This window comes from Mycobacterium sp. 2-64, from assembly GCF_035918375.1.
Taxonomy (GTDB): Bacteria; Actinomycetota; Actinomycetes; order Mycobacteriales; family Mycobacteriaceae; genus Mycobacterium; species Mycobacterium intracellulare.
Map to the genome: position 1 here is coordinate 1863903 of NZ_CP142361.1, position 115343 is coordinate 1979245.

General features: G+C 69.9%; 110 protein-coding genes (2 of these 110 cut by a window edge). 77 read left to right on the plus strand and 33 right to left on the minus strand.

All coding sequences use genetic code 11. The features are described 5' to 3' along the window. The 5 genes from secD to QGN31_RS09210 all read left to right on the plus strand — a co-directional run. Positions 1-144, plus strand: the 3' portion of a protein-coding gene (secD, locus tag QGN31_RS09190) for a protein translocase subunit SecD (protein WP_014942504.1). It extends 1668 nt beyond the left edge of the window; 144 of the gene's 1812 nt are visible here — the last part of the coding sequence; its start codon lies off the left edge, out of view; the stop codon is at positions 142-144. A 4-nt stretch (positions 145-148) separates the two neighbouring features. After that, complete coding sequence (gene secF / locus QGN31_RS09195; RefSeq protein WP_038538709.1) at positions 149-1447, plus strand: protein translocase subunit SecF; 1299 nt, start codon at positions 149-151, stop codon at positions 1445-1447. A 5-nt stretch (positions 1448-1452) separates the two neighbouring features. Then, positions 1453-3144 carry an ABC transporter substrate-binding protein gene (locus QGN31_RS09200; protein WP_014942503.1) on the plus strand — a complete coding sequence of 564 codons (1692 nt, stop codon included), beginning with the start codon at positions 1453-1455 and terminating at the stop codon, positions 3142-3144. A gap of 7 nt (positions 3145-3151) precedes the next feature. Beyond that, positions 3152-3694, plus strand: coding sequence for an adenine phosphoribosyltransferase (locus QGN31_RS09205; RefSeq protein WP_041785094.1), 543 nt, complete (start codon positions 3152-3154; stop codon positions 3692-3694). Between the two features lie 201 nt (positions 3695-3895). Next, positions 3896-6208, plus strand: a complete 2313-nt coding sequence (locus QGN31_RS09210; protein ID WP_373307917.1) for a RelA/SpoT family protein — start codon at positions 3896-3898, stop codon at positions 6206-6208. Positions 6209-6221: 13 nt separating this feature from the next. Here QGN31_RS09210 and QGN31_RS09215 read toward each other — a convergent pair whose 3' ends face one another. Further along, entirely contained in the window at positions 6222-7112 is an 891-nt protein-coding gene (locus QGN31_RS09215) for a peptidylprolyl isomerase (RefSeq protein ID WP_014942501.1), read from the minus strand. Positions 7113-7227: 115 nt separating this feature from the next. Here QGN31_RS09215 and QGN31_RS09220 point away from each other — a divergent pair, with 115 nt between their 5' ends. The 3 genes from QGN31_RS09220 to QGN31_RS09230 are packed head-to-tail and all read left to right on the plus strand — an operon-like array spanning position 7228 to position 10712. Beyond that, the gene (locus QGN31_RS09220; RefSeq protein ID WP_009954373.1) at positions 7228-7884 is read left to right on the plus strand and encodes an MBL fold metallo-hydrolase; all 657 of its coding nucleotides are present in this window, start codon (positions 7228-7230) and stop codon (positions 7882-7884) included. A 3-nt stretch (positions 7885-7887) separates the two neighbouring features. Next, positions 7888-9150, plus strand: a complete 1263-nt coding sequence (hisS, locus tag QGN31_RS09225) for a histidine--tRNA ligase (protein ID WP_014942499.1) — start codon at positions 7888-7890, stop codon at positions 9148-9150. Positions 9151-9203: 53 nt separating this feature from the next. Beyond that, a complete protein-coding gene (locus QGN31_RS09230; RefSeq protein ID WP_014942498.1) occupies positions 9204-10712 on the plus strand; it encodes an HNH endonuclease signature motif containing protein in 1509 nt (502 codons plus the stop codon). Positions 10713-10740: 28 nt separating this feature from the next. Here QGN31_RS09230 and QGN31_RS09235 read toward each other — a convergent pair whose 3' ends face one another. From QGN31_RS09235 to QGN31_RS09245, 3 genes are all read right to left on the minus strand, one after another. Continuing rightward, positions 10741-10965: a hypothetical protein gene (locus tag QGN31_RS09235; protein ID WP_008258295.1), complete on the minus strand. Its 225-nt coding sequence runs from the start codon at positions 10963-10965 to the stop codon at positions 10741-10743. A gap of 23 nt (positions 10966-10988) precedes the next feature. Continuing rightward, positions 10989-11483, minus strand: coding sequence for an SRPBCC family protein (locus QGN31_RS09240; protein WP_014942497.1), 495 nt, complete (start codon positions 11481-11483; stop codon positions 10989-10991). Between the two features lie 68 nt (positions 11484-11551). Next, positions 11552-11851, minus strand: a complete 300-nt coding sequence (locus QGN31_RS09245) for a hypothetical protein (RefSeq protein ID WP_014385295.1) — start codon at positions 11849-11851, stop codon at positions 11552-11554. Between the two features lie 141 nt (positions 11852-11992). Between QGN31_RS09245 and QGN31_RS09250 the strand changes: the two genes are divergently transcribed. Next, the gene (locus QGN31_RS09250) at positions 11993-13018 is read left to right on the plus strand and encodes an Rv2578c family radical SAM protein (protein WP_008258292.1); all 1026 of its coding nucleotides are present in this window, start codon (positions 11993-11995) and stop codon (positions 13016-13018) included. A gap of 1 nt (position 13019) precedes the next feature. Here QGN31_RS09250 and QGN31_RS09255 read toward each other — a convergent pair whose 3' ends face one another. Continuing rightward, on the minus strand, positions 13020-14600 hold the full coding sequence (locus QGN31_RS09255) for a purple acid phosphatase family protein (RefSeq protein ID WP_014942496.1): 1581 nt from the start codon (positions 14598-14600) through the stop codon (positions 13020-13022). Between the two features lie 101 nt (positions 14601-14701). On the opposite strand from QGN31_RS09255, the gene QGN31_RS09260 reads away from it, so the two are divergent. After that, positions 14702-15145, plus strand: coding sequence for a hypothetical protein (locus tag QGN31_RS09260; RefSeq protein ID WP_008258290.1), 444 nt, complete (start codon positions 14702-14704; stop codon positions 15143-15145). On the opposite strand, the gene QGN31_RS09265 is transcribed toward QGN31_RS09260, so the two are convergent. Beyond that, complete coding sequence (locus QGN31_RS09265) at positions 15120-15644, minus strand: helix-turn-helix domain-containing protein (protein ID WP_014942495.1); 525 nt, start codon at positions 15642-15644, stop codon at positions 15120-15122. The genes QGN31_RS09260 and QGN31_RS09265 overlap by 26 nt on opposite strands. Before the next feature lie 71 nt (positions 15645-15715). Between QGN31_RS09265 and QGN31_RS09270 the strand changes: the two genes are divergently transcribed. Together QGN31_RS09270 and QGN31_RS09275 are read left to right on the plus strand one after the other, a co-directional pair. Next, positions 15716-16513 carry an aldolase gene (locus tag QGN31_RS09270; RefSeq protein ID WP_008258286.1) on the plus strand — a complete coding sequence of 266 codons (798 nt, stop codon included), beginning with the start codon at positions 15716-15718 and terminating at the stop codon, positions 16511-16513. 36 nt (positions 16514-16549) lie between these two features. Continuing rightward, complete coding sequence (locus QGN31_RS09275) at positions 16550-17431, plus strand: dihydrodipicolinate synthase family protein (RefSeq protein ID WP_009957662.1); 882 nt, start codon at positions 16550-16552, stop codon at positions 17429-17431. A gap of 120 nt (positions 17432-17551) precedes the next feature. On the opposite strand, the gene ypfJ is transcribed toward QGN31_RS09275, so the two are convergent. The 3 genes from ypfJ to QGN31_RS09290 are packed head-to-tail and all read right to left on the minus strand — an operon-like array spanning position 17552 to position 19834. After that, positions 17552-18430: a KPN_02809 family neutral zinc metallopeptidase gene (ypfJ, locus tag QGN31_RS09280; RefSeq protein ID WP_008258283.1), complete on the minus strand. Its 879-nt coding sequence runs from the start codon at positions 18428-18430 to the stop codon at positions 17552-17554. Between the two features lie 9 nt (positions 18431-18439). Beyond that, positions 18440-18937, minus strand: a complete 498-nt coding sequence (locus tag QGN31_RS09285) for an SRPBCC family protein (RefSeq protein ID WP_008258281.1) — start codon at positions 18935-18937, stop codon at positions 18440-18442. Positions 18938-18946: 9 nt separating this feature from the next. After that, a complete protein-coding gene (locus QGN31_RS09290; RefSeq protein ID WP_179300178.1) occupies positions 18947-19834 on the minus strand; it encodes an oxidoreductase in 888 nt (295 codons plus the stop codon). Positions 19835-19896: 62 nt separating this feature from the next. Between QGN31_RS09290 and aspS the strand changes: the two genes are divergently transcribed. The 3 genes from aspS to QGN31_RS09305 are packed head-to-tail and all read left to right on the plus strand — an operon-like array spanning position 19897 to position 23174. Continuing rightward, positions 19897-21672: an aspartate--tRNA ligase gene (aspS, locus tag QGN31_RS09295; protein ID WP_014942494.1), complete on the plus strand. Its 1776-nt coding sequence runs from the start codon at positions 19897-19899 to the stop codon at positions 21670-21672. Beyond that, complete coding sequence (locus QGN31_RS09300; RefSeq protein ID WP_014385292.1) at positions 21669-22103, plus strand: nitroreductase family deazaflavin-dependent oxidoreductase; 435 nt, start codon at positions 21669-21671, stop codon at positions 22101-22103. The genes aspS and QGN31_RS09300 overlap by 4 nt, the downstream gene beginning before the upstream one ends. Before the next feature lie 3 nt (positions 22104-22106). After that, complete coding sequence (locus QGN31_RS09305; protein WP_014942493.1) at positions 22107-23174, plus strand: FUSC family protein; 1068 nt, start codon at positions 22107-22109, stop codon at positions 23172-23174. 3 nt (positions 23175-23177) lie between these two features. Here QGN31_RS09305 and QGN31_RS09310 read toward each other — a convergent pair whose 3' ends face one another. Then, positions 23178-23567 carry an MmcQ/YjbR family DNA-binding protein gene (locus tag QGN31_RS09310; protein ID WP_008258269.1) on the minus strand — a complete coding sequence of 130 codons (390 nt, stop codon included), beginning with the start codon at positions 23565-23567 and terminating at the stop codon, positions 23178-23180. A 98-nt stretch (positions 23568-23665) separates the two neighbouring features. On the opposite strand from QGN31_RS09310, the gene QGN31_RS09315 reads away from it, so the two are divergent. From QGN31_RS09315 to QGN31_RS09325, 3 genes are read left to right on the plus strand one after another with little or no spacing between them, the layout of a single operon-like run. Beyond that, positions 23666-24607, plus strand: a complete 942-nt coding sequence (locus tag QGN31_RS09315; protein ID WP_014380505.1) for a transglutaminase family protein — start codon at positions 23666-23668, stop codon at positions 24605-24607. Then, positions 24600-25655: a zinc-binding metallopeptidase family protein gene (locus QGN31_RS09320; RefSeq protein ID WP_009955931.1), complete on the plus strand. Its 1056-nt coding sequence runs from the start codon at positions 24600-24602 to the stop codon at positions 25653-25655. The genes QGN31_RS09315 and QGN31_RS09320 overlap by 8 nt, the downstream gene beginning before the upstream one ends. Before the next feature lie 15 nt (positions 25656-25670). After that, positions 25671-26342, plus strand: a complete 672-nt coding sequence (locus QGN31_RS09325) for a DUF6629 family protein (protein WP_008258266.1) — start codon at positions 25671-25673, stop codon at positions 26340-26342. Here QGN31_RS09325 and QGN31_RS09330 read toward each other — a convergent pair. Next, on the minus strand, positions 26339-28990 hold the full coding sequence (locus tag QGN31_RS09330) for a circularly permuted type 2 ATP-grasp protein (protein ID WP_014942492.1): 2652 nt from the start codon (positions 28988-28990) through the stop codon (positions 26339-26341). The genes QGN31_RS09325 and QGN31_RS09330 overlap by 4 nt on opposite strands. Positions 28991-29056: 66 nt before the next feature. Continuing rightward, complete coding sequence (locus QGN31_RS09335) at positions 29057-30016, minus strand: membrane protein (RefSeq protein WP_014382845.1); 960 nt, start codon at positions 30014-30016, stop codon at positions 29057-29059. 118 nt (positions 30017-30134) lie between these two features. Here QGN31_RS09335 and QGN31_RS09340 point away from each other — a divergent pair, with 118 nt between their 5' ends. Both QGN31_RS09340 and QGN31_RS09345 read left to right on the plus strand, forming a co-directional pair. Next, positions 30135-31499 (plus strand): replication-associated recombination protein A, encoded by a 1365-nt coding sequence (locus tag QGN31_RS09340; RefSeq protein ID WP_043955108.1) that lies wholly within the window; start codon positions 30135-30137, stop codon positions 31497-31499. Beyond that, complete coding sequence (locus QGN31_RS09345; RefSeq protein ID WP_009955916.1) at positions 31496-31831, plus strand: hypothetical protein; 336 nt, start codon at positions 31496-31498, stop codon at positions 31829-31831. The genes QGN31_RS09340 and QGN31_RS09345 overlap by 4 nt, the downstream gene beginning before the upstream one ends. Positions 31832-31844: 13 nt before the next feature. Here the strand turns inward: QGN31_RS09345 and QGN31_RS09350 are convergent, their stop codons facing one another. Together QGN31_RS09350 and QGN31_RS09355 are read right to left on the minus strand one after the other, a co-directional pair. Then, positions 31845-32468, minus strand: coding sequence for a hypothetical protein (locus QGN31_RS09350; protein ID WP_008258260.1), 624 nt, complete (start codon positions 32466-32468; stop codon positions 31845-31847). Between the two features lie 153 nt (positions 32469-32621). After that, positions 32622-33242, minus strand: coding sequence for a putative quinol monooxygenase (locus QGN31_RS09355; protein ID WP_014385287.1), 621 nt, complete (start codon positions 33240-33242; stop codon positions 32622-32624). 164 nt (positions 33243-33406) lie between these two features. Here QGN31_RS09355 and QGN31_RS09360 point away from each other — a divergent pair, with 164 nt between their 5' ends. The 6 genes from QGN31_RS09360 (at position 33407) to QGN31_RS09385 (ending at position 39705) form a co-directional block, all read left to right on the plus strand. Then, entirely contained in the window at positions 33407-33796 is a 390-nt protein-coding gene (locus QGN31_RS09360; RefSeq protein ID WP_008258256.1) for a secondary thiamine-phosphate synthase enzyme YjbQ, read from the plus strand. A 131-nt stretch (positions 33797-33927) separates the two neighbouring features. Continuing rightward, positions 33928-36642: an alanine--tRNA ligase gene (gene alaS, locus QGN31_RS09365; RefSeq protein ID WP_009955913.1), complete on the plus strand. Its 2715-nt coding sequence runs from the start codon at positions 33928-33930 to the stop codon at positions 36640-36642. Next, positions 36643-37155: a Holliday junction resolvase RuvX gene (gene ruvX, locus QGN31_RS09370; protein WP_008258252.1), complete on the plus strand. Its 513-nt coding sequence runs from the start codon at positions 36643-36645 to the stop codon at positions 37153-37155. It begins immediately after the preceding gene. Next, on the plus strand, positions 37148-38392 hold the full coding sequence (gene mltG, locus QGN31_RS09375) for an endolytic transglycosylase MltG (protein WP_008258249.1): 1245 nt from the start codon (positions 37148-37150) through the stop codon (positions 38390-38392). The genes ruvX and mltG overlap by 8 nt, the downstream gene beginning before the upstream one ends. Before the next feature lie 79 nt (positions 38393-38471). Continuing rightward, positions 38472-39257, plus strand: a complete 786-nt coding sequence (locus tag QGN31_RS09380; RefSeq protein WP_029385085.1) for a shikimate dehydrogenase — start codon at positions 38472-38474, stop codon at positions 39255-39257. A gap of 10 nt (positions 39258-39267) precedes the next feature. Further along, on the plus strand, positions 39268-39705 hold the full coding sequence (locus QGN31_RS09385; protein ID WP_014942490.1) for a prepilin peptidase: 438 nt from the start codon (positions 39268-39270) through the stop codon (positions 39703-39705). Between the two features lie 5 nt (positions 39706-39710). Here QGN31_RS09385 and QGN31_RS09390 read toward each other — a convergent pair whose 3' ends face one another. Then, positions 39711-40784, minus strand: a complete 1074-nt coding sequence (locus QGN31_RS09390) for an LLM class flavin-dependent oxidoreductase (protein WP_014942489.1) — start codon at positions 40782-40784, stop codon at positions 39711-39713. 163 nt (positions 40785-40947) lie between these two features. Between QGN31_RS09390 and aroC the strand changes: the two genes are divergently transcribed. Genes aroC through aroQ form a run of 4 tightly spaced genes read left to right on the plus strand, consistent with a single transcriptional unit; the run spans position 40948 to position 44199 of the window. Continuing rightward, positions 40948-42153 (plus strand): chorismate synthase, encoded by a 1206-nt coding sequence (gene aroC / locus QGN31_RS09395; RefSeq protein WP_008258240.1) that lies wholly within the window; start codon positions 40948-40950, stop codon positions 42151-42153. Further along, positions 42153-42677 (plus strand): shikimate kinase, encoded by a 525-nt coding sequence (locus QGN31_RS09400; RefSeq protein WP_008258238.1) that lies wholly within the window; start codon positions 42153-42155, stop codon positions 42675-42677. The genes aroC and QGN31_RS09400 overlap by 1 nt, the downstream gene beginning before the upstream one ends. Continuing rightward, a complete protein-coding gene (gene aroB / locus QGN31_RS09405) occupies positions 42674-43768 on the plus strand; it encodes a 3-dehydroquinate synthase (RefSeq protein WP_014942488.1) in 1095 nt (364 codons plus the stop codon). The genes QGN31_RS09400 and aroB overlap by 4 nt, the downstream gene beginning before the upstream one ends. Beyond that, positions 43765-44199 (plus strand): type II 3-dehydroquinate dehydratase, encoded by a 435-nt coding sequence (gene aroQ, locus QGN31_RS09410; protein WP_008258236.1) that lies wholly within the window; start codon positions 43765-43767, stop codon positions 44197-44199. Before aroB ends, aroQ begins: the two co-directional genes overlap by 4 nt. On the opposite strand, the gene QGN31_RS09415 is transcribed toward aroQ, so the two are convergent. Then, entirely contained in the window at positions 44196-44879 is a 684-nt protein-coding gene (locus tag QGN31_RS09415; RefSeq protein WP_193375508.1) for a B-4DMT family transporter, read from the minus strand. The genes aroQ and QGN31_RS09415 overlap by 4 nt on opposite strands. A gap of 33 nt (positions 44880-44912) precedes the next feature. Here QGN31_RS09415 and QGN31_RS09420 point away from each other — a divergent pair, with 33 nt between their 5' ends. From QGN31_RS09420 to QGN31_RS09475, 12 genes are all read left to right on the plus strand, one after another. Continuing rightward, positions 44913-46022 carry a M24 family metallopeptidase gene (locus tag QGN31_RS09420; protein ID WP_041787077.1) on the plus strand — a complete coding sequence of 370 codons (1110 nt, stop codon included), beginning with the start codon at positions 44913-44915 and terminating at the stop codon, positions 46020-46022. Positions 46023-46057: 35 nt separating this feature from the next. Then, on the plus strand, positions 46058-46282 hold the full coding sequence (locus QGN31_RS09425; protein ID WP_142305272.1) for a hypothetical protein: 225 nt from the start codon (positions 46058-46060) through the stop codon (positions 46280-46282). A gap of 116 nt (positions 46283-46398) precedes the next feature. Next, positions 46399-46962 (plus strand): elongation factor P, encoded by a 564-nt coding sequence (gene efp, locus QGN31_RS09430; RefSeq protein WP_007171952.1) that lies wholly within the window; start codon positions 46399-46401, stop codon positions 46960-46962. Continuing rightward, the gene (nusB, locus tag QGN31_RS09435; protein ID WP_008258232.1) at positions 46959-47468 is read left to right on the plus strand and encodes a transcription antitermination factor NusB; all 510 of its coding nucleotides are present in this window, start codon (positions 46959-46961) and stop codon (positions 47466-47468) included. Before efp ends, nusB begins: the two co-directional genes overlap by 4 nt. Then, the gene (locus tag QGN31_RS09440; protein WP_014942485.1) at positions 47465-47851 is read left to right on the plus strand and encodes a hypothetical protein; all 387 of its coding nucleotides are present in this window, start codon (positions 47465-47467) and stop codon (positions 47849-47851) included. Before nusB ends, QGN31_RS09440 begins: the two co-directional genes overlap by 4 nt. Before the next feature lie 95 nt (positions 47852-47946). Beyond that, positions 47947-50808, plus strand: a complete 2862-nt coding sequence (locus QGN31_RS09445; RefSeq protein ID WP_008258230.1) for an aminotransferase class I/II-fold pyridoxal phosphate-dependent enzyme — start codon at positions 47947-47949, stop codon at positions 50806-50808. Positions 50809-50996: 188 nt separating this feature from the next. Further along, on the plus strand, positions 50997-51755 hold the full coding sequence (locus QGN31_RS09450) for a GntR family transcriptional regulator (protein WP_043955102.1): 759 nt from the start codon (positions 50997-50999) through the stop codon (positions 51753-51755). Beyond that, on the plus strand, positions 51752-51982 hold the full coding sequence (locus QGN31_RS09455) for a 4Fe-4S dicluster domain-containing protein (protein WP_014942483.1): 231 nt from the start codon (positions 51752-51754) through the stop codon (positions 51980-51982). Before QGN31_RS09450 ends, QGN31_RS09455 begins: the two co-directional genes overlap by 4 nt. A 25-nt stretch (positions 51983-52007) precedes the next feature. Continuing rightward, complete coding sequence (locus tag QGN31_RS09460) at positions 52008-53396, plus strand: ABC transporter substrate-binding protein (protein WP_326544696.1); 1389 nt, start codon at positions 52008-52010, stop codon at positions 53394-53396. Next, positions 53393-54250: an ABC transporter permease gene (locus QGN31_RS09465; RefSeq protein ID WP_020822982.1), complete on the plus strand. Its 858-nt coding sequence runs from the start codon at positions 53393-53395 to the stop codon at positions 54248-54250. The genes QGN31_RS09460 and QGN31_RS09465 overlap by 4 nt, the downstream gene beginning before the upstream one ends. Continuing rightward, positions 54247-54996: an ABC transporter ATP-binding protein gene (locus tag QGN31_RS09470; protein WP_008258209.1), complete on the plus strand. Its 750-nt coding sequence runs from the start codon at positions 54247-54249 to the stop codon at positions 54994-54996. Before QGN31_RS09465 ends, QGN31_RS09470 begins: the two co-directional genes overlap by 4 nt. Next, positions 54993-57707, plus strand: coding sequence for a fumarate reductase/succinate dehydrogenase flavoprotein subunit (locus tag QGN31_RS09475; RefSeq protein ID WP_014942481.1), 2715 nt, complete (start codon positions 54993-54995; stop codon positions 57705-57707). The genes QGN31_RS09470 and QGN31_RS09475 overlap by 4 nt, the downstream gene beginning before the upstream one ends. Here the strand turns inward: QGN31_RS09475 and QGN31_RS09480 are convergent, their stop codons facing one another. Next, a complete protein-coding gene (locus tag QGN31_RS09480) occupies positions 57708-58247 on the minus strand; it encodes a GNAT family N-acetyltransferase (protein ID WP_014942480.1) in 540 nt (179 codons plus the stop codon). It lies immediately after the preceding gene. Between the two features lie 13 nt (positions 58248-58260). Continuing rightward, positions 58261-59475 (minus strand): serine hydrolase domain-containing protein, encoded by a 1215-nt coding sequence (locus QGN31_RS09485; protein WP_014385276.1) that lies wholly within the window; start codon positions 59473-59475, stop codon positions 58261-58263. A 433-nt stretch (positions 59476-59908) separates the two neighbouring features. On the opposite strand from QGN31_RS09485, the gene pyrR reads away from it, so the two are divergent. The 7 genes from pyrR to pyrF are packed head-to-tail and all read left to right on the plus strand — an operon-like array spanning position 59909 to position 68557. Continuing rightward, positions 59909-60481: a bifunctional pyr operon transcriptional regulator/uracil phosphoribosyltransferase PyrR gene (pyrR, locus tag QGN31_RS09490; protein WP_043955100.1), complete on the plus strand. Its 573-nt coding sequence runs from the start codon at positions 59909-59911 to the stop codon at positions 60479-60481. Beyond that, positions 60478-61437 carry an aspartate carbamoyltransferase catalytic subunit gene (locus QGN31_RS09495; protein WP_008258204.1) on the plus strand — a complete coding sequence of 320 codons (960 nt, stop codon included), beginning with the start codon at positions 60478-60480 and terminating at the stop codon, positions 61435-61437. The genes pyrR and QGN31_RS09495 overlap by 4 nt, the downstream gene beginning before the upstream one ends. Continuing rightward, positions 61434-62726: a dihydroorotase gene (locus tag QGN31_RS09500; protein ID WP_014942478.1), complete on the plus strand. Its 1293-nt coding sequence runs from the start codon at positions 61434-61436 to the stop codon at positions 62724-62726. Before QGN31_RS09495 ends, QGN31_RS09500 begins: the two co-directional genes overlap by 4 nt. After that, entirely contained in the window at positions 62723-63238 is a 516-nt protein-coding gene (locus QGN31_RS09505) for a PH-like domain-containing protein (RefSeq protein WP_014380487.1), read from the plus strand. The genes QGN31_RS09500 and QGN31_RS09505 overlap by 4 nt, the downstream gene beginning before the upstream one ends. Beyond that, entirely contained in the window at positions 63235-64371 is a 1137-nt protein-coding gene (gene carA / locus QGN31_RS09510) for a glutamine-hydrolyzing carbamoyl-phosphate synthase small subunit (RefSeq protein ID WP_043955097.1), read from the plus strand. The genes QGN31_RS09505 and carA overlap by 4 nt, the downstream gene beginning before the upstream one ends. Next, positions 64371-67736, plus strand: a complete 3366-nt coding sequence (carB, locus tag QGN31_RS09515; RefSeq protein WP_014942476.1) for a carbamoyl-phosphate synthase large subunit — start codon at positions 64371-64373, stop codon at positions 67734-67736. Before carA ends, carB begins: the two co-directional genes overlap by 1 nt. Beyond that, positions 67733-68557: an orotidine-5'-phosphate decarboxylase gene (gene pyrF, locus QGN31_RS09520; RefSeq protein WP_008258199.1), complete on the plus strand. Its 825-nt coding sequence runs from the start codon at positions 67733-67735 to the stop codon at positions 68555-68557. The genes carB and pyrF overlap by 4 nt, the downstream gene beginning before the upstream one ends. Before the next feature lie 355 nt (positions 68558-68912). On the opposite strand, the gene QGN31_RS09525 is transcribed toward pyrF, so the two are convergent. After that, positions 68913-69995 carry an IS110 family transposase gene (locus QGN31_RS09525; RefSeq protein ID WP_438362663.1) on the minus strand — a complete coding sequence of 361 codons (1083 nt, stop codon included), beginning with the start codon at positions 69993-69995 and terminating at the stop codon, positions 68913-68915. Between the two features lie 99 nt (positions 69996-70094). Beyond that, positions 70095-70517: a TOBE domain-containing protein gene (locus tag QGN31_RS09530; protein ID WP_008258197.1), complete on the minus strand. Its 423-nt coding sequence runs from the start codon at positions 70515-70517 to the stop codon at positions 70095-70097. Positions 70518-71151: 634 nt separating this feature from the next. Here QGN31_RS09530 and mihF point away from each other — a divergent pair. The 5 genes from mihF to metK all read left to right on the plus strand — a co-directional run bounded on the left by mihF (position 71152) and on the right by metK (position 75215). Continuing rightward, the gene (gene mihF / locus QGN31_RS09535) at positions 71152-71466 is read left to right on the plus strand and encodes an integration host factor, actinobacterial type (RefSeq protein WP_007171927.1); all 315 of its coding nucleotides are present in this window, start codon (positions 71152-71154) and stop codon (positions 71464-71466) included. Positions 71467-71554: 88 nt separating this feature from the next. After that, positions 71555-72226, plus strand: coding sequence for a guanylate kinase (gmk, locus tag QGN31_RS09540; RefSeq protein ID WP_085976452.1), 672 nt, complete (start codon positions 71555-71557; stop codon positions 72224-72226). Positions 72227-72299: 73 nt separating this feature from the next. Next, entirely contained in the window at positions 72300-72626 is a 327-nt protein-coding gene (gene rpoZ, locus QGN31_RS09545) for a DNA-directed RNA polymerase subunit omega (RefSeq protein WP_008258195.1), read from the plus strand. Positions 72627-72647: 21 nt separating this feature from the next. Continuing rightward, on the plus strand, positions 72648-73910 hold the full coding sequence (gene coaBC / locus QGN31_RS09550) for a bifunctional phosphopantothenoylcysteine decarboxylase/phosphopantothenate--cysteine ligase CoaBC (RefSeq protein ID WP_014942474.1): 1263 nt from the start codon (positions 72648-72650) through the stop codon (positions 73908-73910). A gap of 93 nt (positions 73911-74003) precedes the next feature. Further along, positions 74004-75215, plus strand: coding sequence for a methionine adenosyltransferase (gene metK, locus QGN31_RS09555; RefSeq protein ID WP_008258192.1), 1212 nt, complete (start codon positions 74004-74006; stop codon positions 75213-75215). Between the two features lie 75 nt (positions 75216-75290). On the opposite strand, the gene QGN31_RS09560 is transcribed toward metK, so the two are convergent. The 3 genes from QGN31_RS09560 to QGN31_RS09570 are packed head-to-tail and all read right to left on the minus strand — an operon-like array spanning position 75291 to position 78377. Further along, on the minus strand, positions 75291-75857 hold the full coding sequence (locus tag QGN31_RS09560; RefSeq protein ID WP_014942473.1) for a pyridoxamine 5'-phosphate oxidase family protein: 567 nt from the start codon (positions 75855-75857) through the stop codon (positions 75291-75293). A 20-nt stretch (positions 75858-75877) separates the two neighbouring features. After that, entirely contained in the window at positions 75878-77365 is a 1488-nt protein-coding gene (locus QGN31_RS09565; RefSeq protein ID WP_193375561.1) for a flavin-containing monooxygenase, read from the minus strand. A 46-nt stretch (positions 77366-77411) separates the two neighbouring features. Further along, entirely contained in the window at positions 77412-78377 is a 966-nt protein-coding gene (locus QGN31_RS09570; protein WP_008258189.1) for an alpha/beta hydrolase, read from the minus strand. Here QGN31_RS09570 and QGN31_RS09575 point away from each other — a divergent pair. The 3 genes from QGN31_RS09575 (at position 78376) to QGN31_RS09585 (ending at position 81853) form a co-directional block, all read left to right on the plus strand. Further along, positions 78376-79146, plus strand: a complete 771-nt coding sequence (locus QGN31_RS09575) for a lysoplasmalogenase (RefSeq protein WP_036429014.1) — start codon at positions 78376-78378, stop codon at positions 79144-79146. The two genes, QGN31_RS09570 and QGN31_RS09575, sit on opposite strands and share 2 nt — an antisense overlap. 80 nt (positions 79147-79226) lie before the next feature. Beyond that, positions 79227-81239, plus strand: a complete 2013-nt coding sequence (locus QGN31_RS09580) for a primosomal protein N' (RefSeq protein WP_201407484.1) — start codon at positions 79227-79229, stop codon at positions 81237-81239. Positions 81240-81367: 128 nt separating this feature from the next. Then, positions 81368-81853, plus strand: coding sequence for a MarR family winged helix-turn-helix transcriptional regulator (locus QGN31_RS09585; protein WP_008258186.1), 486 nt, complete (start codon positions 81368-81370; stop codon positions 81851-81853). 18 nt (positions 81854-81871) lie between these two features. On the opposite strand, the gene QGN31_RS09590 is transcribed toward QGN31_RS09585, so the two are convergent. Continuing rightward, the gene (locus QGN31_RS09590; RefSeq protein ID WP_008258185.1) at positions 81872-82699 is read right to left on the minus strand and encodes a class I SAM-dependent methyltransferase; all 828 of its coding nucleotides are present in this window, start codon (positions 82697-82699) and stop codon (positions 81872-81874) included. Between the two features lie 176 nt (positions 82700-82875). Here QGN31_RS09590 and fmt point away from each other — a divergent pair, with 176 nt between their 5' ends. The 4 genes from fmt to ribD all read left to right on the plus strand — a co-directional run bounded on the left by fmt (position 82876) and on the right by ribD (position 87193). After that, on the plus strand, positions 82876-83814 hold the full coding sequence (gene fmt / locus QGN31_RS09595; protein WP_014942469.1) for a methionyl-tRNA formyltransferase: 939 nt from the start codon (positions 82876-82878) through the stop codon (positions 83812-83814). After that, positions 83811-85253 carry a 16S rRNA m5C967 methyltransferase gene (locus QGN31_RS09600; RefSeq protein ID WP_008258183.1) on the plus strand — a complete coding sequence of 481 codons (1443 nt, stop codon included), beginning with the start codon at positions 83811-83813 and terminating at the stop codon, positions 85251-85253. Before fmt ends, QGN31_RS09600 begins: the two co-directional genes overlap by 4 nt. Positions 85254-85463: 210 nt before the next feature. Further along, a complete protein-coding gene (gene rpe / locus QGN31_RS09605) occupies positions 85464-86171 on the plus strand; it encodes a ribulose-phosphate 3-epimerase (protein WP_085978381.1) in 708 nt (235 codons plus the stop codon). After that, the gene (gene ribD, locus QGN31_RS09610) at positions 86168-87193 is read left to right on the plus strand and encodes a bifunctional diaminohydroxyphosphoribosylaminopyrimidine deaminase/5-amino-6-(5-phosphoribosylamino)uracil reductase RibD (RefSeq protein ID WP_014942467.1); all 1026 of its coding nucleotides are present in this window, start codon (positions 86168-86170) and stop codon (positions 87191-87193) included. The genes rpe and ribD overlap by 4 nt, the downstream gene beginning before the upstream one ends. Here the strand turns inward: ribD and QGN31_RS09615 are convergent. Together QGN31_RS09615 and QGN31_RS09620 are read right to left on the minus strand one after the other, a co-directional pair. Continuing rightward, positions 87190-88746 carry an MFS transporter gene (locus QGN31_RS09615; protein ID WP_014942466.1) on the minus strand — a complete coding sequence of 519 codons (1557 nt, stop codon included), beginning with the start codon at positions 88744-88746 and terminating at the stop codon, positions 87190-87192. The two genes, ribD and QGN31_RS09615, sit on opposite strands and share 4 nt — an antisense overlap. Beyond that, positions 88743-89450, minus strand: a complete 708-nt coding sequence (locus QGN31_RS09620) for an LppX_LprAFG lipoprotein (protein WP_008258177.1) — start codon at positions 89448-89450, stop codon at positions 88743-88745. Before QGN31_RS09620 ends, QGN31_RS09615 begins: the two co-directional genes overlap by 4 nt. Before the next feature lie 118 nt (positions 89451-89568). Here QGN31_RS09620 and QGN31_RS09625 point away from each other — a divergent pair, with 118 nt between their 5' ends. The 4 genes from QGN31_RS09625 (at position 89569) to QGN31_RS09640 (ending at position 92568) form a co-directional block, all read left to right on the plus strand. Next, entirely contained in the window at positions 89569-90168 is a 600-nt protein-coding gene (locus QGN31_RS09625; protein ID WP_014385265.1) for a riboflavin synthase, read from the plus strand. Between the two features lie 123 nt (positions 90169-90291). Continuing rightward, positions 90292-91569 (plus strand): bifunctional 3,4-dihydroxy-2-butanone-4-phosphate synthase/GTP cyclohydrolase II, encoded by a 1278-nt coding sequence (locus QGN31_RS09630; RefSeq protein ID WP_008258174.1) that lies wholly within the window; start codon positions 90292-90294, stop codon positions 91567-91569. 49 nt (positions 91570-91618) lie between these two features. Beyond that, positions 91619-92101 (plus strand): 6,7-dimethyl-8-ribityllumazine synthase, encoded by a 483-nt coding sequence (gene ribH, locus QGN31_RS09635; RefSeq protein ID WP_008258173.1) that lies wholly within the window; start codon positions 91619-91621, stop codon positions 92099-92101. After that, positions 92098-92568, plus strand: a complete 471-nt coding sequence (locus QGN31_RS09640) for a PH domain-containing protein (protein WP_014385263.1) — start codon at positions 92098-92100, stop codon at positions 92566-92568. The genes ribH and QGN31_RS09640 overlap by 4 nt, the downstream gene beginning before the upstream one ends. A gap of 92 nt (positions 92569-92660) precedes the next feature. Here the strand turns inward: QGN31_RS09640 and QGN31_RS09645 are convergent, their stop codons facing one another. From QGN31_RS09645 to QGN31_RS09655, 3 genes are all read right to left on the minus strand, one after another. Next, positions 92661-92999: a hemophore-related protein gene (locus tag QGN31_RS09645; RefSeq protein WP_008258171.1), complete on the minus strand. Its 339-nt coding sequence runs from the start codon at positions 92997-92999 to the stop codon at positions 92661-92663. A 103-nt stretch (positions 93000-93102) separates the two neighbouring features. Beyond that, positions 93103-94575, minus strand: coding sequence for a PPE family protein (locus QGN31_RS09650; protein WP_014942464.1), 1473 nt, complete (start codon positions 94573-94575; stop codon positions 93103-93105). A gap of 184 nt (positions 94576-94759) precedes the next feature. Continuing rightward, entirely contained in the window at positions 94760-95935 is a 1176-nt protein-coding gene (locus QGN31_RS09655) for a cupin domain-containing protein (RefSeq protein WP_014942463.1), read from the minus strand. Between the two features lie 104 nt (positions 95936-96039). Between QGN31_RS09655 and uvrC the strand changes: the two genes are divergently transcribed. From uvrC to QGN31_RS09680, 5 genes are read left to right on the plus strand one after another with little or no spacing between them, the layout of a single operon-like run. Then, positions 96040-97995, plus strand: a complete 1956-nt coding sequence (gene uvrC / locus QGN31_RS09660; protein WP_036459229.1) for an excinuclease ABC subunit UvrC — start codon at positions 96040-96042, stop codon at positions 97993-97995. Positions 97996-98009: 14 nt separating this feature from the next. Beyond that, a complete protein-coding gene (rapZ, locus tag QGN31_RS09665; RefSeq protein ID WP_026071327.1) occupies positions 98010-98903 on the plus strand; it encodes an RNase adapter RapZ in 894 nt (297 codons plus the stop codon). Continuing rightward, complete coding sequence (locus QGN31_RS09670; RefSeq protein WP_009956168.1) at positions 98900-99976, plus strand: YvcK family protein; 1077 nt, start codon at positions 98900-98902, stop codon at positions 99974-99976. Before rapZ ends, QGN31_RS09670 begins: the two co-directional genes overlap by 4 nt. Further along, positions 99973-100950 (plus strand): DNA-binding protein WhiA, encoded by a 978-nt coding sequence (gene whiA / locus QGN31_RS09675; RefSeq protein ID WP_026071328.1) that lies wholly within the window; start codon positions 99973-99975, stop codon positions 100948-100950. The genes QGN31_RS09670 and whiA overlap by 4 nt, the downstream gene beginning before the upstream one ends. A 52-nt stretch (positions 100951-101002) precedes the next feature. Beyond that, positions 101003-102403 carry a WS/DGAT/MGAT family O-acyltransferase gene (locus QGN31_RS09680; RefSeq protein WP_009954040.1) on the plus strand — a complete coding sequence of 467 codons (1401 nt, stop codon included), beginning with the start codon at positions 101003-101005 and terminating at the stop codon, positions 102401-102403. Between the two features lie 66 nt (positions 102404-102469). On the opposite strand, the gene QGN31_RS09685 is transcribed toward QGN31_RS09680, so the two are convergent. From QGN31_RS09685 to QGN31_RS09700, 4 genes are all read right to left on the minus strand, one after another. Then, the gene (locus QGN31_RS09685) at positions 102470-103864 is read right to left on the minus strand and encodes an HNH endonuclease signature motif containing protein (protein WP_014942461.1); all 1395 of its coding nucleotides are present in this window, start codon (positions 103862-103864) and stop codon (positions 102470-102472) included. A 232-nt stretch (positions 103865-104096) separates the two neighbouring features. Beyond that, the gene (locus QGN31_RS09690) at positions 104097-105368 is read right to left on the minus strand and encodes an alpha/beta hydrolase (protein ID WP_014942460.1); all 1272 of its coding nucleotides are present in this window, start codon (positions 105366-105368) and stop codon (positions 104097-104099) included. Next, positions 105368-106987, minus strand: a complete 1620-nt coding sequence (fadD12, locus tag QGN31_RS09695) for an acyl-CoA ligase FadD12 (RefSeq protein WP_014942459.1) — start codon at positions 106985-106987, stop codon at positions 105368-105370. Before fadD12 ends, QGN31_RS09690 begins: the two co-directional genes overlap by 1 nt. A 3-nt stretch (positions 106988-106990) precedes the next feature. Beyond that, entirely contained in the window at positions 106991-107800 is an 810-nt protein-coding gene (locus QGN31_RS09700; protein ID WP_014712003.1) for a lysophospholipid acyltransferase family protein, read from the minus strand. 179 nt (positions 107801-107979) lie between these two features. Here QGN31_RS09700 and QGN31_RS09705 point away from each other — a divergent pair, with 179 nt between their 5' ends. From QGN31_RS09705 to ppc, 7 genes are all read left to right on the plus strand, one after another. Next, the gene (locus QGN31_RS09705; RefSeq protein ID WP_014942458.1) at positions 107980-109725 is read left to right on the plus strand and encodes a DUF3556 domain-containing protein; all 1746 of its coding nucleotides are present in this window, start codon (positions 107980-107982) and stop codon (positions 109723-109725) included. Continuing rightward, complete coding sequence (locus QGN31_RS09710; protein WP_014942457.1) at positions 109718-111148, plus strand: phytoene desaturase family protein; 1431 nt, start codon at positions 109718-109720, stop codon at positions 111146-111148. Before QGN31_RS09705 ends, QGN31_RS09710 begins: the two co-directional genes overlap by 8 nt. A gap of 126 nt (positions 111149-111274) precedes the next feature. After that, complete coding sequence (gene gap, locus QGN31_RS09715; RefSeq protein WP_009951905.1) at positions 111275-112294, plus strand: type I glyceraldehyde-3-phosphate dehydrogenase; 1020 nt, start codon at positions 111275-111277, stop codon at positions 112292-112294. Positions 112295-112297: 3 nt separating this feature from the next. Beyond that, on the plus strand, positions 112298-113533 hold the full coding sequence (locus QGN31_RS09720) for a phosphoglycerate kinase (protein WP_014380462.1): 1236 nt from the start codon (positions 112298-112300) through the stop codon (positions 113531-113533). Next, the gene (gene tpiA / locus QGN31_RS09725) at positions 113530-114315 is read left to right on the plus strand and encodes a triose-phosphate isomerase (RefSeq protein WP_014942456.1); all 786 of its coding nucleotides are present in this window, start codon (positions 113530-113532) and stop codon (positions 114313-114315) included. The genes QGN31_RS09720 and tpiA overlap by 4 nt, the downstream gene beginning before the upstream one ends. Before the next feature lie 30 nt (positions 114316-114345). Next, a complete protein-coding gene (secG, locus tag QGN31_RS09730; protein ID WP_008258126.1) occupies positions 114346-114579 on the plus strand; it encodes a preprotein translocase subunit SecG in 234 nt (77 codons plus the stop codon). A gap of 38 nt (positions 114580-114617) precedes the next feature. After that, positions 114618-115343: the 5' end (the start) of a phosphoenolpyruvate carboxylase gene (gene ppc / locus QGN31_RS09735; protein ID WP_014942455.1), read on the plus strand. It continues 2091 nt past the right edge of the window; the window shows 726 of its 2817 coding nt (coding positions 1-726); its start codon is at positions 114618-114620; its stop codon lies off the right edge, out of view.

The window sequence follows — 115343 nt, forward strand, 5'->3', positions numbered from 1 at the left end:
GTGTTCCTGGTGACGTGGCCGCTGGTCTACCTGGCCTCCAAGTCACCGACGTTGGCGAAGCCCGCATATAACGGCCTGGGCGCAATCCAGCAGGTCGCCCGCGAACGCCGGGGTTCGTCGCAGGTCACGACGGGACGGGGATGACGTGATGGCCTCCAATGACGCGACCGAGATCACCGAAACCTCGGCAGGCACAACCGAATTGACCGCCAGCGCCGCCGGCACCGCCGGGGCGCCGCACCACAGCTTCCTGTCGCGCCTCTACACCGGCACCGGCGCGTTCGAGGTGGTCGGACGGCGGCGGCTGTGGTTCGGCATCAGCGGCGCGATCGTCGCGGTCGCGCTGCTGTCCATCGTGTTGCGGGGCTTCAGCTTCGGCATCGACTTCAACGGCGGTACCACGGTGTCGATGCCCGCCAACGGGACGCACGGCACGGTGCACACCTCCCAGGTCCAGGACGTGTTCCGCAAGACCCTCGGCAACGATGCGGAATCGGTGGTCGTCGTCGGCAACGGCGCGGCGGCGACCGTGCAGATTCGCTCCGAGACGCTGTCCAACGACCAGACGACTAAGCTGCGCAACGCGTTGTTCGACGCGTTCGGGCCCAAGGGACCCGACGGCAAGCCCAGCAAGCAGGCCATCAGCGACTCGGCGGTCTCCGAGACCTGGGGCGACCAGATCACCATGAAGGCGCTGTTCGCGCTGGTGGTGTTCCTGGCGCTGGTCGGCGTGTACATCACGGTCCGCTACGAGCGCTACATGACGCTGGCCGCGATCGCGGCGATGTTCTTCGACCTGGCCGTGACGGCCGGGGTGTACTCGCTGGTGGGCTTTGAGGTCACCCCGGCCACCGTCATCGGCCTGCTGACGATCCTCGGTTTCTCCCTCTACGACACCGTCATCGTGTTCGACAAGGTCGAGGAGAACACCCACGGCTTCCAGCACAAACCCAAGCGCACCTTCGCCGAAGAGGCCAACCTGGCGATCAACCAGACGTTCATGCGGTCCATCAACACCAGCCTGATCGGCGTGCTGCCGGTGCTGGCGTTGATGGTGGTGGCGGTGTGGCTGTTGGGCGTCGGCACCCTGAAGGACCTGGCGCTGGTGCAGTTGATCGGCATCATCGTCGGCACCTACTCCTCGATCTTCTTCGCCACGCCGCTGCTGGTCAGCATGCGGGAACGCACCGAGTTGGTGCGCACCCACACCCGCCGCGTCCTGCGGCGGCGCGCCGGCGGTGCGCGCGCGGGTGCCGAGAACGCGCCGGACGCCGACGACGTCGCCGACGTCCCCGACGAGGATGCCAAGGCCGACGCCGCCGAATCGGCGTCGAGGCCGTCGGGGCCGTCCAAGCCCGCGCCGAGCAAGCCTGCGCCGGGGGCCCGTCCCGTGCGGCCGACCGGGACTCGTCGTCCCACCGGCAAGCGGAACGTCGGCCGGCGGTAGACGCGATGGCCACCAGGTACCGGGGAACTGGGGCCGATGGCGCGCTAACCGGCCGGCACAACATCGCGCTGTGGATCAGCGCCGGGCTGGCGGTGGCGCTGGTCGCGGGTTTCGTGGTGACCGCGTGCGCCGGTAGCGCCGCCTCCGAGGTCGATTACGTGGTCGACGGCCCGCTGGGCACCTACAACACCAACACCGTCGCCGGCGCCGCCTCGGCCGGCGCGCAGGCCTTCGCCCGCACGCTCACCGGGTTCAGCTACCACGGGCCGGGCGGGCAGATCGTCGCCGACCGCGACTTCGGCACCGTTTCGGTGGTCGGCGGCACGCCGCTGGTGCTGGACTACCAGATCGCCGACAACGCCGTCTACTCCGACGGCAAGCCGTTGACCTGCGACGACATCGTGCTCGCGTGGGCGGCCCAGTCCGGCCGCTTCCCGGAATTCGATGCGGCCACTCAGGGCGGCTATATCGACATCGCCAACGTCGAGTGCATCCCTGGGCAGAAGAAGGCGCGGGTGTCGTTCGTCCCGGACCGCGGCGTCGTCGACTACAACCAGCTGTTCACCGCGACCTCGTTGATGCCCTCGCACGTCATCGCCGACCAGCTCAACGTCGACGTGACCGCGGCGCTGCTCAGCCACAACGCGCCGCTGGTGCAGCAGATCGCGAAGCTGTGGAACACCATCTGGGACCTCAAACCCGGTGTCGACCTCAAGCGCTTTCCGTCGTCGGGGCCCTACAAGATCGGGTCCGTCCTGGAGGGCGGGGCGGTGGTGCTCGTCGCCAACGACCGGTGGTGGGGGCCGCGGGCCATCACCAAGCGGATCACGGTGTGGCCGCAGGGGCCCGACATCCAGGACCGGGTCAACAACCGCACCGTCGACGTGGTCGACGTCGCCGCGGGCTCGTCGGGAACGCTGGCCACGCCCGACAACTACGAGCGCTCGGATGCCCCGTCCGACGGCATCGAGCAGCTGTTCTTCGCCCCGCAGGGGCCGCTGGCGGCGCCCAAGGCGCGCCGGGCCGTCGCGCTGTGCACGCCGCGCGACGCGCTGGCCCACGACGCGGGGACGCCGATCGCCAATTCACGCCTCAGCCCGGCCGGCGACGACGCCGTCACCGCGGCCGACGGGGCCGCCGAGGCCGGCCCGTTCGGCAAGGCGGATCCGGTCGCCGCGCGCAACGCGCTGGGCGGTGCGCCGCTGGCGGTGCGGATCGGCTACCAGGGGCCCAACGCGCGGCTCGCGGTCAACGTGGGCGTCATCACCAAATCGTGCGCCGCGGCCGGGATCACGGTCACCGGCGTCACGCTGGACAGCTCGGGCCCGCGGGCGTTGCGGGACGGGAAGATCGACGCGTTGCTGGCCAGCACGGGCGGCGCGACCGGCAGCGGTTCGACGGGGTCCTCGGCGCTGGACGCGTACGCCCTGCACACCGGCAACGGCAACAACCTGTCCGGATACAGCAATCCCCAGGTCGACAGCGCGATCGGGGCGCTGGCGGTGTCCGCCGATGCCGCCGAGCGCGTCAGGCTGCTGGCCGAAACCGCGCCGATCCTGTGGGGCGACATGCCCACCCTGCCGCTGTACCGGCAGCAGCGCACGTTGCTGATGTCCAAGAAGATGTACGCGGTGAGCAACAACCCGACCCGGTGGGGTGTGGGCTGGAACATGGACCGATGGGCCCTGGTGCAGTGAGGTTGCCGTGACGAACGTGGGCGGGCGGACGCCCGTGGCGGAGCTCATCGCGTCGCTGACGCGCAAGGTGGCCGACTTCCCCAAGCCCGGGATCCAGTTCAAGGACCTCACCCCGGTGTTCGCCGACGCGACGGCGATGACGGCGATCACCGGAGCGGTGGCCGAGCTTGCGTCCGGCGCCGATCTGGTGGCCGGCATCGAGGCCCGGGGGTTTTTGGTGGCAGCGGCCGTCGCCGACCGGCTGGGCACGGGCGTGTTGGCCATCCGCAAGGCCGGGAAGTTGCCGCCGCCGGTGCACGCCGAGCGGTACGACCTGGAATACGGCACCGCCACGCTGGAGATCCCCGGCGAGGGCATTGACCTGCGCGGACGCAACGTGGTGATCGTCGACGACGTGCTGGCCACCGGCGGCACCCTGGCGGCGTCGGCCCGGCTGCTCGAGCGCGCCGGGGCGAACGTGGTGGCGGCGGCGGTGCTGTTCGAACTCGGTGGGCTGGGCGGCCGGGACGCGGTCGCGCCGCTGCCGGTGCACAGCCTGATGTGCGAGTAGCGCTCTCGCCTCCGGCGGCGGTGCGCGCCGCGACGGGGGTACCTCCCGGCCGCGGAGCGGCGACGGGGACGGCGCGAGAAGGAGCCGGGTCATCGGATCGAGAGGACGTATCCTCGAATTCGGAGGTGACCACACGTGGCGGATGACAACAGCGCGTCCCAGGCGCTCGACGCGCCCACCAAAGTCACGGAGCCGCCGGCCATCACGCAGCCCATGGAGGCGCCGGAGCCGCCGACCGAGTCCCTGAAGACGTCCAGCAGCGCGTCGCGGCGGGTCCGGGCGCGGCTGGCCCGGCGGATGACCGCGCAGCGCAGCACGCTCAACCCGGTGCTCGAACCGCTGGTGGCGGTGCACCGGGAGATCTACCCGAAGGCGAACGTGTCGATGCTGCAGCGCGCCTTCGAGGTCGCCGACCAGCGCCACGCCACCCAGTTGCGCCACTCGGGCGACCCGTACATCACCCACCCGCTGGCCGTCGCCACCATCCTGGCCGAATTGGGCATGGACACCACGACTTTGGTGGCCGCGCTGCTGCACGACACCGTCGAGGACACCGGCTACACCCTGGACGCCTTGAGCGAAGAATTCGGCGAAGAGGTCGGCCATCTCGTCGACGGTGTGACCAAGCTGGATCGGGTGGTGCTGGGCAGCGCCGCCGAGGGCGAGACGATCCGCAAGATGATCACCGCGATGGCGCGCGATCCCCGCGTGCTGGTGATCAAGGTGGCCGACCGGCTGCACAACATGCGCACCATGCGGTTCCTGCCGCCGGAGAAGCAGGCCCGCAAGGCCCGCGAGACGCTGGAAGTCATTGCGCCCCTTGCGCATCGGCTGGGTATGGCCAGCGTCAAGTGGGAGTTGGAAGACCTGTCGTTCGCGATCCTGCATCCCAAGAAGTACGAGGAGATCGTCCGGCTGGTCGCCGGGCGCGCGCCGTCGCGCGACACCTACCTGGCCAAGGTCCGCGCCGAGATCGTCAGCACGCTGGGCGCCTCGAAGATCAAGGCGACGGTGGAGGGCCGGCCCAAGCACTACTGGTCGATCTACCAGAAGATGATCGTCAAGGGCCGCGACTTCGACGACATCCACGACCTGGTCGGCATCCGCATCCTGTGCGACGAGATCCGGGACTGCTATGCCGCTGTGGGCGTGGTGCATTCGCTGTGGCAGCCGATGGCCGGCCGGTTCAAGGACTACATCGCCCAGCCCCGGTACGGCGTGTACCAGTCACTGCACACCACGGTCGTCGGCCCCGAGGGCAAGCCGCTGGAGGTGCAGATACGGACCCGCGACATGCACCGCACCGCCGAATACGGCATCGCCGCGCACTGGCGCTACAAGGAGGCCAAGGGACGCAACGGCGTTCCGCATCCGCACGCCGCCGCCGAGATCGACGACATGGCGTGGATGCGCCAGCTGCTCGACTGGCAACGGGAGGCCGCCGACCCCGGCGAATTCCTCGAATCGTTGCGGTATGACCTTGCGGTACAAGAGATCTTCGTCTTCACCCCCAAGGGCGACGTCATCACCCTGCCGACCGGCTCCACGCCGGTGGACTTCGCCTACGCCGTGCACACCGAGGTCGGCCACCGCTGCATCGGCGCCCGGGTCAACGGACGGCTGGTGGCTCTGGAACGCAAGCTGGAAAACGGGGAAGTCGTCGAGGTCTTCACGTCGAAGGCGGCCAACGCCGGGCCGTCGCGGGACTGGCAGCAGTTCGTGGTGTCGCCGCGCGCCAAGGCCAAGATCCGGCAGTGGTTCGCCAAGGAGCGCCGCGAGGAGGCGCTGGAGGCCGGTAAGGACGCGATGGCACGCGAGGTGCGTCGCGGGGGACTTCCGTTGCAGCGCTTGGTCAATGGCGAGACCCTGTCGGCGGTGGCCCGCGAGCTGCGCTACCTCGACGTGTCCGCCCTCTACACGGCGATCGGTGAGGGGCACGTGTCGGCCCGGCACGTCGTGCAGCGGCTGCTGGCCGAACTCGGCGGCATCGACCAGGCCGAAGAAGACCTCGCCGAACGGTCCACCCCGACGACCATGCTGCGGCGCCCGCGCAGCAGCGACGACGTCGGGGTCTCGGTCCCGGGTGCCCCGGGCGTGCTGACCAAGCTGGCGAAGTGCTGCACGCCGGTGCCCGGCGACCAGATCATGGGGTTCGTCACCCGCGGCGGCGGGGTCAGCGTGCACCGCACCGACTGCACCAACGCCGCCTCGCTGCAGCAGCAGTCCGAGCGCATCATCGAGGTGCACTGGGCGCCGTCGCCGTCGTCGGTGTTCCTGGTGGCCATTCAGGTCGAGGCGCTCGACCGGCACCGGCTGCTGTCGGACGTCACGCGCGTGCTGGCCGATGAGAAGGTCAACATCCTGTCCGCGTCTGTGACCACGTCCGGTGATCGAGTTGCCATCAGCCGGTTCACCTTTGAGATGGGTGACCCCAAGCACCTCGGCCACCTGCTGAACGTGGTGCGCAACGTCGAGGGCGTGTACGACGTCTACCGGGTGACGTCGGCGGCCTGAGCCCCGCTCGGACTCAGTCGAGCAGCACCGAGGTGATGGTGACCTCGGTCGCGGGTGCCCCGTCCTCGCCGCCGCCGGCGACGCCGGCCTTGGCGATCTTGTCCAGGGTGGCGAGCCCGTCGGGCTGGATGGTGCCGAACACGGTGTATTGCGGCGGCAGCTGGGAGTCCTTGTAGACCATGAAGAATTGGCTGCCGTTGGTGCCGGGCCCGGCGTTGGCCATGGCCAGGGTGCCGCGCGGGTAGAGGACGGGCTCCTGCGCCTTGGGGTCGTTCGGCGGGTACTGGTCGGTGGGGTATTCGTTGGCGAATTGGTAGCCCGGGCCGCCCGTGCCTTCGCCCTTGGGGTCGCCGCACTGCAAGACGCCCAGCCCCGGTGAGGTGGTCAGCCGGTGGCATTTGGTGTTGTCGAAGTATTTCTGGCCGACCAGGCTCGCGAAACTGTTGACGGTGCAAGGTGATTCGTTGTTGGCCAGCATCAGGCCGATGTGGCCCTGGTTGGTCACCATGCTGACGCTCACCTGCGCCGGATCGGTCGGCACCTTGCCGGTGCGCGGCGGCTTGACCTGCTTGGCCGCGGGCTCCGGCGTTGCCGGGTATTGACAGTTGGCGCCGACCTCGGCCGACGGCTTGAACGCCGGCAACGGCGGGGCGGACGGCGCGGGCCCGGCGGGCGTCGTGCTCTCCGGCGAGCTGCTGCTGGTCGTCGTCGCCGCGGTGTTGCTCTTGTGTTCGTGCTTGGTGTTGACGATCGTCAGGACCACCGCCACGACCACGGCCACGGCCACGATCGAGCCGGCCGCGATCAACACGATCCGGCGCATCTTGGCTTGCTTCGCGCGCCGCTCCAGCTGGCGTTCGAGCTTGCGTTTGGCGTTGGCACGTCGTTGTTCGTTGGTCGGCACGGCCGCTATGCCTCCATGATTGGATCGGAGCCCCATAAACCCGTGAGGTGGCCAGCTCAGGCTAATGTGGGCGCCGCGACTCGTGTCAAGTGGGCCCCATGGGAAAATGGGAACCGTGTTGATCACCGGATTTCCCGCCGGCATGTTGCAGTGCAACTGCTACGTGCTGGCCGAGCGGCCGGGAACGGACGCCGTCATCGTGGATCCGGGTCAGCGGGCGATGGCCCCGCTGCGGCGCATCCTGGACGAGAACCGGCTGACGCCGGCGGCGGTGCTGCTGACCCATGGGCACATCGACCACATGTGGTCGGCGCAGAAGGTTTCCGACACCTACGGGTGCCCGACCTACATCCATCCCGAGGACAGGTTCATGCTCAAAGACCCGATCTACGGCCTGGGCCCACGGCTGGCGCAGCTGGTGGCGGGCGCCTTCTGGCGGGAGCCCAAGCAGGTCGTCGAGCTCGACCGCGACGGCGACAAGCTCGACCTGGGCAGCGTGACGGTCAACGTCGACCACACCCCCGGGCACACGCGCGGATCGGTGGTGTTCCGGGTGACCGGGGACAAGGACTTGGTGTTCACCGGCGACACGCTGTTCGAGCGGTCGGTCGGGCGCACCGATCTGTTCGGCGGCAGCGGACGCGACCTGCTGACCTCGATCGTCGACAAACTCCTGGTGCTCGACGACGCGACGGTGGTGCTGCCGGGGCACGGCAACGCCACCACCATCGGCGCCGAGCGGCGCCTCAACCCCTTCCTCGAAGGCCTGTAACCGGTGGCGGAATTCTCTGCGCCCAAGGGCGTGCCCGACTACGTCCCGCCGGACTCGGCCCAGTTCGTCGCGGTGCGCGACGGACTGCTCGGGGCCGCCCGCCGTGCCGGCTACGGCGATATCGAGCTGCCCATTTTCGAGGACACCGCGCTGTTCGCCCGCGGCGTGGGCGAATCCACCGACGTGGTGTCCAAGGAGATGTACACGTTCGCCGACCGCGGCGACCGTTCGGTGACGCTGCGGCCCGAGGGGACCGCCGGCGTGGTCCGCGCCGTCATCGAACACGGCCTGGACCGCGGCGCGTTGCCCGTCAAACTCTGTTACGCGGGGCCGTTTTTCCGCTACGAACGCCCGCAGGCCGGCCGCTATCGCCAGCTGCAACAGGTCGGCGTGGAGGCGATCGGCGTTGACGACCCGGCCCTGGACGCCGAGGTCATCGCCGTGGCCGACGCGGGTTTTCGCTCCCTGGGGCTCGACGGCTTCCGGCTGGAGATCACCTCGCTCGGCGACGACAGCTGCCGACCGGCGTATCGAGAACTGTTGCAGGAGTTCCTGTTTGGGCTCTCGCTTGACGACGAGACGCGCCGGCGCGCCGAGATCAACCCGCTGCGCGTCCTCGACGACAAGCGACCCGAGGTGCGGGCCATGACGGCCGATGCGCCGGTGCTGCTCGACCACCTGTCCGATGCGGCCAAGCAGCACTTCGACACCGTCCTGGCGCATCTGGACGCGCTCGGGGTCCCCTACGTCATCAACCCGCGCATGGTGCGCGGGCTGGACTACTACACCAAGACCACGTTCGAGTTCGTGCACGACGGGTTGGGTGCGCAGTCGGGCATCGGCGGCGGGGGCCGCTACGACGGCCTGATGCGCGAGCTCGGCGGACAAGACCTGTCCGGCATCGGATTTGGGCTCGGCGTGGACCGGACACTGCTGGCGCTGCGGGCCGAGGGCAAGAGCGTGGGGACGGCGGCGCGCTGCGAGGTCTTCGGGGTGCCGTTGAGCGAGCAGGCCAAGCTGCGGCTGGCGGTGCTGGCCGGTCAACTGCGGTCCGCCGGGGTGCGCGTCGACCTGGCCTACGGCGACCGCGGGCTCAAGGGCGCGATGCGCGCGGCCGACCGGTCGGGCGCCCGGGTCGCCCTGGTGCTGGGCGACCGCGATATCGAGGCCGGCACGGTCGGGGTGAAGGACCTCGGGACGGGGGAGCAGTCGGCCGTCGCTTCGGAGACCGTTGTCGCCGACGTGCTTGCGCGGCTGGCCCGGTAGCCCGTTTCGGGCCTGGTAGGCGGTTTGTCGTTGCCTGTGGCATAGTCGAACGTATGTTCGATGAGGTGCGGCGGCGTGCGGTGATCGCGGAGCTTGATGAGCTCGTTGAGCGCTGTCATCCGTCGGCGACGCCGGAGTCGGCGGCGTTGTTGGAGCACCTCGGGGTTGTGGCGCGGGTGGAGAATCGGGCGGCCGCGGCGCAGTTGGTGGCGATCGGGGAGTTGTTTGCCTATCGGCTCTCGCGCTGTGCGGAGAGCGAGGAGTGGGCGGTGGACACCGAGGCGGCGGTGGCCGCCGAGGTGGGCGCGCAGTTGCGCATCGGCCAGGGCCTGGCGGCGAGTCGGGTGCGCTATGCCCGGGCGATGCGGGAGCGGTTGCCGCTGGTGGGGGCGGTGTTTGGCGCCGGGGATATCGATTATCGGATGTTTCAGACCATCGTGTTCCGCACCGATTTGATCGTCGATCCCGAGGTGCTGGGGGCGGTGGATGCGGTGTTGGCGGCCAATGTGGGCCGGTGGCCGTCGTTGAGTCAGGGCCGGTTGGCGGCCCAGGTCGACAAGGTCGTGGCCAAGGCTGATGTGGATGCGGTGCGGCGGCGCCAGGAGCGCGCGGCCGGCCGGCAGGTGTGGATGGCCGACATGGGTGATGGGCTGGCGCATCTGGAGGCCACCCTGTATGCCCCGGATGCCCACGCGCTGGATCGGCGCCTGGATGGGTTGGCGGCCACGGTGTGTGCGCATGACCCACGGACTCGGGAGCAGCGCCGCGCTGATGCGTTGGGGGCGTTGGCCGCCGACGCCGATCGGCTGGGGTGTCGCTGCGGGCGTGCGGATTGTGCGGCTGGGGGGCGGGCCGCGGGCCCGGTGACTGTCCATGTGATCGGCGAACACGCGGTGCTGGAGGGTCGCGCATCCACTCCGGGTGTCGAGGTCGGCGCCGAGGGATTGATCCCGCCGGAGGTGCTCGCCGAGCTGGCGGCCTCGGCGACACTGGTGCCGTTGACCCATCCCGCCGATGCGCCACCCGAGGCGGGGTATGTGCCCTCGCGGGCGCTGGCCGATTTTGTGCGGTGTCGGGATCTGACGTGTCGCTGGCCCGGCTGTGATCGCCCGGCCACCGCCTGCGATGTGGACCACACCATCCCCTACGCCGCCGGTGGCCCCACACACGCGTCGAACCTCAAGGCGCTGTGCCGTACGCATCATTTGGTGAAAACGTTTTGGGGCTGGCAGGAAAAGCAGCTGCCCGATGGCACGCTGATCTTCACCTCCCCGGCCGGGCACACCTATGTGACCACCCCGGGCAGCGCCCTGCTGTTTCCCAGCTTGTGCGCGGCCACCGGCGCGATCGCGGCCCCCGAAGCCGACCCGCCCCCGAACCACTGCGCCCAGCGCACCGCGATGATGCCCCAACGCCGCCGCACCCGCACCCAAGACCGCGCCACCCGCATCGCAACAGAACGCAAACACAACCGAACGGCTCGCCTGGCTGAAAGGCCTTCGTACGCTTGGTATTCCGAATCGACTCACGCCGTGGGGGACGGGGAGCCGCCGCCCTTCTAGCGCGCCGGCGCGGGCCGGCGCGGCCCGGTCATTTCTTGCTGGGAATGACGATCACCACGATCAGGGTGAGGATGGAGAAGAACAGTCCAAGGATTCCCCATCCCAGCGGATTGCGGCCCTTCATCATGGCGATGACGCCGCAGACTATTGCGGCGATGATGCTGCCGATCGCGACGAAAATCCCTTTGATGCCACGCAGAATGAAGCCGGCGGCGACGGGGTCCGAACTCGCCAGAACCATCGAATGCAACATGTCGGTCCCTCCTGCCGCCGGGCTTACAGCAATATTCCCCGCGGATAACCGCGGCGGACGGTGCGGTCGAGAATTCCCAGGGTCGCCCGCAGCGCGCCCTCGGACAGGATCGGGAAAATCCCGGCTTCCCGCCACTTGGGGTCGATGTTCGACCAGTCGTAGAACGAGGTGACCACGGTGGCCGTGGAGTCTTCGGTCGGCGCGAGCGCATAGCCGTACACATGGCCGATCGGTGGCTGGATCTGACCGAGCACTGTCCACGCGATGAGGCGGTCCTGCTCGAACTGCTTGATCTCGACGGTGACGTCGTACTTGCCCAATTGCGGAAAGTCGTTCAACGACTCGCGATCCATGTGCACGACGAAGCGGTCACCGACGCCGCGCACCGCATCGCCGTCGGCATCCTGGAGCATCCCGGACGAATCGATCGCCACGTGGCCCTGCGGGTCGCACAGCACGGCGAATATGTCCGACGCCGGTGCGGCGATGGTGCGGGAAGTCTCGATGCGTTCGGTCATAACTCCTCGCGGCTGACGTCCGGGGCGACGATCCGCAGCTTAGCCCCGCGAAGGGCGGCAGAAGCGGGCTAATGCGGTGAGTTGACCAGATAACACTGCACGCGGCGAACGGCGTCGTCCCGGTTGACGCCCATGTTCACCAGCCTCTCAACCACTTCGGCGGCCGGCACACCCGAAATGATGTCGTGGTCGATCACATGGACGCTGGGGAACCACACGTCTGCACTCACGCCCGGCGGCGGGGGCTTCGTGTCGCCTCCGACGCATTGGGCATAACCGACGGCGCCGGTTTCCGCGCCGGCCGGCGACGCCCCCATCAGCACAACGACGGGAATGCCAACCGCCGCCGCGACATGGATCAAACGCATGCGTGCAACACCCCGCCTTCGGTTCGGTCACCCGAAAATAATCTGGTTTGCTACCACGCACAAGGCCAAGCTTCGGCGGCGCAGCGGGGCGGATGGGCCACGGCACTTGACTGTATCTCGAACTGATGTTCGAATAGCGGGATGCGGTGGGCAAGCCAGGCCGTCGCGGTCAACGGGAAACCGGTCGAGGACGGGGCGCTGCCGGGGCTGCAACGCATCGGCTTCGTCCGCAGCGTGCGCTCGCCGCAGTTCGACGGCATCACCTTTCACGAGGTGCTGTGCAAGTCCGCGCTGAACAAGGTGCCCAACGCGTCGGCCCTGCCGTTCCGCTATACGGTCAACGGCTACCGCGGCTGCTCGCACGCCTGCCGGTACTGCTTCGCCCGGCCCACCCACGAATACCTGGAGTTGGACTGCGGCAACGACTTTGACACCCAGGTCGTCGTCAAGACCAACGTGGCCGAGGTGCTGCGTCGCGAGTTGCGCAGGCCGTCGTGGCAGCGCGAGACCGTCGCCCTGGGCACCAACACCGATCCCTACCAGCGGGCCGAGGGGCGCTACGCGTTGATGCCCGGCATCATCGGCGCCCTGGCCGAATCGGGCACCCCGCTCTCGATCCTGACCAAGGGCACCCTGCTGCGCCGCGACCTGCCGCTGATCGCCGACGCCGCGGCGCAGGTCCCGGTGTCGGTCGCGGTGTCGCTGGCGGTCGGGGATGCCGAGCTGCACCGCGACGTCGAGCCCGGCACGCCCACGCCACAGGCGCGGCTCGGCCTGATCGGCGCGATCACCGCCGCCGGGCTGAACTGCCACGTGATGGTCGCGCCGGTGCTGCCGTATCTCACCGATTCCGCCGAGCATCTCGACGCGCTGCTCGGCCAGATCGCGGCGGCCGGCGCCGGCAGCGTGACGGTTTTCGGCCTGCACCTGCGCAGCTCGACCCGCGGATGGTTCATGTCGTGGCTGGCGCGCTCGCATCCCGAACTGGTCGGCCGCTATCGCGAGCTGTACCGGCGGGGCGCCTACCTGCCGCAGGGTTATCGCGACATGCTACGGGAGCGCGCCGCCCCGCTGATCGCCAAGTACCGGCTCGCCGGCGATCATCGCCCGTTCTCCCAAGCGGTTTCGGCCGAAACGCCGCAACCCGTTCAGGAGACGTTGTTTTGAGCTAGCTTTTGTCGCGGCGCGGCTTGGTCAGGGTGAATTCGTCGATCACGACCATGTCGCCCAGCGGGCCCCGCAACGCGTAATGCGTCGCCTTGATCGAGGTATTGCCGCCGGGGCGGCCCGGGTCGACGTCGAAAGCCGCGAAGCCGTAAGGGTTGTCGCGGTCGCGGAACGCCGACCACGGCGCGTCCTCGAGGACGTAGATCGGCGCCTTGCGCCGCAGCCCGGGGTCGAACCCCCCCACGCCGGTGACCACCCGGCACCGGGGTTCGGGAAAGAACATCGCGTTGCTCGGCGCCGAGGTGCCGCCGCCGCCGATGACCAGATGCACCGTGCCCCGGGTGGAGTCGATGAGATCGCTTCGGGTGTCGACGGGGATCGGCGTGCGGGTGTCGGTCCCCAGCGCGCCCCGCACGGGATGCGAGCGTTCGTAGTGGTGCTCGTGGCCGCACAACACCAGGTCCACCTGGTACTGGTCGAACAGCGGCAGCCATTCCTCCCGGATGCCCAGGTCGGCCCCGTTGGTCTTGTCGGCGGTGGAGATCGCCGTCTGGTGCATGCACACGACCACCCAGTCGATATTCGGGTCGCTCCGGGACGCGGCGAGTTCGCTTGCCAGCCAGCGCCTTTGCTCTCCGCCGGAGTAGCCGTGCACGTAGGAGTTGCCACCGTCCTGGTAGGCCACGTCGTCGTTGGCCAGGCTGATCACCCGCACCGATCCGGCGGTGAACGAGTACCACAGGCCGCGGGTCTGGGGGCTGGACCCGGAATCGGGCACCGCGAAGTAGGTCTGATAAGCGCCGTAACCGATCGGCCCGTTGCCCAATTCGTTCTCATGGTTGCCGGCCGCCGGCATCCAGGGCCGGTGGCGGGCCGAGCGGGTGTTGTTGTCGAACCAGTTCGACCAGGTCCGGATCCGGTTCTGGGCCAGGTTGGCGTAGCACAGGTCGCCGTTGACCAGGTTGAACAGCGGGCCGAGGCGCTCGATGGCCATGGTGGTGTCGGCGGCCGCCGGCGAGCCGATGTTGTCGGTCGCATAGCGGCCGTCGGGCATCTTGGCCAGAGCCGGCGTGGACTGGTCGCCGAAGCTGGTGAACCGCAAGGGCTTTCGGCCCGACGGCGCCGTTCGTACGGTGCCCTGTTCCGGTTCGGCTCCGTCGTGCACCGCGGCGTACACGTAGTCGGTGTCCGGGGTCAGGTCGGTCAGCCGGGCGTGGTTGACTCGAACTTCGGTGCCCGACTTGGCGTCCCGGTACGTGCGGGTCTCGGCGGCCACGGTGCGGCCGAAGCCGGATGTCGGTGTACCGAGCAGGACGCGCGGATTGCGGACGGCGTCGGTGGTGTGCCAGGACACCACCACCTCGGTGGCGGCGTCCCTGCCGAATTGCAGGTGCAGCCCGCCGATCGGTGGCGCGCCGTTGCGGTCGGACTGCAGCCAGGCCGCGGGCCCGCGGGGGCCGGCGGGCTGCGACCACAGCAGCGCGGCGCCGCCCACCCCGACGCCGCCGAGAACCGCGGAGGCCGCACTCGATGTGAGTAACCGGCGGCGGCTGATGCCGGCATGTTCCGAATCGTCGCTCACTCCTGCTTCATACCGCAGCCGCGCGACCTGAAGGTGAACGCCCCGCGTGGTAGAGGCCGTTTCCCGGATACGGCGGTAACGGATTCGGTAGCGTTTGAGATATGACGAACGTGCGAATAGCGACCACGGGGATCGCGGCGGCGACGTTTGCCGCGGCCGCTGCGATGATTGCGACGCCCGCCACCTCCCACGCGGATCCCGCCGGCCACCAGGTGACGTACACGATCACCGCCACCGGCAACCTGACCGGCAACGTCAGGTACATGAACAGCGATCCGCCCAGCCAGGCGGCCTTCAACTCGAACTCGTCGCAGTTCCTGAACACCGTGCAGACGGCGTTCACCGCCGGGCAGCCGCTCGTCTACAACGCCACCCTGGCGGACCCCAACCAGTGGGCGTTCGTCAACGCCAGCGGTGGATGCCACTGGCCGGACTGCGACTCGTCGAACATGCCGCAGATTCAGTGCCAGATCGCGGTGGACGGCCAGGTCGTGGTGACCCAGAGCGCCACCACCGGAGTCACCTGCTCGACGCGTCCCTGGTAGCCACGACGACGACCTCGGCGGGTTCGGCGCCGACGGCCCCGACCTGGTGGCCGATCGAGGCGTCGAAATAGGCGCTGTCGCCGGGCCCGAGGGTGAACGTCTGATCCCCGTAGTCGAGCTCGACGGTCCCGGCGTGCACGAACAGGAATTCCTGACCCGTGTGCTCGGGATGGGGGTCGTCGGCCGGCCTCTCGGTCGGGCGAACCACGAACGGCGACATCGACTTTCCCAGCACCGACGAGGCCAGCACCCGGTAGCGCTCACCCTCCGCACTGGCGGCCCGTTCGACGGTGATCTTCTCGTGGGCCGCCTCCTCGGAGAACAGCCGCCCGACGTCGACGTCCAGCGCCTTGGCGACCTTGAGGGCGACCGCGATCGACGGCGTGCTGCGCCGGCGTTCGATCTTGGACAGGTAGCTCTTGGTCAGCCCGGTCTGCTGGGCGAGGGCCTCGAGAGTGAGGCCGCGTTGCTTGCGGACCGCGCGCAGCAGTGCCGTCACCGGCCGCCCCTCTCATGACACAAGGTTTCCTATAGTGATACTATCGTGTCATATCGCCGAGGGAGCCCGTTATGGCCAGCACGTTCACCGATTCGAAATCCGACTTGATGCGCCGCGCGGCCGAGCAGTTGACGGCCCTTCAATCCAAGGACGCCGCCGATGCGCCGCTGACCACCCGCCAGAAGCTCGCCCTGACGTGCCGCGCCCTGTTCGACGCCGGGCACGATTCCGGGTTGGCCGGGCAGATCACCGCCCGCGCCGAGCGGGACGGCACCTACTACACCCAGCGGCTCGGTCTGGGCTTCGACGAGATCACCGACGCCAACCTGCTTTTGGTCGACGAGGACCTCAACGTCCTTGAGGGAGACGGAATCGCCAACCCCGCCAACCGCTTTCACAGCTGGATCTATCGCGCCCGCCCCGATGTGCAATGCATCGTGCACACGCACGCGTTCCACGTGGCCGCGCTGTCGATGCTGGAAGTTCCGCTGATCGTGTCCCACATGGACACCACGCCGCTCTACGGCGACTGCGCGTTCCTGGAGAAATGGCCCGGCGTGCCGGTCGGCAACGAGGAGGGGGAGATCATCTCCGCCGCGCTGGGGGACAAGAAGGCGGTCCTGCTGGCCCACCACGGCCACGTCATCGCCGGCGCCAGCGTCGAGGAGGCGTGCTCGTTGGGCATCCTCATCGAGCGCGCCGCGAAACTGCAGCTGGCCGCGATGGCCGCCGGCACCGTCAAAGAGCTACCCGAGGAGCTGGCCCGCGAGGCCCACGACTGGACACTGTCGCCGCAGCGCAGCCGCGCCAACTTCGCCTACTACGCCCGCCGGGCCCTGGCCCGGCACCCGGACGCGCTGACCAGCTAACCCGTTATCCGCCAACCGAATCCGAGGAGCCCGCCTGTGGCGCAAACGTCCGAGCCCAAGATCCACGGCATCATCGCCTACCCGGTAACGCCGTTCTCTGGGGACGGCATCGACACGAAACGCCTTGCGGCGCTGGTCGATCGGCTGGTGTCGGCCGGCGTTCATGCGATCGCACCGCTGGGCAGCACCGGCGAACTCGCCTATCTCGACGAACCCGAATTCGACACCGTGGTCGACACCACCATCGCCACCGTCGCGGGCCGGGTGCCGGTGGTGGTCGGTGTGTCGGATGTGACCACCGCCAAGACCATTCGGCGCGCCACCTACGCGCAGCAGGCCGGGGCCGACGCCGTGATGATCCTGCCGGTGTCCTACTGGAAGCTGACCGAGCGGGAGATCTTCCAGCACTACCGCAGCATCAGCGATGCCATCTCGATCCCGATCATGGCCTACAACAACCCGGCCACCAGCGGCGTCGACATGCCGCCCGAGTTGCTGGTGCGCATGTTCGAATCCATCGACAACGTGACCATGGTCAAGGAGTCCACCGGCGACCTGACCCGCATGCAGCGCATCGCCGAACTGTCCGGCAATCGGCTGCCCTTCTACAACGGCAGCAACCCGCTGGTGCTCGACGCGCTGAAGGCCGGGGCGTCCGGATGGTGCACGGCCGCACCGTGTTTGCGGCCGCAGCCCTGCATCGACCTCTACGAGGCGGTGCGCGCGAACGACCTCGACACGGCGCAGAAGCTCTATGACGACCTCAAGCCGCTGCTCACCTTCATCGTCGCGGGCGGGCTGGCCACCACCGTCAAGGCCGGCCTGGAGCTGCTCGACTTCCCGGTCGGGGATCCGCGCGCGCCACTGTTGCCGCTCGACGAGGCCGGCCGGGGCGAACTGAAAGGCCTACTGGCTTAGCCCGATTGGGCTAGCCCGATTGCCCTACTCCTCCTCACCCCGCTGCGCGGGCTGCATCGTCGTAGGGCTAGCCCGATTGCCCTACTCCTCCTCACCCCGCTGCGCGGGCTGCATCGTCGGCTAACCCAAGTCGGGTGCGGAGAAGGTGTCGCACTGCTTCGGATCACCGGTCTGATAGCCGACGGTGAACCAATGCTGGCGCTGCTCGGCCGAGCCGTGGGTCCAGCTTTCGCGGTTGACGCGCCCGGTCGCCTGTTTCTGGATGCGGTCGTCGCCGACCGATGCGGCGGCCGATAGCGCGTCGCGAATGTCCTCGTCGGTCAACGGATTCAGGAACGGCGTGCCGTCCTTCTGGTTGACCGTCGCTGCGTAGTGCGCCCAGATGCCGGCGTAGCAGTCGGCCTGCAGCTCGGTGCGCACGCCGTTGCCGCCGGCGCCCTTGGCCCCCTGCTGGGCGCGGCCCAGGTCGCCCTGCAGCTGCTGCACGTGATGACCGTATTCGTGGGCGACGACGTATTCCTGCGCGAAAGCGCCGTTGCTGGAATGCAGCTGCTTGACGAGCACATCCTGAAAGAAGCTGGTGTCGAAGTACGCCGTCTGGTCGGCCGGGCAGTAGAACGGCCCGACGTCGGTGGTGGCCGGTCCGCAACCGGTGCTCACCTGGTCGCTGAACAGGCGCACATGGGGGCGGGTGTAACCCGGCATCAGCTGATGCCACACCGCGTCCACCGAATTGCCGGTGGCGACCACGCGGCATTGCACGTACTTGTTGGCGTCGGCGCCGGTCTTGCACTGGCTCAGGTCGAAACCGGGCGCGGAATAGCCGCCGGTGTTGGTCTGCGGCTGGTTCATCACGCGACCGGGGTCGACGCCCAGAAACAGCGCCCCGAGCAGGATGATCAGCCCGAGGCCGCCGCCCCCGACGGCCATCCCCATCCCGCCACCGCCGGACGACGATGCTGCGCTGGTGTCGATCTGCATGCCCTCGTTGAAGGTCATGACACGCTCCTAAGGTTGCCGGGTCGCAAGGGAGTCGGTGTAGCTACGCAGGTTGCGCAGGTATCGGCGCAGGGCCAGGTTCAGCAGCGGCCCGACCACGACCATCGCCAGCTTCGCCGGGCCGGCCGGCTTCTGGGCCATGGTCCACGTCAGCCGGCAGCCGCCCGGGATGGCCTCGACGCGGTAGTCCTCGGCGAAGGCCGCCACGGACTTGGTCGAGCATTCATTGAAACGAAAAGCCATGTGCGTGAAGGGTTCCCACGCGAGGAATTCCTCGTTGCCGACGATGCCGCCGCGCATCTCCACGACGCGGGTGGTGCCGACGCCGCGGGGCTCGGGGCTGGTCCAGGTCACCTTCGTGATCACCTTCGCCCAGCGCGGCCAGGATGCCGCGTCGGAGAGCACCTCGAACAGCTGCTCGGGGGTGATGGCCAGGTCGACGCTGTTGCGGAACGCAAATGGCGCCGATTCGATGAAGTTCACGTCGACGCGCTCGCAGGGGAACATGAAATTAATCTAGCCGGGCCCGTCGCTCGCCGCGGCCAACAACGGCACCACGACGTCGCTGATCGGTGTGGCCAGGCCGTGGGCCCGGGCTTTGCGGATGATCACGCCGTTGCGGACGTCCCATTCCATCGGCCGGTGGTTTTCCGCGTCCGTCAGGATCGACGTGCCCATGTCCTCTGGGGCGTTGCGGAACAGGTCGGTCAGCTCGTCGGCGATGCCGTCGGGAAGCCGGGCGCCCTCGGCCCGCGCGACGGCCAGGCATTCGGCGAGGTAGCGGCGCGACAGCGCGGCCACGTCGTCGCGGCGAAACATCCCCGACCGCCGGCGCGACAGCGCCATGAACCCGGCCAGCGCGTTGGTGAGTAGCTTGCGCCAGCCCGCGGTGATGATGTCGGGGTCGCAGTCCACCCGGCAGCCGGCGCCGCGCAGCAGTTCGGCGACCGTCTCCGCCGAGGGCCCGCTGGGCAGCACCAGGGCCGCCTCGCCGCGCAACCGCACCCAGCCGTCGGGCTGGGTTTCCGCGGAATACCAGACGATGCCGGGGATGACGGGGGATCGCGGGCAGTGCGGCTGCACCTGCTCGACCTGCTCCACACCGTTTTGCAGCACGACGACGATGGTGTGGACGTCGCAGAGCCGGGCCAGCCAGCCAGCCGCCTGGTCGTTCTGGGTGGCCTTGACGGCCAGCAGCACCACGTCGACCGGGCCGGAAACCTCGCCGGGATCGGTGTGCACCGGGCCGGGGACGACGATCGGGTCGGCGCCGTCGGGCCGCAGTTCGATGCTCTCGCGCGGGGTGCGGCCGCACACTACGACCGAATGTCCGGCCCGCGACAGCAGCGCGGCAACCGTCGTACCGACGGCGCCCGGACCGACGAGTGCGATGTTTGTGGCGATACGAGCGAAACTACACCGCCCCTTAGACTGATCTGTCGTCCAACGTAAAGGGGAGTGTTTTTGTGCTGCGCAGCCACGCCGCCGGGTCGCTGAGGAGTAGCGACGCCGGGCAGCAGGTGACGCTAGCGGGCTGGGTGGCCCGCCGCCGCGACCACGGCGGCGTCATCTTCATCGACCTGCGCGACGCCTCCGGGATCACCCAGGTGGTGTTCCGCGCCGAAGACGTGCTGGCCCAGGCGCACCGGCTGCGCGTCGAGTTCTGCGTCGCCGTCTCCGGCGTGGTCGAGATCCGCCCGGAGGGCAACGCCAACCCCGAGATCGCGACCGGTGAGATCGAGGTCAACGCGACCGCGCTGACCGTGCTGGGGGAGAGCGCGCCGCTGCCCTTCCAGCTCGACGAGCCCGCCGGCGAGGAACTGCGGCTGAAGTACCGCTACCTCGATCTGCGGCGCGACGGTCCGGCGGAGGCAATTCGGTTGCGCTCCAAGGTGAATGCGGCCGCGCGTGCGGTGCTGGCGCAGCACGATTTCGTCGAGATCGAAACGCCGACGATCACCCGCTCGACCCCCGAGGGCGCGCGCGACTTTTTGGTGCCGGCCCGGCTGCACCCCGGCTCGTTCTACGCCCTGCCGCAGAGCCCCCAGCTGTTCAAGCAGCTGCTGATGGTGGCCGGGATGGAGCGCTACTACCAGATCGCCCGCTGCTACCGCGACGAGGACTTCCGCGCCGACCGCCAGCCGGAGTTCACCCAGCTCGACATGGAGATGAGCTTCGTGGACGCCGAGGACATCCTCGCCATCTCCGAGGAGATCCTCTCGGCGCTGTGGGCGCTGATCGGGTACCAGATCCCGACGCCCATCCCGCGGATCAGCTACGCCGAGGCGATGCGCCGGTTCGGCTCCGACAAGCCCGACATGCGATTCGGACTCGAGCTCGTCGACTGCACAGAGTTCTTCAAAGACACCACATTTCGCGTCTTCCAGGCACCCTACGTCGGTGCGGTGGTGATGCCGGGCGGCGCGTCGCAGCCCCGCCGGACGCTGGACGGCTGGCAGGAATGGGCCAAGCAGCGCGGCCACCGCGGGCTGGCCTACGTGCTGATCGCCGACGACGGCACGCTGGGCGGCCCGGTCGCCAAGAACCTGTCCGACGCCGAGCGCGGCGGCCTGGCCGCGCACGTGGGGGCCGAGCCGGGGGACTGTGTCTTCTTCTCGGCGGGCCCGCCGAAGCCGTCGCGGGCCCTGCTGGGGGCGGCGCGCGGTGAGATCGCGCACCGGCTGGGCATGATCGATCCGGACGCCTGGGCGTTCGTCTGGGTGGTCGACCCGCCGCTGTTCGAACCCGCCGACGACGCGACCGCGGCAGGCGACGTGGCCGTCGGCTCCGGGGCGTGGACCGCCGTGCATCACGCGTTCACCTCGCCGAAGCCCGGGCATGAGGACGCGATCGACACCGATCCGGGCAACGTGCTCGCCGACGCCTACGACATCGTCTGCAACGGCAACGAGATCGGCGGCGGCTCGATCCGTATCCACCGCCGCGACATCCAGGAGCGGGTGTTCGCGGTGATGGGACTGGACCACGCCGAGGCCGAGGAGAAGTTCGGATTCCTGTTGGAGGCGTTCACCTTTGGCGCGCCCCCGCACGGCGGGATCGCGTTCGGCTGGGACCGGATCAACGCCCTGCTGTCGGGGGTCGACTCCATCCGCGAGGTGATCGCGTTCCCGAAGACCGGCGGCGGCGTCGACCCGCTCACCGATGCGCCGGCGCCGATCACCGCCCAGCAGCGCAAGGAGTCCGGAATAGACGCCAAGCCCGAAAAGGTTGACCGGGCATGACCGAACACCTGCCGGACACCGACACTATTAATGCCTTCAACCGGGCCATCGTCGACGAATTCCGCGCCAACGGCGGCAAGGTCGGCGGCCAGTTCGAGGGCGCCAACCTGCTGCTGCTGCACACGACCGGCGCCAAGTCCGGCCAGCCCCGGGTGTCCCCCCTGGCGTACTTCGACATCGACGGCAAGCTCATCGTCATCGGCTCCTTCGCCGGGGCCCCGGTCAGCCCGGCCTGGGTGCACAATCTGCGGGCCAACCCGAGCGCCCGCGTCGAGGTCGGAACGGACGCGTTCGACGTGACCGCGCGCGAGCTGCCGACCGACGAGCGCGACGATCTCTTCGACAAGGTCACCGCCGCGGCGCCCGGGTTCGCCGAGTACCAGGCCAAGACCAGCAGGGTGATTCCGCTGTTCGAGTTAATCCGGACCTAGCCGGTGGGCGCTTCGCGGCCGGCGGTGCCCTCGAGGGTCCTCGCCGCCGCGCGCGCGGGCGGCAAGCGGTTGCGCGCGGTCTGGTTCAACCTGGTGCAGACGTCGGCGGCCGCGGGCGTGTCCTGGTACCTGACCCACGATGTCCTCGGTCACCCGCAACCGTTCTTCGCGCCGATCGCCGCCGCGGTGTCGTTGTCGACCAGCAACGTGCTCCGCGCACAGCGCGCCATCCAGATGATGATCGGGGTGACCCTCGGCATCGGGCTGGGCTCGGCGGTTCAGGGCCTGCTCGGGCCCGGCGCGGTGCCCATCGCGATCGCCGCGTTCATCGCGCTCGGCGCCGCGGTGTTCATCGGGGGCGGCTTCATCGGGCACGGGATGATGTTCGCGAACCAGACCATCGTGTCGGCGATCCTGGTGCTGGCCCTCTACCACGGCGGCGTCGGGCTGGAACGCATATTCGACGCGCTGATCGGCGGCGCGGTGGCCATCGTCTTCGCCGTGCTGCTGTTTCCCGCCGACCCGCTGGCACTGCTGCGCGGCGCGCGCGTCGGCGTGCTGGCGGTGCTGCACGACGTCTTGGCGCGCGCCGCCGACGTCGCCGCCGGGCGCAAAGCCGCCGCGCCCGACTGGCCGCTGACGGCCGTCGACCGGGTGCACGAACAGCTCAGCGGCCTGCTCGAGGCGCGCACCACCGCCCGCCACGTCGTCGCCATCGCCCCGCGCCGATGGGGCCTGCGCGACGCCGTGCACGCCGCCGATCACCAGGCCGTGCACGTGGCCCTGCTGGCCGGCTCGGTGCTGCAGCTGGCCCGCGCCGTCGCCCCCGCCCCCGACGTCGGCCCCGAGCCCCCGGCCCCGCACGTGCACACGGTGCTGGTCGTGCTCGCCGCCGCGACCGCACTCGCCGACCGCGACGCCGCCGGCGCCTGCGCATACACGGCGTCGGCCCGCCATCACGCGTCGCAGTTGCCGTCGGGCGCCGGCGCGAAAACCCAGGCGATCCTCGCCGACGCCGTCGGCGCCTGCATCGACGACCTGCAACGGGTCATCGACCTCCGGCCCGTGTGAGCCTCACCGCGAGTCGGCCAAGAACTCCTGCACCAACTTCCGCGGCGCCTGCGTCAGCCACGCCTCGGTGATCAGCTCCTGGAGGTCGCGCACCGAGATCTCGGCCAGGTTGACCAGCACGGCGGGGTAGCCGTCGAAATGCGGAGTGGTGAAGTAGGTTTGCGGCTCGTCGTCGATCAGCGCGAACTTGACTCCCTCGTCGGACACCCGAACGCCGAGGATGTCGCCGCGCGGCGGCTCCGGGCCGTTGCGGGCCAGGGCCTCGCGTTCCGAGGGCCGCAGCGGCCGCTCCCAGGCCAGCAATTTCTTGCCGACCCGCCAGTCGTGCGGCGACGGCTCGGAGGTGAGGGCCAGCTCGCCGACGATGCGGGCGACCTCGTCCCAGGTGGCCACTCCTCGATTGTGCTCCCGTTTCCGGCCCGTTGCCGTCATATCGGCAAACCGCCGCCGCCGGCAGTCCGTAGCGGCCCGGTGTGTGATGTGATCAGCCTGTGTCTGAAGCAGACGCCGGGTCCGCCCGCCGGCATCGAGTCACCCACCGCACCGAATACCGCTACTCCGACGTCGTGACCAGCTCGTACGGCCGCGGGTTTTTGACCCCGCGCGACTCGCTGCGGCAACGCCGCGTCGCCCATCGGCTGATCATCGAGCCCGCCCCCGCCGACAGCTCCACCAGCACGGACACCTACGGGAACATCAGCTCCTACTTCCACGTGACCGAGCCGCACAGCGTCTTGAAGGTGGTCAGCGATTCGGTCGTCGACGTCTATCCGCCGGCGCCGGGCCTGTACGCCGCCGGGGCGGCCGTGCAGCCGTGGGAGGACGCCCGGCCGGCGGGACGGATCGGGGCGCTGGCCGCCGAGTTCACCCTGGACCTGGATCCGCCCGAGATCACCGACGAGGTCCGCGAGTACGCGGCGCCCAGCTTCACGCCCGGACGCCCGCTGATCGAGGTGCTGCGGGATCTGGCGTCCCGGATCTTCACCGACTTCACCTACCGGTCGGGGTCGACGACGATTTCGACCGGCGTCGCCGAGGTTCTGGCGGCCCGGGAGGGGGTATGTCAAGACTTTGCCAGGCTGGCGATCGCCTGCCTGCGCGCCAACGGTTTGGCGGCCAGTTACGTGTCCGGCTACCTGGCCACCGACCCGCCGCCCGGAAAGGATCGGATGATCGGCATCGACGCCACGCACGCCTGGGCCGCGGTGTGGACTCCGCAGGACCCCGGCCAATTCGAGTGGCTGGGGCTCGATCCCACCAACGACCAGATGATCGACGAGCGCTACATCGTGGTGGGCCGCGGCCGCGACTACGCGGATGTCCCGCCGCTGCGCGGCATCATCTACACCGACTCCGAGCACAGCGTGATCGACGTCGCCGTCGACGTGGTGCCCTATTCAGACCCCATCGAAGGCGACTTCTCGCATGCGTGACTTCACCTGCCCCAACTGTGGCCAGCGCCTGACGTTCGAGAACTCGACGTGCCTGAATTGCGGTAGCGCGCTGGGCTTTTCGCTCGAACAGATGGCGTTGCTGGTGATCTCCGACGGCGAGGCCACCGAGCACGCCGGCGTCGTGCCCGCCAGCGAGTACCAGCTGTGCGCGAATCTTCAGGTGGCCGAATGCAATTGGCTGGTGCCGGTCAACACCCCGCGATTGTTGTGCGCGTCGTGCGCGCTGACCGCCGAGCGGCCCAACGACGCCGACGCGGTCGGCCTGGCCGAGTTCGCCCGGGCCGAGGCGGCCAAACGACGGCTGATCGCCGAGCTGCACGAGCTGAAGCTGCCGATCGTCGGGCGGGACAAGGATCCCGACTACGGGCTGGCCTTCCGGCTGCTGTCCAGCGCACACGAAAACGTGATGACCGGGCACCAGAACGGGGTCATCACAATCGATTTGGCCGAGGGTGACGACGTGCACCGCGAGCAGCTGCGGGTCGAGATGGACGAACCGTACCGGACCCTGCTGGGCCACTTCCGCCACGAGATCGGGCATTACTACTACTACCGGTTGATCGCCCCGTACCGCGACCGCCTGGAGCGGTTCAACGAGCTCTTCGGCGACCCCGACGCCGACTACCAGGCGGCGCTCGACCGCCACTACAGCGAGGGCGCGCCCGACGGCTGGCAGGACCACTTCGTGTCGTCCTACGCCACCATGCATGCGAGCGAGGACTGGGCCGAGACGTTCGCCCACTACCTGCACATCCGGGACGCGCTGGACACCTCGGCGTGGTGCGGGCTGGCGGCAGCGTCGGCCACCTTCGACCGCCCCGCGTTGGGGCCCAGCGCATTTCAGACGATCATCGACATGTGGCTGCCGTTGTCGTGGTCACTGAACATGGTGAACCGGTCGATGGGGCACGACGACCTGTACCCGTTCGTGTTGCCGGCCGCGGTGCTGGAGAAGATGAAGTTCATCCACACCGTCGTCGACGAGGCAACGTCGGAGTCCCGGGGACCCGCGTCCGTGGCGGGTTAGCCGATGTGCTTCTCGATGACGGCGGATCTGGTGGTGGGCGCCGCCCTCGTGCCCGTCGCCGTGGCGACCCTGCGCGAGGTGAAGCACTGGCGCGAAGTGCCCTTCGCCCTGCTGCCGACGGTGTTCTCGGTCCATCAGTTCATCGAGGCGGCGGTGTGGCCCAACGACGTCGTCTCCCCGGGGATGAAACACCTGGCGATGCTCGCCTACGTCTTCATCGCGCTGCCGCTGCTTCCCGCGCTGGTTCCGTGGGCGATCCTGGCGCTGGAACCGAGCGGCGCCCGGCTCCGGGTGGCGCCGTTTGCGGTGCTGGGCACCGTCGTGTCGGTCTATCTCGCCGTCGTCGTGCTCACCGACCCGGTCACGGTGACGATGGGTCCCCATGCGCTGCAGTACCAGACCGGCGTTCGGGGCGGCTACGTGTGGGCGGCGCTCTACGTCATCGCCGTCATCGGGCCCGCGGTGATGTCGGGCTATCGCTCCATCGTGGTGTTCGGGATAGCGAACCTGGTGGGGCTGAGCGTGGTTGCCGTCCTCTACGTGCACGCGTTCGCGTCGCTGTGGTGCATCTACGCCGCGACGCTCTCGGTCCTGGCGCTGGTGCACATGGTGCGGCGCCGGCGCCTGCCCGACCCGCACCGCTACCACGGCGTCGCCGCGGAGCGGGAGGCATCGCCGACCGGCTAGGCGGGCATCACCCGGCGCACGTCGGGACCCCAAAGTGGTTGCATCCCACCGGGTAAGGCCAGCTGCGTGGTGGTGATGACGTCGGCCAGGTTGCGCAGCTCGGCGTGGACCGCGCCGAGCAGGTCCGCCAACTCGGCGCGCCGCCCGTCGTCGCCGACCCGTTCCAGCGCCGCGGGATGGGATCGGCGCAGCAGGGTGCCTATCTCGTCCACCAGACGTTCCGGGCGCGACGACCCCGACGAGCCGGGCAGGTCCCCGAGATCGGTGCGCAGCCGGTCCAATTGGTACAGCAGCGATCTCGGGTTCTGCGCGTCGAACAGCATCAGCTCGACCATGGCGGAGACGCTGACCTTGCCCGCGGTGCGGCGCCGGTAGATGACCGAAGACTCGCACGCCACCAGGGTGGATTCGATGACGGTCTGTTCGGCGGCGGCCCCGCGCATCACGGTCAGCGTCGCCCGCAGCAACGCGGTCAGCCACAGGCCGCGTTCGATGCGCTTGCCGATGTCCATCATCGTCCAGCCCACGTCGCGCACCATGGACTCGGCGGCCACCCCCGACAGGGTCAGCATCCCGGCCAGGGTCTGGGCCTGCGCCCGGGTCAGCGCGGCGTCGGCCTCGGCGAGCGAGTCCGGCGGCTCGCTGTCGAGCGCCAGCGCGCGCTCCACCGCGGCCAGCACCATCCACGTGTCGTTGGACATCTGGTCGCGCACCGCGCGGGCGGCCAGCGCCAGGCCTTCCACTGACTGCACCAGGGAGCCGGGGCGGTGCGGGTCGACGGTGAGCGACCACAGCGTCGAGGGGGCGACGGCGATCATCTCGGCGTGGTCGCCGCCGCCGTCGGCCGCGGTGTCGGTTCCGGTGATGCGGCCCAGCGCGGCCATCAGCACCGGCACGCACTCGCTTTCCTCGCTGTGCTGGTGGTGCCGGTACACGTGGAACCTGTCGCGGGCGACGATGAGCAACCGCGCCATGCTTTCGGCGCGCTCGCCGTAGCGGCCGATCCAGAAGAGGTCGGACAACACGCGCGGGGAACTGACGGCCCAGGTGCCCGCGGCCGTCTTCGCCGGCGGTTCCACGCTCGGCGGGCTGACCGCCTCGGCCCGCGCCCGCTCGGTGGGCCGGATCCAGACATCCTTTGCCGCAACGGTTTTCAACGCGTAGGCGGCGTCCCCGGGCGCCAGCACGTAGCCGATGCCGCCGATCATCGGCGCGTAACCGCCCCGCTGGGCGACGGTGAACAAGCGGATGCCGACGCCCGCCGAGGACAACGCTCCGGCGTGATCGGTGGGTGCTGACGAGAACTGCGGCAGCTCCTGGCCGACCCACTGCCACGGCGCCGCCTCGACCTGGGCCGCCAACCGCGCCAGCTGCGGCGACGACAGCGCCGGTCCGACAAGGGTTTTCGCGCCGACCGTCGACCTCACCAGCAGGGACCCCAGGTTCGCCAGCAAGTGCGAACGCTCGGAGGCGATGCCGCCCCAGTAGGCCGGCGGGCTGGGCAGCAGCAGGGTCTCCGACAGCAGGTGCTCGGCCATGGCGGGCAGGAAACGCTGCAGCCCAGGGTTTTCCAGGACCCCGCAGCCCAGCGTGTTGACGACGGTCACCGTGCCGCGGTGTTGTGCCTCCACCAGACCGGCCACCCCGAGGCGCGAATCGGCGCGCAGATCCAGCGGGTCCGTGTAGTCGGCGTCGACCCGGCGCAGTACCACGTCGACGCGCTTCAGGGTGCCCAGCGAGCGCATCCACAACATGCCCTCGCGCACCACCAGGTCCGCGCTCTCGACCAGGGGGAAGCCCAGCAGGGTGGCCAGATAGGCCTGATCGAAAGCGGTTTCGGAGTAGATGCCCGGGGACAGGACCACCACCACCGGGTCCTGGGCATCGTCGGGTGCCGCGTCGATCAGCGCCAGCCGCAGCGCCTGGGCGAACGGCGTGGTCGGCCGCGGCGCGATGCGTTCGTAGAGGTCGGGAACCGCGTGCGCGACCACGCGCCGGTCGGCCAGCGCGTAGCCGGCCCCCGAGGGCGCCTGGGTCCGGTCGCCGTTGACGACGAAGGCGCCGTCGGGACGCCGGCTGACGTCACAGGCGTGCATGAAAAGCTGATGGCGGCCGGGTATCTCGATGCCGTTGGCGGCACGCACGTAGCCGGGGTGGGCGAACAGCAGCTCAGGCGGCAGGACACCGTCGGTGAGCAGGCTGCGCGGCCCGTACAGGTCGGCGAGCACGGCGTCGAGCACCCGGGACCGCTGCAGCAGCCCCGCCTCGAGCACCTCCCAGTCGGCCGCGGACAGCACGAGCGGCAGCGTGTCCAGCTGCCAGGGCCTCGGCTCCTGGCCACGGCCGCCGGGCGCGACGTCGGTGTAGGTGATGCCGTCGTTGTCGATCAGCCCGCGCACCACCGAGCGCAGCCGGTCCAGCCCCGCGCGGCCGCGCTCCGCGATCGCGTCGGCCACCTCGGCCCACGCCGGGCGCACGTTGCCGTCGGGGTCGACGAATTCGTCGTAGCCGCTCGCCGGGCCGCGCCGCAGATCGAAGAGCGCTTGCTGAGCGCGGGCGGCCCGGTAGGCGGCCAGCAACCGGTCCGCGTCGTAGCGGCCGCCGGCCGGGGCCGCACCGGTGCCGAATGTCATGTCCGCAAACGCCATTACTGCTGCACGGTACGCACGCGGCGCAAGCCTCCGATGCCCGGCGCGCCGAATTCGCGCCGAGTGTTACGCCGGCGCCGGACCCGGCGGAGGCCCGGGCTGGTAACCCGCCTGCTGCGGCGCGACCACCTGCCCGCCGGAGAACTTGCGGTAGGCGTAGATCCCGATCAGGGAGGCGACCGGGGCCGCCACCAACAGCCCGACCCCGCACGCGAGCGCGCCCACCACGAACAGCGCCACCTCGACCAGCCACACCAGCAGCGCGTTGCCGAAGTTTGCGGTGACGGTGGAGAAGCTGGAGGTCAGCGCCTTGATGGGCTGCTCCGATCGATCGATGGCGAACGGGATCGTGAACTGGGCGAAAATGCCCAGGATCAGGCCCGGCAAGAAGCACAGCGCCGAGGCGATCGAGGTGAGGATGCCGACCAGCAGCGCGGCCAGGAACACCATGCCGAAGTTGCGCGGCTTGAAGAACGAACCGACGGTCACCGGGCGCCCGTCGGCCAGATCCAGGCAGCCGGACAGGAAGGCGGCTTGGGCGAACGCGCCCACCAGGTAGGCGACGAGGTAGCCGAGGATGAGCAGCGTCATCCCGCCGCCGTTGAGGTTCGCCGTGAAGGTGAAGTAGTCGTCGTCGGAGCCGGTCGTCGTCGTGCCCACGCTTTGGCTCAGGCCGACCAGGGCCGAGGCGACGCCGATCAGGATCCCGTACACCAAGGCCGGAACGATCAGTGCCACAGGGTTTTTGGAGAAGGCGTTCCAGGCCCAGCCGAACGCGTCACCGATGCTGAAGGCCGGCGCGGGTGGGCCGCCGTACCCGGGCGGCGGGGCGCCGTACCCGGGCGGGGGGCCGTAGCCGGGCGGCGGCCCGTAACCCGGGGGAGGCGCGCCATATCCGGGGGGCGGGCCGTAACCCGGGGGCGGCGGGGGAGGCGTGCCGTAACCGGGCGGTGGCGGGTAGCCGGGGGGATCCTGGCCCCCGCCCTGAGGGTCCGGCGGGCCTGGATATTCGGGGGGTTGGCTCATGTCCGTCCTTGCTGTCCTGGGAGGAACGCGCGCTGAACTTGGCAAACCGGAACTTAGCAAAGATGCGGCCGGTGCGCGCGGATCGCCGGGGCCGCAGCGGACGTCCGTCCCTCGTGGTATGCCTGAATCCGTGTCCGACGGTCTGTTTGACCTGCCCGGCGCGCCGCTGCCAGACGATCACGGCTTGGGCGCGTCGAGCGGCTCACCGCTGGCCGTCCGCATGCGCCCGGCGTCGCTGGACGAGGTGGTCGGGCAGGACCACCTGCTGGCGCCCGGCTCGCCCCTGCGCCGCCTCGTCGAGGGCTCCGGCGTGGCGTCGGCCATCCTGTACGGGCCGCCGGGCAGCGGCAAGACCACGCTGGCCGCGCTGATCTCACAGGCGACCGGGCGCCGGTTCGAGGCGCTGTCGGCGTTGTCGGCCGGTGTGAAAGACGTTCGGGCGGTGATAGAAAAGGCCCGAACCGCGCTCCTCCATGGCGAGCAGACGGTGCTGTTCATCGACGAGGTGCACCGGTTCTCCAAGACCCAGCAGGACGCGCTGCTGTCGGCCGTGGAGAACCGGGTGGTGCTGCTGGTGGCGGCGACCACGGAGAACCCGTCCTTCTCGGTGGTGGCGCCGCTGCTGTCCCGCTCGCTGATCCTGCAGTTGCGGGCGCTGAGCGCCGACGACATCCGCACCGTCGTGCAGCGCGCGATCGACGACCCACGCGGCCTGGGCGGGCAGGTCGCGGTCGCGCCCGACGCCGTCGACCTCCTGGTGCGGCTGGCCGCCGGTGACGCCCGCCGCGCGCTGACGGCGCTGGAGGTCGCCGCCGAGGCGGTGCCGCCCGACGGCGAGCTGACCGTCACCGCCATCGAGCAGTCCCTCGACGAAGCCGCCGTGCGTTACGACCGCGACGGCGACCAGCACTACGACGTCATCAGCGCGTTCATCAAGTCGGTGCGCGGCTCGGACGTCGACGCCGCGCTGCACTACCTGGCCCGCATGCTCGTCGCCGGGGAGGACCCTCGGTTCGTCGCGCGCCGGCTGATGATCCTGGCCAGCGAGGACATCGGCATGGCCGACCCGACCGCGCTGCAGGTCGCGGTCGCGGCCGCGCAGACGGTCGCGCTGATCGGCATGCCCGAGGCGCAACTCACCTTGGCGCACTGCACGATTCACCTGGCCACCGCGCCGAAATCCAACGCCGTCACCACCGCGCTGGGCGCGGCGATGGCCGACATCAGGGGCGGCAAGGCCGGCCGCGTGCCGCCCCACCTGCGCGACGGACACTATTCGGGGGCTGAGGCCTTGGGCCATGCGCAGGGCTACAAATACTCCCACGACCAGCCGGATGGTGTTGCGGCGCAACAATACCCACCCGACGAGCTGGTGGGCGTCGACTACTACCGGCCCACCGCCCGAGGCTTCGAGCGCGACATGGCGGGCCGACTGGAGCGGCTGCGCGCGATCATCCGCCGGAAGCGGGGTGACAAGGGATGAAAACCTTCAGCGACGAGGAGATGGGCCAACTGCTGCCCACCGCCAAGCAATACAGCGTCGTCATCCTCAAGCGCGGCCCGAGGTTCGGGGACGAGTCGTCGGCGCAGATCATCTGGGAGCACGGCCGGCGCAACTTCGGACTGCGTGACGACGGCGTGCTCGCGGTGGTGCTGCCGGTCACCGACGAGTCCGACGTCTGCGGCATCGGCGTTTTCGCCGCGACCGTCGACGAGACCGCTGCCATCATGGCCGACGACCCGGGGGTGGCGGCGGGGGTGTTCGTCTACCAGGTGCACGCCTGCCGCGGATTCCCCGGCGACGCGCTGCCCTGACCCGCGTGCGCTCTCAGACCAGCTCGGGCACCCGAAGGTGGGCGATCGCCAGCTCGAATTCCCCGACGTCGATCACCTCGGCCCCCAGTTCGCGCACCCGCCGGCTGCGCAGCTCGGTGGCGCGGTCGCGGTTGCGGGCCATCGCGTCCATCGAGTCGAACGTCGAGCAGGTCACCGCCCGGCGGCAGCTGGGGTGGTCGACCAGCAGGCTGGCGCTGCAGAACCCGTCCAGGTTCTCCATCTCGGGTAGCACCGCCATCCGGTAGAAGTCCAGGGATCTGCTCAGCTGGTCCGGCACCACCTTGAGCCAGGTGGCGCGCACGCACGCGCCCTGGCGGGAGGGGTGGTCGCGGTGCAGCAGGGCGATGTCCCATTCCTCCACCCGCGCGCTGCCGTCGAACATCAGCGCGGCCCGGTCACGGATGGGCGCGACCCGCTCGGCGCTGCCGCGCATGGCCTCCACCGTCTCCCACGAACTGGTGGCGATGCAGGTGCCGGACTGCCGGTCGACCAACAGCGACAACCCCAACCACCCGTCGATCTCCTTGAGGGCGGGCATGACGACGTCACGAACATGCGCAATTCCGATGTCGACCGAAAGGGGTTGCGCCTGGATGGTGGTAGAGCGTGCGTACACGGTCGACCCCTTCTCTGTCGGGGCGGCACCCCGGTGGCGCCACCGGTCCCACCAGTTACCTTCCTCCTGCGGGCAACTCGCCGCAATGCTTTCGGGACGCGGATCGGCGACCGGCCGAATGCCTGGTTCGGCCGGTCCACCACCCCCTCTAGATCAGACCAGCTCGGGCACCCGCAGGTGCGCCAGCGCCAGCTCGAACTCGCATTCATCGAGTTCCTCGGCGCGCGCCTCTTGCATCGAGGAGCTCTTCAGCGCGGTTGCCTGCTCCCTGTTCCGCTCCATCTCGTCGATGCTGTCGAACGTCGCCGAGGACACGCCACGCCCGGAGGCACGGTCGATCAGCAGGCTCGCACTGCAGAACCCGTCGAGGCCCTCGAGCTGGGGCAGGACGGACGACTTGTAGTACTCGATGCCTTGGTCCATGGTCTCCGGCGGCACCATGACCCACGTCGCACGCACGCCCGCACCGTCGGGCGCGTGGTGGTCGCGATGCAGCACCGCGATCTCCCACTGCTCGACGTCCGTCGTGCCCCCGAACATTTCCGCCGCCCGATCGCGGATTCCGGTCACGGCTTCACCGCTGGCGCGCATGGCTTCGTCGCTCTCCCAGGCGCTGGTGGCGATGCACCGGCCGGAGCGACGGTCGACCAAAAGGGATACTCCGATGCAGCCCGGCATGCCTTGCAGCGCGGGCATGACCTCATCGCGAACATGCGCTATCCCGGCGTCGATCGACGAGGGTTGCGCCTGAATTGTGGTAGAGCGTGCGTACACGATCCACCCCCTCTTTGTTCGGGGCAGCGCCCCGGTGGCGCCACCGGTCATGAACCACCTTCCTCCTGCGGGTTACGCGCCGCAATGCCCAAATGTGGTCGCGCTCACAAACGATTGGCTGGTCGCGACGCGCGCGCCGTAGGCTGGTTCGGATGCATACCGATGTGCTGGACGTGGACACCTCCCGCCGCCGCATCGTCGACCTCACCGAGGCGGTGCGCGGCTTCTGCTGGTCGCGCGGGGACGGTCTGTGCAACGTGTTCATCCCGCACGCCACGGCGGGGGTGGCCATCATCGAGACGGGCGCCGGCTCCGACGACGACCTGGTCGACACGCTGGAACGGCTGCTGCCGCGCGACGACCGTTACCGGCACGCGCACGGCTCCGAGGGGCACGGCGCCGACCACGTGATGCCCGCGCTCGTCGCACCGTCGGTGACGGTTCCGGTCTCCGGCGGGGAGCCGATGCTGGGCACCTGGCAGAGCATCGTGCTGGTCGACCTGAACCGCGACAACCCGCAACGCTCGGTCCGGCTGAGCTTTTTGGAGGGTTAGCGGCCCGATAGCCGACGCCACCGAGCAGGTACTGTGAGCGGTCGAAATGCGTCGTTAGACGGGCTTCCCATACCCCGGCGAATAGGCTGGGAACAAGACGTCGAAGTAAGAGAAAGAAGCGGACTCCGAAAGTGCAGACACACGAGATCAGGAAACGGTTTCTTGATCATTTCGTGAAGGCGGGTCACACCGAGGTGCCGAGCGCATCGGTGATCCTCGACGACCCCAACCTGCTGTTCGTCAACGCGGGCATGGTCCAGTTCGTGCCCTACTTCCTGGGCGCGCGCACACCGGAATACCCGACCGCCACCAGCATCCAGAAGTGCATCCGCACTCCCGACATCGACGAGGTCGGGATCACCACCCGGCACAACACGTTCTTCCAGATGGCCGGGAATTTCTCGTTCGGCGACTACTTCAAGCGCCGCGCCATCGAATTGGCGTGGACCCTGCTGACCAACAGCGTCGAGCAGGGCGGCTACGGCCTGGATCCCGAACGCATCTGGGCGACGGTCTATTTCGACGACGACGAGGCCGTGCAGCTGTGGAAGGAGATCGCCGGGCTGCCCGACGAGCGCATCCAGCGCCGCGGCATGGCCGACAACTACTGGTCGATGGGCATCCCCGGGCCGTGCGGCCCGTCCTCGGAGATCTATTACGACCGGGGACCCGAATTCGGGGTCGAGGGCGGCCCGATCGCCAACGAGGACCGCTACATCGAGATCTGGAACCTCGTGTTCATGCAGAACGAGCGCGGGGAGGGGACCGGCAAGGAGGACTTCGAGATCCTCGGGCCGTTGCCCCGCAAGAACATTGACACCGGCATGGGTGTGGAGCGGGTCGCGTTCATCCTGCAGGGCGTGCACAACGTCTACGAGACCGACCTGTTGCGCCCGGTCATCGACGCCGTGGCCGCGCGGGCCCCGCGCGGATACGGCTTGTCAGGTCCAGAAGGCAACCACGACGACGACGTGCGCTACCGGGTCATCGCCGACCACAGCCGCACCGCGGCCATCCTGATCGGCGACGGCGTCACGCCGGGCAACGACGGCCGCGGCTATGTGCTGCGCCGGCTGCTGCGCCGGGTGATCCGCTCGGCCAAGCTGCTCGACATCGAGGGCCCCATCGTCGGCGACCTGATGGCCACCGTGCGCGACGCGATGGGCCCGTCGTATCCCGAACTCGTCGCCGATTTCGACCGGATCAGGCGCATCGCCGTCGCCGAGGAAACCGCGTTCAACCGCACGCTGGCGGCGGGATCGAAACTGTTCGACGAGGTCGCCGGCACCACCAAAGCCTCAGGCGCGAAGGCGATTTCGGGATCGGACGCCTTCACCCTGCACGACACCTACGGGTTCCCGATCGAGCTCACGCTGGAGATGGCGTCCGAGGCCGGCCTGCAGGTGGACGAGGTCGGGTTCCGGGAGCTGATGGCCGAACAGCGCCGCCGCGCCAAGGCCGACGCCGCCGCCCGCAAGCACGCGCACGCGGACCTGAGCGCGTACCGCGAACTGGTCGACGCCGGCCCCACCGAATTCACCGGCTTCGACGAATTGACGTCCGAGGCAAAGCTTTTGGGAATCTTCGTCGACGGCAAGCGGGTGCCGGTGGTCACGCACGGCACCGAGGGGGTCGACCGCGTCGAACTCGTGCTGGACCGCACCCCGCTCTACGCCGAGGCCGGCGGCCAGATCGCCGACGAGGGCACCATCAGCGGGACGGGCGCCAGCGGGAGCGCCCGCGCCGCGGTCACCGACGTGCAGAAGATCGCCAAAACCCTGTGGGTGCACCGGGTCAACGTCGAGTCCGGGGAATTCGTGGAGGGCGACACCGTCATCGCGGCCGTCGACCCGCAATGGCGGCGGGGCGCCACCCAGGGCCACTCGGGAACCCACATGGTGCACGCGGCGCTGCGACAAGTGTTGGGCCCCAACGCCGTTCAGGCCGGATCGCTGAACCGGCCGGGCTACCTGCGCTTCGACTTCAACTGGCAGGGCGCCCTGTCCGACGAACAGCGCACCCAGATCGAAGAGGTGACCAACCAGGCCGTGCAGGCCGACTTCGAGGTGCACACGTTCACCGAGCAACTCGAAAAGGCCAAGGCCATGGGGGCGATCGCGATGTTCGGCGAACGCTATCCCGACGAGGTGCGGGTGGTGGAGATCGGCGGGCCCTTCTCGCTGGAGCTGTGCGGCGGGACCCACGTGCACAACTCCGCGCAGATCGGGCCGGTCACGATCCTGGGCGAATCCTCGGTCGGCTCCGGGGTGCGCCGGGTCGAGGCCTACGTCGGGCTGGAGTCCTTCCGGCACCTGGCCAAGGAACGCGCGCTGATGGCCGGGCTGGCGTCGTCGCTCAAGGTGCCGTCCGACGAGGTGCCCGCCCGGGTGGCCAACCTGGTGGAGCGGCTCAAGGCGGCGGAGAAGGAGCTCGAACGCGCCCGGTTGGCCGGCGCGAAGGCCGCCGCCACCGACGCCGCGGCCGGCGCGGAGCGCATCGGTAACGTCCGGGTGGTGGCGCAACGGATGACCGGCGGGATGACGGCGGGCGATCTGCGCTCCCTGGTCGGTGACATCCGCGGCAAGCTGGGCGGCGATCCCGCGGTGGTCGCGCTGATCGCCGACGGCGAGGGCGGAAGCGTGCCGTATGCGGTCGCGGCCAATCCGGCCGCCCAGGACCTCGGGCTTCGCGCCAACGACCTGGTCAAGAAGCTGGCCGCGGCGGTCGACGGCCGCGGCGGCGGAAAGGCCGACCTGGCGCAGGGCTCCGGCAAGGACCCGACCGGCATCGACGCCGCCCTCGCCGCAATCCGCTCGGAGATCACCGCGATAGCGCGGGTCGGTTGAGTGGTTTCCGCACAGCACCGCGCGCCCGACCGGCCCGGCGATCCTGACCAGGACCCCGGGCGGGGCCGGCGGCTCGGCGTCGACGTGGGCAGCGTCCGCATCGGCGTGGCCTGCAGCGACCCCGACGCCATCCTGGCCACCCCGGTGGAAACCGTGCGCCGCGACCGCTCCGGCAAACACCTGCGCCGCCTGGCGGCGCTGGCCGCCGAACTCGAGGCCGTCGAGGTGGTCGTCGGGCTGCCGCGCACGCTGGCCGACCGCACCGGTCCCTCGGCGATCGACGCGATCGAGCTGGCGGACGCGCTGGCCGACCGCGTCGCACCCACGCCGGTGCGGCTGGCCGACGAGCGACTGACCACGGTGAGCGCGCAGCGATCGCTGCGCGCGGCCGGGGTGCGGGCCAAAGAGCAGCGTGCGGTGATCGACCAGGCGGCGGCGGTGGCCATCCTGCAGAGTTGGCTGGATCAGCGCCGCGCGACCCTGACCGGGCCCGGGGAGCGTGCCGATGGTTGACAGCGCACGGCGTGAACGCGCCGAACCCGAGGCCGTGGGTCCGCCCCGGCGCAGGTCGAGCCGCACCGCCCGCAATCGCGCGGAGCGGGGCCGCCGGCGCCGGCGCACCGCCCTGCGCACCGCGCTGGCGCTGGTGGCGGTCATCGTGGTGGCGGGTGTTTTCGCCGGCGGCAAGCTGTGGCACGCCGTGTTCGGTCCCGGTGACGACTACACCGGAAACGGCAAGCGCGACATCGTGATTCAGATCAAGGACGGCGACTCGACCACCATGGTCGGGGAGACGCTGCAGAACGAGCACGTGATCAAGACCGTCCGCGCGTTCGTCAACGCCGCGCACGGCAACAGCAAGATCTCCTCGATCCAGCCCGGTTTCTACCGGATGCGCACCGAGATCCCGGCCGCCAACGCCGTCACGCGGCTAGCCGACCCCGACAGCCGGGTGGGCCGGCTGGTCATCCCGGAGGGCCGGCAGCTCGACGACACCACCGACATGAAGACCAACGTGGTCAACCCCGGCATCTTCACCCTGATCTCGCGGGCCACCTGCGTGGATTTCGACGGGAGTAAGCGGTGCGTCTCCGTGGAGGACCTGCGCGCGGCCGCCACCAACAGTTCTCCCTTGGCGTTGGCGGTGCCGCCCTGGGCCACCGAACCCGTCGGTGAGCTCGGCAAGGACCACCGCCGCATCGAGGGGCTGATCGCGCCGGGGACCTTCAACGTCGATCCGTCCGCGCCGCCCGAGACCATCCTGTCGAACCTGATCGGCGCCGGGGCGGTGGAGTACATGAAGTCCGGGCTGGTCGACACCGCCCAGGCCATGGGCCTGTCGCCCTACGACATCCTGGTGGTGGCGTCGCTGGTGCAGCAGGAGGCCAGGTCGCAGGACTTCGCGAAGGTTGCCCGCGTCATCTACAACCGGCTGCACGCCCACCACACGCTGGAGTTCGACTCGACCGTCAACTACCCGCTGGACCGCCGGGAGGTGGCCACCACCGACGGCGACCGGGCCCAGAAGACGCCGTGGAACACCTACGTGTCCCAGGGCCTGCCGGCCACCGCGATCTGTTCGCCCGGTGTCGACGCGCTCAACGCCGCCGAGCACCCCGAACCCGGCGACTGGTTGTACTTCGTCACCATCGACGGTCAGGGGACGACGCTGTTCACCAAGGATTATCAGCAGCACCTGGCCAACATCGAGCTGGCTAAGCACAACGGTGTCCTCGATTCCGCCCGCTGACGGCGATCGCAAGCGCGGCGAAGCCGGGCGCAGCGGGTCGCCGCTCGGTCAAGCCAGCGGCGCACCCCGGAAGGCGGCGGTGCTCGGCAAACCCATCGCCCACTCGAAATCCCCGCAGCTGCACCTGGCGGCCTACCGCGCGCTGGGCCTGACCGGCTGGACCTACGACCGCATCGAATGCGACGCCGACCAGCTGCCCGGGGTGGTCGGCGGGCTCGGCCCCGAATGGGTCGGGGTGTCGGTGACCATGCCGGGCAAGTTCGCCGCCCTGGCGTTCGCCGACGAGCGCACCGAGCGTGCCGAGCGGGTGGGGTCGGCCAACACCCTGGTGCGCACCCCGGCGGGCTGGCGGGCCGACAACACCGACATCGACGGGGTGGCGGGCGCGCTCGGGTCGACGGCCTCTGGATGGGCGCTGGTCTGTGGATCGGGCGGCACCGCGCCGGCGGCCGTCGCCGGCCTGGCGCAACTGGGCGTCGGCGGCATCACCGTCGTGGCCCGCAATCCCGGCAAGGCGGCCCGGCTGGTGGAGCTGGGACACGCGATGGGCGTCGCGACGCGGTTCTGCGACCTCGACGGCGGCGGGCTGGCCGACGAGGTCGCTTCCGCCGACGTGCTGGTCAGCACCATTCCCGCGGACGTGGCCGCCCGCTATGCCGGCACGTTCGCCGGCATCGGTGTGCTGCTCGACGCCGTCTACGACCCGTGGCCGACGCCGCTGGCCGCCGCGGTGAGCGCCGCGGGGGGCCGGGTGATCAGCGGCGTGCAGATGCTGTTGCACCAGGCCTTCGCGCAGGTCGAACAGTTCACCGGGCTGCCGGCGCCCCGCGAGGCCATGGCTTGCGCCCTGGAGGCATCGGATTAGCCTGCCGCGCATGCGGATTGCGGCGGGGTGCCTGGTGCTGGCCTGGTTGGCGGCGTTGAGCTGCTACGACATCCACCAACGGCGCTTGCCCAACGCGCTGACCCTGACCGGCGCCGCGGCGATCCTGGCGGGGGCCGGGGTGGCCGGGCGCGGGTGGTCGGCGCTGGCCGGAGCCGCGGCGTTGACCGCGATCTATCTGCTGGTCCACTGGGTGGCGCCGGGCGGGATGGGGGCCGGCGACGTCAAGCTGGCCATCGGCGTGGGCGCGCTGACCGGTTGTTGTGGCGCCGGCGTGTGGTTCCTGGCGGCGTTCGGTGCGCCGCTGCTGACCGTGCTGGTCGGGATGGTCGCCCGGATTCGCGGCGGCGCTCGGGGCGGCCGCACGGTGCCGCACGGGCCGTCGATGTGTCTGGCCAGCGCGGCGGGCATCGGCCTGTCGCTGCTCTGACGCCTTCAGTTGCCGACGACGGCGGGGCGCAGCAGCGGCAACAGCTCGTCGCCGAGCCGGACCGTCTCCGACTTGTACGGGGTGTCCGACAGCACGAAATGGCTGACCCCCAGGTCGGCGTATTTGCGCAGCGCGGCGGCGACTTCGGCGGCCGACCCGACCAGCCACGTCGTCCCGGCGCCTTCCCCGCCGTACTTGCTCGGCGTCGTATACAGACAGGAATCGAGCACCTCGCCGCGCGCGGCGAGGTCGGACAGCCGCCGCTGGCCCGCGGATCCCTTCGGGTCGTGCAGCAGCTGCATGGTGGGCGTTCCGGCCAGGGTGGCGACCTTGGCCTCGGCGTCGCGCCAGGCCTGCTCGGAGGTGTCGCGCACCAGCGTGGTGACCCGGAGACCGAATTCCAGCGGCGCGTGCTCGCGACCGAGCTTGGCGGACAACGACTTCAGCCGGTCGATGCGTTCGGCGATCCCGTCCAGCGGCTCCCCCCAGAACAGTTGGACGTCGGCGTCGGTCGCGGCGACCTGCTCGGCGGCCGCCGATGCCCCACCGAAGTACAGCGTCGGGTGCCGGCCCTCGGCCGCACCGAGCGGGCGGGGCTGCAGGCTCGAGTGTTCGACGGTGTAGAACTCGCCGCGGTGGGTGACGTCGTCCTCGCGCCACAACCGGCGCAGCAGCCGGATGAATTCCCGCGTGCGGTCGTAGCGGCGTGACTTGTCGACCTCGGCGTCGCCGTAGGCGGCCGGATCGTCGGCGCCGCTGACGATGTTGACCAGGAGCCGGCCGTCGTTGAGCCGGTCGAGGGTGGCCGCCGCGCTGGCGAAATGCGCCGGATGCCAATACCCGGGGCGGACCGCCACCAGCGGCGCGAAGTGGTTGGTGCGCGCGGCGATTGCGGTCGCGACCGTGAAGGTGTCCGGACGTCCCCAGCCGGTGCCGATCAGCGCGCCGTCCCAGCCGTGTTGCTCGGCGCGCTGTGCCAGGTCGACGGAATAGTTGAGGCTTCCCCAGCCGTCGACGGTGTCGTCGCCGCGATGGCCGGGCTCGACGGTATTCGGTATGTACCAGAGAAATTGACCCACCAGACAAGATGCTGGCACACGACCGCGGCGGCCCGGCCCGGCCGCGGACCGAATCGCGTGGTCACCCCTGGAATCAGGGCGGATGAAAGTCCCCGCATCGGTTCCCCGCGGCCGCGGGCTGCGCGAATCGGCTTTCGGAAGCCGCCATGGGAAGATGGGACGCGTGTTGCGTTGGATCACCGCCGGGGAGTCGCATGGCCGTGCGCTGGTGGCCGTGCTCGAAGGCATGGTCGCCGGCGTGGAGGTCACCTCCCTGGACATTTCGGAGCAGTTGGCCCGCCGCCGGCTCGGTTACGGCCGCGGCGCCCGGATGGCGTTCGAGCGGGACGCGGTGAGCGTGCTGTCCGGGGTGCGCCACGGCGTCACCCTGGGCGGGCCCATCGCCGTCGAGATCGGCAATACCGAATGGCCGAAGTGGGAGACCGTGATGGCTCCCGACCCGGTCGACCCCGGCGAGCTGGCCGACAGCGCGCGCAACGCCCCGCTGACCCGGCCGCGGCCCGGCCACGCCGACTACGCGGGCATGCTCAAGTACGGCTTCGACGACGCCCGGCCGGTCCTGGAACGGGCCAGCGCGCGGGAGACCGCGGCCCGCGTCGCCGCGGCGACCGTCGCCCGGTCGTTCCTGCGCCAGGCGCTGGGCGTCGAGGTGCTCTCGCACGTGATCGCGATCGGCCCGTCGGCGCCCTACGAGGGCCCGCCGCCGGGCCCGGGGGACCTGGCCGCGATCGACGCCAGCCCGGTCCGCGCGTACGACGAGGCGGCCGAAAAGGCGATGATCGCCGAGATCGAAGCGGCCAAGAAGGACGGCGACACCCTCGGCGGTGTGGTCGAGGTGGTCGCCCTGGGCCTGCCCGTCGGGCTGGGCTCGTTCACCAGCGGCGACAACCGGCTCGACAGCCAGCTCGCCGCCGCCGTCATGGGCATCCAGGCGATCAAGGGCGTCGAGATCGGCGACGGATTCGAGACCGCGCGCCGCCGCGGCAGCCGTGCCCACGACGAGATGTACCCGGGCCCCGACGGCGTGGTCCGCTCGACCAACCGCGCCGGCGGGCTCGAAGGCGGCATGACCAACGGCCAGCCGCTGCGCGTGCGCGCGGCGATGAAGCCGATTTCCACCGTCCCGCGCGCGCTGGCCACCGTCGACATGGCGACCGGCGACGAAGCCGTCGCGATCCACCAGCGCTCGGACGTGTGCGCGGTGCCCGCCGCCGGCGTGGTGGTCGAGGCCATGGTCGCGCTGGTGCTGGCCCGCGCCGCACTGCAGAAATTCGGCGGCGATTCGCTGGCCGAAACCCGCCGCAACGTCGAGGCCTATCGCCGGGCGGTCGCCGAGCGGGAATCGCCGGCCGCCCGGGGCACGGCGTGATGGCGCCCAAAGCGGTCCTGATCGGGTTGCCGGGGTCGGGCAAGTCCACCATCGGGCGCCGGCTCGCCAAGGCGCTCGACGTCGGCTTCCTCGACACCGACGCGGCGATCGAGCAGCGGACCGGGCGGCGCATCGACGAGATCTTCGCCACCGACGGCGAACGGGAATTCCGGCGCATCGAAGAGGACGTGGTGCGCGCCGCGCTGGCCGACCACGACGGCGTGCTGTCGTTGGGCGGCGGCGCCGTCACCAGCCCCGGCGTCCGCGAGGCGCTCGCCGGCCACACCGTCGTCTACCTGGAGATCAGCGCCACCGAAGGCGTCCGGCGCACCGGCGGCAACACGGTGCGCCCGCTGCTGGCCGGGCCCGACCGCGCCGACAAATACCGCGCGCTGATGGCCGAACGCAGTCCGCTGTATCGCCGGGCGGCGACCATCCGCGTCGACACCAACCGCCGCAACCCCGGCGCGGTGGTCCGCTACATCGTCTCGCGGTTGCAGGCACCGGCGGGGGCGGCCACGTGAGGGCACATGATGACCCGGTCACCATCGAGGTGGCCGTCGACCCGCCGTACCCGGTGATCATCGGCACCGGCCTGCTGACGGAGCTCGAGCAGCTGCTCTGCGACCGGCACAAGGTTGCCATCGTGCACCAACCGGTCCTGGCCGAGACCGCCGAGCTGATCCGAAGCCGGTTGGCGGACAAGGGTGTTGACGCCCACCGCATCGAGATCCCGGACGCCGAGGACGGCAAGGACCTTCCGGTCGTGGGCTTTTTGTGGGAAGTGTTGGGCCGCATCGGGATCGGGCGCAAGGACGCGTTGGTCAGCCTCGGGGGCGGCGCGGCCACCGACGTCGCCGGCTTCGCGGCGGCCACCTGGTTGCGCGGCGTCGACATCGTGCACGTGCCCACGACGCTGCTGGGCATGGTCGACGCGGCCGTCGGCGGCAAGACCGGCATCAACACCGACGCGGGGAAGAATCTGGTCGGGTCGTTCCACCAGCCGCGCGCGGTCCTCGTCGATCTGGCGACGCTGCAAACGTTGCCGCACAACGAACTCGTCGCCGGGATGGCCGAAATCGTCAAGGCGGGCTTCATCGCCGATCCGGTGATCCTCGACCTCATCGAGGCCGACCCGAAAGCCGCCGTGGACCCTTCCGGTGAGGTGCTCGCGGAGCTGATCCGCCGCGCGATCGCGGTCAAGGCGGAGGTCGTCGCCGCCGACGAGAAGGAGTCCGAGCTGCGCGAGATCCTCAACTACGGGCACACATTGGGGCACGCGATCGAACGCCGGGAGCGCTACGAGTGGCGGCACGGCGCGGCGGTATCGGTGGGGCTGGTCTTCGCCGCGGAACTGGCCCGCCTCGCCGGACGCCTCGACGACGCCACCGCGCAGCGCCACCGCACCATCCTGTCCGCGCTCGGCCTGCCGGTCAGCTACGACGCCGACGCGTTGCCTCAGTTGCTCGAATACATGGCGGGGGACAAGAAGTCGCGCGCCGGTGTGCTGCGGTTCGTCGTCCTCGACGGGCTGGCCAAGCCCGGCCGGCTGGCCGGGCCCGACCCGTCGCTGTTGGCGGCGGCGTACGCCGGACTCGCGGAGGCGCAAACATGACCACCACGGTGAACGTGATCAACGGCCCCAACCTGGGCCGGCTCGGCCGGCGCGAGCCCGACGTGTACGGCGACACCACGCACGAGCAGCTGGCGGCGCTGATCGAGCGCGAAGCCGCCGGGCTCGGCCTCAAAGCCGTTGTGCGACAAAGCGACAACGAGGCGCAGCTACTGGACTGGATCCATGCGGCGGCCGACGCGAGCGAACCGGTGATCCTCAACGCCGGCGGGCTCACCCACACCTCGGTGGCGCTGCGCGACGCGTGCGCGGAATTGAGCGCGCCGCTGATCGAGGTGCACATCTCGAATGTGCATGCGCGCGAAGAGTTTCGGCGGCACTCCTACCTCAGCCCGGTCGCGACCGGAGTGATCGTGGGGCTGGGCGTGCAGGGCTATCTGCTCGCCCTGCGTTACCTGGCCGCCGCCGGCTAGTCCTTTTTCGGCTCGCGGGCCGGCGGGATGACCTCGGTCTTCGGGTCGTCCTCGGTCTTGGCGATCGTCTCGGTGGGGGATTCCTCCGTGGGCATCGTCTCCGTGGGCCCCTCGCGCTCGGCGGTGGCGACCGCGGAGGTCCGCTCCTCGGTCTGGGCGCCGGCCGCGGGAATCTCACCGGTGGGCGCGTCGTCGGCGCGCACCGCCGAGAACACGTCGGTGTCGGCGCGTTCCTCGTCAGTGCCGGGCCGGCGCGGCGGGGGATTGCGGTCCACCCGCCAGCGGCCGATGGTCACGCCGATGATGCCGGGCAGGAAGACGCACAGCGCGGTGAACGCCGCGAACGTCGTCACCTCGTTGATCAGCCCACCGGTGTACAGGCCGGTGTACACCAGCGCGATCAGCCAGGAGACGGCGCCACTGAGCAGGCCCGCGACCAGGCCGGCCAGCAGCCAGGTCATCGCCAGGTCGCCGCGGCGGTCCGGATCGGGGTTGGCGATGGCGTCGGCCCGGCCGTCCAGAACCCCCCACACGGCGACCCCGATGACGAACAGCAGCAGCAGCACCACGCTGAACAAACCCGCCTGGGTCTGCCACGCGTTGATCAGCGCACCTTGGAACAATCGAACGACGACCATCGCCGCGGCGTACACCAATCCGCGCAGCATCCAGTTACTCATGGCCCAAAAGCGTAGCGAGTACCGTCAAGACCCGTGACACATTCACAGCGTCGAGACAGGCTCAGAGCGCGGCTGCAGACCAGCGGATTGGATGCGCTGCTGGTCACGGACCTGGTCAACGTCCGTTATCTCTCGGGATTCACCGGGTCCAACGGCGCGTTGCTGGTGTTCGCCGACGATCGAAGCCCCCTGCTGGCGACCGACGGCCGGTACCGCACCCAGGCCGCCGAGCAGGCGCCGGACTTGGAGGTCGCCATCGAGCGCGCGCTGGGGCGCTACCTGGTCGGGCAGGCCGCCGCGGCCGGCGCGCGAAAGCTGGGTTTCGAAAGCAACGTGGTGACCGTCGACGGATTCGACGCCCTGACCGGCGAGCTGAACGACCGGAAGGCGCCCACCGAACTGGTGAAGGCCGCCGGAACCGTCGAGGCGTTGCGCGAGGTCAAGGACGCCGGTGAGGTCGCCCTGCTGCGCCTGGCCTGCGAGGCGGCCGACGCCGCGCTCACCGACCTGGTGGCGCGCGGCGGGCTGCGGCCCGGCCGCACCGAACGCGAGGTCAGCCGGGAGCTCGAGGCCCTGATGCTCGACCACGGCGCCGACGCGATCTCGTTCGAGACCATCGTGGCCGCGGGGCCGAACTCGGCGATCCCGCATCATCGCCCCACCGACGCCGCGCTGGCGGCCGGTGATTTCGTCAAGATCGACTTCGGCGCGCTGGTCGGCGGCTACCACTCCGACATGACCCGCACGTTCGTGCTCGGCAAGGCCGCCGACTGGCAGCTGGAGATCTACCAATTGGTCGCCGACTCCCAGCGGGCCGGCCGGGAGGCGCTGCGCGCCGGCGCCGACCTGCGCGGGGTGGACGCCGCGGCCCGCCAGGTGATCGCCGACGCCGGCTACGGCGAGCAGTTCAGCCACAGCCTGGGTCATGGCGTGGGTCTGGAGATCCACGAGGCGCCGGGCATCGGCGCCACGTCCACCGGCACCTTGCTGGGCGAGTCCGTGGTGACCGTGGAACCCGGGGTCTACCTGCCCGGCCGCGGCGGCGTCCGCATCGAGGACACCCTGGTGGTGCCGGAAGAGGGCCGCGCGCAGGCCCCGGAACTGCTGACCAAATTCCCCAAGGAGCTGGCCGTTCTCTCCTAGCTCGGGGGGTTGCGCGCCCGAGTAAGGTCGGGGGCGTGAACGGGGTGGCACGGGGGTTGGCGCGGCTGCGGGATTTCCGGTGGGACATGTACGCCCAGCCCCTACGCGAGACACGGCTGGAGATGGACATCGTCTATTTCGCCGTGCGGCTGCCGTTCGCCAGCGGGGTGACGCTGCGCGTCCCGCTGTTGACGATGATCAAGCCGTTGGCGTCGCCCGAGGAACCATCCCGGGTCGACGGACAACACGCCCACCGCTGACACGTTCCACCCGTCAGCGCCCCCGACCCCGGGCCGCGGGCCCGCGCCGGCGAGCACTCTAAACTGGCCGACAGTTCCCTAGACGACTGTCCATCCCCGAGGAGACGTACCGAACCGTGGCAAGCACTGCCGATTTCAAGAATGGACTGGTGCTGGTGATCGACGGCCAGCTGTGGCAGATCGTCGAGTTCCAGCACGTCAAACCCGGCAAGGGCCCGGCGTTCGTGCGCACCAAGCTGAAGAATGTGCTGTCAGGCAAGGTCGTCGACAAGACGTACAACGCCGGGGTGAAGGTGGAAACCGCGACCGTGGACCGGCGCGACACCACCTACCTGTACCGCGACGGCTCGGACTTCGTGTTCATGGACAGCCAGGACTACGAGCAGCATCCGCTGCCGGAGTCGCTGGTCGGCGACGCCGCCCGGTTCCTGCTCGAGGGTCTGCCGGTGCAGGTGGCGTTCCACAACGGGGCGCCGCTCTACATCGAGCTGCCGGTGTCGGTCGAGATGGAGGTCACCCACACCGAGCCCGGCCTGCAGGGCGACCGGTCCAGCGCCGGCACCAAACCCGCCACCGTGGAAACCGGGGCCGAGATTCAGGTGCCGCTGTTCATCAACACCGGGGACAAGCTGAAGGTGGACACCCGCGACGGCAGCTACCTGGGACGTGTCAACGCGTGAGCCGGCCCGTTAAAGGGCGACATCAGGCTCGCAAGCGCGCCGTCGACCTGTTGTTCGAAGCCGAGGCGCGCGGATTGAGCCCCGCGGAGGTGGTCGACGTCCGCACCGGGCTCGCCGAGGCGAACCCCGAAATCGCGCCCCTGCAGCCGTATACGGCGGCGGTGGCGCGGGGCGTCGGCGAACACGCCGCACACGTCGACGACCTGATCAGCTCGCATCTGCAGGGCTGGACGCTGGACCGGCTGCCCGCCGTCGACCGCGCCATCCTGCGGGTCGCGGTGTGGGAGCTGCTCTACGCCGACGACGTGCCGGAGCCGGTCGCCGTCGACGAGGCCGTCCAGCTGGCCAAGGAGCTGTCCACCGACGACTCGCCGGGCTTCGTCAACGGGGTGCTCGGCCACGTCATGCTGGTCACCCCGCAGATCAGGGCGGCCGCCCAGGCCGTTCGGGGCGCGGCGGGTTCCGACGCCCCGGGCACAGCGGAGGACCACGGACCGCAGCCATGACCCGGTTGGAGCTGCGCCTGGTCGTTGCGGCCGTGCTGGCCGCGGCGGTGGTGGTGGGTGCCGTGGTGTGCGCCGCCTACGGGTGGACCATCGTCGCCTCGGTGCTCTCGATCTTCGCGCTGGGGGTGGGCGCCTGGCTGTATCACTGCGTCGAACGGGTGGCCGTCGCCCGCCGCATCAGCACGGTGCGTTCGGCGGCCCGGCCGCTGCAGCCGCTGCTGCCGGTGATGGCCGCGATCATGGGCCTGACGCAGGGCGTGGTGCGAGCGCTCAGCGACGTCACCGACCTGCCGGCCCGTAGCCGGGAGCTGCCCGTGCTGCGGTGGGCGGACGCCCGGTCAAACCGGCGGATGATCGAAGGTGGTGACGAGCCGGATCGCTGATCAAGCTCAGGTGAAACGGCCACGGTCGGGACGCGGCGGGTTGACAATACGAGTTGGACTGCAGCGGCGGCGATCCGAGAAGAACAGGTGAGGTCATGATCCGATACAGCACCCAGCCGCGACGACTTCGAGTCTCCGCGCTGGCGGCGGTGGCCAACCCGTCCTACGCCCGGGTCGACACCTGGAACCTGCTCGACGACGCGTGCCGCCACCTCGCCGAGGTGGATCTCGCCGGCTTGGACAAAACCCACGACGTGGCCCGGGTGAAGCGTCTGATGGACCGCATCGCCGCCTACGAGCGCTACTGGCTGTACCCGGGGGCGGAAAACCTGGCGGTCTTCCGCGCGCACCTGGAGAGCCTGTCCACGGTGCGGCTCACCGAAGAGGTCTCCCTGGCCGTGCGGCTGCTGAGCGAATACGGCGACCGCGCAGGCCTTTTCGACACCTCGGCGCCGCTGGATGACCAGGAGCTGGTGGCGCAGGCCAAACAGCAGCACTTCTACACCGTGTTGCTCGCCGACGACGCCCCCAGCACGGCGCCGGACAGCCTGGCCGAATGCCTGCGGGCGCTGCGTTGCCCGTCCGACGACGTGCAGTTCGAGATCCTGGTCGTCCCCAGCGTCGAGGACGCGATCACCGCCGTCGCTTTGAACGGGGAGATCCAGGCCGCGATCATCCGCGACGACCTGCCGCTGCGCTCGCGTGACCGGCTGCCGCTGATGAACACGCTGCTCGGGCCCAACGAGGACGCGGACGGCGTCATCCCCGACCGCGCCAACGACTGGGTGGAGTGCGGCGAATGGATCAGGGAGCTGCGGCCCCACATCGACCTGTACCTGCTCACCGACGAGTCGATCGCGGCGGGCGACGACAGCGAGCCCGACGTCTACGACCGGACGTTCTACCGGCTCAACGACGTCACCGATCTGCACAGCACGGTGCTCGCCGGGCTGCGGAACCGTTATGCCACACCGTTTTTCGACGCGCTGCGGGCGTATGCGGCGGCGCCGGTCGGCCAGTTCCACGCGCTGCCCGTCGCGCGCGGCGCCAGCATCTTCAACTCCAGGTCGCTGCAGGACATGGGGGAGTTCTACGGCCGCAACATCTTCATGGCCGAAACCTCCACCACCTCCGGCGGTCTGGACTCGCTGCTCGACCCGCACGGCAACATCAAGAAGGCGATGGACAAGGCCGCGAAAACGTGGAACGCGGACCACACCTACTTCGTCACCAACGGGACGTCGACCGCCAACAAGATCGTCGTGCAGTCGCTGACCCGGCCCGGCGACATCGTGCTGATCGACCGCAACTGCCACAAGTCGCACCACTACGGGCTGGTGCTGGCCGGCGCCTACCCGCTCTACCTGGACGCCTATCCGTTGCCGCAGTTCGCGATCTACGGGGCGGTGTCGCTGCGCACCATCAAGCAGACGCTGCTGGACCTGGAGGCGGCGGGACAACTGGACCGCGTGCGGATGCTGCTGTTGACCAACTGCACGTTCGACGGCGTCGTCTACAACCCGCTGCAGGTCATGCAGGAGGTGCTGGCGATCAAGCCGGACATCTGCTTTCTGTGGGACGAGGCGTGGTACGCCTTCGCGACGGCGGTGCCGTGGGCGCGGCAGCGGACCGCGATGGTGGCCGCCGAACGGCTCGAGCACATGCTGGCATCGCCGGAATACGTTGAGGAATACCGGAAATGGGCCGCGTCGATGGACGGGGTCGACCGGTCGGAGTGGATCGAGCGTGAGCTGATGCCCGATCCGGCGAGCGCGCGGGTCCGCGTCTACGCGACGCACTCCACGCACAAATCGCTGTCGGCGCTGCGGCAGGCGTCGATGATCCACGTCCGTGACCAGGATTTCAACGCGCTCACCCGCGACGCGTTCGGGGAGGCGTTTTTGACCCACACGTCGACCTCACCGAACCAGCAGCTGCTCGCGTCGCTGGACCTGGCCCGCCGCCAGGTCGACATCGAGGGTTTCCAACTCGTCCGGCAGGTCTACGACATGGCGCTGGTCTTCCGGCACCGGGTCCGCAAGGACCGGCTGATCAGCAAGTGGTTCCGCATCCTCGACGAATCCGATTTGGTGCCCGAGGAATTCCGGGAGTCGTCGGTCAGTTCGTACCGCGAGGTCAGGCAGGGCGCGCTGGCCGAATGGAACGAGGCGTGGCGCTCCGACCAGTTCGTGCTGGACGCGACGCGCGTGACCCTGTTCGTCGGCGCGACCGGGATGAACGGTTACGACTTCCGCGAGAAGATCCTGATGGAGCGGTTCGGCATCCAGATCAACAAGACGTCGATCAACAGCGTGTTGTTGATCTTCACGATCGGCGTCACCTGGTCGAGCGTGCACTACCTGCTCGACGTGTTGCGGAGGGTGGCAATCGATTTCGACCGCACCGAAAAGGCGGCGAGCGTGGCGGACCGGGCGCTGCAGCAACGCCACGTCGAGGAGATCACCGAGGACCTGCCGCACCTGCCCGACTTCAGCGAGTTCGACGTCGCGTTCCGGCCCGTCGACGAATGCAACTTCGGCGACATGCGGTCGGCGTTCTACGCCGGATACGAAGAGGCCGATCGCGAGCACGTGCTGATCGGCATGGCGGGCCGGCGGCTGGCCGAGGGCAAGACGCTGGTGTCGACGACGTTCGTGGTGCCCTACCCGCCGGGCTTCCCGGTGCTGGTGCCCGGCCAGGTTGTCTCCAAGGAGATCGTCTACTTCCTGGCCCAGCTCGACGTCAAGGAAATCCACGGCTACAACCCCGATTTGGGGCTGTCGGTCTTCACGGAGACGGCGCTGGCGCGCATGGAAGCGCAACGCAACGCCGCGGCGGCCGCGGTGGGCTCGGTGACCGCGGCGTTCGAGCTGCCCGCAGACGCCTCCGTCGCCTCCGGCATGAACGGGGCGCGCAACGGCGCGCCGGCGGTGCCGTCGGTCGCCGACAACACCTGACGCGCGCGTCGGGTTCTGCTCATCCAGATCGCAACACCGGCGGATCGCCGCAGGTGGCGCAATGGCGCGTCGGTCCGAGGTTTCCGCTGGTCGGGCGCGAACGGGACCCGGCGCAATGCGGCTGGGCGCCGTCGCCGACGCTGCCCGGCGGCCCGGAAAGGGGCCCTGAGCTGCGTTAGCGTGGCGGCGTGGCGCAACCAGTACCCGTCGGGGATGTTCAAGGCTCGCGGGCCAGCCGCGCCCGCCGGGTCGCCGACGTGTTGCGCCAGCAGATCCACGCCGATGCCTACCCGGACGGCCTGCCGGCCGAACTCGATCTGGCCGCCGAGTTCTCGGTCTCGCGCAACACCGTTCGCGAAGCGCTGACCGTCCTCAAGCACGAGGGGCTGATCGACCGCGGGCCCAGGGTCGGCACCCACGTCGCGCAGCGCAAGTACGCCCACGGGCTCGACGCGCTGCTGGGCCTGAAGGAAACGTTCAAGGATCTCGGCGAGGTGCGCAACGAGGTGCGGGCGGCCATGCCGGTCACCGCGCCGCCGTCGGTGGCCCGCCGGTTGCGGCTGAAACCGGGGGAGCAGGCGGTGTTCGTCGAGCGGCTGCGCTACCTCGGGGACCTGCCGCTCAGCCTGGACCTCACCTACCTCGCCCCGGACATCGGCAGGCAGGTGTTGAACCATCCCCTGGAAACCGACGACCTGTTCGCGCTCATCGAGGAGGTCAGCGGGCAGCGGCTGGGCTCGGCGGCGCTGGCGCTCGAGGCTATCCCCGCCGACGCGCACTCGGCGGCCACGCTGCAGGTGCCCGACGGCGCGGCGCTGCTGATGCTGGAGCGCCTCACCAGCCTTGCCGACGGCACCCCCGTCGACCTCGAGTACATCCGGATGCGAGGCGACCGAATCACCATGCGCGGCAATCTTGTCCGAGCCGAAACGAGGAGCAACCCATGACGCTGATCAACAACACGCGCGCGGACGTGCCGGTGACGATCGACGAGTCGCTTTGCATCGACGGCTGCACGCTGTGCGTGGAGGTCTGCCCGCTCGACGCGCTGGCCATCAACCCCGAGACCGGCAAGGCCTTCATGCATGTCGACGAATGCTGGTACTGCGGCCCCTGCGCGGCCCGCTGTCCGACCGGCGCCGTCACCGTCAACATGCCCTATCTCCTTCGCTGAAAAGCGTTTATCCCCAGGACGTTCGATGAGACGACACGCCGTCTGGCCGGCGTCGGTGATGATCGCGATCGCAGCGTTCACCTCCGGGTGCTCGCTGGAATCCCTGTCGCAGTCATCCGGCGCGGTCAACGTGGTGGTGGGATACCAGTCCAAGACCATCAACACCGTCACCGCGGGCACGCTGCTGCGCGCACAGGGCTACCTCGAACACCGCCTTGCCGACATCACCACCCGCACCGGCACCAAATACGCGGTGCGGTGGCAGGATTACGACACCGGCGCCCCGATCACCGCGCAGATGCTCGCCGAGAAGATCGACATCGGCTCGATGGGCGACTATCCGATGCTGATCAACGGCTCCAAGACGCAGGCCAACCCGCTGGCCCGCACCGAGATCGTCTCCATCACCGGCTACAACCCCAAGGGCGCCCTCAACATGGTGGTGGTGACCCCGGATTCGCGCGCCAAGGGCCTGGCCGACCTCGCCGGCACCAAGGTCTCCGCCAGCGTCGGGTCGGCCGGCCACGGCACGCTGGTGCGCGCGCTGGGCAGGGCCGGCGTCACCGGCGTCGAGGTGCTCAACCAGCAACCGCAGGTCGGGGCATCGGCGCTGGAATCCGGTCAGGTACAGGCGCTTTCGCAATTCGTCGCCTGGCCGGGGCTGCTGGTCTATCAGGGCAAGGCCAAGCTGCTCTACGACGGGGCCGAGCTGAACCTGCCCACCCTGCACGGTGTGGTGGTGCGCCGCTCCTACGCGTCGGCGCACCCGGAGGTGCTGGGCGCCTTCCTGCAGGCGCAGTTGGACGCCACCGATTTCCTCAACGACAAGCCGCTGCAGGCCGCCCGCATCGTGGCCAAGGAAAGCGGGCTGCCCCAGGAGGTCGTCTACCTCTACAACGGTCCCGGGGGCACGTCGTTCGACACCACGCTGAAGCCGTCGTTGGTCGAGGCGCTGAAAAGCGATGTGCCGTACCTGAAGTCGATCGGTGACTTCGCCGATCTCGATGTGGCGAAGTTCGTCGTGGACGAACCGCTGCGCGCGGTGTTCACCGCTCGCGGCCTCGACTATGCGGCGTCGCGGGCGCGCACCGCCAACCCGTCGGCGCTGCGCGGCGACCCCACGCTGGCCAGCGAGCTGTGGCTGGACGGCGCCGACGCCACGCAGACGGTCGCGACGCCGACCGCGCTGCTGCAGGCCGTGCGGGACGCGGTCAGCCGCGGAGCCAAGGTCCGCGCCGCCTACGTTCCCGACGCCGAGCTCGGCACCCGCTGGTTCGCCGACAAGGCGTTCTGGGTCAAAGACGGGCAGAACTACCTGCCGTTCGGCACCCCGGCCGGGGCGAACCGGTACCTCGCCGGTCACCCGCGCGGTGTCGCCATGGATTACCAAGAGGCACTGGGAGGTTCGGTATGACTGCCCACGTGGTGGCCGATCAAGTCCTCGGCGTCGTCTCGACGCCCGCGGTGGCGCGGCCCCGGCGTATCGCGGCGCGGTGGCAGTCTCGGCTGCTGCGGCTGGCGTCGGTGGCCGCCGCGATCGGGGTGTGGCAATTGCTCACCGCGGACAAGGTGCGGCTGTTGCTGCGGTTCGACACGCTGCCCACCGTCACCGAGATCGTCAACGCGCTGCACCGCCGGCTCGGCACCGGCGAGTACTGGCTCGACCTGGCGCAGTCGCTGATCCGCATCCTGACCGGGTTCGGGCTGGCCGCCGTCGTCGGCGTCGCGACCGGTGTGCTGCTGGGCCGCTCGCGGTTGTTCGCCGACGTGTTCGGGCCGCTGGTGGAGCTGGCCCGGCCCATCCCGGCGATCGCCATGGTGCCGGTGGCCATCCTGCTGTTCCCGACCGACGAGGCCGGCATCGTGTTCATCACGTTCCTGGCGGCCTATTTCCCGATCATGGTCTCCACCCGGCACGCGGTGCGCGCGCTGCCCACCCTGTGGGAGGACTCGGTGCGCACGCTCGGCGGCGGCCGCTGGCAGGTGCTCACCCAGGTGGTGCTGCCCGGCATCCTGCCGGGTGTGTTCGGCGGGTTGTCCGTCGGCATGGGCGTGGCCTGGATCTGCGTGATCTCCGCCGAGATGATCTCCGGGCGCCTGGGCGTCGGCTACCGCACCTGGCAGGACTACACCGTGCTGGCCTACCCGCGGGTGTTCGTCGGCATCATCACCATCGGCGTGCTGGGATTCGTGACGTCGGCGGCCGTCGAATTGGTGGGCCGCCGCGTGACCCGCTGGCTGCCGCGCGCCCAGGAGGGCGCACGATGACCGCGACCAAGACCGGGATGGGCCTCGAGCTGGACCGGGTTCGCTTGTCCTACAACGGTCCTGCGGTGATCGACGACCTGAGCCTGGTGGTGCGGCCGGGCGAGATCCTGGTGCTGACCGGGCCGTCGGGCTGCGGCAAGTCGACCGTGCTGCGCGCCCTGGCCGGCCTGCTCTTACCCGACGGCGGCCGCGTGCTGGCCGACGGCGACCCCGTCGAAACCACCTCGGGCGACCGGGGAATGGTGTTCCAGGACAACGCATTACTGCCCTGGCGCACCGTGCGGTCCAACATCGAATTGGCGCTGCGCCTGCGCGGCGCACCCCGGGCCGGCCGGCGCGCCGCCGCCGAACGCTGGATCGACGAACTCGGGCTCACCGGATTCGGCAACTATTTGCCCAAGAGCCTGTCCGGCGGGATGCGCCAGCGCGTCCAGCTCGCGCGGGGCCTGGCCGGGGCGCCCCGGGCGGTGATGATGGACGAGCCGTTCGGCGCGCTGGACACCCAGACGCGCGCCGCCATGCAGCGGCTGCTGATCGACACCTGGCGCACCCACCCGACCACGATCGTGTTCGTCACCCACGACGTCGACGAGGCGCTGGCGCTGGGGGACCGCATCGTGGTGCTGGGCCGCGCCGGTGAGCCGGTGCGCGCCTCGATCGAGGTGCCGGAGCCGCGCAGCGACCGGCCACAGCAGGAGTTGCGCGCGCAGATCATCGCCGCGCTGAACCACGCGGAGGTCCCATGATGCAGATTCCCGACCCGGCGGCTCCGGTCCGGCTCGACTGTGACGTCCTGGTCATCGGCGGCGGCACCGCCGGCACCATGGCGGCACTGTCCGCCGCCGAGAACGGCGCGCAGGTGCTGTTGCTGGAGAAGGCCCACGTGCGGCACTCGGGCGCCCTGGCGATGGGCATGGACGGCGTCAACAACGCGGTGATCCCCGGCAAGGCCGAACCCGAGGACTACGTCGCCGAGATCACCCGCGCCAACGACGGAATCGTCAACCAGCGCACCATCTATCAGACCGCCACCCGCGGTTTCGCGATGGTGCAGCGTCTCGAGCGCTATGGGGTGAAGTTCGAGAAGAACGAGCACGGTGAATACGCCGTGCGCCGGGTGCACCGCTCGGGCTCGTACGTGCTGCCGATGCCCGAGGGCAAGGACGTGAAAAAGGCGCTGTACCGGGTGCTGCGGCAACGGTCGATGCGCGAGAAGATCCGGATCGAGAACCGGCTGATGCCGGTGCGGGTGCTGGTGGATGGCGGCCGTGCGGTGGGCGCCGCGGCGCTGAACACGCGCAGCGGCGAGTTCGTCACCGTCGGCGCCAAGGCGGTCATCCTGGCGACCGGGGCGTGCGGCCGGCTCGGGCTGCCCGCCTCGGGCTACCTGTACGGCACGTACGAGAACCCGACCAACGCCGGCGACGGCTACTCGATGGCCTACCACGCGGGCGCCGAGCTGTCGGGCATCGAATGCTTCCAGGTCAACCCGCTGATCAAGGACTACAACGGGCCGGCGTGCGCGTACGTGGCCAATCCCTTTGGCGGATACCAGGTCAACGCGCACGGCGAGCGGTTCGTGGACTCCGACTACTGGTCGGGGCAGATGATGGCCGAGGTCAAAAGCGAGATCGACTCCGCGCGCGGGCCCATCTATCTCAAGGTGACGCATCTGTCCGACGAGACGCTGACGGCGCTGGAAAACATCCTGCACACCACCGAACGGCCCACCCGGGGCACGTTCCACGCCAACCGGGGCCACGACTACCGCACCCACGACATCGAGATGCACATCTCCGAGATCGGTTTGTGCAGTGGGCATTCCGCCTCCGGCGTGTGGGTCGACGAGCAGGCCCGCACCACGGTGCCCGGCCTGTACGCCGCCGGGGACATGGCCTGCGTCCCGCACAACTACATGATCGGGGCGTTCGTGTTCGGCGACCTCGCCGGCACGCACGCCGCGTCCACCCTGGCCGATGTCGCCGCGCCGCAACGGCTTCCGCAGGACCAGGTGCGCGAGGCGCACGAGCTGATCTACCGGCCGCTGCGCCACCCCGACGGGCCGCCGCAGCCGCAGGTCGAATACAAGCTGCGCCGCTTCGTCAACGACTATGTCGCCCCGCCCAAGACGGCGGCCAAACTGTCGCTCGCGATCCGCACCTTCGAGCGGATGAGCGAGGAGATCGCCGAGATGGGCGCCCGCAACCCGCACGAGCTGATGCGCGCGGTGGAGGTGTCGTTCATCCGGGACTGCGCCGAGATGGCCGCCCGATCCTCGCACACCCGCACCGAATCGCGGTGGGGCCTCTATCACGACCGCGCCGATCTGCCCGGCCGCGACGACGCCCAGTGGGGCTACCACCTCAACCTTCGCAAGGACGCCGGCGGCGAGATGGTGTTCCTCAAGCGGCCGGTGGCGCCGTACTTCGTGCCGGTCCCGGAGCTGGACGGCCTGCCGCCCACCGACCGGACCGTGTACCCGGTGGAGGAGCCGCCGCTGATCGGCGGCCATGCGCCCGCCACGGCGGTGTCCCGAATCGCCCCGGCGACAACGGCTTTCGAGCCGCCCTCGCCCCGCATCGCCGAGGTGCTGGCGCTCGAGGAGCCGACGGTCGCCGACCTGGCGCGCTACCTCGCCGACGCCGATCCCGGCGTGCGCCGCACCGCGGTGGCCACGCTGACCGAGCACATCCCCGACGGGTACGCCCCCGCGCTGTTGGCGGCGCTGGGCGACGACGACGCGGCCGTGCGCCGCACCGGCGCCGACGGGATCCGCGAACTGGTCGAGGTGCTGCCCGAGCCCGAAAAGGCCCGGGAATACCTGGATTCGGCCGACCGCGTGGTGCGGGCGGCGGCGCTGTACGTGCTGGCGGCACGCCGCGCCGGTGACGGCGCCCACTACCGCCGCGCCCTCGCCGATGCCGATCATCGGGTCCGCATCGAGGCGGTGCGCGCGCTGGTGTCCGTCGACGACGTGCAGGGCGTCGTCGACGCCGCCGGCGACGAGAACCGGGAGGTCCGGATCGCCGCGGCCGCCGGTCTGGCGACGCTAGCGGCGGTGGCAGCCCCAGCTAGCCGGGCGGTGCGCGGGCTGGTCGCCGACACCGACCCGTTGGTCCGTGCCGCCGGCCTCGCCGCGCTGGGTGAGATTGGTTGCGGCCAAGACGATTACGCCGCCGTCAAGCAGGCGCTACGGGCCCCGGCGTGGCAGGTGCGCGAAGGCGCGGCGCGCGCGCTGGCCGGCGCGGCCGCGAATTTCGCGGTTCCGCAGCTGTCCGAGGCGCTCAGCGACGCGCACCTGGACGTGCGCAAGGCGGCGGTGCTCAGCCTGACGCGCTGGGCGGCCGAACCCGACGCCCGCGACGCGCTCGGGATCGCGCTCAAGGACAGCGACGCCGACGTGCGGGCCTACGCGCGCCGGGCGCTGGAGCACGACGGCTCGCTGCAGAACGGCTAGTCAGCGCAGGATCTTGGCGTAGAGCAGGCTGTCCTGCGGCTCGGATCCCATGGTGGGGTAGACGGCGTGCCGGGCCAGCCGGCCCTCCAGGAAGAAGCCGGCGTGCTCGAGCAGGCGCGCCGAGCGTTCGTTGTCGACGCTGCAGGTGGCCCAGACCCGATACACGTCGCGATCGGCGTCGAGCGCGGTGAGCAGCATGCCGAGCACCTCCGACATCAGGCCCTTGCCCCACCACCGCCGGCCCAGGCAGTAGCCGATCTCGACCGAGTGCGCCGCCGTGCGCCGGCAGCTGGCCAGCCCGACGACCTCGCCGCGGTGCCGCAGTTCGATCACCCAGGTCTTCTCGTCGGCGGCCGCGTTGAGCTTTTCGGTGATCACCCGCCGCGTCGCCGCGACGTCGGGATGCGGTGCCCACAGCAGATACTTGGTGACCTGCGGATCGCGCGCGACCCGCTGGTACAGCGGTCCGGCGTCGTCGAGCGTGGGTAGGCGCAGGGTCAGCCGCGGCCCGTTGATGCGGTCGGGTGGGTAGTCGGGCATGGCGATGCGCCCTTTAGAGGCCGAGCGCGCGGTAGGTGTTGCGGACGAATCTTGGTTGGGCCGTGCGGAGTTTGGCCAGCGACGTGTTGCCCGCGACGGCCGTGGCCGCGTCGACGGTCAGGTCCGGCAGATTCTGGATGAGGTAGATCAGGATCAGATCCGCGGTGGGATCGGCCTGCCACCAGGTTCCGTAGGCGCCGGGCCAGCTGAACGTGCCGACGCCGCCGGGTCCGAACAGCGGTGTGCTTTTTGCCGGATCGGTCACCACCGACAGGTTCAGCCCGAAGCCGCGGCCGACCCAATACGGCGCGCCCAGGAAGTTGTGCCGCTTCTGCTCGTCGGTCAGCCGGTCGGTGCGCATCAGCCGCACGGACTCCTCCGAGAGCACCCGCACACCGTCGATCGTTCCGCCGCCGAGCAGCATTCGCACGAAGCGCAGGTAATCGTCGGCGCTCGACCACAACCCGCCGCCGGCATTGCAGAACGACGGCGGCGTGAGGTGCGGCGGGCCCATCACCCCGTGCTGCAGCTGGTGCTCGTTGGTGAGCCGGTACATGGTCGCCGCGCGCCGCCGCGCCTCGGCGGTGACGAAGAACCCGGTGTCGGTCATGCCCGCCGGCCCCAGGATCCGTTCGTCGAGAACCTGATGGAACGGCTTGCCGTCGATGCGGGAAGCGATGACGCCCAGCAGGTCGATGGAGTGGCTGTAGGTGACCCGCTCGCCGGGTTGGTGCACCAGCGGCAGCTTGGCCAGTTCGGCCAGCCACGCGTCCGGGCCTTGGTTGAACGGCAGCCGCATGTAGGCCTTGGCGATCGGGCCGGACACCGAGAATCCGTACGCCAGGCCGCTGGTATGGGTGAGTAGGTCCTCGATGAGGATGGCGCGGTTCACCGGGTGGGTGCGGTCCAACGGGCCATGCGAATCGTCGAGCACCCGCACGCCGGCCAGCTCCGGCGCCCAGCGCACGACCGGATCCTTGAGCGTCAGCTTGCCCTCGTCGACCAGGCTCATGATCGTCGCGACCGTCACCGGCTTGGTCATCGACGCGATGCGAAACAGCGTGTCCCGCTGCATCGGCAGGCCCGCGTCCACGTCGCGGTAGCCGATCTCGTTGACCTGCAGCAGTTCTCCGCGCTGCCATACCACCGTCACCGCGCCGGCGAGCAGGCCGGCGTCGCACACCTCGCGGACGGAGGCCGCGTTGCCGTCAAGGGTCGAGCGATTCACCCGGTCAGGTTAGCGGGCCGGCGCCGCCGCGCGACCGGCGCCGCCGCGCACGGACGCGGCGCAACGCGCGCGAACGCGGCGCAACGCGCGCCGACGGACCGTCCGATTCTCCTCCCACGCGACACTGGGCGAAGCGATGGGTGTTTTGCCCGCCTCCGAGCGACAACGGGCCGGGACGCGGGCCGTGGCGGGTGCCGCCCGTAGCGGTGCCGCCCGTGGCGGGTGCCGCTCGGCAACTTGTCGCTGGGAGGTGGGCACACATCGTGTGCCTCCCCGGAGAGACTCGTGGGACGCGTGTGACGAGCGCGACCGGGGAGCGATGCGCGCCACACGCGGCCGGCGCCGCCGCCCCCGAAATAAGTGCTACGCTGCCGTGCAGTCGACATCCTTTAACGATCCGTCCGGTGAGGCGGAGAAGGAGGTCAAGTTTCGTATGGGTGCTGCGGGCGACACGCGCTCAGGCAGTGATTCCCGGGAATTGATGTCGGCGGCCGACGTGGGCCGCACCATTTCCCGTATCGCACACCAGATCATCGAAAAGACGGCCCTCGACGGCCCCGACGCTCCGCGGGTCGTGCTGCTGGGCATCCCCACTCGCGGCGTGATCCTGGCCGAACGCCTGGCCGGCAACATCGGCGAATACAGCGGCGTCGAGGTCGGCCGCGGCGCGCTGGACATCACCCTGTACCGCGACGACCTGATGCAAAAACCACCCCGGCCGCTGGAAGCCACCTCGATCCCGGCCGGCGGCATCGACGACGCCTTGGTGATCCTGGTCGACGACGTGCTCTACTCCGGCCGCTCGGTGCGCTCCGCCCTGGACGCGCTGCGCGACGTCGGCCGCCCCCGGGTGGTGCAGCTGGCGGTGCTGGTCGACCGGGGCCACCGCGAACTGCCGCTGCGCGCCGACTATGTGGGCAAGAACGTCCCCACCTCACGCACCGAGAGCGTGCACGTGTTGTTGCGGGAGAGCGACGGTGACGACGGGGTGGTGATCTCGCGATGACCCGACACCTGCTTGCCGCCGGGGACCTGAGCCTCGACGACGCCACCGCCATCCTCGACGACGCCGACCGCTTCGCCCAGGCGCTGGTCGGCCGCGAGATCAAGAAACTGCCGACGCTGCGCGGCCGCACCATCGTGACGATGTTCTACGAGAACTCGACCCGCACCCGGGTGTCCTTCGAGGTGGCCGGCAAGTGGATGAGCGCCGACGTGATCAACGTCAGCGCCGCCGGATCGTCGGTGGGCAAGGGCGAGTCGCTGCGCGACACCGCGCTGACGCTGCGGGCCGCCGGGGCCGATGCGCTGATCATCCGGCACCCGGCGTCGGGGGCCGCGCACCTGCTTGCCGAATGGACACGCGCCGGCGGCGATTCCGGCCCCTCGGTGATCAACGCCGGCGACGGCACCCATGAGCACCCGACGCAGGCGCTGCTGGACGCGCTCACCATCCGCCAGCGGCTCGGCGGCATCGAGGGCCGGCGGGTCGTGATCGTCGGCGACGTCCTGCACAGCCGGGTCGCCCGCTCCAACGTCATGCTGCTGCACACCCTGGGCGCCGAAGTGGTGCTGGTGGCACCGCCGACGCTGCTGCCGGTCGGCGTCGACGGCTGGCCGGTGACGGTGTCGAACGACTTCGACGCCGAGCTGCCCGCCGCCGACGCGGTGCTGATGCTGCGCGTGCAGGCCGAGCGGATGAACGGCGGCTTCTTCCCGTCGGTGCGCGAATACTCGTCCCTGTACGGGCTTTCCGATCGCCGCCAGGCGATGCTGCCCGGGCACGCCGTGGTGCTGCACCCCGGGCCGATGCTGCGCGGCATGGAGATCGCGTCATCGGTGGCCGATTCGTCGCAATCGGCCGTGCTGCAACAGGTTTCCAATGGTGTGCACGTGCGGATGGCGGTGCTGTTCCACGTGCTGGTGGGTGCCGAGTCGGCTGGAAGCGAAGGGGCCGCATGAGCGTGTTGCTGCGCGGGGTTCGGCTGTACGGCGAAGGCGACCGCGTCGACGTCCTGGCCGAGGACGGTCAGATCGCCGAGATCGGCCCGGGCCTGAAGATCCCCGACAGCGCCGACGTCATCGACGCGACGGGCCAGGTGCTGCTGCCGGGGTTCGTCGACCTGCACACCCACCTGCGTGAGCCGGGCCGCGAATACGCCGAAGACATCGAAACCGGTTCGGCCGCCGCGGCTTTGGGCGGCTACACCGCGGTGTTCGCGATGGCCAACACCAACCCGGTCGCCGACAGCCCGGTGGTCACCGACCACGTCTGGCATCGGGGCCAGGAGGTCGGCCTGGTGGACGTGCACCCGGTGGGCGCGGTCACCGTCGGGCTGGCCGGCAAGGAGCTCACCGAGATGGGCATGATGGCCGCCGGGGCCGCGCAGGTGCGGATGTTCTCCGACGACGGCATCTGCGTGCACGATCCGCTGGTGATGCGCCGCGCCCTCGAGTACGCCACCGGGCTGGGCGTGCTCGTCGCCCAGCATGCCGAGGAGCCTCGGCTGACCGTCGGCGCCGTCGCCCACGAGGGACCCACCGCCGCCCGGCTGGGCCTGTCCGGATGGCCACGGGCCGCCGAGGAATCCATCGTCGCCCGCGACGCGCTGCTGGCGCGCGACTCCGGCGCCCGGGTGCACATCTGCCACGCCTCCACCGCGGGCACCGTCGAGATCGTGAAATGGGCTAAGGATCAAGGGATTTCGATCACCGCCGAGGTCACCCCGCACCACCTGATGCTCGACGACAGCCGGCTGTCCAGCTACGACGGGCGTAACCGCGTCAACCCGCCGCTGCGCGAGGCCGCCGACGCGGTGGCGCTGCGCCAGGCGCTGGCCGACGGCGTCATCGACTGCGTGGCCACCGATCACGCCCCGCACGCCGAGCACGAGAAGTGCGTGGAGTTCTCCGCGGCGCGGCCCGGCATGCTGGGACTGCAGACGGCGCTGTCGATCGTCGTGCAGACGATGGTCATCCCGGGGCTGCTGACCTGGCGTGGCCTCGCCCGGGTGATGAGCGAGAACCCCGCGCGCATCGTGGGCCTGCCCGATCACGGCCGGCCGCTGGAAGTGGGGGAGCCGGCCAACCTGACCGTGGTGGACCCCGACGCCTCCTGGACCGTCGCCGGGCCCGACCTGGCCAGCCGGTCGGCCAACACGCCCTACGAAGCGATGACCCTGCCCGCCACCGTGACCGCGACCCTGCTGCGCGGCAAGGTCACCTGCCGAGACGGGAAGTGCCCGGCATGAATTCGGGCACGCTGGTGGGGTCGCTGATCTTCGCGGCCGTGCTGGTGGTGGTGATCACGGTGGTGATCCAGCTGATGATGCGCAGCTGGCAGCGCCGCGCGCAGCGGCAGGCGGAGCTGATCGGCGACCTGCCGCAGATCCCGGACCAGGTCGGTGCGGCGAGCATCACCACCCGCGGCCACTATTGCGGGTCCATGATGGCGCCGGGCTGGAACGAGCGGATCGCGGCGGGCGATCTCGGTTACCGCAGCAAAGCGGTGCTGACCCGCTACGCCGGGGGCATAATGGTGGAACGCCTGCGGGCCCACCCGATTTGGATTCCACAGGACTCGATCACGGCCATCCGCATGGAGCGCGGAATGGCGGTCAGGCCGGCCCGGATCGGCATTCTGGCGATCCGCTGGCGGCTGCCGTCGGGCGTCGAGATCGACACCGGTTTCCGGGCGGATCACCGCCACGACTACGACCCGTGGCTGGAGGAACGGGATGGCCAGGAGAATGAGGTCGCGTGAGCAGTAAGGCCCTATTGGTACTCGAAGACGGCCGCGTCTTCACCGGCACCCCGTTCGGCAAGATCGGCCAAACACTGGGCGAGGCCGTGTTTTCCACCGGCATGTCCGGTTACCAGGAGACGCTGACCGATCCCAGTTACCACCGCCAGATCGTGGTGGCCACCGCGCCGCAGATCGGCAACACCGGCTGGAACGACGAGGACGCCGAGAGCCGCGGCGACAAGATCTGGGTCGCCGGCTACGCGGTGCGCGATCCCTCGCCGCGTCCGTCCAACTGGCGGGCCACCGGCACCCTGGAGGACGAACTGATCCGCCAGCACGTCGTCGGGATCGCCGGCATCGACACCCGGGCGGTGGTGCGGCACCTGCGCACCCGCGGCTCGATGAAGGCGGGCGTGTTCTCCGGGCACGCGCTCGCCGACCCCGACGAGCTGGTGCAGCGGGTGCGGGGCCAGCAGTCCATGCTGGGCGCCGACCTGGCCGGCGAGGTCAGCACGCCGGACACCTACATCGTGGAACCCGAAGGGGAACCCCGGTTTACGGTGGCCGCGCTGGACCTGGGCATCAAGACCAACACGCCGCGCAACTTCGCCCGCCGCGGCATCCGCACCCACGTGCTGGCGTCCTCGGCGACCTACCGGCAGATCGCCGACATCAAACCGGACGGCGTGTTCCTGTCCAACGGCCCGGGCGACCCGGCCACCGCCGACCACATCGTGGCGGTGACCCGCGAGGTGCTGGGCGCCGGAATCCCGCTGTTCGGCATCTGTTTCGGCAACCAGATCCTGGGCCGCGCGCTGGGCCTGTCCACCTACAAGATGGTGTTCGGTCACCGCGGCATCAACATCCCGGTCATCGACCACGCCACCGGGCGGGTGGCGGTGACCGCGCAGAACCACGGCTTCGCGCTCGAGGGGGAGGCCGGACAGTCCTTCGACACGCCGTTCGGCCAGGCGATCGTCAGCCACACGTGCGCCAACGACGGAGTGGTCGAGGGCGTCAAACTCGCCGACGGGCGGGCCTTTTCGGTCCAATACCATCCCGAGGCCGCCGCCGGGCCGCACGACGCGAATTACCTGTTCGACCAATTCATCGAATTGATGGCGGCCCCAAACCGCGGAAGGGGGCGGTAGTGCCGCGTCGCGCCGATTTGCGTCACGTCCTGGTGATCGGCTCCGGGCCGATCGTCATCGGTCAGGCCTGCGAGTTCGACTACTCGGGCACCCAGGCCTGCCGGGTGCTGCGGGCCGAGGGCCTGGAGGTCAGCCTGGTCAACTCCAACCCGGCGACCATCATGACCGACCCGGAGTACGCCGACCACACCTACGTCGAGCCGATCACCGCCGCATTCGTCGAGAAGGTGATCGCCCAGCAGGCCGAGCGCGGCAACAAGATCGACGCCCTGCTGGCCACCCTGGGCGGGCAGACCGCGCTCAACACCGCGGTCGCGCTCTACGAGAACGGCGCGCTGGAGCGCCACGGCGTCGAGCTCATCGGGGCCGACTTCGACGCCATCCAGCGCGGCGAGGACCGGCAGATGTTCAAGGACATCGTCGCCAAGGTGGGCGGTGAATCCGCCCGCAGCCGAGTGTGTTTCACCATGGAAGAGGTCCGCGAGACGGTCGAGGAGCTGGGCCTGCCGGTGGTGGTGCGACCCAGCTTCACCATGGGCGGCCTGGGCTCGGGGATGGCGCGATCCGTCGAGGAGGTCGACCGGATGGCCGGCGCGGGGCTGGCCGAAAGCCCCAGCGCCAACGTGCTCATCGAGGAATCGATCTACGGCTGGAAGGAATTCGAGCTCGAGTTGATGCGCGACGGCAACGACAACGTCGTCGTGGTGTGCTCGATCGAGAATTTCGACCCGATGGGCGTGCACACCGGTGATTCGGTCACCGTCGCGCCGGCCATGACGCTGACCGACCGCGAATACCAGCGGATGCGGGACCTGGGCATCGCGATCCTGCGCGAGGTGGGCGTGGACACCGGGGGCTGCAACATCCAGTTCGCGATCAACCCGGCCGACGGCCGGCTGATCGTCATCGAGATGAACCCCCGGGTGTCGCGGTCAAGCGCCTTGGCGTCCAAGGCCACCGGCTTCCCGATCGCCAAGATCGCCGCCAAGCTGGCCATCGGCTACACCCTCGACGAGATCGTCAACGACATCACCAAGGAGACCCCGGCCTGCTTCGAGCCCACCCTGGACTACGTGGTGGTCAAGGCCCCGCGGTTCGCCTTCGAGAAGTTCCCGGGCGCCGATCCCACCCTGACCACCACGATGAAATCCGTCGGCGAGGCAATGTCGTTGGGCCGCAACTTCATCGAGGCGCTGGGCAAGGTGATGCGCTCGCTGGAGACCAGCCGCACGGGCTTTTGGACCAAGCCGGACCCCGACGGCGACGTCGAGGAGGTGCTGACCCGGCTGCGTACCCCGACCGAGGGCCGCCTCTACGACATCGAACTCGCGCTGCGCCTGGGCGCTTCGGTGGAACGCGTCGCCGAGGCCAGCGGCGTCGACCCGTGGTTCGTCGCGCAGATCGGCGAGCTGATCACGCTGCGCGCCGAACTGATCGCCGCCCCGGTCCTCGACGCCGACCTGCTGCGGCGCGGCAAGCACAACGGGCTTTCGGACCGCCAGATCGCCGCGCTGCGACCGGAATTGGCCGGCGAGAACGGGGTGCGCTCGCTGCGCGAGCGCCTCGGCGTGCACCCGGTGTACAAGACCGTCGACACCTGCGCGGCCGAGTTCGAGGCCAAGACGCCGTATCACTACAGCAGCTACGAGCTCGACCCCGCCGCCGAGACCGAGGTGGCCCCGCAGACCCAGAAACCCAAGGTGCTGATCCTGGGTTCGGGCCCCAACCGGATCGGGCAGGGCATCGAATTCGACTACAGTTGCGTGCACGCGGCAACGACGTTGAGCCAGGCCGGTTTCGAGACCGTGATGGTCAACTGCAACCCCGAGACCGTGTCGACCGACTACGACACGGCCGACCGGCTGTACTTCGAACCGCTCACCTTCGAGGACGTCCTGGAGGTGTTCCGCGCCGAGCAACAATCGGCCGGGGACGGGCCGGGGGTGGTCGGGGTGATCGTGCAACTCGGCGGTCAAACCCCGCTGGGGCTGGCGCAACGCCTCGCCGACGCCGGCGTGCCGATCGTCGGCACCCCGCCGGAAGCCATCGACCTGGCCGAGGACCGCGGCGCGTTCGGTGACGTGCTGACCGCGGCCGGCCTGCCGGCGCCGAAGTACGGCACCGCAACCACTTTCGACCAGGCCCGCCGGATCGCCGAAGACATCGGATACCCGGTGCTGGTGCGCCCGTCCTACGTGCTGGGCGGTCGCGGCATGGAGATCGTCTACGACGAGGAGACGCTGCGGGGCTACATCACCCGCGCGACCGAGCTCTCGCCCGAACACCCGGTGCTGGTCGACCGCTTCCTGGAAGACGCCGTGGAGATCGACGTCGACGCGCTCTGCGACGGCACCGAGGTGTACATCGGCGGCATCATGGAGCACATCGAGGAGGCCGGCATCCACTCCGGCGACTCGGCCTGCGCGCTGCCGCCGGTCACGCTGGGCCGCAGCGACATCGAGAAGGTGCGCCGCGCGACCGAGTCCATCGCGCACGGCATCGGCGTGGTGGGGCTGCTGAACGTGCAATACGCGCTCAAGGACGACGTGCTCTACGTCCTCGAGGCCAACCCGCGGGCCAGCCGCACGGTGCCATTCGTGTCCAAGGCCACCGCGATCCCGCTCGCCAAGGCGTGCGCCCGGGTCATGTTGGGCGCCAGCATCTCCCAGCTTCGCGAGGAGGGGCTCCTGGCGGCGTCCGGGGACGGGGCACACGCGGCGCTGGACGCCCCCATCGCCGTCAAGGAGGCGGTGTTGCCCTTCCACCGCTTCCGCCGCATCGACGGCGCCGCCATCGATTCGCTGCTCGGCCCGGAGATGAAGTCCACCGGCGAGGTGATGGGGATCGACCGCGACTTCGGCAGCGCGTTCGCCAAGAGCCAGACCGCCGCCTACGGGTCGCTGCCGGCGCGGGGCACGATCTTCGTGTCGGTCGCCAACCGCGACAAGCGCTCGCTGGTGTTTCCCGTCAAGCGCCTGGCCGACCTGGGATTCCGCGTCCTCGCCACCGAGGGCACCGCGGAGATGTTGCGCCGCAACGGGATTCCGTGCGACGAGGTGCGCAAGCACTTCGAGGACCCGCAGCCGGGGCGGCCCCCGCAGTCGGCGGTGGACGTGATCAAGGCCGGCGAGGTCGACATGGTGATCAACACCCCCTACGGCAATTCCGGTCCGCGCATCGACGGCTACGAAATCCGTTCGGCCGCGGTGTCGGTCAACATCCCCTGCGTCACCACGGTGCAGGGCGCGTCGGCCGCGGTGCAGGGCATCGAAGCGGGCATCCGCGGCGACATCGGGGTGCGCAGCCTGCAGGAGCTGCACAGCCAGATCGGCCAGGGCGGCCTGCCCGGAAACGGGGCCCGGTGACCGGCTTCGGGGTCCGGCTGAGCGACGCGAAAGCCGAACGCGGACCGCTGTGCGTGGGCATCGACCCGCACCCCGAGCTGCTGCGGGCCTGGGGGCTGCCCACCACCGCCGACGGGCTGGCCGCGTTCTGCGACATCTGCATCGAGGCGTTCTCCGGCTTCGCCGTCGTCAAGCCGCAGGTGGCGTTCTTCGAGGCGTACGGCGCGGCCGGATTCGCGGTGCTGGAACGCACCATCGCGGCCCTGCGGTCGGCCGGCGTGCTGGTGCTGGCCGACGCCAAGCGCGGCGACATCGGAACCACGATGGCCGCCTATGCCGCCGCCTGGGCGGGGGATTCGCCACTGGCCGCCGACGCGGTGACGGCCACGCCGTACCTGGGGTTCGGGTCGTTGCGGCCGCTGCTGGAAGCCGCTGCCGCGCACGACCGGGGGGTGTTCGTGCTCGCCGCGACCTCCAACCCGGAGGGCGCGACCGTGCAGCGGGCCGCCTTCGACGGCCGCACGGTGGCCCAGCTGGTCGTCGACCAGGCGGCCGTGGTGAATCGCTCCGCGACCCCGTCCGGGCCCGGATACGTCGGCGTCGTCGTGGGCGCGACGGTGCTGCAGGCGCCCGATCTCAGCGCCCTGGGTGGGCCCGTGCTGGTGCCGGGCCTCGGGGTGCAGGGCGGGCGGCCCGAGGCGCTCGCCGGGCTGGGCGGCGCCGAGCCGGGGCAGCTGCTGCCCGCGGTCGCGCGCGAGGTGCTGCGGGCCGGACCGGGGGTGGCGGAGCTGCGCGGGGCGGCCGAACGGATGCTGGACGCCGTCGCCTACCTGGCGGTGTGAGCTAGTCCGATGGCGGCGACCCGCTGCGCCCGGCTACGCCGCGCTTGCGATCGCCGCTGATATGTGAGTCATTTTGTCAAGGGGCAGGGTGAAGCGGCGGCCGCAACCGTCGTCGAGGCCGCCGCTTCGTTGACCAGATGAGCGTTGAGGTGTCGAGCGTGTCGTGTCGACGCGTGTCAGTCTGATATACGCGGGTTGGTTACCGCAGGACGGGACTTTCGAGTCGGAGCGGTCCGCTTGTCTAGATGTCGAGCGTGATCGGTTGTGGTGCAACGTGATTGCTCATAGCGGCGACGCGGGTCACTCCAAGACGCTTGCCGACATCTGCTTGCTCATCTGGACGTTTGTGGGCCGCTTAGTCCTCGAGGACGGCCAGCGACCAGCACCATCCGGCCAGCTCACGCGCGATCGCGGCGTTGGCCACCACGGAGCGTTTCTTGCGCTCATCGAATCGCATCCAGCGTTCATGCAGGCGCCGGTTGCCGGCCTGGCCGCGGGCGCGGGCGGCTGGGGATGCGGCATCCCAGCGGCGGCGCATCACCGCGCCGGGCCGGTAGGGGGCTCGGTGATGCCAGGCGGCTTCGATGAGCAGGCGGCGGGCATGACCATTGCCGGTCTTGGTCACCGCGCCCTGGGTTCGCGTCGCTCCTGAGGAGTACTCGCTTGGCACCAGCCCCAGATAGGCGCCGATACTGCGCCCGGTCAGCCGAGACCAGTCCCCGATCTCGACGGCCAGCCCGAACGCGGTCAGCGTGGACACCCCGCGCAGACACCCCAGCCGGGTCACCACCGGGGTGAACCGCGAATCAGCGGCCATCTCGGCGATCGCGGTATCGAGGCGCTCCCGGCGCTCGAGGGTGGCCAGCATCGCGTCGAAAGCGGTGTCGTAGGCCAGCTGCAGCGCGGCACTGTCGAACCGCTGCCGACGCAACCACCGCTGATGCTCACGGATCCAGGCTCGTCCACCGCAATAGACGATCCCCTGGCGCAACAACAGTTTCGACAGTCGATGCCGAGCAGACATCAAATCCCCACGGACATCCTCGCGGGCCCGCACCAAATCCCGCGCCGCTTCCTGCTCGATGCTGGGAACCGTCACTTCGGTGATCTGGCCCAGATGCAACAACCGCGCCAGATGCGCGGCGTCGCGGGCATCGGTTTTGACTCGGTCACCCGTCGGGCGAATCAACTTCGATGGCGCAGCCACCACACAGGCGATGCCCGCGGCATCCAACGCCCGGGCTAACCCGAACCCGGTCGGACCCGCCTCATAGGTCACCGCCACCGGGCCCGGAAGATCCCTTAGCCATGCTGCGATCTCACCACGGTCGGGGGTCAACCGCCGCTCGAATACCTCCCCGGTATCCCCATCCAACCCACACCCGACCACCGATCGGGCGTGCACATCCAACCCAACACTCGTACGCTGAATCTTCACTGGGGCCTCCATCCACATCTGTGGCTCTACTGGCCAGGACCAACTTCCTGACAGCAACCCACGTTCACATGTGGCGAGGCCCCAGCCTCCTCATACCGTCTAGTCCGACGCCAGCGCCGTGCTGGGCTGGGCCGTTTCGACGATGACCGTGGTGGCCTTGACGACGGCCACCGCCACGCTGCCAGGACGCAGCTGCAACTCCTCGGCGGCCTCGGTGCTCATCAGCGAGACGACGGTGAACGGGCCGCACTGCATCTCCACCTGGGTCATCACCTTGTCGCTGACCACCGCGGTGACCAGCCCGACGAAGCGGTTGCGGGCCGAGCTGCCGATGCTGAGCGGGTCGGCCGGCGGCGCGGGCGCGTTGCTGCGGGAGAAGCGGGCGAGGTCCTCGCTGGCGATCACTTTGCGGCCGGCCGCGTCGTGACTGACCTCCAACGCCCCCTGGTTGATCCAGCGCCGCACAGTGTCATCACTGACGCCGAGCAGCTCAGCCGCCTGGCGAATTCGCAGGTTGGACACGCCCCGATGGTATCCGATCCGCGACCGCGGATTAGCTGATACGCGGCCCGGGGCCGCCGCCTTCCCGCGGGTACGGAACGCTCTCAGGCCACGATCCCGTTCCTGCGGTGACACGTCCCTCGCCGACGCGAATCCGCGGAAGTGACACGCCCGCCGCCGTGGGGCCCGGGCGGCACACACGACCCCGCGGGACCCCCGCGGCCCGCGCGGCCGCGGGGCGGCGCCGCTGGCCTGCCCTTTGACCGGCCGAACGCGACACGCGCGACACGCCGCGACGAATGCGTGATCCCTCGCACCGCCCCGCCCGGGTGCGCGCCGGCGCGTTTCCGGACGGCCACGTCGTCGCACCCCACGACGGCCCCTTCGGATAAAGTCGCTGGTAGATGGCTTGGCGACGGCCCAAAACGGGCCGCGCCGGGCCCCTCGGCACGGCGTCGCGGCGGGCGCCGTCGACGTCGCGCGGCGGGCCGCTTTGGGGGGACACGCGCCGTTGCATGCTGGGAGTTTGCCCCGTTAAGCAGGGGGGCGGGTTAGATTTCGTCAGGAGGCCTGAGTACGGTCGTCTCCGCTGGCAGAAGAACCGGCGAGACAAAATGAGATCGATTGAAATTGATTGATCAGATACGGAGGAATCGTGGCCCTTCCCCAGTTGACCGACGAGCAGCGCGCGGCCGCGTTGGAGAAGGCGGCTGCCGCACGTCGTGCACGAGCAGAGCTCAAGGACCGGCTGAAGCGTGGCGGCACCAACCTCACCCAGGTGCTCAAGGACGCCGAGACCGACGAAGTCCTGGGCAAGATGAAGGTTTCGGCGCTTCTCGAGGCGTTGCCCAAGGTGGGCAAGGTCAAGGCGCAGGAAATCATGACTGAGCTGGAGATCGCCCCCACCCGCCGCCTGCGCGGCCTCGGCGACCGTCAGCGCAAGGCCCTGCTGGAAAAGTTCGGCTCCTAACCCGGCCGCCGACGATGCAGGCCGAACGGCCTGAGGAGAAGGCGGGCAAACCGACCCGAGCCGTGGGCGCACCCGCCCGGGAGCGCCGATGAACGGCGGCGGGGGACCGGACATCCAGCACGGGGCACGTCCCGAACCATCGCGTGCGGGGCGTGTGGTCGTGCTGTCCGGTCCCTCCGCGGTCGGCAAGTCGACCGTGGTCCGATGCCTGCGCGAGCGGGTCCCGGACCTGCATTTCAGCGTCTCGGCCACCACGCGGGCGCCCCGGCCCGGCGAGGTCGACGGCGTCGACTACCACTTCGTCAGCCCCGCCCGCTTCCAGCAGCTCATCGACGAGGGCGCCCTGCTGGAGTGGGCCGAAATTCACGCGGGCCTGCACCGCTCGGGCACCCTGGCCGAGCCGGTTCGCGACGCCACGGCCCGCGGATTCCCGGTTTTGATCGAGGTGGACCTGGCCGGGGCCAGGGCCGTGAAGAGGGCGATGCCCGAGGCCCTGACGGTGTTTTTGGCGCCGCCCAGCTGGGAGGACTTGGAGGCCAGGCTCGTCGGCCGCGGCACCGAGACCCCGGAGGTCATGCGGCGGCGCCTCGAGACGGCCCGCATCGAAATGGCGGCCCGTGACGACTTCGACCGGGTGGTCGTCAACCGTCGATTGGAGTCTGCGTGCGCCGAATTGGTATCCTTGCTGGTGGGAACTGCCCCGGACCGGCACGACCCGGCTGGCCACACCGAAAGCCAGACCACATCCAATCAAGATTGAGCACCGACTTTTCGCCGGCGATCAGCCGTTTTGGGCTCTGGCCCGCCTTCGAACGTAGAGGAGATTGACCTCAGTGACTATTCCGCAGTCCGACGCCGCGCTGGCCGCCGTCCCCGACCGGTTCGACCTGTCCGCCGGGGCGCCGGGCGCCTACGACACCCCGCTGGGCATCACCAACCCGCCCATCGACGAGCTGCTGGACCGGGTCTCGAGCAAGTACGCCCTGGTCATCTACGCGGCCAAGCGGGCCCGTCAGATCAACGATTACTACAACCAGCTCGGCGAGGGCATCCTCGAGTACGTGGGGCCGCTGGTCGAGCCGGGGCTGCAGGAAAAGCCGCTCTCGATCGCGCTCCGCGAGATCCACGGCGACCTGCTCGAGCACACCGAGGGCGAGTAACAGGGCCGGGCCGGGCGCGCTGTGGACCGCACGCGGATCCCCAAACGAGTCGTAGTCGGTGTCTCCGGCGGCATCGCCGCCTACAAGGCGTGCACCGTCGTCCGCCAGCTGTCCGAGGCCGGCCATTCCGTCCGGGTCATCCCGACCGAGTCCGCGCTGCGTTTCGTCGGCGCGGCCACCTTTGAGGCGCTCTCCGGCCAGCCGGTGCACACCGGCGTCTTCAACGACGTTCCCGAGGTCCCGCACGTCCAGCTCGGCAAGAAGGCCGACCTGGTCGTGGTGGCCCCGGCCACGGCGGATCTGCTGGCGCGCGCGGTGCACGGTCGCGCCGACGATCTGCTGACCGCCACGCTGCTCACCGCCCGGTGCCCGGTGCTGTTCGCGCCGGCCATGCACACCGAGATGTGGTTGCACCCGGCCACCGTCGACAACGTGGCGACGTTGCGCCGGCGGGGCGCGGTGGTGCTCGAGCCCGCCGCCGGGCGCCTCACCGGGACGGACAGCGGGTCGGGCCGGCTGCCCGAAGCCGAGGAGATCACCACCCTGGCCCACCTGCTGCTGGAACGCCACGACGCGCTGCCCTACGACCTCGCCGGCTGCAAGATGCTGGTCACCGCCGGCGGCACCCGCGAACCGGTCGACCCCGTGCGCTTCATCGGCAACCGCAGCTCCGGCAAGCAGGGCTATGCCGTGGCGCGGGTGGCGGCCCAGCGCGGCGCCGAGGTCACCCTGATCGCCGGGCACACCGCCGGGCTGATCGATCCCGCCGGTGTCGAGGTCGTCCACGTCAGCTCCGCGGCCCAGCTGGGCGACGCGGTGTCCAAGCGCGCCCCGGAGGCCGACGTGCTGGTGATGGCCGCCGCGGTCGCCGACTTCCGGCCCGCGCACGTTGCCGCCGCCAAGATCAAAAAGAGCGCCTCGAATGAGACGGCGCCCCCGACGATCGAGCTGGTGCGCAACGACGACGTCCTCGCCGGGGCGGTGCGGGCCCGCGCCCACGGGCAGTTGCCCAACATGCGGGCCATCGTCGGCTTTGCCGCCGAGACCGGCGACGCCAGCGGCGACGTGCTGTTTCACGCCCGGGCCAAGCTGCAGCGCAAGGGCTGCGATCTGCTGGTGGTCAACGCCGTCGGCGAGGGCCGCGCGTTCGAGGTGGACAGCAACGACGGCTGGCTGCTGGCCTCCGACGGCACCGAGTCCGCACTGCAGCACGGCTCCAAGACATTGATGGCCAGTCGTATCGTGGATGCGATCGCCGCGTTCCTGCACGGGGACAGCGGGTAAAGCGGTCGAGTTCTTCCCGGCACCGGGACGGGTGCCGGCCGGGCTGATGCGGGCCGATATAATTCGGTTGACTAACTATTTGGAAGGATTGGCATGAGCGAAAAGGGTCGCCTGTTTACCAGTGAGTCGGTGACTGAGGGACATCCCGACAAGATCTGTGACGCGATCAGCGACTCGGTCCTCGACGCCCTGCTGGCGCAGGACCCCCGCTCACGCGTCGCGGTTGAGACCCTGGTGACCACCGGGCAGGTGCACGTGGTCGGCGAGGTGACGACGACGGCCAAGGAGGCCTTCGCCGACATCACCAACACGGTCCGCGAGCGCATCCTCGACATCGGCTACGACTCGTCGGACAAGGGCTTCGACGGGGCGTCCTGCGGGGTCAACATCGGCATCGGCGCGCAGTCGCCCGACATCGCCCAGGGCGTCGACACCGCCCACGAGACCCGCGTCGAGGGAGCCGCCGACCCGCTGGACGCGCAGGGCGCCGGCGACCAGGGCCTGATGTTCGGCTACGCGATCAACGACACCCCCGAGCGGATGCCGCTGCCCATCGCGCTGGCCCACCGCCTGTCGCGCCGGCTGACCGAGGTCCGCAAGAACGGCGTGCTGCCCTACCTGCGCCCCGACGGCAAGACGCAGGTCACCATCGAATTCGAAGACGACGTCCCGGTCCGGCTGGACACCGTGGTCATCTCCACTCAGCACGCGGCCGACATCGACCTGGAGAACACCCTGACCCCCGACATCCGGGAAAAGGTGCTCAACACCGTGCTCAACGACCTGGCGCACGACACGCTGGACACCTCCTCGACGCGGCTGCTGGTCAACCCGACCGGCAAGTTCGTCGTCGGCGGCCCGATGGGCGACGCCGGGCTGACCGGCCGCAAGATCATCGTCGACACCTACGGCGGCTGGGCGCGGCACGGCGGCGGGGCGTTCTCCGGCAAGGACCCGTCCAAGGTGGACCGCTCGGCGGCGTACGCGATGCGCTGGGTGGCCAAGAACATCGTCGCCGCCGGGCTCGCGGAGCGGGTCGAGGTGCAGGTGGCCTACGCCATCGGCAAGGCGGCGCCGGTCGGGCTGTTCATCGAGACCTTCGGGACCGCGACCGTCGACCCGGTCAAGATCGAGAAGATCGTCCCGGAGGTGTTCGACCTGCGTCCCGGCGCGATCATCCGCGACCTGGACCTGCTGCGCCCGATCTACGCGCAGACCGCCGCCTACGGGCACTTCGGCCGCACCGACGTCGAACTGCCCTGGGAGCAGCTGAACAAGGTCGACGACCTCAAGCGCGCCATCTAGGTTGCCCGCCGCCTCGAATGTGACGTCGCAGTCACGTTCGGCGCCGAGCGTGACCACAGTGTCACGTTCGACGGGTCACCGCGGTGGACCCGGGTGGTCGGAATCGAGCGCGGGCAGCCCGTCGATGCTGCGCCGGTTGCGGTTGATCAGCCGGGTGTAGGCCTCGTCGGGCGCCTTGTGGTGATACGCGTTGAGGACCGGTCGCTCGTCGACCAGCTCGTAGTAGGGCACCGCGAATCCGCACGCGTCGGCGATCCGCTCCACATCGACCACGATGATGGCGCGGATCCCCGCATGCCGGTCACCGAAATGCGTGATGAGATCGGCGAATTCGGCGTCGTCGGGCCGGATCACCCGCCCGGTGCCGAACAGCCGCAGGATCCGCGAGTTGCGGGTGAACGAGCAGAACATGACAGTGATGCGGCCGTTGTCGCGCAGATGGGCGATGGTCTCCACGCCGCTGCCGAACAGGTCCAGGTAGGCCACGGTGCGCTCGTCGAGCACCGCGAACGTGTCGCAATATCCCTTGGGGGACATGTTGATTCGGCCACCCTCCGAGGGCGCGGTGGCGACGAAGAACACGGCCTGTTCGCGGATGAAGTCGCGCAGCGACTCGTCGATGCAGTCAAATTCCTTCGCCACCCGTGCAGCGTAACCGCTAGCTAGCCGGTGAAGCGGTAGTCGCCCAGATCGAATCGCCGGCTGCGCCAGTACACCTCCGGGGTGGTGCCCGGCCGCAGCGGCACGTCGCCGTTCTTGTCGAAGTAATAGCTGTTGGCCAACCTGCAACTGTCCTGCCAGAAGATCTGCCGGTGCCGCCGGCGCATCATCTCGGCGAAGTAGCGGTCGTTGGCTTCCTCGCTCACCTCGACGCGGGTCGCGCCCAGGCGCTCCGCCCGCTTGAGGCACCGCACGATGTGATGGGTCTGCGCCTCGATGAGCGCGAAATACGAAGAGCCGACGTAACCGTACGGGCCGAACACCGTGAACAGGTTGGGGAAGCCCGGAACGGTGACGCCCTCGTAGGCCTGCAAGCGGTGCTCGTCCCAGAACCGGCTCAGCGAGCGACCGCCGCTGCCGGTGACCGCGAACGTGGGGACGCTGTCGGGGTCCATCACCTTGAAGCCGGTCGCCAGGATGAGCACGTCGATCTCGTGGGTTTCGCCGTCGGTGGTCGCCACCGCGTCGGGCGTGATCTTGTCGATCGGTTCGGTGATCAGGCGCACGTTGTCGCGGTTGAACGTGGCCAGGTAGCCGTTGTGGAAGCCGGGGCGCTTGCAGCCGACGGCGTAGCGCGGGGTGAGTTGCTCGCGCACCACCGGGTCGCGGACCTGCCGCCGCAGATAGGCGCGTCCCAGCGTGGCCATCCTCTTGGCCAGCGGGATCACCGTGAAGTAGTGCGCCGAGATCGGGAAGGTCAGTTCCACGTACGCCTGGCTGAGCAGCCGCTGCAGCGCCTTGCCGCCCGGGATGCGCATCGCCCAGCGCGCCGGCGCGGGCAGCGGGACGTCCAGCTTCGGGAAACACCAGATCGGGGTGCGCTGAAACACGGTGAGCGACGAGACAATTGGCGCGATCTCGGGGATCACCTGCACGGCCGACGCGCCGGTGCCGATCACCGCGACGCGCTTGCCGCGCAAATCCTGGCCGTGATCCCACCGCGCGGTGTGCATCGTGACGCCGGCGAACGAGTCCACGCCGTCGATGTCGGGCAGGTTCGGCACCGTCAGCACGCCGCAGGCGCTGATCAAAAACCTCGCCGTGACTTCGCCGCCGGGGTCGGTCTGCACCCGCCACAGCCCGCGCTCGTCGTCGAAGTCGGCCGCCTGCACCTTGGTGTTGAACCGGATCCGCGAGCGGACGCCGTACTTGTCGGCGCAGTGTTCGGCGTAGGCCTTGAGCTCGCGGCCCGGCGCGTAGGTGCGCGACCAGTGCCGGCTCTGCTCGAAGGAGAACTGGTAGGAGAACGACGGAATGTCCACCGCGATACCGGGATAGGTGTTCCAGTGCCAGGTGCCGCCGACCCCGTCGCCGGCCTCGAGCACCAGGTAATCGGGCAGCCCCGCCTTGTCGAGGTTGATGGCGGCGCCGATGCCGGAGAATCCGGCACCGATGATCAGCGTGTGGTAATCGGGGGTTTCCCCGTCCATCCGGGCGAAGGTGCGCTCCGTCATGAACTCACCGTACGCCCCGGGCTCAGCCCCGCAGGGCGGTTCGCAGCGCCGCCAGGCCGCGCTCGAGCGCCGCGGTGGCCGCGGGCACCACACCGGCGTAGCCCAGGTAGCCGTGCACCAGCGTCTCGGCGTTGTGCACCTCGGCGGCGACCCCGGCAGCCGCCAGCAGTTCGCCGTACCGGATGCCGTCGTCGCGCAGCGGGTCATAGCCGGCGACGCCGATGTAGGCCGGCGCCAGGTTGCTCAGGTCCTTCGCGCGCCCCGGCGCCATGTCCGACGGCGGGTCGGACAGGTCGACTTCGCCCGCGTACCAACGGGAGAACTCGGCGACGGCCCTGACGTCGAGGATCGGCGCGGTGGCGTTCTCGGCGAAGGACGGCAGCGTGGCGTCCCACATGGTCGACGGGTACCACAACAACTGGAATTTCAGGGCCGGTCCGCCGTGATCGCGTGCCCGCTGCGCGACCGCGGCGGCGATCGTGCCGCCGGCCGAATCCCCGGCGACGGCCATCCGGCCCGGGTCGCCGTGCAGGTCGGCGGCGTGCCCGGCGACCCAAAGCGTTGCCGCCCACGCGTCTTCGACCGCGCCGGGGTAGGGGTGCTCGGGCGCGAGCCGGTAGTCGACCGACACCACGATCGCGTCGGCGCCGACGGCATGCTGGCGCGCCGTGCCGTCGTGGGTGTCGAGGTCGCCGATCACGAAGCCGCCGCCATGGAAGAACAACACGACGGGCGCCCCGGTTTGACCGTCGGAATGGCTTGGCGGCCAATAGATCCGGATCGCGACCGGCCCGGCGGGGCCGGCAATCGTGCGGTCCTCGACCCGCAGCTCGGGATGCAGCGGCCTGCGCGGCAGGTCGCGGAACCGCTGGCGCGCCGCGGCGATGCCGTCCTCGGTGGATAGCCGGAAGGGAACCGCGTCCAGTACCTTCTGCAGGATGGGGTCGATCGCGGGTTTCTCGTCGGCTGTGTTATCCAAGCTGGGCATGGACGTACCGTACGCACCTCGTCTGGTGGCCGGCGCCTGGGTGGTGGCCGGCTGGGTGGCCCTCGGCTACGGCATCTACCTGACCGTGCTGGCGCTGCGCTCGCCGCCCGGAATGGAGCTGACCGGGCACTGGGTGCTGCAGCCGGCGTTCAAGGCCTCGATGGCGATCCTGCTGATGCTCGCCGCCGCCGGGCACGGATGCGTACGGGAGCGGCGGTGGCTGATGCCGGCCCTGCTGTTGTCGGCCCTGGGCGACTGGGTGCTCGCGATCCCGTGGTGGACGCTGTCCTTCGAGATCGGCCTGGCGGCATTCCTGTTGGCGCACATGTGTTTCATCGGTGCCCTGCTGCCGCTGGTTCCCCCGCTGTCGTGGTCGTCGCAAGCCGAGCGGCCCGCGGCGCTCCGGATCGCCGCGGTGGTCCTGATGTGCCTGGTGTCGATCGCGCTGCTGGTGTGGTTTTGGCCGCACCTGGGCCCGGACAAGCTGACGTTGCCGGTGACGGTCTACATCGTGGTGCTGACCGCGATGGTGTGCACGGCGCTGCTGGCGAAAATGCCGACGATCTGGACGGCGGTGGGGGCGGTGTGTTTCGCGGCCTCGGATTCGATGATCGCGATCAGCCGCTTCATCCTGGGCAACGAGGCGCTCGCCGTGCCGATCTGGTGGTCGTACGCGGCGGCCCAGATCCTGATCACGGCGGGATTCTTCTTCGGCCGCGAGCTTCCCGGCCAGGACGGCGGGGACGCCGCGGCGCCCGCCGAAGGCTGATCTGTCGGTGGTCGCCGGTACGCTGCGGGCCGGACGGTAAAGGCATTGGATAGCACCATGATTCGCGGCCCGAGGGCGCCGTGAGCCCCAGCGCGCGCACGCCGGTCGAAGTGGAACCCATCGCCCGCGTGCTGCCGATGCTGTCCGTGCCGCACCTGGACCGCGAGTTCGACTATCTGGTGTCGGCCGAGCAGTCCGACGATGCCCAGCCCGGGGTGCGGGTCCGGGTGCGTTTCCATGGCCGGCTGGTCGACGGGTTCGTGCTGGAGCGCCGCGCCGACACCGACCACCCGGGCAAGCTGGGCTGGCTGGACCGCGTCGTGTCGGCCGAACCGGTGCTCACCCCCGAGATCCGCCGGCTGGTCGACGCGGTGGCCGCGCGCTACGCGGGCACCCGTCCCGACGTCTTGCGGCTGGCCGTGCCGGCCCGCCACGCCAGGGTGGAGCGGGAGCCCGTCGTGAGCCGGGACCCGCCGGGCCCGGCGATCCCGGACCCCGTCGACCCCGCGGGCTGGGACGGCTACGGGCGGGGCGCTCAATTCCTGGCCGCCCTGGCCGAGTCGCGGGCCGCCCGGGCCGTCTGGCAGGCGCTGCCGGGCGAGCCGTGGACCGACCGATTCGCCGAGGCCGCCGCCCAAACGGTGCGGGCCGGCCGGTCCGCGCTGGCGATCGTTCCCGACCAGCGCGACCTGGACGCCCTGTGGCGGGCGGCGACGACACGGATCGACGAGGGCAGCGTGGTCGCCCTGTCGGCGGGTCTGGGCCCCGCGGCCCGGTATCGCCGCTGGCTGGCGGCGCTGCGGGGCACCGCGCGGCTGGTGATCGGCACCCGCAGCGCGGTGTTCGCGCCGCTGAGCGACCTGGGCCTGGTCATGGTGTGGGCCGACGCCGACGACAGCCTGGCCGAGCCGCGGGCCCCGTATCCGCACGCCCGCGAGGTGGCGATGCTGCGCGCGCACCAGGCCCGGTGCGCGGCCCTGATCGGCGGCTACGCGCGCACCGCGGAGGCCCACGCGCTGGTGCGCAGCGGATGGGCGCACGACATCGTCGCGGCGCGGCCCGTGGTGCGCGCCCGCACCCCGCGGGTGAGCGCGCTCGACGACACCGGCTACGCCGACGAGCGCGACCCGGCGGCCCGCACGGCGCGCATTCCCTCGATCGCGCTGCGCGCGGCCCGCTCGGCGTTGCAGGCCGGGACTCCGGTACTGGTGCAGGTGCCGCGGCGCGGATACGTCCCGTCGCTGGCGTGTGCGCGCTGCCGCACCATCGCCCGGTGCCGGCACTGCACCGGGCCGCTGTCGCTGCAGGAGGGGGGCGCCGCGCTGCTCTGCCGCTGGTGCGGGCGGATCGACCCGACGCGCCGGTGCGCGCGCTGCGGTTCGGACGCGGTGCGCGCCGTGGTCGTCGGGGCCCGCCGCACCGCCGAAGAGCTCGGCCGCGCGTTTCCGGGCACGGCGGTGATCACCTCGTCGGGCGACGGCGTCGTGCCCGAGGTCGCGCCCGGACCGGCCCTGGTGGTCGCCACCCCGGGGGCCGAACCGCGCGCGTCCGGTGGTTACGGGGCGGCGCTGCTGTTGGACCCGTGGGCGCTGCTGGGCCGGCAGGATCTGCGCGCCGCCGAGGACGCGTTGTGGCGCTGGATGAGCGCCGCCGCGCTGGTGCGTGCTCGCGGCGACGGCGGCGTGGTGCTGGTGATCGCCGAATCATCGCTTCCCACAGTGCAATCGCTGATCCGCTGGGATCCGGTGGGGCACGCGGAAGCGGAACTGACCGCCCGCGCCGAGGTGGGCCTGCCGCCGAGCGTGCACATGGCGGCCATCGACGGAACGCCCGACGCGGTGACCGCGCTGCTCGGCGAGGTCCGGCTCGCCGAACTGGAAGCCGACCTGCTCGGGCCGGTGGACCTGCCGGCCGGCGTGCGCCGCCCGGCCGGGACCCCGGCGGGCGTGGCGGTGACGAGAATGCTGGTGCGCGTGCCCCGCCGGCAGGGCCTGGCGCTGGCGGCCGCGCTGCGCCGCGGCGTCGGTGTGCTCAGCGCCCGGCAAACCCATGAGCCCGCCCGGGTCCAGATCGATCCGCTGCACATCGGCTAGCGGTCACAAACCGTTACCCTGGGCGACAGTATGTGCATGCAATATTTCCTGTTTACGACATTCGAAGGTTGCTACACTTTCTATTCCTTAGCCGCCGAGAGGCCGGAAACAATCCGGGGAGGGGCGATATGACAGCGGACAACGCGACCGTTGACGAGTCGTTGGATGTCATCACCGACGCTTTGCTGACGGCCTCCCGTTTGCTGATGGCGATCTCGGCCCGTTCGGTCGGGCAGGTCGACGAGACCATCACCATCGCGCAGTTCCGGACGCTGGTGATCCTGTCCAACCGCGGCCCGGTCAATCTGGCCACCCTGGCGGGTCTGTTGGGCGTGCAGCCGTCGGCCACCGGCCGGATGGTGGACCGGCTGGTCGCCGCCGGACTGATCGACCGCCTGCCGCACCCGACCTCGCGCCGTGAGCTGCTCGCCGCGCTGACCACGCGCGGACGCGACGTCGTCCACCAGGTCACCGCGCACCGGCGCACCGAGATCGCGGCCATCGTCGCGAAGATGCCGCCGCCCGAGCGCCACGGGCTGGTGCGGGCGCTGACCGCGTTCACCGCGGCCGGTGGCGAGCCCGACGTGCACCTGGACGCCGATATCGGCCTGTAGCCGCCGGGTCTACCCCGCCTAGTCGGTCCGCTTGGTGGCGGTGAGCAGCAGGTACTCCCACCCCATGGTGCCGTCGGCGAGGTATTGCTGCGCGAGCTCGACGAGTTGGGCGTCGAGCTCGGCGGCCAGCACCCGGTTGTGGCCGATGTTCGCGTAGGCCTCGATCGTCGGGCCGTAGTGCCGCTTGAAGTAGGCGTGGACGTCTTCCGCGCTGGCGAACCGGTCCACCGCCAACATCCCACGCGCCGTGGTGATTTCGCCGACGCGGTCGCCCAGCAGCGCGGTGACGTAGCCGGGCCGTCCCCACAGCGCCGCCGGCGGCACGGGGTGCGACAGGCTCGGGCGATAGGGCCGGATGGTGGCCAGCATCCGCCCGAAGAAGCCCTCCGGGGTCCAGCTGATCACGCCGATCGTGCCGCCGGGCCGGCAGACCCGGACGAGCTCGCCGGCGGCGCGTTGCTGGTCGGGCGCGAACTGCACGCCGATCGCCGACATGACGACGTCGAATTCGCCGTCGCCGAACGGCAGCGCGTGCGCGTTGGCCTCCCGGTAGTCGATCGTCAGGCCCTGCGCCGCGGCCCGGTCCCGCGAGCGCAGGAGCAGCTCGGGGGTGAGGTCGGTGGAGACGACGGCCGCGCCGGCGGCGGCGGCCGGCAGCGAGATGTTGCCCGAGCCGGCGGCGACGTCGAGGACTCGGACGCCGGGCCCGATGCCGGTGGCCTCGACGAGGGCGGGGCCCAGCGGGGCCATCACTTCCTCGGCCATCAGGGCGTAGTCGCCCAGCGCCCAAACCGTGCGGTGTGTGGCGGCGACTCGGGCGTCGCTGATGGTGGAGTCGACGGTCATCAGACCTCCTTGGGGGAACGGAAAGGTTGTCTTCGACGTCGATGTCGACACGCGCGGTTTCACGCCGCTCAGATCATGACTACTAGAAATAATAGTCATAAGCAATAGTATACGCGCGCAATTCCGGTCTCCTCGGGTGGGTCCGGCCGGCCTCCGGCGCTTTCTAGACTGGGCCGGTGCGCCTTGTCTTCGCCGGTACTCCCGAGCCCGCGCTGCCCGCACTGCGCCGCCTCATCGACTCGCCACGCCACGACGTGATCGCGGTGCTGACCCGGCCCGACGCCGCCGCCGGGCGACGCGGCAAGCCGGAGCCGTCGCCGGTGGCCCGTGAGGCGCTCGACCGGGGCATTCCGGTGCTGCGGCCGTCGCGGCCCAACTCGGCGGAATTCGTCGCGGAGCTGTCGCGGCTGGCGCCGGACTGCTGCGCGGTCGTGGCCTACGGCGCGCTGCTGCGCGACGACCTGCTGGCGGTGCCCCCGCGGGGCTGGATCAACCTGCACTTCTCGCTGCTGCCCGCCTGGCGCGGCGCCGCGCCGGTCCAGGCGGCCATCGCGGCGGGGGACACCATCACGGGGGCCTCGACGTTCCAGATCGAGCCGACCCTGGACTCGGGCCCGATCTACGGGGTGGTGACCGAGACGATCCGCCCGACCGATACCGCCGGGGAATTGCTTGAGCGACTGGCCATTTCGGGCGCGGCGCTGTTGTCGACCACGTTGGACGGCATCGCCGACTCGACGTTGACGCCGCGGCCGCAGCCGGCCGAGGGGGTCAGCGTCGCCCCCAAGATCACCGTGGAGCAGGCCCGGGTGCGCTGGGATCTGCCGGCGCTCGTGGTGGAACGCCGCATTCGCGCCGTCACGCCCAACCCCGGCGCGTGGACCGTGATCGGCGACCTGCGCGTCAAACTCGGGCCGGTCGACGCCGCCGTCGCGTCCGGTTCGCCAGAACCGTTGCCGCCCGGCGCGATTCACGTCGATCGCAAAGGCGTCTGGGTCGGCACCGGTTCGGATCCGGTTCGCCTGGGTCAAATCCAGCCGCCCGGAAAGAAATTCATGAACGCGGTCGACTGGGCGCGCGGCGCCCGGCTCGACCCCGCGGTGCGGGCGACATGAGCGCCGGCCGTGACGGGCGCCAGCGCAACCGGCCGGACCGCCAGCCGGCCCGGCCGCAGCGCCGGCCTGCGCAGCGGGATCGGCGGCCCGCCCGCCGGCCGCTGGACCCGGCCCGGGCAGCGGCGTTCGAGGTGCTACGGGCGGTCAGCGAGCGCGATGCGTACGCGAACCTGGCGCTGCCCGCGCTGCTGCGCGAGCGCGGAATCACCGGCCGCGACGCCGCATTCGCCACCGAGCTGACGTACGGCGCGTGCCGCAGCCGTGGCCTGCTCGACGCGGTCATCGGCGCGGCCGCCGGGCGCGCCCCGCAAGCCATCGACCCCGTCCTGCTCGACCTGCTGCGCCTGGGCGCGTATCAGTTGCTGCGCACCCGGGTCGATGCGCACGCCGCGGTGTCCACCACCGTCGAACAGGCAGGCATCGAATTCGACTCGGCGCGAGCGGGTTTCGTCAACGGGGTGCTGCGCACCATCTCCGGGCGCGACGAACAATCCTGGGTCGCGGAGCTGGCGCCGGACCCGGCGCGGGACCCGATCGGGCACGCCGCGTTCGTGCACGCCCATCCCCGGTGGATCGCCCAGGCCTTCGCCGACGCGCTGGGCGCGGCCGCGGGCGAACTCGACGCGGTGCTCGCCAGCGACGACGAACGGCCCCAGGTGCATCTGGCCGCTCGCGCTGGCACGCTGACCGCCGTCGAGCTGGCGGACGCGGTGGGCGGCACCGTCGGGCGGTATTCGCCGTACGCGGTGTACCTGCCGGGCGGCGATCCCGGGCGGCTGGCGCCGGTGCGCGACGGTGCGGCGCTGGTCCAGGACGAGGGCAGCCAGCTGGTGGCGCGCGCGCTGACCCTGGCGCCGGTCGAGCGCGACGGCGGCCGCTGGCTCGACCTGTGCGCCGGGCCGGGCGGCAAGACGGCGCTGCTGGCGTCGCTGGGCGCGGGATCCGGGGCCCACGTCACCGCGGTGGAGCCGGCCCCGCGCCGCGCCGACCTAGTGACCGAGAACACCCGCGGCCTGCCGGTCGACGTGCTGCGGGTCGACGGCCGGCACACCGACCTCGAGCCGGCGTTCGACCGGGTGCTCGTCGACGTGCCCTGCACCGGGCTGGGGGCCTTGCGCCGCCGGCCCGAGGCCCGGTGGCGCCGTCAACCGTCCGACGTGCCGGCACTGGCCAAGCTGCAGCGCGAGTTGCTGGGCGCCGCGATCGCGCTGACCCGTCCCGGGGGTGTGGTGCTCTACGCCACCTGTTCGCCGCACCTGGCCGAAACCGTCGGGGTGGTCGCCGACGCGCTGCGCCGCCATCCGGTGAGCGCGCTGGACACCCGGCCGTTGTTCGAGCCCGTCGACCACCTGGGCGACGGGCCTTACGTTCAGCTGTGGCCGCACCGGCACGGCACCGACGCGATGTTCGCGGCCGCGCTGCGCCGCGAAGCGGGGTAGCGGGGGCGCGACACGAAGAACCCCGCCGCGGCCGCGCTGCGCCGCGAAGCGGGGTAGCGCCGGGCGCGACACGACGAACCCCGCCGCGGCCGCGCTGCGCCGCGAAGCGGGGTAGCGGGGGCGCGACACGAAGAACCCCGCCGCGGCCGCGCTGCGCCGCGAAGCGGGGTAGCGCCGCCAGATGTGAACCGGCCCGCGCGGCTCAGTAGTCTGGCGCTCATGGCTGGCAACACGGAATCATCGAAGGGGCCCCTGATCGCACCGTCGATCCTTTCCGCTGACTTCTCCCGGCTCGCCGACGAGGCCGCCGCCGTGACCGGCGCCGACTGGCTGCACGTCGACGTGATGGACAACCACTTCGTGCCGAACCTGACCCTCGGGCTGCCGGTGGTGGAGAGCCTGCTGGCGGCCACCACCATCCCGATGGACTGCCATCTGATGATCGAGGACCCCGACCGCTGGGCGCCGCCCTACGCGGAGGCGGGGGCCTACAACGTCACCTTCCACGCCGAGGCCACCCAGAATCCGATCGCGGTCGCGCGCGACATCCGCGCCGCCGGCGCCAAAGCGGGGATCAGCGTTAAGCCGGGCACGCCGCTCGAGCCGTACCTGGAGATCCTGCCGCAGTTCGACACCCTGCTCATCATGTCGGTGGAGCCCGGCTTCGGCGGCCAGAGCTTCATTCCCGAGGTCCTGAGCAAGGTGCGCACGGCCCGCAAGCTGATCGACGCGGGGGAGTTGACGATCCTTGTCGAAATCGACGGCGGGATCAACGGGGACACCATCGAGCAGGCCGCCGAGGCGGGCGTCGACTGCTTCGTCGCCGGGTCGGCCGTCTACGGCGCCGCCGACCCGGCGACGGCGATCGACGCGTTGCGCCGTCAGGCCGCCGCCGCGTCCCCGCATTGGCGTCGATGACCGTTTCCCCGGGTGACGGCCTTGACGCCGCGATGCGCTTGGCGATCGAGCAGTCCACTCTCGTCAAGGGAACGACGTATCCGAATCCCCCGGTGGGCGCGGTCATCCTGGACGCCGGCGGGGAGGTGGTCGGCGTGGGCGGCACGGAGCCGGCCGGCGGCGATCATGCCGAGATCCTGGCGCTGCGCCGCGCCGGCGACCTGGCCGCGGGTGGGACCGTCGTGGTCACGCTCGAGCCGTGCAACCACTACGGCAAGACGCCGCCGTGCGTGAACGCGCTGCTGGACGCGAAGGTGGCCACGGTGGTCTACGCGGTCGCCGACCCCAACCCGCAGGCCGCCGGGGGCGCGCGGCGGCTCGAGGAGGCGGGCGTCGCGGTGCGATCCGGAGTGCTGGCCGACGAGGTCGCGCGCGGGCCGCTGCGCGAGTGGCTGCACAAGCAGCGGACCGGGCTGCCGCATCTGACGTGGAAGTACGCCAGCAGCGTCGATGGCCGCAGCGCGGCCGCCGACGGCTCCAGCCAGTGGATTTCCAGCGAGGCCTCACGGCTGGACCTGCACCGCCGCCGCGGGGCATGCGACGCGATCGTGGTGGGCACGGGCACCGTGCTGGCCGACGACCCGGCGCTGACGGCCCGCTTGCCCGACGGCTCGCTGGCCGCGCGACAGCCGCTGCGGGTCGTCGTGGGGATGCGCGAAATACCTTCGGAGGCAAAGGTTCTCAACGACGATTCGCGAACCATGCTGATCCGGACGCACGACCCCGCCGAGGTGCTCAAGGCCGTGTCGGACCGCACCGACGTGCTGTTGGAGGGCGGCCCGACCCTGGCGGGCGCCTTCCTGCGGGCCGGGGCGGTGGACCGAATCCTCGCCTACGTCGCGCCGACCCTGTTGGGGGGACCGGTCACCGCGGTCGACGACGTCGGTGTGTCGACGATCGCGCGGGCGTTGCGCTGGCAGTTCGACGGAATCGATCGGGTGGGACCCGACGTGGTACTCAGCCTGGTGCCGCGCAGCGCCTAGCGCTCGCTCAGCGAAACTTCTTGCGGCTCAGGGATTTCCGGTTCCTCGGCGTGTTCATTGCGGCCGCCGATCAGTAGACCCAGCAGCGCGCCCGCGATGCAGATCACGACGGTGGCCGCGAAGATGTCGCCGTACATCATGGCGAACGCCTTGAGGTACATCGTTCCCTGCGCGGCGATCCGCTCCAACAGGGTGGCGTCGGGCGGGATCGCGGCCGTCAGGCCCGCCACGATCTGGTTGAACCGGTACAGGCCCCACGCGCTGAGCGCGGCCACCCCGATCAGCATGCCCGTCATCCGGGCCACCACCACGGCCGCCGAGGCGATGCCGTGCTGGGCCGACGGGACGACGCGCAGCGCGGCCGACGTCAGCGGCCCGATCACCAGTCCGAGGCCGAAGCCCGCCACCAGCAGGTCGGCGTGCAGCACCGGGACGTTGAGCAGCCCCAGGATGTTGTGTTTCTGGCTCATCACGTCCTGGCGCCAGTAATGGATCAGCCAGTACCCGTACGCCGCGATGAGCAGCCCGACGAAGGTCACCGCCCGGTCGCCGACGCGGGTGGCGATCCACCCGCCCAGCACCGCCCCGATCGGCAGCGCGATCAAAAACCACAGCAACAGCCCGGCGGCCTGCGTCTGGGTTTGCCCCAGCACTCCCTGGCCGAACAGCTCGACGTCGACCAGGGTCACCATCAGCGCCGCGCCCGCGAACAACGAGGCGCCCAGCGCGGCCAGGAACGGCCGGAAGCGCACGCCGGCCGGTTCGATCAGCCGGGTCCGGGAGAAGCGTTCCCACAGCAGGAACAGCACCCCGACCACGCCCGCGCCGATCACCAGCGGCAACCCGTAGCTAGGCAGGATCTGCTTGCCGTCGGGCTGCGGGTTGTACAGGCCGATCACGGCGAGCCCCAGCGCGACCGCGAGCAGCACGCCACCGACCAGGTCGACCTTCTCGGGCGTTTCGGTGCGTTCGTGCGACGGCAGGCTGAACTGGATCATCACCATCGCGATGAGGGTCAGCGGGACGTTGATCCAGAACACGTAGCGCCAGTCGTGGAACAGGAAGACGATGAAGATCCCGTACAGCGGGCCCAGCACGCTGCCGAGCTCTTGGGCGGCGCCGATGCCGCCGAGCACGCCGGCGCGGTTGCGCTGGGCCCACAGGTCGGCGCCCAGGGCGAGGGTGACCGGCAGCAGCGCGCCGCTGGCCACACCCTGGATCGTGCGGCCGCCGACCAGCAGGTGGAAATCGCCCCAATGACCGGCCAGCGCGGTGACCACCGAGCCGACCATGAACAGCGCCAGGCTGACCTGCAGCACCAGCTTGCGGCCGAACCGGTCGGACGCCCGGCCCAGCAGCGGCATGGCGGCGATGTAGCCCAGCAGGTACATCGTGATGATCCACGTGATGCGCTGCAGCTGGTTGATGGGAATGTGAACGTCGCTCATGATGTCGCGCATGATCGTCACGACGACATAGGCGTCCAGGGCGCCCAGCAGAACCGCCAGGCTGCCTGCGCTGATCGCGACGCGGCGCCCGGTTTGTGTGGTCACGAGCTCACCGGGGGCTTGGTGACCTGAACCTGCTCGCCCCACTTCGACAGGGTGACCTCGGCGGAATTGCCCGAACTCTTCTCCAGGTTGGCGCGCACCAGCTGGTGGTCACCGGACTCCTGGATCCACACCGTGCTCGGGACCCGCTGGGTCGCGTTGAACTGCGGCACGATCTTGTTCACCGCGTCGGCCGAGACGTTGCCGCTGACCTTGATGGTGCTCTGCCCGTCGATGGTCTCGCGGCCCTCGGCCTTGGCGTCGCTGAAGTTCGCCAGCGCGTTGCCCAGCCCGCTGTCCGGGTTCAGCAGCACCGACACGTCGTAGATGTCGGACGCCTTGCCGAAATCGCTCCACTTGTTGGGGGTCAGCGTGGCGTACAGGGTCCCGTCGACGACCACGAAGTTGGCGTCGATGTCGGAGCCGCCCAAGGTGATGGTGGCGTTGCCCGACGCGGCGGTGGCCGGTGCCGTGGTGAGGTCACCGTTGAGCGTCTTGATGGGGAGCCCGGGGATCTTGCCCTGGATGCTCAGCGCGATGTGCGCACTCTGCACCTTCTTGGTGGCGTCGGCCGACTGCTTGACCAAGGTCGTGCCGTCGGGCAGTGGTGCGCCGCTCTGCTTTGAGCCCGACGAGCAGCCGGCGATCAAGGCGGTGGCGAGGGTCAGGGATGCGAGGACGGCCGATAGACGGCGGCGGGTCTGCATACTTCGCATCGTAGAGGGTGCCGGTGACTGCCCTGGTGAACGCGGGGCCCCGGTGTCGCCCGTGCGGTGGTGTTTGCCCTGCTCATCCGCGTACGGGCGGGCCAATTAGCCTTAGGGGATGTTTACCGGAATTGTCGAGGAACTCGGGGAGGTGACGGGTCGCGACGTCCTTTCCGACGCGGCGCGGCTGACGATCCGCGGAGCCGTCGTGACCGCCGACGCGGGCCATGGCGACTCGATCGCCGTCAACGGCGTGTGCCTGACCGTCGCCGAGCTGCTGCCCGGCGGGCTGTTCACCGCCGACGTGATGGGCGAAACGCTGAACCGGTCGAACCTCGGCGCATTGCAGGTCGGCAGCCGGGTGAACCTGGAGCGCGCCGCGGCCGTCAACAGCCGGCTGGGCGGGCACATCGTGCAGGGCCACGTCGACGGGACGGGGCAGATCGTGGCCCGCTCGCCGTCCGAGCACTGGGAGGTCGTGCGCATCGAGATCCCCGCGGAGGTGGCCCGCTACGTCGTGGAGAAGGGGTCGATCACCGTCGACGGGATCTCGTTGACGGTGTCCGGGCTCGGCAGTGACCCGCGCGACTGGTTCGAGGTCTCGTTGATTCCCACCACCCGCGAACTGACCACCCTGGGCCAGGCTCCGATCGGGACGCAGGTGAACCTCGAAGTCGACGTGATCGCGAAATACGTCGAGCGGTTGATGTCCCGCTGATCAAGCCGTCGCAATAACGGCGCCGCCGGCGTGGTTCATACTGAATGCAACACGTGGGCTTCTCGTGTGGGCCGTTTTGACAGTGTTCCCCCTCGGAAAAGCGGGGACGGCGAGGTAGCAGGGATGACGAGGTTGGACTCCGTCGAGAGGGCGGTTGCCGACATTGCGGCCGGCAAGGCCGTCATCGTCATTGACGACGAGGACCGCGAGAACGAGGGCGATCTGATCTTCGCCGCCGAGAAGGCGACGCCGGAGATGGTGGCGTTCATGGTGCGCTACACCTCGGGATACCTGTGCGTGCCGCTGGACGGGGCGATCTGCGACCGCCTGGGGCTGCTGCCGATGTACGCCGTGAACCAGGACAAGCACGGCACCGCTTACACAGTCACGGTGGACGCGAAAGATGGTGTGGGAACCGGCATTTCGGCATCCGACCGCGCCACGACGATGCGGCTGCTCGCCAATCCCATCAGCGTCGCCGACGATTTCACCCGCCCCGGTCACGTGGTTCCGTTGCGCGCCAAGGACGGTGGCGTGCTGCGCCGGCCCGGTCACACCGAGGCCGCGGTCGACCTGGCCCGGATGGCCGGCCTGCAGCCCGCGGGCGCCATCTGCGAGATCGTCAGCCAGAAGGACGAAGGCTCGATGGCGCAGACCGACGAGCTGCGGGTGTTCGCCGACGAACACGACCTCGCCATGATCACCATCGCCGACCTGATCGAGTGGCGGCGCAAGCACGAGAAGCACATCGCCCGCATCGCCGAGGCCCGGATCCCGACTCGGCACGGCGAGTTTCGTGCCATCGGCTACGCCAGCATCTACGAGGAAGTCGAACACGTCGCGCTGGTGCGCGGCGAGATCGCCGGGCCGGACTCCGACGGCGACGACGTGCTGGTGCGCGTGCACTCCGAGTGCCTGACCGGTGACGTCTTCGGTTCCCGCCGCTGCGACTGCGGGCCGCAGCTGGACGCCGCCATGGCGATGGTCGCCCGCGAGGGGCGCGGCATCGTGCTCTACATGCGCGGCCACGAGGGCCGCGGCATCGGCCTGATGCACAAACTGCAGGCCTATCAGCTGCAGGACGCCGGCGAGGACACCGTCGACGCCAACCTCAAGCTCGGATTGCCCGCCGACGCAAGGGATTACGGGATCGGCGCGCAGATCCTGGTCGACCTCGGCGTGCGCTCGATGCGGCTGTTGACCAACAACCCGGCCAAGCGCGTCGGGCTGGACGGGTACGGCCTGCACATCATCGAGCGGGTGCCGCTTCCCGTGCGCGCCAACGCGGAGAACATCCGTTACCTGATGACCAAGCGGGACAAGATGGGCCACGACCTGGCCGGGCTGGACGACTTTCACGAATCCGTCCACCTGCCAGGTGAATTCGGTGGTGCGTTGTGAGTCGCGCCGCCGACGATGCAGAACGAAGTGATGCGCGGGAGCGGCGCCCATGAGCCCCGCCGAGGGGGTGCCGGAGGTTCCCCCGCTCGATGCGTCCGGCCTGCGACTGGCCCTCGTTGCGAGTACCTGGCACAGCGAGATCTGCGACGCACTGCTGGCGGGTGCCAGCAAGGTGGCCTCGGAATCGGGTGTCGACGACCCGACGGTGGTCCGGGTGATCGGCGCGATCGAGATTCCGGTGGTGGCCCAGGAGCTTGCCCGCAACCACGACGCCGTCGTCGCGCTGGGCGTCGTGATCCGTGGGCAGACACCGCATTTCGAATACGTCTGCGATGCGGTGACCCAGGGCCTGACCCGGGTGTCGCTGGACACTTCCACACCGGTGGCCAACGGGGTGCTGACCACCGACACCGAGCAGCAGGCACTGGACCGCGCCGGCCTTCCGGAATCGGCCGAGGACAAAGGGGCCCAAGCCACGCTGGCCGCCCTGACCACCGCGCTGACCCTGCGTGAGTTGCGCGCTCGGTCGTGACTGAGCCTCCCGACCGCGAGACCTGGGATGCGGTGTTGCGCCCCCACCGCACGCCGCTGTTCGCCTATGGGGCTGCGGTGCTCATCGCCGGCGCGCACATCGTGGTGGGGCTGTTGCTCAAGGCGAGATCGACCGGCGTGGTTTTTCAGACTGCCGACCAGGTGGCGATCGCGGTGCTGGGGCTGGTCATCGCCGGCATCGTGCTGTTGTTCGCCCGCCCCCGGCTGCGGGTCGGGCCGTCGGGCGTATCGGTGCGAAACCTGCTGGGAGACAAGCTGATCGAGTGGCCCGATGTTGTCGACGTCTCGTTTCCGGTGGGCCACCGCTGGGCGCGCATCGATTTGCCCGATGACGAGTACATCCCGGTGATGGCCATCCAGGCCGTCGACAAGGGCCGCGCGGTGGAGGCCATGGACACGGTGCGCGCGTTGCTGACGCGCTATCGGCCGGACCTGCCGGCCTCCTGAGCGCCGTACAGGCCGGCGGGCTCGCTGCGTACCCGCAGCGGCCCGCCGCCTGACTACCTAACGCTTGAGTCGGAGACCCGTATCGGAGGCACTCAGTATCTGGTGCAGTCCGTCATCATCTGCTGGAAAATCGGCAGGGCCTGCTGCGCCCCCTGGTTGTGCTCGATCGCGTGCAGCAGGTTCACGCGTTGATCGGGCGACGACGCCAGGTACTGCTGCAAAAACTGCTGGTTCGGCGGCGACTGGTCGAGGTACTGAGCGGCCATCGGGTTCTCCGCGTGCACGGCCCGCATCGCCTGGTCGTAGCTACAGGTAGTGTTGATCATCGGACCGTAATCGGGGCTGGCCGATGCGACCCCGGCCCCAGCGGTCGACGCCAAAGCCAGGCCGCCGACGGTGACGGCCAGTTTGGCCCACGAGCGCTTCATCATTTACGGACTCCCTCCATTGCTGTGCCCCCACTCTAACGTTGAGTTAGAGGCTTGGTAGCCAGAACCGGCGCCGCCCAAACCGCCGGCAACGCTTACGGGCCGCTCAGGGGGCGTCCGTCTGCCCCGGTTCCGCCCCCTCGCTTTCGGGGCCCCAGCTGCTCGGTAGCAGCGGCATCCGGGGTCCGTCGTCCAAGGAATCGGCGCCGATTGTGGTCAACCCCACTGGGGCCGCATCGGGCCCGCGGGCGGTGCCGGCGAACCCCAGGGGCCCCGCCCCCCGGTCCGTGGCCGTCGCCGTGGTTTTGCCGGCGGCATCGGGCTCCGGGTCGGCGTCGAGGTATTCGTGGCGGCGGCCGGGGTCGATCAGGCCGGGCCGCTGGCGGCGTCGGCGGCGGCCCTGTTCCCGCCGGGCCGGGGCGGTCGCCGCGGCCGCGGTGCCGGGTTCGGCCGATCTCTGCTGGGACCGCGCGCCGGCCGGGAGGTTCGCACCGGCGCCGATGCCCGGCGGGCCGACGACGTAGGGGTAATCGAAGCCGGCGACGGCGGTCGCGGGTGGCGCCGCGGGCGCCGCGGCGGATGCCGGGGCCGCCGCCGGTGCGGGCGCGGGCGCCGCGGCCGGTGTTGCGGCCGGGGCGGGGGCGCTCAGGCCGGGCGCCATCGCGACGGGCGCTCCGGTGTGGGACGGCGCCGGCGCGGCCGCCGCCACGGGCAGGGTGGGCGCGGGCGGCGCGACGCCGGCCAGCCCGGCCAGCCCCGCCAGGCCGGCCGCCCCGGCGACGGGCAGGAACGGGACGATCAGCCCGACCGAGAGCTGAGTCAACTGCGGCACTTGGGGAATGAAGGTGTAAAGCGACTCGCCCGCCCAGTGCGGAACCTTGAGGAGTAGCGGGTCAGTCAGCAGGCTGTGGATGGCCGTGGACGGGTTGGACCCAGGCTGGTTCAGGTCCGTGGTGAGTTCTTGGGCGACCATCTGCACGCGATCTACCCACCAGCTCAGCTGATTTGCCCCCCCGCCCGCATCTTGGTTCGGGGGGTTGGTCAGCTGGATCGGCGGGGGTGGCGCGGTGGGCGGGACCCACGTCATCGCGGTCTGGGACACCGCTTCATACATCGCCATCGCGGTGGCTGCCCGCAGCCACATCTGCAAATACTCGAACTCGTTTTGCGCGATCGGAATCGTATTGACACCAAGGAAATTCGTCGCTATCAGGGAGGCGTTCAGGGCTTTGTTGGCTGCTATCTCTGCCAGTGTCGGCATGGCCGCGACCGCGGCGTTGTACGCCGCGATCACGGTGTCGTGCTCGAGGGCCGCCGCCGTGGCGTTGGCGCTGTTCTGTAAAAGCCAGGCCAGGTACGGCACGTGCGCGGCCACGAACTTCTCCGCGGTGGGACCCTGCCACGTCCCGGCCTGCACCTCGGCCAACAACTCGCTGAGTTCGGTAGCCGCCGTGTCGTATTCGGCGCTCAAGTTCAGCCACGCCGTCTCCGAGTTCAACAACGAGGCGGGCCCCGGGCCGGTGGTGAGCGCCGCCGAATTCACTTCCGGTGGAAAGGCCGCCCAGATCGGCATCGTCATCGTTGGCCACCCTCGTCGTTGCGACACTGCGATTCGTTCGAAGGCTGCGGTCGCCGATGTCGCGTGGCAGTGACGAGGGCGGCCGCGGTGCGGACAGCGGTCCGCATGTCATGAAGCTTATCGCCAGAGTGTCCGCAAATACGGATACGATTCCCGACTTTCACCGGAAATGCGAAGGTATTTTTCAGTCAGTGGACAGCCGGGCAAGGAACCCGTTCAACAGGAGCGTCTGAACCAACCCCGTCTGCTGCGGGGCGCTCAGGCCGGGCAGCTCGCCGACCCGGAACGGCTCGGTGCTCGACGCGAGGAACCGCATCGCGGCCTCGTGGTCGAGGCCGGCGGCCACGGACAGCTGAGCGAAGTGCAGGACAACGCGATCGGCGGCGCGGGTCACCCGCGCGTAGAGCGGCTGGTGCTTGCGCACCAGCGTCCGGGCGTCGATTCCGGCCGTGTCGCTCACCCGCCCGACCGGCGGGCATCGGCCGCGCCGGACCAGGACATCCTCCAATGCGCCGAGGCCGTCGGCGACGATGTCGGGGCCCTCGACGGTGCGCAGGGTGTCGTGCACCAGGTCTTCCAGGCCGGCGCGGGCGCCCGCGTCGTCCAGGTGCCGCGGCGACAGGCGGGTGTGCAGCCGGGGGTCGCGCAAGCTCAGCGCGTAGAGCGCGTGCGTGACGAGCGTGAGCACGGTGGGTGCGTGCAGCCCGATCGTCAGATGGACGGATGGCTCCGAGCGCGTTTCGGCCGAATGCACTTGGCCGCGTGGCAGATACAGCACGTCGCCGGCGCGCAGGCACACGTCGGTCGCCGCCGCCGCCGGCCCGTCCGTCCCGACCCCTTTGCGGCTTTCGATCTCGTGCGGCGGCACGGGGGCGCCGGTGGACACATGCCACGTCTTGGATCCCCGGATCTGCAGGACCAGCACGTCGTGCGGGTCGTAGTGCGGGGCAAAGCCGGTGGCGTCGGGCGGCGTGACATAGGCGTTGACCCGCGTCGGGAAGTTCAGCTCGACCTCGAGGGAATGCGACAGCGTGGCGACCGTGCGCAGGTACCGCTCGAGGCCGTTCAGCACGATGGTGTACCCGTCGGCCAGGCCCTCGCGGGCGCGGTCCGGGTCGAGGCTGCCGTCGCCGCGGCGATAGCTCGCCGGATCCCTGTCCTGGCCGCCCTTCACCAGCCGCACGGCCGACGGCTCCGCTCGCATCTGCTCGAGGAGTTCGTCGGCCGCGGGCAGCAGGCCGTCGAAGTAACCCGGCTCGCCACGCTGGATGTGGTGGTGCCTGATCGCCCAGATCTCGTCGAGGAACGCCTCGACCGAGACCGGCCGCAGCAACCAGGCGAGCGAGGACTCGGCGGCCACTGTTCCTCCCAACCCTTCCCGGCCTCCCCAACGTTCGTGGGCACCACAGTAGACCGGCGCCCCGCCTTTCTCGGCACGTCGTTCCCGGCTACTAGCCTGGATCTGTGCCAGATCCCGCCACGTACCGCCCGGCGCCCGGGTCCATCCCGGTGGAGCCGGGCGTCTACCGATTCCGGGATCCGCACGGCCGGGTCATCTACGTCGGCAAGGCCAAAAGCCTGCGCAGCCGGCTCACGTCCTATTTCGCCGACATCTCCGGCCTGCATCCGCGCACGCGGCAGATGGTCACCACCGCGGCCAAGGTCGAGTGGACGGTGGTCAACACCGAAGTCGAGGCGCTGCAGCTCGAATACAACTGGATCAAGGAATTCGACCCGCGGTTCAACGTCCGCTACCGCGACGACAAGTCGTATCCGGTGCTGGCCGTCACCCTCAACGAGGAATTCCCGCGGTTGATGGTCTATCGCGGCCCGCGCCGCAAAGGCGTCCGGTACTTCGGCCCCTATTCGCACGCGTGGGCCATCCGGGAAACGCTGGACCTGCTCACCCGGGTGTTCCCGGCGCGCACCTGTTCGGCGGGAGTGTTCAAGCGGCACAGGCAGATCGACCGTCCGTGTCTGCTGGGCTACATCGACAAATGCTCGGCGCCGTGCATCGGCAGGGTCAGTGCCGAACAGCATCGTCAAATCGTGGACGATTTCTGCGACTTCCTGTCGGGCAAGACCGACCGGTTCGCCCGCGAGCTCGAACAGCAGATGAACGCGGCGGCCGAGCGTCTCGATTTCGAGCGGGCCGCGCGGCTGCGTGACGACCTCGGCGCGCTGAAGCGGGCGATGGAAAAGCAGGCCGTGGTGCTCGGTGACGGGACCGACGCCGACGTGGTGGCCTTCGCCGACGACGACCTCGAGGCCGCGGTGCAGGTGTTCCACGTGCGCGGCGGCCGGGTCCGCGGTCAGCGCGGCTGGATCGTCGAAAAGTCCGCCGACCCGGGCGATTCCGGCGAGGAGCAGTTGGTCGAGCAGTTTTTGACGCAGTTCTACGGCGAGCAGGCCGAATTGGGCGGCGCCGCAGACGAATCGGTGAACCCGGTGCCTCGGGAGGTGCTGGTGCCCTGCCTGCCGTCCAACGCCGACGAGCTGACGAGCTGGTTGTCCGGCCTGCGCGGGTCCCGGGTCGTCTTGAGGGTGCCGCGGCGCGGTGACAAACGCGCGCTGGCCGAAACCGTGCAGCGCAACGCGAAAGAAGCCCTGCAGCAACACAAGCTGAAGCGGGCCGGTGATTTCAACGCCAGATCCGCTGCGCTGCAGAACATTCAGGAAGCCCTCGGGCTGTCCGAGGCGCCGCTGCGCATCGAATGTGTGGACATCAGCCACGTGCAGGGCACCGACGTGGTGGGCTCGCTGGTGGTGTTCGAGGACGGTCTGCCACGCAAATCGGACTACCGGCACTTCAGCATCCGGGAGGCCGCCGGACAGGGGCGCTCCGACGATGTCGCCTCCATCGCCGAGGTGACCCGGCGCCGCTTCGCGCGCCACCTGAGCGAGCAGAACGACCCGAATATGCTTTCGCCGGAAGGGAAGTCCCGCCGCTTCGCCTACCCGCCGAACCTGTACGTGGTGGACGGCGGCGCGCCGCAGGTCAACGCGGCCAGCGCGGTGCTCGAAGGGCTCGGCATCACCGACGTCGCGGTGATCGGGCTGGCCAAGCGGCTCGAAGAGGTGTGGGTGCCCTCGGAACCCGACCCCGTCATCATGCCGCGCAACAGCGAGGGTCTTTACCTGCTGCAGCGTATCCGCGACGAGGCGCACCGGTTCGCGATCGCCTACCATCGCAGCAAGCGATCCAAGCGAATGACGGCATCGGTGCTGGATTCGGTGCCAGGATTGGGAGAACATCGCCGTAAGGCACTGGTAAGCCATTTCGGATCGATAGCCCGCCTCAAGGAGGCCACCGTCGACCAGATCACCGCCGTTCCCGGCATCGGCGTCGCCACCGCCACCGCCGTCCTGGAGGCGCTGCGACCCGAGCAGGCCCCCGACGAGTCCAGGGCCGCGCAGTGACGGGTCCGGGCGAGTTGGCGGGGAATCACTCGGTGGACGCCCCGGCCGGTATCGACGTCGTTCTCGTGACGGGGTTGTCCGGGGCCGGGCGGGGTACGGCGGCCAAGGTGCTCGAGGACCTCGGCTGGTATGTGGCCGACAACCTGCCCCCGCAGCTGATCACCCGGATGGTCGACCTCGGCATGGACGCGGGGTCGCGCATCACCCAGCTGGCGGTGGTGATGGACGTGCGGTCGCGGGGCTTCACCGGAGATCTGGATTCGGTGCGCACCGAGCTGGCGACCCGAAACATCGCCCCGCGGGTGGTGTTCATGGAAGCATCCGACGACATGTTGGTGCGCCGCTACGAGCAGAATCGGCGCAGCCACCCGCTGCAGGGCGATCAGACGCTGGCCGAGGGCATCGCGGCCGAGCGCCGGATGCTGGCATCGGTGCGCGCCACCGCCGACCTGATCATCGACACGTCGACGCTGTCGGTGCGGGGCCTGCGCGAGACCATCGAGCGGGCGTTCGGCAATGACGCCGGCGCGACCACCAGCGTCACGGTCGAGTCGTTCGGTTTCAAGTACGGCCTGCCGATGGACGCCGACATGGTGATGGACGTGCGATTCCTGCCGAACCCGCACTGGGTCGACGAATTGCGCCCCCGCACCGGGCAGGATCCCGCGGTGCGGGATTACGTGTTGAGCCAGCCCGGCGCGGCCGAGTTTCTCGACGCCTACCATCGACTGCTATCTCTGGTCGTGGACGGCTACCGCAGGGAGGGCAAGCGCTATATGACGGTCGCCATCGGCTGCACGGGGGGGAAGCATCGCAGTGTCGCGATCGCCGAGCAATTGATGCAGTTGCTGAACGCCGATCACCAGCTGTCGGTGCGCGTGCTGCACCGGGATCTGGGCCGCGAATGAGCGAGCCGTTCAACCGGGGCATCGTCGCGCTGGGCGGCGGACACGGCTTGTACGCGACCTTGTCGGCGGCCCGCCGCCTTACCCCCTACGTCACCGCCGTGGTGACCGTCGCCGACGACGGCGGATCCTCGGGCCGGCTGCGCGGCGAACTCGGCGTGGTGCCGCCCGGCGACCTGCGAATGGCGTTGGCGGCCTTGGCTTCTGACAGCCCGCATGGGCGTCTGTGGGCGACCATCCTGCAGCACCGGTTCGGTGGCAGCGGCGCTCTGGCGGGGCATCCGATCGGCAACCTGATGCTGGCCGGCCTGTCGGAGGTGCTGGCCGATCCGGTGGCCGCCCTCGACGAGCTCGGGCGCATCCTGGGCGTCAAGGGCAGGGTGCTGCCGATGTGCCCGATCGCCCTGCAGATCGAGGCCGACGTGTCCGGCCTGGAAGGCGACCCGCGGATGTTCCGGGTGATCCGCGGCCAGGTGGCGATCGCGACCACCCCGGGCAAGGTGCGCCGGGTGCGGCTGCTGCCGGATCACCCCCCGGCCACCCGGCAGGCCGTCGACGCCATCATGGCCGCCGACCTGGTGGTGCTGGGCCCCGGCTCGTGGTTCACCAGCGTGATCCCGCACGTGTTGGTGCCCGAGCTGGCGGCGGCGCTGCGGGCGACGTCCGCGCGGCGCGCCCTGGTGCTCAACCTGGTGGCCGAGCCGGGGGAGACCGCCGGGTTCTCCGTCGAGCGTCATCTGCACGTGCTGGCCCAGCACGCTCCGGGATTCACAGTGCACGACATCATCATCGACGCCGACCGGGTGCCGAGTGAGCGGGAACGCGAGCAACTGCGCCGCACCGCCACCCTGCTGCATGCCGAGGTCCACTTCGCTGACGTGTCCCGACCTGGTACACCTTTACATGATCCAGGCAAGCTCGCGGCGGCCCTGGACGGGGTCCGGGCGGCCCGCAAGGGTCCGGAAGCGGCTCCGGCCACGGCCACCGCGGATATTCGGGTCGACGGTGCAAAACCACCACCAGGTGGGGATGGGCCCGCCGGCAGCGGACCAAGGGGTGACGACTCGTGGCGATGACGACCGAAGTCAAGGACGAACTGAGCCGCCTGGTCGTGAAATCGGTCAGCGCGCGCCGGGCGGAGGTCACGTCCCTGCTGCGGTTCGCCGGAGGGCTGCACATCGTGGGCGGCCGCGTCGTGGTCGAGGCCGAGGTCGATCTCGGCAATGTCGCCCGGCGGCTGCGCAAAGACATTTTCGAACTTTACGGCTACACCGCCGTCGTGCATGTGTTGTCCGCCAGCGGAATTCGCAAAAGCACCCGGTACGTGTTGCGGGTGGCCAACGACGGTGAGGCGCTGGCCCGCCAGACCGGGCTGCTCGACAACCGCGGCCGCCCGGTGCGCGGGCTGCCGGCACAGGTGGTGGGCGGCAGCGTCGGCGACGCCGAGGCCGCGTGGCGGGGGGCCTTCCTGGCGCACGGGTCGCTGACCGAGCCGGGACGGTCGTCGGCGCTGGAGGTCAGCTGCCCCGGCCCGGAGGCGGCGCTGGCGTTGGTGGGCGCGGCGCGGCGGCTGGGGGTCAGCGCGAAGGCCCGCGAGGTGCGTGGCGCCGACCGGGTGGTGGTGCGCGACGGCGAGGCGATCGGCGCGTTGCTGACCCGGATGGGCGCCCAGGACACCCGGCTGGTGTGGGAGGAGCGCCGGATGCGCCGCGAGGTGCGGGCCACGGCCAACCGGCTCGCCAACTTCGACGACGCCAACCTGCGCCGCTCGGCGCGCGCGGCGGTCGCGGCGGCCGCCCGGGTGGAGCGGGCGCTGGAGATCCTCGGCGACACCGTCCCCGACCATTTGGCCTCGGCCGGCAAGCTGCGCGTCGAGCACCGACAGGCGTCGCTGGAGGAGCTCGGCCGGCTCGCCGACCCGCCGATGACGAAAGACGCTGTGGCCGGCCGCATTCGGCGGTTGCTGTCGATGGCCGACCGCAAGGCGAAGATCGAGGGCATTCCCGACACCGAGTCGGCGGTGACGCCGGATTTGCTGGAAGACGCCTAACTGGTCGCGCGAATCGCTGTTCGCAAGGGGTGGCGGGGGCTACGGTCGGGGAATGAAACGGCTTTCGAGCGTTGATGCGGCGTTTTGGTCGGCCGAAACCGCGGGCTGGCACATGCACGTGGGGGCGCTGGCGATCTGCGACCCGAAGGAATGCTCCGAGTACAGCTTTGCGCGACTGCGCGAGCTGATCATCGAGCGGCTGCCGGAATTGCCGCAGTTGCGGTGGCGGGTCACCGGGGCGCCATTCGGCCTGGACCGGCCGTGGTTCGTCGAGGACGAGGACCTGGACCCCGACTTCCACATCCGGCGCATCGCGGTTCCGGCGCCCGGCGGTCGGCGCGAACTCGAGGAACTGGTGGGGCGGTTGATGTCCTACAAGCTGGACCGCGCCCGGCCGCTGTGGGAGATGTGGGTGATCGAGGGTGTCGAGGGCGGCCGGATCGCGTCGCTGACCAAGATGCACCACGCCATCGTCGACGGCGTCTCGGGCGCCGGCCTGGGTGAGATCCTGCTGGACGTCACGCCGGAACCGCGACCGCCGCAACAGGAGACGGTCGGATCGCTGGTGGGGTTGAATATTCCGGGCATCGAGCGGCGTGCGGTGGGCGCGCTCATCAACGTCGGCGTCAAGACGCCGTTCCGCGTCGCGCGGCTGGTGGAGCAGACCGTGCGCCAGCAGATCGCCACGCTGGGGGTGCGCAGCCGGCCGCCGCGCTACTTCGAAGCGCCGAAAACCCGCTTCAACGCGCCGGTTTCGCCACACCGGCGCATCACCGGCTGCCGCGTCGAACTGGCCCGCGCCAAGGTCGTCAAGGACGCCTACGGTGTGAAGCTCAACGACGTGGTGCTGGCGTTGGTGGCCGGCGCCGCCCGCGACTACCTACTCAAACGCGGTGAGCTGCCTGCCAAACCGCTCATCGCGCAGATCCCGGTGTCGACGCGCACCGACGAGAACAAGGATGACGTCGGCAACAAGGTGAGCTCGATGACCGTCTCGTTGGCCACCCACATCGAAGACCCCGGGGAGCGGCTGCGGTCCATCCACGAAAGCACCCAGAACGCCAAGCTGATGGCCAAGGCGTTGTCGGCGCATCAGATCATGGGGCTGACCGAGACGACACCGCCGGGGTTGTTGGGGCTGGCCGCGCGGGCCTACACCGCCAGCGGTCTGTCGCGAAACCTGGCCCCGATCAACCTGGTTGTCTCGAATGTGCCCGGCCCGTCGTTCCCGCTGTACATGGCCGGCGCCAAGCTCGATTCGCTGGTGCCGCTGGGGCCGCCGGTGATGGACGTCGCGCTGAACATCACCTGCTTCTCCTACACGGATTACCTCGACTTCGGCTTCGTGACGACGCCCGAGGTGGCCAACGACATCGACGACATGGCCGATCGTATCGAGCCGGCGCTCACCGACCTCGAAAAGGCCGCCGCGCGGGAGAACAGCCCCAACTAGGCCTGCTGCCAGGCGATCTCACGACTATGAGGCGCCGCGATCTGAGCTAGCGGCGATCGTGAAGTGTTATGCGGCGCCGGGATTGTCGGCTTCGTCGTCGTCGTGTTCGTGGTGGAGGAGTTTTTCGGGGTGGTGGTAGGTGTTGGTGCGGGGTTGGCCGCGCTCGAGGTGGGGTGGGGGTTTCCATTCGGTCTCGCCGCGGAAGTTTTTGCGGGTGGTCCAGCCGCCGGGGTTGAGCATGCGGTGATGGGGGCCGCAGGCGAAGGTGAGCTGGTTGATGTCGGTGCTGTGGCAGGTGCTGTAGTCGGTGGTGTGGTGGACTTCGCAGTAATAGCCCGACACGGTGCAGCCCGGGGCGGTGCAGCCGCGGTCCTTGGCGTACAACACGATTCGCTGCCCCGGGGAAGCCAGGCGCTTGGTGTGATAGAGCGCCAGGGCCTTGCCCTTATCGAAAATCGCCAAGTAATGGTGGGCGTGGCGGCCCAGGCGGATCACCTCACTCATCGGCAGGATGGTGCCCCCACCGGTCAGGGCTCGCCCGGCGGCGGCCTCCAACTCGGCCAGGGTAGTGGTGACGATGATCGAGGCCGGTAACCCGTTGTGCTGACCCAACTCCCCGGAGGCCAACAGCCCACGCAGCGCCGCCAGCAGCGCGTCATGGCCGCGCTGAGCCTTCGAGCGGGTATCACCGTCGATGGCCTCTTGGCTGGGCGTCCCCTCCACGCACGGGGTGTCGTCGAGCGGGTTGCACATGCCCGGGGCGCCGAGTTTGGCTTCCACGGCTTCCAGCGTGGCGCGTAGTTCGGGGGTGATCAGGCCCCGCAGCTCCGACATGCCGTCGGCTTGTTGGTTGCCCAGGGTCACCCCGCGGCTGCGGGCGCGGTCCTCGTCGGTGAAGAGGCCGTCGGGATTGAGGCAATCTTCCAGGACGTGGGCCAGGCCGTCGAGTTCGTCGGGCCGGTGATACGCGGCGTGACCGGCCAGGTCGGCCTCGACCCGCTCGCGGGTGGCCGGGTCGATCCAGCCGGGCAGGCGGCGAAAGAATCGGCGGATCACCGCCACATGGGCGGCGCCGAGTTCACCGCGGGCCTGGGCGGCGGCGGTGGCGGCCAACACCGGGGGCAAGGGTTCACCGGTCAGGCCGTGGCGCGGGCCCAGATCGGCGGCGTCTTTGACCCGCCGGGCGGCCTCGGTGTGGCTGATCCGCAGCCGGTCGGCGATCGCCTGATCCAGCGGGCCGCCGAGTTCTTCGATGCTGGCTTGGCGGGCCAGGTGATTGATCAACGCATGCTCAGCCACCGGCAGCCGGCGGCGCGTCTTTTCGCAGCGCTCTAACAGAGCCAGGCACTCCCGAGGAGCCAGCGCATCAAAACTCAGCCCCGCCACGCCCTCGATCGCGGCATCAAGCGCGTCGAAGGCCGCGCTGATCGCGTCCCGATCGATGATGCCGCCCGAACTCATACCGTCAACCTATCGAGGCCCACCGACACAAAACCCCGCATTGTGACCACAGAAACCACAGTGACACAAGGGAATTCAATATCCGTTTCCGATATCCGAAATCGTGTCGGCGGGAGCGCGGGCGGCTCGTGTCGCCGGGAGCGCGGGCGGCTCGGGGCGCGGGAGCGCGCACGGCCCGGGGCGCGGGAGCGCGCACGGCTCGGGGCACCGCCTCGGGCGGCCGAGAGCCGTCCTAGTCGCGCTGGGGCGGACGCGTCGCGTACACCCACGACAAGAACCGCGCCACGGCCTCCGCGGAACGGTGGGCCCGCGGGGAACTGAAGATGTCGAAAGCGTGTTGAGCGTGCGGCAATTCGGCGTAGGCGACCGGTGACTTGGACACCGCGCGCAGCTCCTCGACGAACTCCTGCGCCTCGCCCACCGGGATCAGCGAATCGTCGTGCCCGTGCAGGACGAAGAAGGGTGGCGCGTCGGCGCGCATCCGACGGATCGGTGAGGCGTCGACGTAGATGTCGCGGTGGGTGCTGAATTTCCGCTTGACGACGAACTTTTGGAGCAACTCCACGAATTCGCGCCGGCCCTCGCCCTCGGTGGAAAACCAGTCGTAGCGCCCGTACACCGGGACCGCGGCGACCACCGACGTGTCGGCCTCCTCGAAGCCCGGCTGGAACGCCGGGTCGTTGGGTGTCAGCGCCGCCAGCGAACACAGGTGGCCACCGGCCGAACCGCCCGTGATCGCCACGAAATTCGGATCCCCGCCGTAGCGGGAGATGTTCTCCTTCACCCAGGCCAGCGCGCGCTTGACGTCGACGATGTGGTCGGGCCAGGTGTGCCGCGGCGACACCCGGTAGCCGATGGACACGCACACCCAACCGCGCGCGGCCAGGTGGCTCATCAGCGGATAGGCCTGGGGCCGGCGCATTCCGATCACCCACGCGCCGCCGGGCACCTGCACCAGCACCGGCGCCTTGCCGTCGCGCGGTAGATCGTGGCGGCGCCAGATGTCGGCCAGATTGGCGCGGCCGTGCGGCCCGTAGGACACCACGTTCGTCTTCTCGACGTAGCGGCGCCGCGCCACCGTATTCCCCAGCGGCAGGGTGCGACGCCCGCTGCGGGTGGGCTTGGTTTGCGGCAGCTTGTCGAGCGCCTCTTCATAGTCGTCGCCGAGTTGCTCGCGCAGCCCCGCCTCCAGCACTGGCCCGGGGGTCGTCACGCCGCGATACTTGATCACCGCCAGGATGGCCCAGGACGCCGCCGTCAGCGCCAGCGCCACCTTCCCGCGACGTCCCGCGAAGTCGCCGCGGCGCCCGCGCCGCAGCACGTCCAAAAGCGAAGCGGAGAAGTACACGCCCGGCACCTCGGACGCCGGCCACCCGAACCAGAACACCAGCACCGTGCTGTAACCCTTGCGGGCCAGCGGCCGTAAACCGTTGGCGGCGTTGGCCAATTCCAGCGCGGCGCGCACCAGTGGCCTGGGCCTTCTGATCATCCGGGTGAACCGCATCAGCCGCCGACCCGTGCTCGCAGCTCCGCGCGCAGGATCTTGCCCGTGCTGCTGCGGGGGAGTTCATCCAGGACCGCGATCTCGCGCGGCACCTTGTAGTTGGCGAGGTTGTCCCGCACGTGTTGCTTGAGGGCGTCGGGGGTGGCGCCGGCGCCCGGCTCCAGCACCACGAACGCCGCCAGCCGCTGGCCGTATTGTTCGTCGTCGACGCCGATCACCGCCGCCTCGGCCACGTCGGGATGTGCTGCGAGCGCCTTCTCCACCTCGATCGGGTAGACGTTCTCGCCGCCGGACACGATCATCTCGTCGTCGCGGCCGACGACGAACAGCCGGCCCGCGGAATCCAGATACCCGACGTCGCCCGACGACATGAATCCGGCGTGAAAGTCTTTCGTGCTGCCCGAGGTGTAGCCGTCGAACTGGGTGTTGTTGCGCACGTAGATGCTGCCGACCTCGCCGGCGGGCAGCTCATTGAATTCCGGGTCCAGGATGCGGATTTCGGTTCCACCGGCGGGCCGGCCCGCGGTGTCGGGCGCCGCGCGCAGGTCGGCCGGCGTGGCGGTGGCGATCATGCCCGCCTCGGTGGCGTTGTAGTTGTTGTAGATCACGTCGCCGAACTCGTCCATGAACGCGGTGACGACGTCGGGGCGCATCCGCGAACCGGATGCCGCGGCGAACCGCAGGGACCGGCCGCTGTAGCGGCGCCGCACCTCGGCCGGCAGATCCATGATCCGGTCGAACATCACGGGCACCACCACCAGGCCGGTCGCCTTGTGCCGGTCGATAAGGTCCAGGGTGGCCTCCGGGTCGAATTTGCGCCGGGTGATCACCGGGCAGGCGAACGACGCCGCGAGCAGCAGCTGGGAAAAGCCCCAGGCGTGGAACATCGGCGCCACGATCACGATGGGCTCCTCCGCCCGCCACGGCGTGCGGTCCAGGATCGCCTTCAGCGTTCCGATTCCCGCGTTGCCGCCAGATTGCTTGGCGCCCTTGGGCGTTCCGGTGGTGCCGGAGGTGAGCAGGATCATCTTGCCCTTGCGCCCGGTGCGCTGGGGTTGAGCGCCTGCCCGGGCCGCGATCAGCCCCTCGACCGTGCGCTCATGCTCGGCATCGGTCCACGCCACGATGCGGGTCGCGTCAGGCGTGCCGGCCAGCGCGCGGTCCACCGTCTCGGTGAACTCCTCGTCGTAGATGACGGCGTCGACGCCCTCGCGGGTCACCACGTCGGCCAGCGCCGGCCCGGCGAACGACGTGTTGAGCAGCAGGATGTCCGAGCCGATCCGGTCGGCGGCCACCAACGCCTCGACGAAACCGCGGTGATTGCGGCACATGATCCCGATGACGCGGGGCTGGCCCGACGGCAACCCCTGCAGCGCCGCGGCGAGCGCGTTGCACCGCTCATCGAGTTCGCGCCAGGTCAGGCTGCCCCGCTCGTCGATCAGGCCGGGCCGATCCGGGCAGCGTTGGGCGGCGCTGGCGAACCCTGACGTCATGCCCATGCCTTCGCGGCGCATGGCCGCGGCGATCCGCACGTAGCGATCCGGGCGCATGGGCGCGATCAGTCCGGCGCGGCGCATGGTGCCGATCAGACCAAGGGTCTCGCGCAAAGGGTTTGGCATGACTCAGCCGAGGATCGGGAACCGGCGCTTGGCGGCGAGCTCGGTCAGCGCCTCCTGCATCACCGAGCGCACGTACTCGTCGACCTCGTCGATGTCGGGGTCCTCGCCGAACTTTCCGGCGATGTCGATCGGCTCCAGCACCCGGGTCACGATCTTGGTCGGCAGCGGCAGGTTGGGCGGGATGACCGCACTCAGGCCGAAGGGGAAACCGAACGAGACCGGCAGAATCGCGCTGCGCAGCAACCGTTTGATGCCCAGCCGCTCGGCCAGCCAGGTGCCGCGCGTCAGGTAGAGCTGCGTCTCCTGCCCGCCGATCGACACCGCGGGCACGATCGGGACGCCGGCGTCGATCGCGGTGCGGACGTAGCCCTTGCGGCCGTTGAAGTCGATGACGTTCTCCGACAGCGTGGGCCGGTAGACGTCGTAGTCGCCGCCGGGGAACACGATCACGACCCCGCCGGACCGCAGCGCGACGGCCGCGTTCTCCCGATTGGCCCGGATGTATCCGGTACGCCGGAAGAAGTCCGCGGTGGGGCCCGTCATGAGGATGTCGTGGCTCAGCGTGTAGACCGGCCGGTCGTAGCCGAGCTTGTCGTAGAAGTGGGCGCTGAAGATCGGGACGTCCATCGGGAACATGCCGCCCGAGTGGTTACCGACCACCAGCGCACCGCCGGGCGGGAACGAGTCCAGGCCGTGTACCTCCGACCGGAAATACGTCTTCAAGACCGGGCGCATCACCGCCATCAGGCGCTGGGTCAAGACGGGGTCGAATTTGCCGATGTCCCCGCCATCGGCGTTGTCGCTGTCGGTCACATTCCTCCCTTGACGCTCGCGCCGGGCCAGGTGCCGAGTCGAGTCCCTCGATGGTAGCGACCAAGGAAGCGCCGCCGTCGGGGTGTTTCGGCATTTTCGCCCGCGTAAGCCGTTGAGTCGGCTGCGGTGCCGATACATTCGATGGGCCAGCTGGTTTTCCGACAGGAACGAGGCCGCCCATGGGATTCATGTCACCGGAGCTTCCGGAAGTCGACCGCAGCACCTGGCCCACGTTGCCCCGGGCCACCCGGCTGCAAGTCGTGACCCGGCACTGGGCGGAACACGGCTTCGGCACGCCATACGCGGTGTATTTGCTCTACCTGCTCAAGATCGCCCTCTACGTCGCCGCGCCCGCCGCGATCATCTCGCTTACCCCCGGCCTGGGCGGTCTGGGCCGCATCGGCGACTGGTGGACGCAACCCATCGTCTACCAGAAGGTCGTCATCTTCACGCTGCTGTTCGAGGTCACCGGCCTCGGCTGCGGATCCGGGCCGCTGACCGGGCGGTTCATGCCACCGATCGGCGGCATCCTTTACTGGTTGCGACCCAACACAATTCGGCTCCCGGCCTGGCCCGGCAAGGTTCCGTTCACCCGCGGCGACACGCGCACCGCCTTCGACGCCGCGCTGTATGCCATCGTTCTGATCGGCGGGGTGTGGGCGCTGCTGTCGCCCGGTCACGGCGGGCCGGTCACCACCGCGGGCGATGTCGGCCTGATCGACCCCGTGCGGGTCGTCCCGACGATCGTGGCGCTGGCCCTGTTAGGTCTACGCGACAAGACGGTCTTCCTGGCCGCCCGCGGCGAACACTATTGGCTGAAGCTGTTCGTGTTCTTCTTCCCGTTCACCGATCAGATCGCGGCCTGCAAGCTCATCATGCTCTGCTTGTGGTGGGGCGCAGCGGTTTCCAAGCTCAACCACCATTTCCCTTACGTGGTGGCGGTGATGACGAGCAACAACGCGCTGCTGCGAAGCCGGGTGTTCACCCCGCTGAAGCACCTGCTCTACCTCGACCACGTCAACGACCTGCGACCGTCGCTGCTGCCCAAGCTGATGGCCCACGTCGGCGGCACCACAGCGGAATTCGTGGTTCCGACGGTGCTGGTCTTCTTCGCCGCCGATCACCCGTGGCGATGGTTTCTGATCGGGTTCATGGTGCTGTTCCATCTCAACATCATTTCCAACCTCCCAATGGGAGTGCCCTTGGAATGGAACGTGTTCTTCATCTTCTCGCTGTTCTATCTGTTCGGGCATTACGGCGCGGTCCGGGCCACCGATCTTCGCTCGCCCGTGCTGCTCGCCCTCGTGATCCTCGCGGTGGTGGTGGTCATCGTGGGAAACATGTTCCCCGAAAAGATTTCGTTCCTTCCGGCAATGCGGTACTACGCCGGCAACTGGGCCACCAGCGTGTGGTGCTTTCGTGCGGGCGCCGAGGAGAAGATCGACGCCGACATCGTGAAGAGCTCCGCGCTCGTCGTCAATCAGCTGGCGAGGCTCTACGACCCGGAAACCGCCGAAATCTTGGCGGACAAGATCGCCGCCTTCCGCGCGATGCACGTGCATGGCCGGGCGCTCAACGGGCTGCTGCCGCGCGCGATCGACGACGAAGCCGACTACAAGATCCGTGAGGGCGAAATCGTTGCCGGGCCGCTCGTCGGGTGGAACTTCGGCGAGGGCCACCTACACAACGAGCAACTTGTGGAGGCGGTGCAACGCCGCTGCCGCTTCGAGGACGGCGACCTGCGGGTCATCGTCCTGGAGGGTCAGCCCATCCACGTCCAACGGCAGTCGTATCGCATCCTCGACGCCAAGACCGGCCTGATCGAGGCGGGCTACGTCGACGTCAAGGACATGCTGACCCGCCAGCCGTGGCCCGAGTCCGGGGATGACTGCCCCGTCCACGTCATTGATGACGCCCATGGCTAGGGCAGTCGTCGTCGGCGCCGGGCCGAACGGGCTGGCCGCCGCGATCCACCTCGCCCGCCACGGTGTCGACGTGCAGGTGCTGGAGGCCGGCGAGACGGTCGGCGGGGGAGCGCGCTCGGCCGAGCTGACGGTGCCCGGGGTGATCCACGACGTCTGCTCGGCTGCGCATCCGATGGCAGTGGGTTCACCGTTCTGGGAGGAGATCGACCTGCCGAGCTACGGGCTGACCTGGAAGTGGCCGGAGGTCGACTGCGCGCATCCGCTCGACGACGGCACCGCCGGGTTGCTGTACCGGTCGATCGACCGAACCGTGGCCGAAATGGGCGCCGACGGACGGCGGTGGCGGCTCGCGGTGGGCGATCTCGCCGCCGGCTTCGACGAGCTGTGCCAAGACCTGATGCGCCCGGTCCTGCATGTTCCGCACCACCCCATCCGGCTTGCTGCCTTCGGGCCGCGCGCGCTGTTGCCGGCGACCGTGCTGGCCCGCTGGTTTCGCACCGAGCGGGTGCGCGCGCTATTCGGCGGCCAGGCCGCGCACGCGTATACCCGGCTCGACCGGCCGCTGACGGCCGCAATGGCGCTGATGTTCATGGCCAGCGGGCACCACTACGGCTGGCCGGTGGCTGCGGGCGGATCGGGTTCGATCATCGCGGCGCTAGCAGACGTCCTGGCCGAACACGGCGCTGCGATCACCACCGGCGTCACAGTGACCAGCCGCAAAGACATTCCCGACGCCGACATCGTCATGCTCGACCTCACCCCGGCCGCGACGCTGCGGCTCTACGGCGACGCCATGCCCGGCCGCATCAAGCGCTCCTACCGGCGCTACCGCCAGGGGTCCTCGGCCTTCAAGGTCGACTACGCCATCGAGGGCCACATTCCCTGGACCAATCCCGACTGCGGTCACGCCGGCACCGTGCACCTGGGCGGGACATTCGCCGAGATCGCACACAGCGAACGCGAGCGGTCGCAAGGACGGATGTACCGGCGGCCGTTCATCATCCTTGGGCAGCAGTACCTGGCCGACCCGTCGCGCTCGGCGGGCGATATCAACCCGATCTACGCCTACGCCCACGTGCCGTTCGGCTACACCGGCGATGCCACCGAGATCATCACTGACCAGATCGAGCGCTTCGCGCCCGGATTCCGCGACCGCGTCGTCGCCACCGTCACCAGCGGTACCGCCGATCTGCAGGCCTACAACCCCAACTTCATCGGCGGCGACATCATCGGCGGCGCCAACGACGGGCTCCAAGTGATCCTGCGGCCGCGGGTCTCGGTCAACCCGTACGCGACCGGTGTCCCCGGTGTCTATCTGTGTTCGCAGTCCACCCCGCCGGGGGCCGGCATCCACGGGTTGTGCGGCTACCACGCGGCCGAGGCGGCCCTGGGCTGGCTGCGCAAGCGCCGCAATCCGGCCTAGCGGTACGGGCCGCGTGTGGCCGACGTCACGGCCGATGTACCAGCGCGGCAACGGGTGGCGGCGCTGATCTAGGCTGGCGACGAGCGCAAATCAGCGGACACAGGAAAGAAGACAGAGGAGAGACAAGTGACGGTCCGAGTAGGTATCAACGGCTTCGGTCGAATCGGGCGGAACTTCTACCGGGCCTTGCTGGCTCAACAGGAGCAAGGCACCGCTGACATCGAGGTGGTCGCGGTCAACGACCTCACCGATAACGCCAGCCTGGCGCACCTGCTGAAATTCGACTCCATCCTGGGCCGCCTGCCGCACGACGTCAGCCTCGAGGGTGACGACACCATCGTCGTCGGCAACGCCAAGATCAAGGCGCTGGAGGTCAAGGAGGGCCCGGCGGCGCTGCCCTGGGGCGACCTGGGCGTCGACGTCGTCGTCGAGTCCACCGGCATCTTCACCAACGCCGCCAAGGCCAAGGGCCACCTGGACGCCGGCGCCAAGAAGGTGATCATCTCCGCGCCGGCCACCGACGAGGACATCACCATCGTGCTCGGCGTCAACGACGACAAGTACGACGGCAGCCAGAACATCATCTCCAACGCCTCGTGCACCACGAACTGCCTGGGGCCGCTGGCCAAGGTGCTCAACGACGAGTTCGGCATCGTCAAGGGCCTGATGACCACCATCCACGCCTACACCCAGGACCAGAACCTGCAGGACGGCCCGCACAAGGACCTGCGCCGCGCCCGCGCCGCCGCCCTGAACATCGTGCCGACCTCCACCGGCGCGGCCAAGGCCATCGGCCTGGTGCTGCCCGAGCTGAAGGGCAAGCTCGACGGCTACGCGCTGCGCGTGCCGATCCCCACCGGCTCGGTCACCGACCTGACCGCCGAGCTGAAGAAGTCCGCCACCGCCGAGGAGATCAACGCGGCGATGAAGGCGGCCGCCGAGGGGCCGATGAAGGGCATCCTCAAGTACTACGACGCGCCGATCGTCTCGAGCGACATCGTCACCGACCCGCACAGCTCGATCTTCGATTCCGGGTTGACCAAGGTGATCGACGACCAGGCCAAGGTGGTGTCCTGGTACGACAACGAATGGGGCTACTCCAACCGCCTGGTGGACCTGGTCGCCCTGGTCGGCAAGTCGCTGTAACCCGTGGCCGTCCACACGCTCAAAGACCTTCTCGGCGAGGGGGTTTCGGGCCGAGGCGTGCTGGTGCGCTCGGACCTGAACGTGCCGCTCGATGACGGCAAGATCACCGACCCCGGGCGCATCACCGCCTCGGTGCCGACGCTGAAGGCGCTCGTCGAGGCGGGCGCCAAGGTGGTGGTCACCGCGCACCTCGGGCGTCCCAAGGACGGGCCGGACCCGAAGCTGTCGCTGGCGCCGGTCGCCGCGGCGCTCTCCGAGCAGCTGGGCCGCCACGTGCAGTTGGCCGGGGATGTCGTCGGCACCGACGCGCTGGCCCGCGCCGAGGGGCTGACCGACGGCGACGTCCTGCTACTGGAGAACATCCGCTTCGATGCCCGCGAGACCAGCAAGGACGACGCCGAGCGGCTCGCCCTCGCCCGCCAGCTCGCCGAATTGGTCGGGCCCACAGGCGCTTTCGTCTCCGACGGCTTCGGCGTGGTGCACCGCAAGCAGGCCTCCGTGTACGACATCGCGACCCTGCTGCCGCACTACGCCGGCACGCTGGTGGCCGAGGAGATCCAGGTGCTCCAGCAGCTGACCAGCTCCACCAAACGCCCCTACGCCGTGGTGCTCGGCGGGTCGAAGGTGTCCGACAAGCTCGGGGTCATCGAGTCGTTGGCCACCAAGGCCGACAGCATCGTCATCGGCGGCGGCATGTGCTTCACTTTCCTCGCCGCGCAAGGCTTTTCCGTCGGCAAGTCACTGCTGGAGACCGAGATGGTGGACACCTGCCGGCGGCTGCTGGACACCTACGTCGACGTGCTGCGGCTCCCGGTGGACATCGTGGTGGCCGACAAGTTCGCCGCCGACGCGACACCGCAGACCGTCGCCGCCGACGCCATCCCGGACGACCTGATGGGTCTGGACATCGGGCCCGGATCGGTCAAACGGTTCGCCACCTTGCTGTCCAACGCCGAGACCGTCTTCTGGAACGGGCCGATGGGCGTGTTCGAGTTCCCGGCGTTCGCCGCGGGCACCAAGGGCGTCGCCGAAGCGATCGCCACCGCGACCGGCAAGGGCGCCTTCAGCGTGGTCGGCGGCGGGGACTCGGCGGCGGCCGTGCGCGCGCTGGGCATCCCGGAAGGCGACTTCTCGCACATCTCCACCGGTGGGGGAGCGTCGCTGGAATACCTTGAGGGCAAGACGCTTCCGGGTGTCGAGGTACTGGACCGTCCGCAACCGACTGGAGGCGCAGCGTGAGCCGCAAGCCACTGATCGCCGGCAACTGGAAGATGAACCTCAACCACTTCGAGGCGATCGCGCTGGTGCAAAAGATCGCGTTCGCGCTGCCGGACAAGTACTACGACAAGGTCGACGTCACGGTGCTGCCGCCGTTCACCGACCTGCGCAGCGTGCAGACCCTGGTCGACGGCGACAAGCTGCGGCTGACCTACGGCGGGCAGGACCTGTCCCAGCACGACGCCGGGGCCTACACCGGCGAGATCAGCGGCGCCTTCCTGGCCAAGCTGGGCTGCACGTTCGTCGTCGTCGGGCACTCCGAGCGCAGGACGTACCACCACGAGGACGACACCGTCGTCGCCGCCAAGACCGCCGCGGCGCTCAAGCACGAACTGACCCCGATCGTCTGCATCGGCGAGCACCTCGAGGTGCGCGAGGCCGGAAACCACGTCATCCACTGCGAAGAGCAGCTGCGGGGGGCGCTGGCCGGGCTGTCCACCGAACAGATCGGCAAGGTCGTCATCGCCTACGAGCCGGTGTGGGCGATCGGCACCGGGCGGGTGGCCAGCGCCGCCGACGCCCAGGAGGTGTGCGCGGCGATCCGCAAGGAGTTGGCGTCGCTCGCCTCGCCCCAGGTCGCCGACTCGGTGCGGGTGCTCTACGGCGGCTCGGTCAACGCCAAGAACGTCGGCGAGCTCGTCGCCCAGGACGACATCGACGGCGGCCTGGTCGGCGGCGCGTCGCTGGACGGCGAGCAATTCGCCACGCTGGCGGCCATCGCCGCCGGTGGGCCTCTTCCGTGATGCGGCCAAGGCACCGGTAGGCTGGCCGTCATGCAGTTGGCTTTGCAGATCACCCTGGTCGTCACCAGCATCCTGGTGGTGCTGCTGGTGCTGCTGCACCGCGCCAAGGGTGGCGGCCTGTCCACGCTGTTCGGCGGTGGCGTCCAATCGAGCCTGTCCGGATCCACCGTGGTGGAAAAGAACCTGGACCGCCTGACGCTGTTCATCACCGGCATCTGGCTGGTGTGCATCATCGGCATGGCGCTGCTGATCAAGTACCACTGACGACCTGACCGCCCCGCGGCACGCCGATACTGGGACGCATGGCTGACGCCTCCGAAGCCCCCGAGGACACCCTGGAACCGATCGGCGCCGTCCAGCGCACCCCGGTGGGGCGCGAGGCGACCGAGCCGATGCGGGCCGACATCCGGCTGCTGGGCGCCATCCTGGGCGACACGGTGCGCGAGCAGAACGGGCGCGAGGTGTTCGAGCTCGTCGAACGCGCCCGAGTGGAATCGTTCCGGGTGCGCCGCTCCGAGATCGACCGGGCGGAGCTGGCCCGGATGTTCTTTCGCATCGACATCCACCAGGCCATTCCGGTCATCCGCGCGTTCAGTCACTTCGCGCTGCTGGCCAACGTCGCCGAAGACATCCACCGCGAGCGCCGCCGCGCTGTCCACGTCGCCGCCGGCGAACCACCGCCGGACAGCACCCTGGCCGCGACCTACGCCAAACTCGATGAGGCACAACTCGATTCGGACACGGTTGCCGACGCGTTGAAGGGCGCCGTGGTCGCTCCGGTGATCACCGCCCACCCCACCGAGACCCGCCGGCGCACCGTCTTCGTCACCCAGCACCGGATCACCGAGCTGATGCGGCTGCACGCCGAGGGGCACGCCGAGACCGACGACGGCCGCAACATCGAACTCGAGTTGCGCCGCCAGGTCCTCACGCTGTGGCAGACCGCGCTGATCCGTCTGTCCCGCCTGCAGATCACCGACGAGATCGAGGTGGGTCTGCGCTACTACGCCGCCGCGTTCTTCAAGGTG

What these genes read in the sequence shown, in the direction of transcription:
- secF (WP_038538709.1), top strand. Translation starts at nt 149, where the DNA reads ATGGCCTCCAATGACGCGACCGAGATCACCGAAACCTCGGCAGGCACA.
- QGN31_RS09200 (WP_014942503.1), top strand. Translation starts at nt 1,453, where the DNA reads ATGGCCACCAGGTACCGGGGAACTGGGGCCGATGGCGCGCTAACCGGC.
- QGN31_RS09230 (WP_014942498.1), top strand. Translation starts at nt 9,204, where the DNA reads ATGTTCGATGAGGTGCGGCGGCGTGCGGTGATCGCGGAGCTTGATGAG.
- QGN31_RS09235 (WP_008258295.1), bottom strand. Translation starts at nt 10,965, where the DNA reads ATGTTGCATTCGATGGTTCTGGCGAGTTCGGACCCCGTCGCCGCCGGC.
- QGN31_RS09240 (WP_014942497.1), bottom strand. Translation starts at nt 11,483, where the DNA reads ATGACCGAACGCATCGAGACTTCCCGCACCATCGCCGCACCGGCGTCG.
- QGN31_RS09245 (WP_014385295.1), bottom strand. Translation starts at nt 11,851, where the DNA reads ATGCGTTTGATCCATGTCGCGGCGGCGGTTGGCATTCCCGTCGTTGTG.
- QGN31_RS09250 (WP_008258292.1), top strand. Translation starts at nt 11,993, where the DNA reads ATGCGGTGGGCAAGCCAGGCCGTCGCGGTCAACGGGAAACCGGTCGAG.
- QGN31_RS09260 (WP_008258290.1), top strand. Translation starts at nt 14,702, where the DNA reads ATGACGAACGTGCGAATAGCGACCACGGGGATCGCGGCGGCGACGTTT.
- QGN31_RS09270 (WP_008258286.1), top strand. Translation starts at nt 15,716, where the DNA reads ATGGCCAGCACGTTCACCGATTCGAAATCCGACTTGATGCGCCGCGCG.
- ypfJ (WP_008258283.1), bottom strand. Translation starts at nt 18,430, where the DNA reads ATGACCTTCAACGAGGGCATGCAGATCGACACCAGCGCAGCATCGTCG.
- QGN31_RS09285 (WP_008258281.1), bottom strand. Translation starts at nt 18,937, where the DNA reads ATGTTCCCCTGCGAGCGCGTCGACGTGAACTTCATCGAATCGGCGCCA.
- QGN31_RS09300 (WP_014385292.1), top strand. Translation starts at nt 21,669, where the DNA reads ATGACCGAACACCTGCCGGACACCGACACTATTAATGCCTTCAACCGG.
- QGN31_RS09320 (WP_009955931.1), top strand. Translation starts at nt 24,600, where the DNA reads ATGCGTGACTTCACCTGCCCCAACTGTGGCCAGCGCCTGACGTTCGAG.
- QGN31_RS09325 (WP_008258266.1), top strand. Translation starts at nt 25,671, where the DNA reads ATGACGGCGGATCTGGTGGTGGGCGCCGCCCTCGTGCCCGTCGCCGTG.
- QGN31_RS09330 (WP_014942492.1), bottom strand. Translation starts at nt 28,990, where the DNA reads ATGGCGTTTGCGGACATGACATTCGGCACCGGTGCGGCCCCGGCCGGC.
- QGN31_RS09335 (WP_014382845.1), bottom strand. Translation starts at nt 30,016, where the DNA reads ATGAGCCAACCCCCCGAATATCCAGGCCCGCCGGACCCTCAGGGCGGG.
- QGN31_RS09340 (WP_043955108.1), top strand. Translation starts at nt 30,135, where the DNA reads ATGCCTGAATCCGTGTCCGACGGTCTGTTTGACCTGCCCGGCGCGCCG.
- QGN31_RS09345 (WP_009955916.1), top strand. Translation starts at nt 31,496, where the DNA reads ATGAAAACCTTCAGCGACGAGGAGATGGGCCAACTGCTGCCCACCGCC.
- mltG (WP_008258249.1), top strand. Translation starts at nt 37,148, where the DNA reads ATGGTTGACAGCGCACGGCGTGAACGCGCCGAACCCGAGGCCGTGGGT.
- QGN31_RS09385 (WP_014942490.1), top strand. Translation starts at nt 39,268, where the DNA reads ATGCGGATTGCGGCGGGGTGCCTGGTGCTGGCCTGGTTGGCGGCGTTG.
- QGN31_RS09400 (WP_008258238.1), top strand. Translation starts at nt 42,153, where the DNA reads ATGGCGCCCAAAGCGGTCCTGATCGGGTTGCCGGGGTCGGGCAAGTCC.
- aroQ (WP_008258236.1), top strand. Translation starts at nt 43,765, where the DNA reads ATGACCACCACGGTGAACGTGATCAACGGCCCCAACCTGGGCCGGCTC.
- QGN31_RS09415 (WP_193375508.1), bottom strand. Translation starts at nt 44,879, where the DNA reads ATGAGTAACTGGATGCTGCGCGGATTGGTGTACGCCGCGGCGATGGTC.
- QGN31_RS09440 (WP_014942485.1), top strand. Translation starts at nt 47,465, where the DNA reads ATGACCCGGTTGGAGCTGCGCCTGGTCGTTGCGGCCGTGCTGGCCGCG.
- QGN31_RS09445 (WP_008258230.1), top strand. Translation starts at nt 47,947, where the DNA reads ATGATCCGATACAGCACCCAGCCGCGACGACTTCGAGTCTCCGCGCTG.
- QGN31_RS09455 (WP_014942483.1), top strand. Translation starts at nt 51,752, where the DNA reads ATGACGCTGATCAACAACACGCGCGCGGACGTGCCGGTGACGATCGAC.
- QGN31_RS09460 (WP_326544696.1), top strand. Translation starts at nt 52,008, where the DNA reads ATGAGACGACACGCCGTCTGGCCGGCGTCGGTGATGATCGCGATCGCA.
- QGN31_RS09465 (WP_020822982.1), top strand. Translation starts at nt 53,393, where the DNA reads ATGACTGCCCACGTGGTGGCCGATCAAGTCCTCGGCGTCGTCTCGACG.
- QGN31_RS09470 (WP_008258209.1), top strand. Translation starts at nt 54,247, where the DNA reads ATGACCGCGACCAAGACCGGGATGGGCCTCGAGCTGGACCGGGTTCGC.
- QGN31_RS09475 (WP_014942481.1), top strand. Translation starts at nt 54,993, where the DNA reads ATGATGCAGATTCCCGACCCGGCGGCTCCGGTCCGGCTCGACTGTGAC.
- QGN31_RS09480 (WP_014942480.1), bottom strand. Translation starts at nt 58,247, where the DNA reads ATGCCCGACTACCCACCCGACCGCATCAACGGGCCGCGGCTGACCCTG.
- pyrR (WP_043955100.1), top strand. Translation starts at nt 59,909, where the DNA reads ATGGGTGCTGCGGGCGACACGCGCTCAGGCAGTGATTCCCGGGAATTG.
- QGN31_RS09495 (WP_008258204.1), top strand. Translation starts at nt 60,478, where the DNA reads ATGACCCGACACCTGCTTGCCGCCGGGGACCTGAGCCTCGACGACGCC.
- QGN31_RS09500 (WP_014942478.1), top strand. Translation starts at nt 61,434, where the DNA reads ATGAGCGTGTTGCTGCGCGGGGTTCGGCTGTACGGCGAAGGCGACCGC.
- QGN31_RS09505 (WP_014380487.1), top strand. Translation starts at nt 62,723, where the DNA reads ATGAATTCGGGCACGCTGGTGGGGTCGCTGATCTTCGCGGCCGTGCTG.
- gmk (WP_085976452.1), top strand. Translation starts at nt 71,555, where the DNA reads ATGAACGGCGGCGGGGGACCGGACATCCAGCACGGGGCACGTCCCGAA.
- metK (WP_008258192.1), top strand. Translation starts at nt 74,004, where the DNA reads ATGAGCGAAAAGGGTCGCCTGTTTACCAGTGAGTCGGTGACTGAGGGA.
- QGN31_RS09565 (WP_193375561.1), bottom strand. Translation starts at nt 77,365, where the DNA reads ATGGACGGGGAAACCCCCGATTACCACACGCTGATCATCGGTGCCGGA.
- QGN31_RS09575 (WP_036429014.1), top strand. Translation starts at nt 78,376, where the DNA reads ATGGACGTACCGTACGCACCTCGTCTGGTGGCCGGCGCCTGGGTGGTG.
- QGN31_RS09570 (WP_008258189.1), bottom strand. Translation starts at nt 78,377, where the DNA reads ATGCCCAGCTTGGATAACACAGCCGACGAGAAACCCGCGATCGACCCC.
- QGN31_RS09585 (WP_008258186.1), top strand. Translation starts at nt 81,368, where the DNA reads ATGACAGCGGACAACGCGACCGTTGACGAGTCGTTGGATGTCATCACC.
- QGN31_RS09590 (WP_008258185.1), bottom strand. Translation starts at nt 82,699, where the DNA reads ATGACCGTCGACTCCACCATCAGCGACGCCCGAGTCGCCGCCACACAC.
- QGN31_RS09600 (WP_008258183.1), top strand. Translation starts at nt 83,811, where the DNA reads ATGAGCGCCGGCCGTGACGGGCGCCAGCGCAACCGGCCGGACCGCCAG.
- ribD (WP_014942467.1), top strand. Translation starts at nt 86,168, where the DNA reads ATGACCGTTTCCCCGGGTGACGGCCTTGACGCCGCGATGCGCTTGGCG.
- QGN31_RS09620 (WP_008258177.1), bottom strand. Translation starts at nt 89,450, where the DNA reads ATGCAGACCCGCCGCCGTCTATCGGCCGTCCTCGCATCCCTGACCCTC.
- QGN31_RS09625 (WP_014385265.1), top strand. Translation starts at nt 89,569, where the DNA reads ATGTTTACCGGAATTGTCGAGGAACTCGGGGAGGTGACGGGTCGCGAC.
- QGN31_RS09630 (WP_008258174.1), top strand. Translation starts at nt 90,292, where the DNA reads ATGACGAGGTTGGACTCCGTCGAGAGGGCGGTTGCCGACATTGCGGCC.
- ribH (WP_008258173.1), top strand. Translation starts at nt 91,619, where the DNA reads ATGAGCCCCGCCGAGGGGGTGCCGGAGGTTCCCCCGCTCGATGCGTCC.
- QGN31_RS09645 (WP_008258171.1), bottom strand. Translation starts at nt 92,999, where the DNA reads ATGATGAAGCGCTCGTGGGCCAAACTGGCCGTCACCGTCGGCGGCCTG.
- QGN31_RS09650 (WP_014942464.1), bottom strand. Translation starts at nt 94,575, where the DNA reads ATGACGATGCCGATCTGGGCGGCCTTTCCACCGGAAGTGAATTCGGCG.
- QGN31_RS09670 (WP_009956168.1), top strand. Translation starts at nt 98,900, where the DNA reads ATGAGCGAGCCGTTCAACCGGGGCATCGTCGCGCTGGGCGGCGGACAC.
- whiA (WP_026071328.1), top strand. Translation starts at nt 99,973, where the DNA reads ATGACGACCGAAGTCAAGGACGAACTGAGCCGCCTGGTCGTGAAATCG.
- QGN31_RS09680 (WP_009954040.1), top strand. Translation starts at nt 101,003, where the DNA reads ATGAAACGGCTTTCGAGCGTTGATGCGGCGTTTTGGTCGGCCGAAACC.
- QGN31_RS09685 (WP_014942461.1), bottom strand. Translation starts at nt 103,864, where the DNA reads ATGAGTTCGGGCGGCATCATCGATCGGGACGCGATCAGCGCGGCCTTC.
- QGN31_RS09690 (WP_014942460.1), bottom strand. Translation starts at nt 105,368, where the DNA reads ATGCGGTTCACCCGGATGATCAGAAGGCCCAGGCCACTGGTGCGCGCC.
- fadD12 (WP_014942459.1), bottom strand. Translation starts at nt 106,987, where the DNA reads ATGCCAAACCCTTTGCGCGAGACCCTTGGTCTGATCGGCACCATGCGC.
- QGN31_RS09705 (WP_014942458.1), top strand. Translation starts at nt 107,980, where the DNA reads ATGGGATTCATGTCACCGGAGCTTCCGGAAGTCGACCGCAGCACCTGG.
- QGN31_RS09710 (WP_014942457.1), top strand. Translation starts at nt 109,718, where the DNA reads ATGGCTAGGGCAGTCGTCGTCGGCGCCGGGCCGAACGGGCTGGCCGCC.
- secG (WP_008258126.1), top strand. Translation starts at nt 114,346, where the DNA reads ATGCAGTTGGCTTTGCAGATCACCCTGGTCGTCACCAGCATCCTGGTG.